This is a genomic window from Tsukamurella sp. 1534, from assembly GCF_000312385.1.
In the GTDB taxonomy this organism is placed as follows: domain Bacteria; phylum Actinomycetota; class Actinomycetes; order Mycobacteriales; family Mycobacteriaceae; genus Tsukamurella.
This window is the reverse complement of record NZ_HE997626.1, coordinates 1-113,953: the sequence shown is the minus strand read 5'-3', so window position 1 is coordinate 113,953 and position 113,953 is coordinate 1. Positions and strand designations below refer to the sequence as shown.

The 113,953-nt window shown below is 70.2% G+C and carries 111 protein-coding genes and 1 tRNA gene (1 of these 112 cut by a window edge); 77 read left to right on the top strand and 35 right to left on the bottom strand.

The window, feature by feature from the left end; genetic code table 11:
* The 5 genes in view from mshB to BN39_RS00525 are tightly spaced (at most 39 nt apart) and all read left to right on the top strand, a layout consistent with a single transcriptional unit that may run on beyond the window.
* Positions 1-516 carry the 3' portion of an N-acetyl-1-D-myo-inositol-2-amino-2-deoxy-alpha-D-glucopyranoside deacetylase gene (gene mshB, locus BN39_RS00545; protein ID WP_040765703.1) on the top strand. The gene continues 399 nt to the left of window position 1, outside the view, so the window shows 516 of its 915 coding nt (coding positions 400-915); its start codon lies beyond the left edge, outside the window; its stop codon occupies positions 514-516.
* Complete coding sequence (locus BN39_RS00540; RefSeq protein WP_019200388.1) at positions 517-867, top strand: hypothetical protein; 351 nt, start codon at positions 517-519, stop codon at positions 865-867. It begins immediately after the preceding gene.
* Between the two features lie 35 nt (positions 868-902).
* Positions 903-3,455 carry a bifunctional FO biosynthesis protein CofGH gene (locus BN39_RS00535; protein WP_237741650.1) on the top strand — a complete coding sequence of 851 codons (2,553 nt, stop codon included), beginning with the start codon at positions 903-905 and terminating at the stop codon, positions 3,453-3,455.
* Positions 3,452-4,222, top strand: a complete 771-nt coding sequence (locus BN39_RS21950) for a hypothetical protein (protein ID WP_019200386.1) — start codon at positions 3,452-3,454, stop codon at positions 4,220-4,222. Before BN39_RS00535 ends, BN39_RS21950 begins: the two co-directional genes overlap by 4 nt.
* Before the next feature lie 39 nt (positions 4,223-4,261).
* Entirely contained in the window at positions 4,262-4,798 is a 537-nt protein-coding gene (locus BN39_RS00525) for a Uma2 family endonuclease (RefSeq protein WP_040765700.1), read from the top strand.
* A gap of 25 nt (positions 4,799-4,823) precedes the next feature.
* Here BN39_RS00525 and BN39_RS00520 read toward each other — a convergent pair whose 3' ends face one another.
* The gene (locus BN39_RS00520; RefSeq protein WP_019200384.1) at positions 4,824-6,041 is read right to left on the bottom strand and encodes a NupC/NupG family nucleoside CNT transporter; all 1,218 of its coding nucleotides are present in this window, start codon (positions 6,039-6,041) and stop codon (positions 4,824-4,826) included.
* 110 nt (positions 6,042-6,151) lie between these two features.
* Between BN39_RS00520 and fdxA the strand changes: the two genes are divergently transcribed.
* The 6 genes from fdxA to BN39_RS00495 all read left to right on the top strand — a co-directional run bounded on the left by fdxA (position 6,152) and on the right by BN39_RS00495 (position 9,760).
* Complete coding sequence (gene fdxA / locus BN39_RS00515) at positions 6,152-6,478, top strand: ferredoxin (protein WP_019200383.1); 327 nt, start codon at positions 6,152-6,154, stop codon at positions 6,476-6,478.
* The gene (gene dapC, locus BN39_RS00510; RefSeq protein ID WP_019200382.1) at positions 6,475-7,590 is read left to right on the top strand and encodes a succinyldiaminopimelate transaminase; all 1,116 of its coding nucleotides are present in this window, start codon (positions 6,475-6,477) and stop codon (positions 7,588-7,590) included. Before fdxA ends, dapC begins: the two co-directional genes overlap by 4 nt.
* Positions 7,590-8,483, top strand: coding sequence for a DUF692 family multinuclear iron-containing protein (locus BN39_RS00505; RefSeq protein WP_019200381.1), 894 nt, complete (start codon positions 7,590-7,592; stop codon positions 8,481-8,483). Before dapC ends, BN39_RS00505 begins: the two co-directional genes overlap by 1 nt.
* A 2-nt stretch (positions 8,484-8,485) precedes the next feature.
* Positions 8,486-8,770 carry a hypothetical protein gene (locus tag BN39_RS22570; protein ID WP_081586019.1) on the top strand — a complete coding sequence of 95 codons (285 nt, stop codon included), beginning with the start codon at positions 8,486-8,488 and terminating at the stop codon, positions 8,768-8,770.
* The gene (locus BN39_RS00500; protein ID WP_019200380.1) at positions 8,740-9,177 is read left to right on the top strand and encodes a hypothetical protein; all 438 of its coding nucleotides are present in this window, start codon (positions 8,740-8,742) and stop codon (positions 9,175-9,177) included. Before BN39_RS22570 ends, BN39_RS00500 begins: the two co-directional genes overlap by 31 nt.
* A 358-nt stretch (positions 9,178-9,535) precedes the next feature.
* On the top strand, positions 9,536-9,760 hold the full coding sequence (locus BN39_RS00495; protein WP_019200379.1) for a hypothetical protein: 225 nt from the start codon (positions 9,536-9,538) through the stop codon (positions 9,758-9,760).
* 10 nt (positions 9,761-9,770) lie between these two features.
* Here the strand turns inward: BN39_RS00495 and dapD are convergent, their stop codons facing one another.
* A complete protein-coding gene (gene dapD, locus BN39_RS00490; RefSeq protein WP_019200378.1) occupies positions 9,771-10,715 on the bottom strand; it encodes a 2,3,4,5-tetrahydropyridine-2,6-dicarboxylate N-succinyltransferase in 945 nt (314 codons plus the stop codon).
* An 86-nt stretch (positions 10,716-10,801) separates the two neighbouring features.
* On the opposite strand from dapD, the gene BN39_RS00485 reads away from it, so the two are divergent.
* The 9 genes from BN39_RS00485 (at position 10,802) to BN39_RS00445 (ending at position 18,358) form a co-directional block, all read left to right on the top strand.
* Positions 10,802-11,374 (top strand): hypothetical protein, encoded by a 573-nt coding sequence (locus BN39_RS00485; protein ID WP_019200377.1) that lies wholly within the window; start codon positions 10,802-10,804, stop codon positions 11,372-11,374.
* A gap of 25 nt (positions 11,375-11,399) precedes the next feature.
* Positions 11,400-12,476, top strand: coding sequence for a succinyl-diaminopimelate desuccinylase (dapE, locus tag BN39_RS00480; RefSeq protein WP_019200376.1), 1,077 nt, complete (start codon positions 11,400-11,402; stop codon positions 12,474-12,476).
* A gap of 10 nt (positions 12,477-12,486) precedes the next feature.
* Positions 12,487-13,275: a TIGR00730 family Rossman fold protein gene (locus BN39_RS00475; protein WP_019200375.1), complete on the top strand. Its 789-nt coding sequence runs from the start codon at positions 12,487-12,489 to the stop codon at positions 13,273-13,275.
* The gene (locus BN39_RS00470) at positions 13,272-13,820 is read left to right on the top strand and encodes a TIGR00730 family Rossman fold protein (RefSeq protein WP_019200374.1); all 549 of its coding nucleotides are present in this window, start codon (positions 13,272-13,274) and stop codon (positions 13,818-13,820) included. The genes BN39_RS00475 and BN39_RS00470 overlap by 4 nt, the downstream gene beginning before the upstream one ends.
* A gap of 9 nt (positions 13,821-13,829) precedes the next feature.
* Positions 13,830-15,689: a long-chain-acyl-CoA synthetase gene (locus BN39_RS00465; RefSeq protein WP_019200373.1), complete on the top strand. Its 1,860-nt coding sequence runs from the start codon at positions 13,830-13,832 to the stop codon at positions 15,687-15,689.
* Position 15,690: 1 nt separating this feature from the next.
* A complete protein-coding gene (gene folP, locus BN39_RS00460; protein ID WP_040766261.1) occupies positions 15,691-16,569 on the top strand; it encodes a dihydropteroate synthase in 879 nt (292 codons plus the stop codon).
* On the top strand, positions 16,566-17,501 hold the full coding sequence (locus tag BN39_RS00455; protein WP_019200371.1) for a glucosyl-3-phosphoglycerate synthase: 936 nt from the start codon (positions 16,566-16,568) through the stop codon (positions 17,499-17,501). The genes folP and BN39_RS00455 overlap by 4 nt, the downstream gene beginning before the upstream one ends.
* Before the next feature lie 66 nt (positions 17,502-17,567).
* Positions 17,568-18,038, top strand: a complete 471-nt coding sequence (locus BN39_RS00450) for a hypothetical protein (RefSeq protein WP_019200370.1) — start codon at positions 17,568-17,570, stop codon at positions 18,036-18,038.
* Complete coding sequence (locus BN39_RS00445) at positions 18,035-18,358, top strand: transcriptional regulator (RefSeq protein ID WP_019200369.1); 324 nt, start codon at positions 18,035-18,037, stop codon at positions 18,356-18,358. Before BN39_RS00450 ends, BN39_RS00445 begins: the two co-directional genes overlap by 4 nt.
* Before the next feature lie 10 nt (positions 18,359-18,368).
* On the opposite strand, the gene BN39_RS00440 is transcribed toward BN39_RS00445, so the two are convergent.
* Positions 18,369-19,076 carry a MerR family transcriptional regulator gene (locus BN39_RS00440; protein WP_019200368.1) on the bottom strand — a complete coding sequence of 236 codons (708 nt, stop codon included), beginning with the start codon at positions 19,074-19,076 and terminating at the stop codon, positions 18,369-18,371.
* Positions 19,077-19,134: 58 nt separating this feature from the next.
* On the opposite strand from BN39_RS00440, the gene BN39_RS00435 reads away from it, so the two are divergent.
* The 4 genes from BN39_RS00435 to BN39_RS00425 all read left to right on the top strand — a co-directional run bounded on the left by BN39_RS00435 (position 19,135) and on the right by BN39_RS00425 (position 21,896).
* Positions 19,135-20,316, top strand: coding sequence for an erythromycin esterase family protein (locus BN39_RS00435; RefSeq protein ID WP_019200367.1), 1,182 nt, complete (start codon positions 19,135-19,137; stop codon positions 20,314-20,316).
* Positions 20,317-20,323: 7 nt separating this feature from the next.
* Positions 20,324-20,644 carry a DivIVA domain-containing protein gene (locus BN39_RS00430; protein ID WP_019200366.1) on the top strand — a complete coding sequence of 107 codons (321 nt, stop codon included), beginning with the start codon at positions 20,324-20,326 and terminating at the stop codon, positions 20,642-20,644.
* A gap of 110 nt (positions 20,645-20,754) precedes the next feature.
* Positions 20,755-20,922: a DUF3117 domain-containing protein gene (locus BN39_RS22565; protein WP_081585864.1), complete on the top strand. Its 168-nt coding sequence runs from the start codon at positions 20,755-20,757 to the stop codon at positions 20,920-20,922.
* 83 nt (positions 20,923-21,005) lie between these two features.
* The gene (locus BN39_RS00425) at positions 21,006-21,896 is read left to right on the top strand and encodes a putative RNA methyltransferase (RefSeq protein WP_019200364.1); all 891 of its coding nucleotides are present in this window, start codon (positions 21,006-21,008) and stop codon (positions 21,894-21,896) included.
* Here the strand turns inward: BN39_RS00425 and glgA are convergent.
* Entirely contained in the window at positions 21,893-23,074 is a 1,182-nt protein-coding gene (gene glgA, locus BN39_RS00420; RefSeq protein WP_019200363.1) for a glycogen synthase, read from the bottom strand. The genes BN39_RS00425 and glgA overlap by 4 nt on opposite strands.
* Positions 23,075-23,252: 178 nt before the next feature.
* Here glgA and glgC point away from each other — a divergent pair, with 178 nt between their 5' ends.
* The gene (gene glgC / locus BN39_RS00415) at positions 23,253-24,470 is read left to right on the top strand and encodes a glucose-1-phosphate adenylyltransferase (protein WP_040765694.1); all 1,218 of its coding nucleotides are present in this window, start codon (positions 23,253-23,255) and stop codon (positions 24,468-24,470) included.
* Positions 24,471-24,595: 125 nt separating this feature from the next.
* Here glgC and BN39_RS00410 read toward each other — a convergent pair whose 3' ends face one another.
* From BN39_RS00410 to cofD, 3 genes are read right to left on the bottom strand one after another with little or no spacing between them, the layout of a single operon-like run.
* Complete coding sequence (locus tag BN39_RS00410) at positions 24,596-25,153, bottom strand: NUDIX hydrolase (protein ID WP_019200361.1); 558 nt, start codon at positions 25,151-25,153, stop codon at positions 24,596-24,598.
* A gap of 9 nt (positions 25,154-25,162) precedes the next feature.
* Positions 25,163-26,515 carry a coenzyme F420-0:L-glutamate ligase gene (locus tag BN39_RS00405; protein WP_019200360.1) on the bottom strand — a complete coding sequence of 451 codons (1,353 nt, stop codon included), beginning with the start codon at positions 26,513-26,515 and terminating at the stop codon, positions 25,163-25,165.
* Entirely contained in the window at positions 26,512-27,543 is a 1,032-nt protein-coding gene (gene cofD, locus BN39_RS00400; RefSeq protein ID WP_019200359.1) for a 2-phospho-L-lactate transferase, read from the bottom strand. The genes BN39_RS00405 and cofD overlap by 4 nt, the downstream gene beginning before the upstream one ends.
* Before the next feature lie 238 nt (positions 27,544-27,781).
* Between cofD and BN39_RS00395 the strand changes: the two genes are divergently transcribed.
* Positions 27,782-28,108 carry a WhiB family transcriptional regulator gene (locus BN39_RS00395; RefSeq protein ID WP_019200358.1) on the top strand — a complete coding sequence of 109 codons (327 nt, stop codon included), beginning with the start codon at positions 27,782-27,784 and terminating at the stop codon, positions 28,106-28,108.
* Positions 28,109-28,120: 12 nt separating this feature from the next.
* On the opposite strand, the gene BN39_RS00390 is transcribed toward BN39_RS00395, so the two are convergent.
* Positions 28,121-28,612 carry a metallopeptidase family protein gene (locus tag BN39_RS00390; protein WP_040765692.1) on the bottom strand — a complete coding sequence of 164 codons (492 nt, stop codon included), beginning with the start codon at positions 28,610-28,612 and terminating at the stop codon, positions 28,121-28,123.
* 101 nt (positions 28,613-28,713) lie between these two features.
* Between BN39_RS00390 and BN39_RS00385 the strand changes: the two genes are divergently transcribed.
* The 4 genes from BN39_RS00385 (at position 28,714) to manA (ending at position 33,052) form a co-directional block, all read left to right on the top strand.
* Positions 28,714-29,193 (top strand): DUF3499 domain-containing protein, encoded by a 480-nt coding sequence (locus BN39_RS00385; RefSeq protein WP_051158783.1) that lies wholly within the window; start codon positions 28,714-28,716, stop codon positions 29,191-29,193.
* 118 nt (positions 29,194-29,311) lie between these two features.
* Positions 29,312-30,682 (top strand): phosphomannomutase/phosphoglucomutase, encoded by a 1,371-nt coding sequence (locus BN39_RS00380; protein ID WP_019200355.1) that lies wholly within the window; start codon positions 29,312-29,314, stop codon positions 30,680-30,682.
* Between the two features lie 34 nt (positions 30,683-30,716).
* The gene (locus BN39_RS00375; RefSeq protein WP_019200354.1) at positions 30,717-31,829 is read left to right on the top strand and encodes a hypothetical protein; all 1,113 of its coding nucleotides are present in this window, start codon (positions 30,717-30,719) and stop codon (positions 31,827-31,829) included.
* Positions 31,829-33,052, top strand: a complete 1,224-nt coding sequence (manA, locus tag BN39_RS00370; protein ID WP_019200353.1) for a mannose-6-phosphate isomerase, class I — start codon at positions 31,829-31,831, stop codon at positions 33,050-33,052. The genes BN39_RS00375 and manA overlap by 1 nt, the downstream gene beginning before the upstream one ends.
* 34 nt (positions 33,053-33,086) lie before the next feature.
* Here manA and BN39_RS00365 read toward each other — a convergent pair whose 3' ends face one another.
* Positions 33,087-33,293: a hypothetical protein gene (locus BN39_RS00365; RefSeq protein WP_019200352.1), complete on the bottom strand. Its 207-nt coding sequence runs from the start codon at positions 33,291-33,293 to the stop codon at positions 33,087-33,089.
* A gap of 216 nt (positions 33,294-33,509) precedes the next feature.
* Between BN39_RS00365 and BN39_RS00360 the strand changes: the two genes are divergently transcribed.
* Complete coding sequence (locus BN39_RS00360) at positions 33,510-35,009, top strand: amino acid permease (RefSeq protein ID WP_019200351.1); 1,500 nt, start codon at positions 33,510-33,512, stop codon at positions 35,007-35,009.
* Between the two features lie 174 nt (positions 35,010-35,183).
* Complete coding sequence (gene ahcY / locus BN39_RS00355; protein WP_019200350.1) at positions 35,184-36,647, top strand: adenosylhomocysteinase; 1,464 nt, start codon at positions 35,184-35,186, stop codon at positions 36,645-36,647.
* An 89-nt stretch (positions 36,648-36,736) separates the two neighbouring features.
* Here the strand turns inward: ahcY and BN39_RS23995 are convergent, their stop codons facing one another.
* The 3 genes from BN39_RS23995 to BN39_RS00340 are packed head-to-tail and all read right to left on the bottom strand — an operon-like array spanning position 36,737 to position 39,352.
* Complete coding sequence (locus BN39_RS23995) at positions 36,737-37,564, bottom strand: hypothetical protein (RefSeq protein ID WP_040765691.1); 828 nt, start codon at positions 37,562-37,564, stop codon at positions 36,737-36,739.
* Complete coding sequence (locus tag BN39_RS00345; protein ID WP_019200349.1) at positions 37,551-38,078, bottom strand: DUF1003 domain-containing protein; 528 nt, start codon at positions 38,076-38,078, stop codon at positions 37,551-37,553. The genes BN39_RS23995 and BN39_RS00345 overlap by 14 nt, the downstream gene beginning before the upstream one ends.
* Positions 38,075-39,352 carry a magnesium transporter MgtE N-terminal domain-containing protein gene (locus tag BN39_RS00340; protein ID WP_019200348.1) on the bottom strand — a complete coding sequence of 426 codons (1,278 nt, stop codon included), beginning with the start codon at positions 39,350-39,352 and terminating at the stop codon, positions 38,075-38,077. The genes BN39_RS00345 and BN39_RS00340 overlap by 4 nt, the downstream gene beginning before the upstream one ends.
* Positions 39,353-39,403: 51 nt before the next feature.
* Here BN39_RS00340 and BN39_RS00335 point away from each other — a divergent pair, with 51 nt between their 5' ends.
* The 10 genes from BN39_RS00335 to BN39_RS00290 all read left to right on the top strand — a co-directional run bounded on the left by BN39_RS00335 (position 39,404) and on the right by BN39_RS00290 (position 48,614).
* Positions 39,404-39,916, top strand: coding sequence for a general stress protein (locus tag BN39_RS00335; RefSeq protein WP_019200347.1), 513 nt, complete (start codon positions 39,404-39,406; stop codon positions 39,914-39,916).
* 186 nt (positions 39,917-40,102) lie between these two features.
* Entirely contained in the window at positions 40,103-41,101 is a 999-nt protein-coding gene (locus BN39_RS00330) for a diiron oxygenase (protein WP_019200346.1), read from the top strand.
* 59 nt (positions 41,102-41,160) lie between these two features.
* A complete protein-coding gene (locus BN39_RS00325; protein WP_019200345.1) occupies positions 41,161-41,904 on the top strand; it encodes a TetR/AcrR family transcriptional regulator in 744 nt (247 codons plus the stop codon).
* Positions 41,905-42,048: 144 nt separating this feature from the next.
* Positions 42,049-43,464: an extracellular solute-binding protein gene (locus tag BN39_RS00320; RefSeq protein ID WP_237741607.1), complete on the top strand. Its 1,416-nt coding sequence runs from the start codon at positions 42,049-42,051 to the stop codon at positions 43,462-43,464.
* The gene (locus BN39_RS00315) at positions 43,461-44,399 is read left to right on the top strand and encodes a carbohydrate ABC transporter permease (RefSeq protein ID WP_019200343.1); all 939 of its coding nucleotides are present in this window, start codon (positions 43,461-43,463) and stop codon (positions 44,397-44,399) included. Before BN39_RS00320 ends, BN39_RS00315 begins: the two co-directional genes overlap by 4 nt.
* A gap of 12 nt (positions 44,400-44,411) precedes the next feature.
* Positions 44,412-45,245 carry a carbohydrate ABC transporter permease gene (locus BN39_RS00310; protein ID WP_019200342.1) on the top strand — a complete coding sequence of 278 codons (834 nt, stop codon included), beginning with the start codon at positions 44,412-44,414 and terminating at the stop codon, positions 45,243-45,245.
* A gap of 26 nt (positions 45,246-45,271) precedes the next feature.
* Positions 45,272-46,456 (top strand): ABC transporter ATP-binding protein, encoded by a 1,185-nt coding sequence (locus BN39_RS00305; RefSeq protein ID WP_019200341.1) that lies wholly within the window; start codon positions 45,272-45,274, stop codon positions 46,454-46,456.
* A gap of 5 nt (positions 46,457-46,461) precedes the next feature.
* On the top strand, positions 46,462-47,136 hold the full coding sequence (locus BN39_RS00300) for a metallophosphoesterase (protein WP_040766255.1): 675 nt from the start codon (positions 46,462-46,464) through the stop codon (positions 47,134-47,136).
* Positions 47,126-47,995 carry a ParB N-terminal domain-containing protein gene (locus BN39_RS00295; protein WP_019200339.1) on the top strand — a complete coding sequence of 290 codons (870 nt, stop codon included), beginning with the start codon at positions 47,126-47,128 and terminating at the stop codon, positions 47,993-47,995. Before BN39_RS00300 ends, BN39_RS00295 begins: the two co-directional genes overlap by 11 nt.
* A 28-nt stretch (positions 47,996-48,023) precedes the next feature.
* Positions 48,024-48,614 carry a suppressor of fused domain protein gene (locus BN39_RS00290; RefSeq protein WP_019200338.1) on the top strand — a complete coding sequence of 197 codons (591 nt, stop codon included), beginning with the start codon at positions 48,024-48,026 and terminating at the stop codon, positions 48,612-48,614.
* 15 nt (positions 48,615-48,629) lie between these two features.
* Here the strand turns inward: BN39_RS00290 and BN39_RS00285 are convergent, their stop codons facing one another.
* The gene (locus tag BN39_RS00285; RefSeq protein WP_019200337.1) at positions 48,630-50,279 is read right to left on the bottom strand and encodes a glycoside hydrolase family 13 protein; all 1,650 of its coding nucleotides are present in this window, start codon (positions 50,277-50,279) and stop codon (positions 48,630-48,632) included.
* Positions 50,280-50,418: 139 nt separating this feature from the next.
* Here BN39_RS00285 and BN39_RS00280 point away from each other — a divergent pair, with 139 nt between their 5' ends.
* Complete coding sequence (locus BN39_RS00280; protein ID WP_040766253.1) at positions 50,419-51,423, top strand: LacI family DNA-binding transcriptional regulator; 1,005 nt, start codon at positions 50,419-50,421, stop codon at positions 51,421-51,423.
* A 24-nt stretch (positions 51,424-51,447) separates the two neighbouring features.
* On the opposite strand, the gene corA is transcribed toward BN39_RS00280, so the two are convergent.
* The gene (gene corA, locus BN39_RS00275) at positions 51,448-52,533 is read right to left on the bottom strand and encodes a magnesium/cobalt transporter CorA (protein ID WP_040765690.1); all 1,086 of its coding nucleotides are present in this window, start codon (positions 52,531-52,533) and stop codon (positions 51,448-51,450) included.
* Between the two features lie 91 nt (positions 52,534-52,624).
* Between corA and BN39_RS00270 the strand changes: the two genes are divergently transcribed.
* Complete coding sequence (locus BN39_RS00270) at positions 52,625-53,524, top strand: glycine betaine ABC transporter substrate-binding protein (protein ID WP_019200334.1); 900 nt, start codon at positions 52,625-52,627, stop codon at positions 53,522-53,524.
* Positions 53,525-53,578: 54 nt separating this feature from the next.
* Here BN39_RS00270 and BN39_RS00265 read toward each other — a convergent pair whose 3' ends face one another.
* Positions 53,579-54,406, bottom strand: coding sequence for an SDR family oxidoreductase (locus BN39_RS00265; RefSeq protein WP_019200333.1), 828 nt, complete (start codon positions 54,404-54,406; stop codon positions 53,579-53,581).
* 122 nt (positions 54,407-54,528) lie between these two features.
* On the opposite strand from BN39_RS00265, the gene BN39_RS00260 reads away from it, so the two are divergent.
* A complete protein-coding gene (locus tag BN39_RS00260; RefSeq protein WP_019200332.1) occupies positions 54,529-55,203 on the top strand; it encodes a TetR/AcrR family transcriptional regulator in 675 nt (224 codons plus the stop codon).
* Positions 55,204-55,287: 84 nt separating this feature from the next.
* Here BN39_RS00260 and BN39_RS00255 read toward each other — a convergent pair whose 3' ends face one another.
* The gene (locus BN39_RS00255; protein ID WP_040765687.1) at positions 55,288-59,043 is read right to left on the bottom strand and encodes a multifunctional oxoglutarate decarboxylase/oxoglutarate dehydrogenase thiamine pyrophosphate-binding subunit/dihydrolipoyllysine-residue succinyltransferase subunit; all 3,756 of its coding nucleotides are present in this window, start codon (positions 59,041-59,043) and stop codon (positions 55,288-55,290) included.
* 113 nt (positions 59,044-59,156) lie between these two features.
* The gene (locus tag BN39_RS00250) at positions 59,157-59,912 is read right to left on the bottom strand and encodes a hypothetical protein (protein ID WP_019200330.1); all 756 of its coding nucleotides are present in this window, start codon (positions 59,910-59,912) and stop codon (positions 59,157-59,159) included.
* A gap of 124 nt (positions 59,913-60,036) precedes the next feature.
* On the opposite strand from BN39_RS00250, the gene BN39_RS00245 reads away from it, so the two are divergent.
* Genes BN39_RS00245 through BN39_RS21945 form a run of 6 tightly spaced genes read left to right on the top strand, consistent with a single transcriptional unit; the run spans position 60,037 to position 68,618 of the window.
* Positions 60,037-60,465, top strand: a complete 429-nt coding sequence (locus tag BN39_RS00245; protein WP_019200329.1) for a thioesterase family protein — start codon at positions 60,037-60,039, stop codon at positions 60,463-60,465.
* A 10-nt stretch (positions 60,466-60,475) separates the two neighbouring features.
* Positions 60,476-61,099 carry a GNAT family N-acetyltransferase gene (locus BN39_RS00240; RefSeq protein WP_019200328.1) on the top strand — a complete coding sequence of 208 codons (624 nt, stop codon included), beginning with the start codon at positions 60,476-60,478 and terminating at the stop codon, positions 61,097-61,099.
* 2 nt (positions 61,100-61,101) lie between these two features.
* On the top strand, positions 61,102-63,975 hold the full coding sequence (locus BN39_RS00235; RefSeq protein WP_019200327.1) for a DEAD/DEAH box helicase: 2,874 nt from the start codon (positions 61,102-61,104) through the stop codon (positions 63,973-63,975).
* Between the two features lie 48 nt (positions 63,976-64,023).
* Positions 64,024-64,794, top strand: coding sequence for a hypothetical protein (locus tag BN39_RS00230; RefSeq protein ID WP_019200326.1), 771 nt, complete (start codon positions 64,024-64,026; stop codon positions 64,792-64,794).
* 57 nt (positions 64,795-64,851) lie between these two features.
* Positions 64,852-65,988: an exonuclease SbcCD subunit D gene (locus BN39_RS00225; RefSeq protein WP_019200325.1), complete on the top strand. Its 1,137-nt coding sequence runs from the start codon at positions 64,852-64,854 to the stop codon at positions 65,986-65,988.
* Entirely contained in the window at positions 65,985-68,618 is a 2,634-nt protein-coding gene (locus tag BN39_RS21945) for an AAA family ATPase (RefSeq protein ID WP_019200324.1), read from the top strand. Before BN39_RS00225 ends, BN39_RS21945 begins: the two co-directional genes overlap by 4 nt.
* On the opposite strand, the gene BN39_RS00215 is transcribed toward BN39_RS21945, so the two are convergent.
* From BN39_RS00215 to BN39_RS00200, 5 genes are all read right to left on the bottom strand, one after another.
* On the bottom strand, positions 68,619-70,142 hold the full coding sequence (locus tag BN39_RS00215; RefSeq protein ID WP_019200323.1) for a long-chain fatty acid--CoA ligase: 1,524 nt from the start codon (positions 70,140-70,142) through the stop codon (positions 68,619-68,621).
* A 170-nt stretch (positions 70,143-70,312) separates the two neighbouring features.
* Positions 70,313-70,870: a DUF3558 domain-containing protein gene (locus BN39_RS22560; RefSeq protein WP_081586017.1), complete on the bottom strand. Its 558-nt coding sequence runs from the start codon at positions 70,868-70,870 to the stop codon at positions 70,313-70,315.
* A 41-nt stretch (positions 70,871-70,911) separates the two neighbouring features.
* Positions 70,912-71,289, bottom strand: coding sequence for a hypothetical protein (locus tag BN39_RS00210; protein WP_019200322.1), 378 nt, complete (start codon positions 71,287-71,289; stop codon positions 70,912-70,914).
* Between the two features lie 52 nt (positions 71,290-71,341).
* Complete coding sequence (locus tag BN39_RS00205) at positions 71,342-71,803, bottom strand: SRPBCC family protein (protein ID WP_019200321.1); 462 nt, start codon at positions 71,801-71,803, stop codon at positions 71,342-71,344.
* A gap of 19 nt (positions 71,804-71,822) precedes the next feature.
* A complete protein-coding gene (locus tag BN39_RS00200; RefSeq protein WP_019200320.1) occupies positions 71,823-72,971 on the bottom strand; it encodes an MFS transporter in 1,149 nt (382 codons plus the stop codon).
* A gap of 79 nt (positions 72,972-73,050) precedes the next feature.
* Here BN39_RS00200 and BN39_RS00195 point away from each other — a divergent pair, with 79 nt between their 5' ends.
* A complete protein-coding gene (locus BN39_RS00195) occupies positions 73,051-75,510 on the top strand; it encodes an HAD-IC family P-type ATPase (protein ID WP_019200319.1) in 2,460 nt (819 codons plus the stop codon).
* Positions 75,511-75,617: 107 nt separating this feature from the next.
* Positions 75,618-76,097 (top strand): hypothetical protein, encoded by a 480-nt coding sequence (locus tag BN39_RS00190; protein ID WP_019200318.1) that lies wholly within the window; start codon positions 75,618-75,620, stop codon positions 76,095-76,097.
* Between the two features lie 23 nt (positions 76,098-76,120).
* Here the strand turns inward: BN39_RS00190 and BN39_RS00185 are convergent, their stop codons facing one another.
* Positions 76,121-77,773 (bottom strand): FUSC family protein, encoded by a 1,653-nt coding sequence (locus tag BN39_RS00185; protein ID WP_019200317.1) that lies wholly within the window; start codon positions 77,771-77,773, stop codon positions 76,121-76,123.
* Positions 77,774-77,819: 46 nt separating this feature from the next.
* Between BN39_RS00185 and BN39_RS00180 the strand changes: the two genes are divergently transcribed.
* Together BN39_RS00180 and BN39_RS00175 are read left to right on the top strand one after the other, a co-directional pair.
* The gene (locus tag BN39_RS00180) at positions 77,820-78,554 is read left to right on the top strand and encodes an ATP-binding cassette domain-containing protein (protein WP_019200316.1); all 735 of its coding nucleotides are present in this window, start codon (positions 77,820-77,822) and stop codon (positions 78,552-78,554) included.
* A 67-nt stretch (positions 78,555-78,621) separates the two neighbouring features.
* Positions 78,622-79,092 carry a hypothetical protein gene (locus BN39_RS00175; RefSeq protein ID WP_148281375.1) on the top strand — a complete coding sequence of 157 codons (471 nt, stop codon included), beginning with the start codon at positions 78,622-78,624 and terminating at the stop codon, positions 79,090-79,092.
* Positions 79,093-79,280: 188 nt separating this feature from the next.
* On the opposite strand, the gene BN39_RS00170 is transcribed toward BN39_RS00175, so the two are convergent.
* Together BN39_RS00170 and BN39_RS00165 are read right to left on the bottom strand one after the other, a co-directional pair.
* Entirely contained in the window at positions 79,281-79,586 is a 306-nt protein-coding gene (locus tag BN39_RS00170) for a hypothetical protein (RefSeq protein ID WP_148281374.1), read from the bottom strand.
* A 749-nt stretch (positions 79,587-80,335) separates the two neighbouring features.
* Positions 80,336-80,408 (bottom strand) — tRNA-Arg (locus BN39_RS00165).
* Between the two features lie 120 nt (positions 80,409-80,528).
* Between BN39_RS00165 and argS the strand changes: the two genes are divergently transcribed.
* The 10 genes from argS (at position 80,529) to BN39_RS00115 (ending at position 92,292) form a co-directional block, all read left to right on the top strand.
* A complete protein-coding gene (gene argS / locus BN39_RS00160) occupies positions 80,529-82,181 on the top strand; it encodes an arginine--tRNA ligase (RefSeq protein ID WP_019200313.1) in 1,653 nt (550 codons plus the stop codon).
* A 7-nt stretch (positions 82,182-82,188) separates the two neighbouring features.
* Positions 82,189-83,577 (top strand): diaminopimelate decarboxylase, encoded by a 1,389-nt coding sequence (gene lysA / locus BN39_RS00155; protein ID WP_019200312.1) that lies wholly within the window; start codon positions 82,189-82,191, stop codon positions 83,575-83,577.
* Positions 83,577-84,893, top strand: coding sequence for a homoserine dehydrogenase (locus tag BN39_RS00150; protein WP_019200311.1), 1,317 nt, complete (start codon positions 83,577-83,579; stop codon positions 84,891-84,893). Before lysA ends, BN39_RS00150 begins: the two co-directional genes overlap by 1 nt.
* Positions 84,886-85,974 (top strand): threonine synthase, encoded by a 1,089-nt coding sequence (gene thrC / locus BN39_RS00145; protein ID WP_019200310.1) that lies wholly within the window; start codon positions 84,886-84,888, stop codon positions 85,972-85,974. The genes BN39_RS00150 and thrC overlap by 8 nt, the downstream gene beginning before the upstream one ends.
* 7 nt (positions 85,975-85,981) lie before the next feature.
* Positions 85,982-86,962, top strand: coding sequence for a homoserine kinase (gene thrB, locus BN39_RS00140; RefSeq protein WP_019200309.1), 981 nt, complete (start codon positions 85,982-85,984; stop codon positions 86,960-86,962).
* Positions 86,963-87,287: 325 nt separating this feature from the next.
* Positions 87,288-89,276: a transcription termination factor Rho gene (gene rho, locus BN39_RS00135; protein ID WP_019200308.1), complete on the top strand. Its 1,989-nt coding sequence runs from the start codon at positions 87,288-87,290 to the stop codon at positions 89,274-89,276.
* Positions 89,277-89,398: 122 nt separating this feature from the next.
* Positions 89,399-89,623: a 50S ribosomal protein L31 gene (gene rpmE / locus BN39_RS00130; RefSeq protein WP_019200307.1), complete on the top strand. Its 225-nt coding sequence runs from the start codon at positions 89,399-89,401 to the stop codon at positions 89,621-89,623.
* Positions 89,624-89,720: 97 nt separating this feature from the next.
* Positions 89,721-90,809, top strand: a complete 1,089-nt coding sequence (prfA, locus tag BN39_RS00125; protein ID WP_019200306.1) for a peptide chain release factor 1 — start codon at positions 89,721-89,723, stop codon at positions 90,807-90,809.
* Entirely contained in the window at positions 90,806-91,645 is an 840-nt protein-coding gene (prmC, locus tag BN39_RS00120; RefSeq protein WP_019200305.1) for a peptide chain release factor N(5)-glutamine methyltransferase, read from the top strand. Before prfA ends, prmC begins: the two co-directional genes overlap by 4 nt.
* Positions 91,642-92,292, top strand: a complete 651-nt coding sequence (locus BN39_RS00115; RefSeq protein ID WP_019200304.1) for an L-threonylcarbamoyladenylate synthase — start codon at positions 91,642-91,644, stop codon at positions 92,290-92,292. The genes prmC and BN39_RS00115 overlap by 4 nt, the downstream gene beginning before the upstream one ends.
* An 84-nt stretch (positions 92,293-92,376) precedes the next feature.
* Here the strand turns inward: BN39_RS00115 and BN39_RS23340 are convergent, their stop codons facing one another.
* From BN39_RS23340 to BN39_RS00070, 9 genes are all read right to left on the bottom strand, one after another.
* Positions 92,377-93,345, bottom strand: coding sequence for a hypothetical protein (locus BN39_RS23340; RefSeq protein ID WP_019200303.1), 969 nt, complete (start codon positions 93,343-93,345; stop codon positions 92,377-92,379).
* Between the two features lie 69 nt (positions 93,346-93,414).
* Positions 93,415-94,377: an MlaD family protein gene (locus tag BN39_RS00105; RefSeq protein WP_019200302.1), complete on the bottom strand. Its 963-nt coding sequence runs from the start codon at positions 94,375-94,377 to the stop codon at positions 93,415-93,417.
* Positions 94,374-95,432 carry an MlaD family protein gene (locus BN39_RS00100; protein WP_019200301.1) on the bottom strand — a complete coding sequence of 353 codons (1,059 nt, stop codon included), beginning with the start codon at positions 95,430-95,432 and terminating at the stop codon, positions 94,374-94,376. Before BN39_RS00100 ends, BN39_RS00105 begins: the two co-directional genes overlap by 4 nt.
* On the bottom strand, positions 95,432-96,535 hold the full coding sequence (locus BN39_RS00095) for an MlaD family protein (protein ID WP_148281373.1): 1,104 nt from the start codon (positions 96,533-96,535) through the stop codon (positions 95,432-95,434). Before BN39_RS00095 ends, BN39_RS00100 begins: the two co-directional genes overlap by 1 nt.
* On the bottom strand, positions 96,535-97,542 hold the full coding sequence (locus BN39_RS00090; protein WP_019200299.1) for an MlaD family protein: 1,008 nt from the start codon (positions 97,540-97,542) through the stop codon (positions 96,535-96,537). The genes BN39_RS00095 and BN39_RS00090 overlap by 1 nt, the downstream gene beginning before the upstream one ends.
* Positions 97,539-98,570 (bottom strand): MCE family protein, encoded by a 1,032-nt coding sequence (locus BN39_RS00085; protein WP_019200298.1) that lies wholly within the window; start codon positions 98,568-98,570, stop codon positions 97,539-97,541. The genes BN39_RS00090 and BN39_RS00085 overlap by 4 nt, the downstream gene beginning before the upstream one ends.
* 6 nt (positions 98,571-98,576) lie before the next feature.
* On the bottom strand, positions 98,577-99,755 hold the full coding sequence (locus BN39_RS00080) for an MlaD family protein (protein ID WP_081585861.1): 1,179 nt from the start codon (positions 99,753-99,755) through the stop codon (positions 98,577-98,579).
* A 3-nt stretch (positions 99,756-99,758) separates the two neighbouring features.
* Complete coding sequence (locus BN39_RS00075; RefSeq protein ID WP_019200296.1) at positions 99,759-100,622, bottom strand: ABC transporter permease; 864 nt, start codon at positions 100,620-100,622, stop codon at positions 99,759-99,761.
* Positions 100,623-100,671: 49 nt separating this feature from the next.
* Positions 100,672-101,529, bottom strand: a complete 858-nt coding sequence (locus tag BN39_RS00070) for an ABC transporter permease (RefSeq protein ID WP_019200295.1) — start codon at positions 101,527-101,529, stop codon at positions 100,672-100,674.
* Positions 101,530-101,855: 326 nt separating this feature from the next.
* Between BN39_RS00070 and BN39_RS00065 the strand changes: the two genes are divergently transcribed.
* From BN39_RS00065 to BN39_RS00015, 11 genes are all read left to right on the top strand, one after another.
* Positions 101,856-103,004 carry an MraY family glycosyltransferase gene (locus BN39_RS00065; RefSeq protein WP_051158893.1) on the top strand — a complete coding sequence of 383 codons (1,149 nt, stop codon included), beginning with the start codon at positions 101,856-101,858 and terminating at the stop codon, positions 103,002-103,004.
* A 222-nt stretch (positions 103,005-103,226) separates the two neighbouring features.
* Positions 103,227-103,640 carry an ATP synthase subunit I gene (locus BN39_RS00060; protein WP_040765683.1) on the top strand — a complete coding sequence of 138 codons (414 nt, stop codon included), beginning with the start codon at positions 103,227-103,229 and terminating at the stop codon, positions 103,638-103,640.
* A complete protein-coding gene (atpB, locus tag BN39_RS00055) occupies positions 103,637-104,392 on the top strand; it encodes a F0F1 ATP synthase subunit A (protein WP_019200292.1) in 756 nt (251 codons plus the stop codon). The genes BN39_RS00060 and atpB overlap by 4 nt, the downstream gene beginning before the upstream one ends.
* Positions 104,393-104,467: 75 nt before the next feature.
* Entirely contained in the window at positions 104,468-104,722 is a 255-nt protein-coding gene (locus tag BN39_RS00050; RefSeq protein ID WP_040765682.1) for a F0F1 ATP synthase subunit C, read from the top strand.
* A gap of 30 nt (positions 104,723-104,752) precedes the next feature.
* Positions 104,753-105,265, top strand: coding sequence for a F0F1 ATP synthase subunit B (locus BN39_RS00045; protein ID WP_019200290.1), 513 nt, complete (start codon positions 104,753-104,755; stop codon positions 105,263-105,265).
* 1 nt (position 105,266) lies between these two features.
* Complete coding sequence (locus BN39_RS00040) at positions 105,267-106,613, top strand: F0F1 ATP synthase subunit B/delta (RefSeq protein ID WP_019200289.1); 1,347 nt, start codon at positions 105,267-105,269, stop codon at positions 106,611-106,613.
* A 44-nt stretch (positions 106,614-106,657) separates the two neighbouring features.
* Positions 106,658-108,292, top strand: coding sequence for a F0F1 ATP synthase subunit alpha (atpA, locus tag BN39_RS00035; RefSeq protein ID WP_019200288.1), 1,635 nt, complete (start codon positions 106,658-106,660; stop codon positions 108,290-108,292).
* Positions 108,285-109,187, top strand: coding sequence for a F0F1 ATP synthase subunit gamma (locus BN39_RS00030; protein ID WP_019200287.1), 903 nt, complete (start codon positions 108,285-108,287; stop codon positions 109,185-109,187). Before atpA ends, BN39_RS00030 begins: the two co-directional genes overlap by 8 nt.
* Positions 109,188-109,198: 11 nt before the next feature.
* Positions 109,199-110,644: a F0F1 ATP synthase subunit beta gene (atpD, locus tag BN39_RS00025; RefSeq protein WP_040765679.1), complete on the top strand. Its 1,446-nt coding sequence runs from the start codon at positions 109,199-109,201 to the stop codon at positions 110,642-110,644.
* Positions 110,645-110,650: 6 nt separating this feature from the next.
* Positions 110,651-111,034 carry a F0F1 ATP synthase subunit epsilon gene (locus BN39_RS00020; protein WP_040765676.1) on the top strand — a complete coding sequence of 128 codons (384 nt, stop codon included), beginning with the start codon at positions 110,651-110,653 and terminating at the stop codon, positions 111,032-111,034.
* A gap of 93 nt (positions 111,035-111,127) precedes the next feature.
* Positions 111,128-111,556 (top strand): DUF2550 domain-containing protein, encoded by a 429-nt coding sequence (locus BN39_RS00015; protein ID WP_019200284.1) that lies wholly within the window; start codon positions 111,128-111,130, stop codon positions 111,554-111,556.
* Positions 111,557-111,559: 3 nt separating this feature from the next.
* On the opposite strand, the gene BN39_RS00010 is transcribed toward BN39_RS00015, so the two are convergent.
* Complete coding sequence (locus BN39_RS00010) at positions 111,560-112,165, bottom strand: cob(I)yrinic acid a,c-diamide adenosyltransferase (RefSeq protein WP_019200283.1); 606 nt, start codon at positions 112,163-112,165, stop codon at positions 111,560-111,562.
* A 60-nt stretch (positions 112,166-112,225) separates the two neighbouring features.
* On the opposite strand from BN39_RS00010, the gene murA reads away from it, so the two are divergent.
* Positions 112,226-113,479 carry a UDP-N-acetylglucosamine 1-carboxyvinyltransferase gene (gene murA / locus BN39_RS00005; RefSeq protein ID WP_019200282.1) on the top strand — a complete coding sequence of 418 codons (1,254 nt, stop codon included), beginning with the start codon at positions 112,226-112,228 and terminating at the stop codon, positions 113,477-113,479.
* Positions 113,480-113,953: the final 474 nt, after the last annotated feature.

Sequence of the window (113,953 nt, the reverse complement as noted above, 5' to 3'; positions counted from 1 at the left end):
GCGCTCGTGGACGTCATCCGGGAGCGGCGGCCGCAGGTCGTCGTCACGTACGACACCATCGGCGGGTACGGGCATCCCGACCACATCGCCGCGCACGTGCTCACCACGGCCGCGGTGGCCGCCGCCGCGGGCGGCGACGTGCCGGGCGACCCGTGGGCCGTCGAGAAGCTGTACTGGACCGTCGCCGGCCGCGGCCAGATCGACGACGCCGTGGTCGAACTAGGCGAGATCGCGCTGCCCGAGGGCTGGCAGGTGCCGCCCGGCCGGGCGCTGCCGACCCACCCCGACGACACGCTCACCGCGCTCATCGACGTCTCCGGCGTCGCGGACCGGAAGGTCGCGGGCCTGCGCGCGCACGCCACCCAGCTCGCGGTGGCCCCTGCGGGCAACACCTTCGCGCTCACCAATCTCATCGCCCAGCCCGTGCTCACGGAGGAGGCCTTCGTCCTCGCCGCCGGCACCGCCGCTCCGGGCCCGGACGGGCTGGAGCGGGACCTGTTCGCGGGAGTGGCGTAGATGGAGCCGGCCGACCGGGTGATCGTCGTGATCACCGCCCTCGGCGGAGCGGTGTGCGCCGTGGGCGCCACCATGTACCTCCACCTGTACCTCGGAGCGATGCCGTTCCCCGCCTCCGCGGTGCTGTTCGGCGGGTTGCTCGCGGCGATCTCCGTGGCGGCGCGGCGGCTCGGCGGGGAGCCCTGGCACGCTGCGCTCCCCGTGATCGCATTCCTGGTCGTGGTGGTGGCGTTCCTGCTCGGCGGGCCCGGTGGCAGCGTGATGTACACCGACTGGCGGCTGCCGCTGCTCGTGGTTTGCGGAATCGGGATGCCGGCCGCCGCGGGATACCTGGCATCATCGAGGGTGTGACGGACGCTTCCAAGCCGATTCCCGCTCCGCTGCCGATGCCCTCGGTGCCGAAGCAGGCGGCGCAGCCGTATCGACCGACCGCCTCCGCGATGCGGCGCGCACTGCGCCGCGCCCGCGACGGCGCGACCCTCAACGTGGACGAGGCGCAGGTCCTCCTCGCCGCCCGCGGTGAGGACCTCGCGGACCTGTGCACCTCCGCCGCGCGGGTGCGCGACGCGGGCCTGCAGGAGGCCGGGCTCCTCGGGGCCGACGGGACGCCGCAGGTGACGTACTCGAAGAAGGTGTTCATCCCGATCACGCGGCTGTGCCGGGACCGGTGCCACTACTGCACCTTCGTGACGGTCCCGGGCAAGCTGGCCGCCGAGGGACACGGCGCCTACCTCGAACCCGACGAGATCCTCGACATCGCCCGCCGCGGCGCCGAACTCGGTTGCCACGAGGCGTTGTTCACCCTCGGCGACCGCCCCGAGGACCGCTGGGAGGCGGCCCGGGTGTGGCTCGACGAGCGCGGCTACGACTCGACGCTCGACTACGTGCGGGCCATGGCGATCCGCGTGCTCGAGGAGACCGGCCTGCTGCCGCACCTCAACCCGGGCGTGATGAGCTGGGAGGAGCTCTCGCGGCTCAAGCCCGTCGCGCCGTCGATGGGCATGATGCTCGAGACCACCTCGGAGCGGCTGTTCACCGAGAAGGGGCAGCCGCACTACGGCTCGCCGGACAAGGATCCCGAGGTGCGGCTGCGCACCCTCACCGACGCGGGCCGGCTGTCCGTGCCGTTCACCACCGGCCTGCTCATCGGCATCGGTGAGGACGAGCGTGAACGCGCCGAGTCGATCATGGCCATCCGTAAGGTGCACAAGGCCTTCGGCCACGTGCAAGAGGTGATCATCCAGAACTTCCGGGCGAAGCCCGATACGGCGATGCGGTCCGTGGCCGACGCCGACCTGGAGGCCTACCGGGCCGCCATCGCCGTGACCCGCCTGGTGCTCGGCCCCGCGATGCGGGTGCAGGCGCCGCCGAACCTGGTGTCCGCCGAGGAGTGCCGGCTGCTCCTCGAGGCCGGCGTCGACGACTGGGGCGGCGTCTCGCCGGTCACCCCGGATCACGTGAATCCCGAGCGGCCCTGGCCCGACCTGGACGCGCTCGCGCGGATCACCGCGGACGCGGGATTCGAGCTGCGCCAGCGGCTCACGGCGCAGCCGAAGTACGTGCGCGCGGGGAATCCGTGGATCGACCCGCGCGTGGCGCCGCACGTCGCAGCCCTGGCGGACGCCGAGACGGGCCTGGCGGATCCGGACGCGATGCCGGCCGGGCTGCCGTGGCAGGAGCCCGACGAGGACTGGGCGTCGTCGGGACGCATCGACCTCAACACCGAGATCGACACCGACGGCCGCAACACCGATACCCGCTCCGACCTCGGATCCGCCTTCGGCGACTGGGAATCCGTGCGCGAGCAGGTGCTGTCCCTGTCCGCTCCCGAGCGGGTGGAGTCCGATGTGCTGTCGGCGTTGCGCGCGGCGGAGAAGAACCCCGGCGGTCTCTCCGACGATCAGTACCGCGCACTGGCCTACGCGGAGGACGGCGGCCTGGAGGCGATGGTCGCGCTCGCGGATCAGCTCCGCAAGGACGCGGTGGGCGAGACGGTCACGTACGTCGTGAACCGGAACATCAACTTCACCAACATCTGTTACACGGGCTGCCGGTTCTGCGCCTTCGCGCAGCGCAAGGGCGACGCCGACGCGTTCACGCTCTCGATGAAGGAGGTCGCCGATCGCGCCGAGGAGGCGTGGCAGGTGGGCGCCACCGAGGTCTGCATGCAGGGCGGCATCGACCCGGACCTGCCGTCCACCGGCTACGCCGACCTGGTCCGCGCGGTCAAGCAGCGCGTCCCCGGTATGCACGTGCACGCGTTCAGCCCGATGGAGATCGTCAACGGCGCGGCCCGCTCCGGTGAATCCGTGCGGGACTGGCTGATCGGGCTCCGCGAGGCGGGCCTCGACACCATCCCCGGCACCGCGGCGGAGATCCTCGACGACGAGGTCCGCTGGGTTCTCACCAAGGGCAAGCTGCCCACGTCGGCGTGGATCGACGTGGTGACCACCGCGCACGAGGTGGGCGTCCGTTCCAGCTCGACGATGATGTACGGCCACGTCGACAACCCGGCGCACTGGGTCACCCACCTCAACGTGCTGCGCGACATCCAGGACCGCACCGGCGGATTCACCGAGTTCGTGCCGCTGCCGTTCGTGCACCAGAGCGCGCCGCTGTACCTCGCGGGCGCCGCGCGGCCCGGCCCGAGCCGCCGCGACAACCGCGCGGTGCACGCGCTGGCGCGGATCATGCTGCACGGCCGTATCGAGCACGTGCAGACGTCCTGGGTGAAACTGGGCACGGCGGGGACGCAGGCGATGCTCCAGGGCGGTGCCAACGACCTCGGCGGAACACTGATGGAGGAGACGATCTCCCGGATGGCGGGATCGTCGCACGGATCGGAGAAGACGGTGGCGGAGCTGCACGCGATCGCGAACGGCATCGGACGGCCGGCGGCCGAACGCACCACGACGCACGCCCAGCGGGGTGCCGCGTGAACGCGCTGGAGCCGCGCGGCGGCGCCGTCACCGGCGAGGTCACGGACCTGGAGCTGGCGCGGACCGTCGGCGTGTTCGTCACCGTCACCCGGCCCGCCGTGGCCGGAGCGAGGATCGTCTCCACCCTCGTGGGCCTCACACCGATCCCGGTGGTGAACGGCTACCTCCGACGGGACGCCGACGGCCGCTCACGGTGGTGGGTGCTGCCCGTGGGCGCCGTGACCACCGTCGCCGTGGCGTGGCCCAGCGCCCTGGGTTTCATCGCGCGGGTGCTGCCGCTGCAGCCGTACCTCGGCTTCGCGAACCAGACCATCGTGGTGGTCGGCGTCGCGGGGGAGCACGGCGTGGACCGACTGCCCGAGCAGATCGACCTGGTGGCGCGCGTGCTGGCACGCCGGCACATCGACGCGCGTCAGCTGCTGGGGGCGAACCCCGGCTTCGAGGACCTGGTGCCGGTGCGCGAGACCGCGAACCGCGTGCGCGGCGGTGTCCGGTCCGCGATCGGCGCGGTGCGGGACACGATCCACACCGTCAAGTCGGCCCGCACGGCGCTGGACGCCCGGCCCCGGCCCGCTGCCGCGTTCGACACCCTGGGCAAGCTGCCCGTGATCGGCGCGATCTCCACCTACCTGGGCGAGCTCGCGACGCTGCCCGTCGTCGACTCCGGGGCGTCCGACGGCGCCAAGATCCTCGGCCTGGAGGCCGTACTGGCCGGCACCGCGTCGTCCGACGGCGCCCGCGAGGTGGACCCGGAATCCGAGGCGTAGCGCCGGATCGGTGTCGGTGGGCGGAGCTAGACTCGGCGCATGACCGCAGCTCGGAGAGTCGGCTTGATGTCGCTGGACGACTGGCGTGCCTTGGGGGAGGACAGCGTCGGGCGGTCGGAGCTTCAAGAGGGGGTCCTGATCGTGTCTCCGAGCCCGCTACCGCGGCATCAGAAGGCCGGGTTCGGTCTCGGAATGCAGGTGTTTCCGCAGTTGCCCGACGAATTCGAGCTCGTGCCCGATGTGGACGTCGTCATCGAGGAGAAGTTCCCGCCCACGGTTCGTCGTCCTGACCTCGTCGTCCGACAGGTGAGCTCGGCATCACGGATCACCGCCGATCAGGTGCTGCTCGTGGTCGAGATCCTCTCGCCCGGGACGCGCCGCCAGGATCTGGTGACCAAGCGCAGCGAGTACGCGGACGCGGGCATCCCGCACTACTGGATCGTCGATCTCGACAGCGGTCCGAGCGTCGAGGCTCTGCGTCTGGAGGACGGCGCCTACGTCGGCGACGTCGTCACGGGCGTCCTGGAGACGACGGTGCCCTTCGACCTCCGCGTGGATATCGACGCACTCGCTTGAGGACCGACGCCCGGGCCCGGAACGATCAGGAGATGAGGCCCACCACGGTCGCCGAGATGAACGAGACCAGCGTGGCGCCGTACAGCAGCTTCAGGCCGAACTTGGCGATCTGATCGCCCTGCTCCGGTGCGAGGGACTTCGCCGCGCCGGCGATGATGCCGATCGAGCTGAAGTTCGCGAAGGACACCAGGAAGGTCTGCACGATCGCGGTCGCGCGCTCGCTCATCACCACGGCACCGCCGGGGTTCTGCGAGGTGAACGACAGCATCGCCACGAACTCGTTGCTCACCAGCTTGGTGGCCATGATCTGGCCCGCCTGCACGCATTCGCTCCACGGGACGCCCGTGAGCCACGCCAGGGGCGCGAAGACGTGCCCCAGGACGTCTTGGAAGGTGGTGCCGCCGAAGATCGCTGCGAAGACGCCGTTGACGAGCGCGAGCAGCGCCACGAAGCCGATCAGCATCGCGGCCACGGTGAGCGCGACCTTCGCGCCGTCCAGGATGTACTCGCCGAGCATCTCGAAGAAGGACTGCTTCTTCTGCTCCGGGGCGGCGAACACGTCGTCCTCCGGCGCCACCTCGTACGGGTTGAGCAGCGAGACCACGATGAACGCGCCGAACAGGTTGAGCACGATGGCGGCCACCACGTAACGGGGCTGGATCATCACCATGTACGAGCCGACGATCGACATGGACACCGTGGACATGGCCGACGCCGACAGCGTGTACAGGCGGTTCGGCGGGAGCGTGGGCAGGATCTTCTTGATGGCGATGAAGTTCTCGGACTGCCCGATGATGGCCGAGCTCACCGCGTTGAAGGACTCCAGCTTCGGCATGCCCGTGACCTTCGACAGCACGAGGCCGAGGTACTTGATGATCTGGGGGAGCAGCCTGATGAACTGCAGGATGCCGATCAGCGAGGAGATCACGATGATGGGCAGCAGGACGTTCATGAAGAACGGGCCCGTGCCGTCCGGGTCCGTCTTGTAGTCGACGAGGCCGCCGAACACGAACGACGAGCCCTCGTGCGCGTACCCCAGCAGGTTCTTGAAGCCGCGGGACAGCCAGTCGATGACGTTCTTGCCGACGGGCGTCTTGAGCATGATCAGGCCCAGGACGAACTGGATCGCGATCATGCCCACGATGTAGGGGGCCTTCTTCTTGAGCATCCCGAAGTCCCTGGTGGGGAGGAACGCGAGCAGGAGGAAGACGACGAGTCCGAACACACCGACGATTACGTGCACGGGTGAATGAAATCATGAACGCGCCAGGTTAGGCGACACTTCTTTGTTAACCGCCCGTCGCGACCGGAATACTGGTGCCGAAGAGCCGTGGACGCCGAAGGAGATGACTGGTGACGTACACCATCGCCGAGCCCTGTGTGGATGTGCTCGACAAGGCCTGTATCGAGGAGTGCCCGGTCGACTGTATCTACGAGGGCAACCGGATGCTGTACATCCAGCCCGATGAGTGCGTCGACTGCGGTGCGTGCGAGCCCGTCTGCCCCGTCGAGGCCATCTTCTACGAGGACGACGTGCCGGACGAGTGGTCGGAGTACGTGAGCGCCAACATCGATTTCTTCGACGAGATCGGTTCCCCGGGCGGTGCGGCGAAGGTCGGCAAGATCGACTACGACCACCCGTTCGTCAAGGCGCTGCCTCCCATGAACACCGAGGAATGACGGACCCGGTGCGTACCCGCACCCCGCTGGCCTCGCGACTGCCGGACTTCCCGTGGGACACCCTGGTCGCGGCGAAGCGGCGGGCCGCTGAGCATCCGGGCGGCATCGTCGACCTCTCGGTCGGCACCCCGGTCGATCCGGTCGCGGAGCCCATCCGCCGGGCCCTGTACGAGGGCTCGGCGTTCCCCGGCTACCCGGCCACGATCGGCACGCTCGCGCTGCGGGAGGCGGCCGCCGCGGCGCTGTCGCGGAGGTACGGCACCGTCGGCCTGCCGGAGAACGCGATCCTGCCCGTGATCGGGACCAAGGAGGCCATCGCGCAGCTCCCGTCGGGCCTGGGCCTCGGCGCGGGCGACACGGTGGTCATCCCCGAGGTCGCGTACCCGACGTACGAGGTGGGCGCGCTGCTCGCCGGTGCCCGGCCGGTGCGCGCCGACGGCACCGCCCAGCTCGGCCCCGAGCGGCCCGCGCTGCTGTTCATCAACTCCCCGTCCAACCCCACGGGCAAGGTGCTCGGTGTGGACCATCTGCGCAAGGTCGTGCAGTGGGCCCGCGAGCGGGGCGTGATCGTGGCCTCGGACGAGTGCTACCTGGGCCTGGCCTGGGACGCCGAGCCGGTGTCGGTGCTGGACCCGCGGGTCTGCGACGGCGACACCACGGGCCTGCTCGCGATCCACTCGCTGTCGAAGACCTCGAACCTGGCGTCGTACCGAGCGGGGTTCTTCGCGGGGGATCCGGCGCTGGTGGCAGACCTCGCCGCCGTGCGCAAGCACGCCGGCGCGATCGTGCCGTTCCCCGTGCAGGCCGCCATGACCTACGCGCTGTCCGTGGACGAGCACGAGGCCGAGCAGCGCGCCCGGTACGGCGCTCGCCGCGAGGTGCTGCGTGCGGCGGTGGAGGGCGCCGGGTTCACCGTCGATCACTCCGAGGCGGGCCTGTACCTGTGGTCCACGCGCGGCGAGGCCTGCCGGGACACCGTCGACTGGTTCGCCGAGCGCGGCGTCCTCGTCGCGCCCGGCGAGTTCTACGGGCCGCAGGGCGCCCGGCACGTCCGGATCGCGCTCACGGCCACCGACGAGCGCATCGCCGCCGCCGCGGAGCGCCTGGCCTGATGCGCGCGGCCGGGGTCTCCGCCGCGTGGCGGCCGGAGCTCGCCGGGATGCTGCTGGAGGAGGCCCGGGAGGGCCGCCTGGCGTTCACCGAGGTGGTCGCCGAGAACGTGGACCCCGACGACGTTCCCGACGGCCTGTGGGCGCTGGCCGAGCTCGGCGTCGCCGTGGTCCCGCACGGCGTGGCGCTGGGGCTCGCGGGCGCCGATCTGCCCGACCCGGACCGCCTGCGCCGCCTGGGAGCCCTCGCAGAGCTGTTCGGCGCGCCCCTGGTGAGCGAGCACATCGCGTTCGTGCGGGCGGGCGCGGTCGGCACGGACGACGGTGACGGACCGCACGCCGACGTCCTCGAGGCCGGGCACCTGATGCCCTCCCCGCGCACGGCCGAGGCCCTCGACGTGCTGGTGGAGAACGTCCGGGCGGCGCAGGCGGCGCTGCCCGTGCCGCTGGCCCTGGAGAACATCGCGGCCCTCTTCGCGTGGCCCGAGGACGATTACGACGAGCCCGCCTACCTGGCGGAGCTCGTCTCCCGGACCGGCGTCCGCCTGGTCCTCGACATCGCGAACGTGTTCGCGTCGTGCACCGCGCAGGGGCTGGACCCGGCCGCCGAGCTGCGTCGGTATCCGCTCGAGGCGGTGGCGTACGTGCACGTCGCGGGCGGCAGGTTCGACGGTGCGCTGTACCTGGACACCCACGCCGACCCGATATGCCCGGAAGTTCTGGATCTCCTGGCGGTCTGGCGGGATTCACAGCGTTCTCTTGGGAGCGTCCGCGCAGGTGGCGGGGCGTTGCCCGGAGTGTTGCTGGAACGAGACGAGTCCGTGATCGAATCCGCCGTCCGGCACGAGATGCTGTGCCTGCGGGAGGTTCTCGCGATCGAGACGAGGAGGTGCTGACGATGGAAGCTCTTGTGATCCTGGTGCCGGCGCTCGTCCTTGGCCTGTTCGTGGTGGTCATGGTGCGTGCCCGGTCGTCGCAGCGATCGCCGCAGGCCCGGCGGCGGGCCGCCCGGCGCGGCGCGGGTACCGGCGGCGGGACCGGGTCGGCCTGGTTCTTCGGCGGCGGGGGAGACAGCGGCGGGGGAGGCGATTCCGGCCACTCCTGTGGCGGCGGCAGCTCCTGCGGGGGCGGCGGCTGCGGCGGCGGTGGTGGTTGCGGAGGTGGCGGCGGGGGCGGATCCTGACCGCCACGGCGCGCGACCGGCTCCGGGACCGCCAGGGCGAGGTCCTCGCGGACCTGCTCGCGGGACGGATCCCGGACGGGTTCGACGCGGATGCGGCGGCACTCACGTCGCGCGTCCTGTTCCTCAAGCGGTCCGGCGCCGCCGCGCGGGCCTTCCCTCCGCTCCGCGGCGTCCCGGAGTGGCCTGCTCCCTTCTTCGGTTACGCCGCGGAGCACGCAAAGGAGGACTGCTCGGCGCGCGACGCCCGGGACTTCCTCGCGTGGCTGCATGCGCACGGCGACGCCGGTCAGCGCGCCTGGGTCCGGCTGGAGGCGGTGCGGTCGGGTGCCCGACGGTGCGCCTGGGTCTCGGGCCGTCCGGTCGTGCGGGTCGCCGGGCGGGTACTGGGGGAGCCCCGGTTCGGCTGAGCCGCTCGAAGGCCGCGCCGACGACCGATTCGACCGGTTGTTCAGATATATTTTTTCCGATGCCGCTCTGTGTGGCGGGCGGCGTGCGGCGCGTGCTCGCAGTGCGCGCGCGTTGATCTGTTGACGTGAATCCGAGATCCGCTGAACGTGCAGCGCACGCAGTGACCGAGTGTCCGTGGGTTGTGTGGGATGTGTCACGGAAGAGAGAGAACGCTCTCTCACATCACCGCAGGTGCCGCGCGTTTCGTGCTCCTCGCTCGGTGTGGTTACCCGTAAGGAAACAACACCGATAGTGCGTTATAGCGATGTACGCTATTGCAAACGTGATGGTACTTCAGTCGGGTAAAGGTGGTGAGCGGTGTACAAGTCCATGAAGCGACCGCTGCTCGTCCTGGCGCTGGTGGCAGCGATCCTGCTCGCCGGCCTGGGGTTGTGGATGATCGAATCGCGGCTCGCCGCGCGGCATGGGGGCTGCCTCGTTCCGTCGCCGCGCCTGCTGGCGTCGGTCCAGGCCGGCGAGGCGACGGAGAACGGAGCCCACGACCCGTTCGACGGCCTCGGCCTCGAGCTCGGGTGCGGTTAGTCGGATCTCGTCAGTTCTTGTGCAGGGCGGCGTTGAGCTCGACGCCCTCGCTCCGCCACGGCACCACCTCGACCGCGCCCGTGACCGAGTTCCGCCGGAACAGCAGATTGCTCTGGCCGGCCAGGTCGCGGGCCTTCACCTGCGTCCCGTCGGGACCGGTCACCTTGGTGCCCGCGGTCAGGTAGAGGCCGGCCTCGAGGACGCAGTCGTCGCCGAGCGGGATGCCGAGGCCCGAGTTCGCGCCCAGCAGGCAGCGCTCGCCCAGGGAGATGATCTCCTTGCCGCCGCCGGACAGCGTGCCCATGGTCGACGCTCCGCCGCCCACGTCCGAGTGGTCGCCGATCACGACGCCCGCGGAGATGCGGCCCTCGACCATCGCGGTGCCCAGCGTGCCGGCGTTGAAGTTCACGAAGCCCTCGTGCATCACCGTGGTGCCCTCGGCGAGGTGGGCGCCGAGGCGCACCCGGTCCGCGTCGCCGATCCGGACGCCGGTGGGCAGCACGTAGTCCACCATCCGCGGGAACTTGTCCAGGGAGTACACGGTCACGTGCCCGCGCCGACGCAGGGCGGCACGCACCAGCTCGAAGCCCTCGGGGGAGCAGGGGCCGAAGTTCGTCCACACGACGTTGGCGAGCAGGCCGAACTGGCCCTCCAGGCTCAGCCCGTGGGGCTGCACGAGGCGGTGGCTCAGCAGGTGCAGCCGCAGGTACACGTCGTGCGCGTCCACAGGCGCGGCGGCGAGGTCGGCGATCGTCGTCTGCACGACGACGACCCGCACCTTCCGGTCGGCGTCGGGACCGGCGGCCGCGGCGAGCTCCGACGGTGCGCCCTCGGGCTCCTGCACGGTGCCGGTGGTGCCGGTGCCGTCGGTCAGCTCCGGCGCGGGGAACCAGGTGTCGAGCACCGTCCCGTCGTCGGTGAGGGTTGCCAGTCCGTACGCCTTCGCTCCAGTCACGTCGCTCAGACTACCGGGCGCGCCACGTCCATCGGCGACGGATGTTCGGTGACACCGTGCGATGTATTCACTAAGGTTCATGAGGTGTGCACGACGACGATGAGTGGTCGGTGACCGGTGCGGGGTGCGCCGAACGGCGGCACCCGGTTCGCGGCCGTGTGGTGATCGTCGCCCTCGTGGCGGGCCTTCTGGTTCTGGGGGGGATGACCGGCGTCGACACCGCGCGCGGGCATCGCGTCGACGATCCGCGCGAGAACAACTGTGCCGAGTGCTCCTTCGTCGGTGGACGTCTGTCGCCGGGCGAGGTCGGGCCACCCCGCCGCGTGCTCGATCTCGGGTCGTCGACGCGATGGCGGATCGACGAGGTGTCGTGGGCGGGCAGCAGTGATTCGGGGCCGCGCGGCGAGAAGGTCCGGGCTGGAACGTGTCCTGTGGCGTCGCTGACGTTCCCCATCCCCGCGGGGGAGATGACCGTCACCGAGATGTGCCCCGCAGCCGACTATGCAGGCGGGGAGACCGCCGTGTTCTGGCGGTGGGGCACGATGCGCTGGCACGGAGTCGTGATGACGCAGAGCCGTCGTGGCGCCGCTGTCATGGAGCAGCCGGTCACCGGCACCTACTACTACCGGATGGGTGTCTACACGGAGTCGGTTCATTAGCGTGCGAGGGCGATAGCCTGTCCGGGTGACTCTGGATCTCGCAGCCGACCCGATCGACCTGACCGCAGCGCTGGTCGACATCCCCAGCGTGAGCCGCGACGAGCAGCGGATCGCCGACGAGGTGGAGGCCGCGCTCCGGGCGCTGGACCGCTTCGAGGTGCTCCGGGTGGGGAACAACGTGCTCGCCCGCACGAACCGCGGCCTGCCGCAGCGCGTGATCCTCGCCGGCCACCTCGACACCGTGCCGATCGCCGACAACGTCCCGAGCCGGCGGGAGGGCGGAATTCTGCACGGCTGCGGCACCGTCGACATGAAGAGCGGTGACGCGGTCTTCCTCCACCTCGCCGCCACGATGGCCGAGCCCGCCTACGACGTGACGCTGATCTTCTACGAATGCGAGGAGATCGCCTCGAAGTTCAACGGGCTCGGGCGCATCGAGCGCGAACTCGAGGACTGGCTCGCGGCGGACGTGGCGATCCTCGGCGAACCGTCCGGTGGGCTCATCGAGGCCGGCTGTCAGGGCACGATCCGGTTGCGCATCAGCGCCTCCGGCACGCGCGCGCACAGCGCCCGGTCCTGGCTGGGGGACAACGCGATCCACAAACTCGGTCCGGTGCTCACCGCGCTCCAGTCCTACCGGGCGCGCACGGTGGACATCGACGGCTGCGAGTACCGCGAGGGCCTGTCTGCGGTGAAGGTCGAGGGCGGGGTCGCCGGGAACGTGGTGCCCGACGAGGCCTTCGTCGACGTCAATTTCCGCTTCGCCCCGGACCGTTCGGTCGACGAGGCCGTGGCCCACGTCCGCGAGGTGCTGGCCGGCCCGATCGCCGACGCGGCACTCGCGGTCGAGATCACCGACGCCGCACCCGGTGCCCTCCCGGGACTGAGCGCGCCCGCTGCCGCGAAGCTCGTCGAGGCGGCGGGCGGGCGGTTCCGCGCGAAGTACGGCTGGACCGATGTGTCGCGGTTCGCCGCCCGCGGCGTTCCCGCCGTGAACTTCGGCCCCGGCGACCCGAACTACGCGCACAAGCGGGACGAGCAGGTGGAGACCGCGCAGATCACCGAGGTGGCCGCCGTCCTGCGCGCCTTCCTCGCTGGGTAGGTTGGGCGGCATGGCAGCGGACTTCAAGCCCGACGACCCGCACTATCTCCGCTATCGCGGCCCCGTCCGCGTGCAGGGCGTCGCGGCGGCGGAATCGTCGACCACGGACCAGCGGCTGCTGGCCAACGCGGACGACGCCGATTGGTTGCACCGCGACCCCTGGCGGGTCATGCGGATCCAGGCCGAGTTCGTGGAGGGGTTCGGCGCTCTCGCCGAGCTGCCCGACGCCGTCACGGTGTTCGGTTCCGCGCGGATCAAGCCCGATTCGGCCGAGTACGCGATCGGGCGCGAGCTCGGTGCGGCCCTCGTCCGCGCCGGGTACGCCGTGATCACCGGCGGCGGCCCGGGGGCCATGGAGGCCGCGAACCGCGGCGCCAAGGACGCCGACGGGCTGTCCGTGGGCCTCGGCATCGAGCTGCCCTTCGAGCAGGGGCTCAACGACTGGGTCGACCTCGGCATCAACTTCCGCTACTTCTTCGTGCGCAAGACGATGTTCGTCAAGTACGCGCAGGCCTTCGTCTGTCTCCCTGGTGGTTTCGGCACGCTGGACGAGCTCTTCGAGGCGCTCACGCTGGTCCAGACCCGCAAGGTGACCCGATTCCCGATCGTGCTGCTGGGCTCGGAGTACTGGGGCGGGCTCGTGGACTGGATCCGCGGCACCCTCACCGAACAGGGCATGGTCTCGCCCGGCGATGCGGACCTGCTCACCGTGACGGACTCCGTCGAGGACGCGATCGACATCATCCTGCGCGCCGATGCGGCCCGCGAGGCCGAAGTGACCCCGGAGGATCCCTCGTGACCGCGATCGCGGTGTTCTGCGCCTCGCGCGCCGTCCCCGACGACTACATCCGCCTCGCCGAGGACGTCGGCGCGGCCATCGCCGCCGGCGGCGACTCGCTGGTGTGGGGCGGCGGCCACGTCTCCATGATGGGCGCGGTGGCACGCGCGGCCCGGGAGGGAGGCGCGCACACCCTGGGCGTCATCCCCACCGCCCTCGTCGACCGCGAGGTCGCCGACCACGGCGCCGACGAACTTCTCGTGGTGGACACGATGCGCGAGCGCAAGCAGCTCATGGACGACAACGCCGAGGCGTTCCTCGTGCTGCCGGGCGGCGTGGGCACCCTCGAGGAGTTCTTCGAGGCGTGGACCGCGGGGTACCTGTCGATGCACGACAAGCCCGTGGTGGTCCTCGACCACGACGGGTTCTACGCGCCGCTGCTGGACTGGATCGACCGCCTGGCCGAGCGGGGTTTCGTCGGCGCGCCCGCCCTGGCCCGACTGCACCGTGCGACGACCGTCACGGACGCCGTCGACGCGTGCCGGGGCGGAACCCCTGCACGGTAGGCTCGCGCTGTGAGTTCCGCGCAGAAGAACAGCACCGTCGGCATCGCCGATCTCGCCAAGGGCGTCGGCAAACTGGTCCCCGATCTCCCGCTTCTCGTCAAGGAGGGACCGTCGATCCTGCTGCGGACGCAGAACAGCAGGGAGACCATCGGCACCGTCTTCCAGAAGCGGGCCGCGAAGAACCCGTCCCGCGACTTCCTGCGCTTCCAGGGCGAGGGCATCAGCTACGGCGAGGCCAACGCCACCGTCAACACCTACGCCCGGGTGCTGCAGCGCCGCGGCGTCAAGGTGGGGGACGTGGTGGGCGTGGTCATGCACAACCACCCCCGGATGGTCCTGGTGATGCTGGCCATCGTGAAGGTCGGCGCCACCGCGGGCCTGGTCAACTACAACCAGCGCGGCGCGGTGCTCGCGCACAGCCTGAAGATCCTCGACACCGGCACGATCGTCACCGACGAGGAGGACCTCGAGGCGTTCGATTCGCTCGACGACGCAGACAAGCCGGCCGACGGGGTGCTGCTCACCGTCGAGGAGCTCGCGCGGCAGGCGCGCGAGGTGCGCGCGCAGGACTCGGCGGCCACCGAGAACCCGCCCGTGACAGCGACCCTGCCGGCGAGCACGCGCGCCTTCTACGTGTTCACCTCGGGCACCACCGGCATGCCGAAGGCGTCGATCATGACGCACTACCGATGGCTCAAGGGCATGTCGGGCTTCGGCGCCACCGCCGTCCGGATGCGGCCCGACGACGTCATGTACTGCCCGCTTCCGCTGTACCACAACAACGCCGCGCTCGTGGCCCTCGGTTCGGTGCTGGTCTCCGGTGCGACGCTGGCCGTCGGCCGCAAGTTCTCCGCGTCGAGGTTCTGGGACGAGGCGAACGAGAACGCGGCCACGATGTTCATCTACATCGGCGAGATCTGCCGCTACCTGCTCAACCAGCCGGCGAAGCCGAGCGACAAGTCCAACACCATCCGCGTGGCCGCGGGCAACGGCATGCGCCCGGAGATCTGGAGCGAGTTCCAGGAGCGCTTCGGCATCGAGCGGATCATGGAGTTCTACGCCGCCAGCGAGACGAACATCGCCTTCGTCAACGTCTTCAACATCAAGGGCACTGTGGGCCTGTGCCCCCTCCCGCACGCCGTGGTGGAGTACGACATCGACACCGCGGGCCCGGTGCGCGACGGCAACGGCAGGCTCACCCGGGTCAAGAAGGGGCACAACGGCCTCCTGCTCACCAAGATCACCAAGTCGGCGCCGTTCGACGGGTACACGGACGGGAAGGCCAACGACGCCAAGCTGATCCGCGACGGCTTCAAGGACGGCGACGTGTGGTTCAACACGGGCGACGTGGTCACCGCCCAGGGCTTCGACCACATCGCGTTCGTGGACCGGCTCGGCGACACCTTCCGCTGGAAGGGCGAGAACGTGGCCACCACCGAGGTGGAGGGCGCGCTCGACGAGGCCGGCCAGGTGGAGGGCGCCATCGTGTACGGCGTCGCGATCCCCGGCGCGGACGGCAAGGCCGGGATGGCGGCCGTCAAGCTGGCCGAGGGCTGGGGGTTCGACGGTGCGGCGCTCGCCACGGAGCTCCGGGATCGCCTGCCCGGCTACGCGATCCCGCTGTACGTTCGGATCGTCCCGAGCCTGGAGGTCACCTCCACCTTCAAGAGCCTCAAGGGCGACCTCCGCAAGCAGGGCTTCGCGGACACGGGCGAGGATCCGCTGTACGTGTTCGTCGGCGGCGCCGATGGTTTCGTCCCGGCCTACGACGGTTTCGCCGACGACGTCGCCGCGGCCAAGGTCCCGGACCTGCGTGGAATTCCCGGCTCGCCGGGGCGTGGAGTTCCCGGCTCGCCGGGACGCGACTGACATGGTGACGCCCGGGGTGCGAGACACGGTGTGCGGCCGCCCGGTCCCCACGGATCGGGCCCTCGTCATGGCCATCATCAACCGCACGCCGGATTCGTTCTACGACCGCGGTAGTTACTTCGCGGTGGACGCGGCGCTCGAGCGCGTGGACGCCGCCGTCGCCGAAGGTGCAGACGTGGTGGACGTGGGCGGCGTCAAGGCCGGCCCCGGCGAGCACGTGGGTGCCACCGAGGAGATCGCCCGCACGGTGCCGTTCATCGCCCAGGTCCGGGACAGGCATCCGGACCTGCTGATCAGCGTCGACACCTGGCGCTCCGCCGTCGCCGAGGCCGCGGTGGACGCGGGGGCGGATCTCATCAACGACACCTGGGCGGGTGCCGATCCGGACCTGCCGCGCGTGGCCGCGGCCACCGGCGCCGGGCTCGTCTGCTCGCACACCGGGGGAGCCGTCCCGCGCTCGCGGCCCTTCCGCGTGCGCTACCCGGACGTGGTGGCCGATGTGCGCGAGACGCTTCTCGCCGCCGCGGAGGCCGCCTACGCCGCGGGGGTGCGGGAGGACGGCATCGTGATCGACCCCACGCACGACTTCGGGAAGAACACCCACCACGGACTCGCGCTGCTGCGGCACCTCGGAACCCTGGTGGACACCGGGTGGCCGGTCCTGATGGCCCTGTCCAACAAGGACTTCATCGGCGAGACCCTCGACGCCGGGCTCGAGGAGCGGGTCGCCGGAACGCTCGCCGCGACGGCGCTCGCCGCCCACGCGGGCGCCCGCATGTTCCGGGTGCACCAGGTGGCCGACACCCGCAGGGTGGTCGAGATGGTGGCCTCCATCGACGGCCACCGCCCGCCCGCCCGCGTGGTGCGAGGGCTGGCGTGAGCGGGGCTTCCGAGCCCGCGCGGACCAGCGAGCGCGTCTTCGCGGAACCGTCGTGGTCCCTGGACGAGCTCGTCGCGGCCAAGCGGGGGCGCACCGTCTCCGTGGTGCTTCCGGCGCTCAACGAGGAGGCGACGGTCGGTGACGTGGTCGCCACGATCGAGCCCCTCGTGGGGACGCTCGTCGACGAGTTGATCGTGCTGGACTCCGGTTCCACGGACGCCACCGCCGAGCGGGCGCGCGCCGCGGGCGCCGCCGTGATCAGCCGCGAGGAGGCGATCCCGGGCGTGCCACCGGCCCCCGGGAAGGGCGAGGCGCTGTGGCGCGGGGTCGCGGCGTCGACGGGGGACCTCATCGCCTTCGTGGACTCCGATCTCATCGAGCCGGACCCGCGGTACGTGCCGCGGCTCCTGGGCCCCATGCTGTTCCACTCCGATGTGCACCTGGTCAAGGCCTACTACCGGCGGCCGCTGCGCGTGTTCAAGGCGGGCGAGGACCCGACGGGGGGAGGCCGCGTCACCGAGCTCGTCGCGCGCCCCCTGCTCGCGGCACTGCGCCCGTCGCTGCGGACGATCGTGCAGCCGCTGGGCGGCGAGTACGCCGGGACCCGGGAGTTCCTCGAGTCCGTGCCGTTCGCACCCGGTTACGGCGTGGAGATCGGCCTACTGCTCGACGCGGAATCGCGGTACGGCCTCGGCGGGATCGCGCAGGTCAACCTCTCGGTGCGCAAGCATCGCAACCGCGACCTCCGGGACCTGGGCGTGATGAGCCGGCAGATCATGGGAACGGCGCTGCGCCGGTGCGGGATCGAGGACTCGGGCGTGGGCATCACCCAGTACCTGGTGGAGCCGGGGCCGGACGACCGGTTCACCGCCGTCTCCACCGACGTGGAACTGGAGGACCGGCCACCGGTCGCCTCGTTCCGCGCGCCCTAACGGCAAGTACTTGACGGAGTGGAAAGTAGTTTCTAAGGTGGTGGGACCCGACCGAGGAGGCCCGCCGTGAACGAGTACGCGCATCCGACGCCCGATGAGGCGCGCAGGACACTCGCGGAGGCCGAGGGCCTCACCGTCGCAACCGTGTCGGACCGCGAGCGTCTCGAGCGCGGCCTGATCGGCATCGCCGTCGCGGTGGGCCTGCTGATCCCCGCGCTCCGGCTGACCGTCGGGAACCCGGAGGCGCCCACCTGGTTCCGTGCCGGCGGGATGGTCGTCGCGATGGCGCTGTACCTGGTGGCCATCATGGTCGCCGTGATCACCATGCGCCGCGCCTCCGCATCGCCGCGCGGCTTCACGCTGCGGTACAACCTGGGGCTCGCGGCGACCATGCTGATCTACGCGGCCTACGTGGCGCTCCAATCCGTGCGCGGCGACGCCGCCATCGGCTGGACGTGGACGATCCTCGCCGCCGTCGCGGCGGTGACGCCCGCCCTGCTGGCGGCGCGGTCGATCTCGAAGCTCGACGCGCGATGACGGGAACGCCCGGGGCGCAGGGCGGAACCCACGCCCGGCACAGGCTCGACGAGGTGATCCACGCCCCCGTCCGGTTCTCCATCGTGGCGGCCCTGGCGAAGGTGGAGAACGCCGAGTTCGCGGCCGTCCGCGACACCGTGGAAGTCTCCGATTCGGTGCTCTCGAAACAGGCGGCGCAGTTGGAGGCCGCGGGTTACGTCAAGGTCAAGAAGGGGTACGTGGGGAAGCGCCCGCGCACCTGGCTCTCGCTCACCGCCCGGGGGCGCAGGGCCTTCGAGGAACACCTCGCGGCCCTGCGCGCGATCGCCGGGGGCGCCTGACCGCGGGAGCTCAGGCGGCGCGTAGGAACGCGTCCAACGCCGCGGCCCCCGCCACCAGCGCCCGGCCGCGCGCGGTGAGGGCACCCTGCCACGCGTCGAGAGTCTCCCGCAGCGGCTCCACGCCGCCCGCCTCCCGCACTCGCCGGGTGAGCGTCGCGATGTGTCCGAGCCCGAATCCGCCGCGCCGCAGCTGCTGCGCCATCCGCGCATCGCGCAGGTCGGACTGCGAGAACACGCGGTACCCCGTCGCGCGGTCGCGCCGCGGCGCCACGATCCCCTCGCGCTCCCACGCCCGCAGCGTCGCGGGCACCACCCCGATCAGCCGGGCGACGTCGCCGACGAAGAGCTCGGGTCCGGCGCCGGCACCGTCGGGCGCCGCGAGCCCGGCGAGCGCCGAACGGACCCGGCGCAGCGTCGCCCGGTCGCCCGCCAGCTCCTCGTGCGCCTCGTCCAGGAGCGCGAACGCCCCGTCGGCGTCGCCGCGGTGCAGGGTGCGGAGGACGGCGCCCGCGCGTGCGTGACCGCACCCGGGCACCAGCGCGAGGAAGGCGGCCAGTGCCCGCGCGTGCTGCGGCCCGTACGCGCGATAGCCCGACGGGGTGCGCGCCGCCGCGGGCAGGATGCCCTGGTCCTCGTAGTTCCGGATCGCCTGCGTCGAGAGGCCGTGCGGCCGCGCCAGGTCGACGGGCCGCAGAACGGTTCGAGGGTTTTCAGCCATGGATCCAGGTGTTTCCGATCAAAGTTTCAACCGATTCTTCAACGATACCGTTGAAGGAATGACGGAGAACGCAATCGACCTGCCCGCCTTCCTCGACGACCTGCCCACCCCGACCCGCCTTCTCGCCCTCGGCGAGCCCATGCACGGCTCGGAGGACGTCCTGCGCGCCCGCAACGCGGTGATCGAGGATCTGGTGCTCCGCGCCGGCTACCGCTCGATCGCCGTCGAGTCGGACTTCCACGCGGCCCCGCTCGTCGACGAGTACATCCGGGGCGGCGACGTGGACCTCGAACGCGCCCTCGCCGAGGGCTTCAGCCACGTGTTCGTGCACACCCGCGAGGCCACGCGGGAGTTGCTCAGGTGGCTGCGGGAGGTGAACCGCACCCTGGAGGTTCCCGTGCGGTTCTACGGGTTCGACGGGCCGATGGAGATGGCCGCGGCGCCCGGCCCGCGGGCGTACCTGCTGCGGCTGCACGCCGCGCTCGCCGGGATCGACGACCGGGTGCCGAGCAGCGCGGAGGAGATCGAGCGGCTGGCCGGCCCGGACGAGCGGTGGACCGAGGAGCGGGCGATGTACGAGGCCGAACGCTCCGTCGGGCGCACCGCCGAGGCGGACCGGCTGCGCCTCATCGCCGACGACCTGTGCGCCGTCCTGGACGCCTCCGCACCGCGCCTGGCACCGTCGCCGGACGCCTGGTTCCACGTCCTGGCGGACGCGCGCACCGCGGTGGGGCTGCTGCGGTACCACGCGATGATGGCGACGGACGGTCCCGAGCGGCTCAGCCGCCTGATCGCGCAGCGGGACGCGATGATGGCGGACAACCTCGTGGCGATCGAGGAGCGCGAGGCGCCGCGCGGCGGCACCGTCGTCCTCGCCCACAACCGGCACCTGCAGCGCGAGTTGAGTGGGATGCGGATGGGCCCGCATCAGCTGTGGTGGTACGGCGGCGGCGCGGTCGCCGAGGCCCTGCTCGGCGGCGGGTACCGGTTCGTCGCCATGGACGTCGGCGCCGCGCCCGCCCACGGACTCGGCGTGCCGGCGCCCGGCACCGTCGAAGGCGAGCTCTACCGGGCGCAGGGGCCGAACGCGTTCCTCCACCGGGGCTCCGACCTGGCGCTCCGCCTGCGCGGGACCGCGACCCGGCCGGACCGGGACGCGCACGGCGCGTACTTCCCGCTCGAGGCCGAGCACCTCGCCGAGGCCGACGGTGTGCTGTTCCTCAAGGAGGTTCGGGCATGATGGCCCCATGGTGATCGTGCTGTACGTCCTGGGACTGCTCGCCGTCGCCGCGGTGCTGTACGGCGTGGCCGCGCTCGTGTTCGGGCGCGGGGACGAGACCCCACCGTTGGAGACGGGGGCCACGCCCACCGTGCTCCCCGCCGAGGACGTGACCGGAGTGGACGTCCGCGCACTGCGATTCCAACAGGTCGTCCGCGGGTACAAGCCCGCCGAGGTGGACTGGGCGCTCGAACGGCTCGCACGCGAGATCGATGCGCTGCGCACGGAACTGGCCGTCGAGCGGGACGCCGCCGCCGCGTCGGCCGATACCGCCGACGGGGACGAATAGAGACCGGTCGACCGCTGCGTGAACGATCCTCGCAGCGCACAGGCTAGAATGTACTGCGGACTCGTCCGGGCCTCGCCCGGTCGGGTGAAGGGATCTGAAGGGAGCAACGGATGGCGGCGATGAAGCCACGTACGGGGGACGGCCCCTTGGAGGCGACCAAGGAGGGACGCGGCATCGTGATGCGCGTTCCACTCGAGGGTGGTGGACGCCTCGTCGTGGAGCTCACCGCCGATGAGGCGGCCGCACTCGGCGAGGAGCTGCGCGGCGTCACCTCCTGAGGTCGGGCCATCCGTCACAGAAGTTCCATCAGCAGATCCCGCGCGGGCTTCCCGCGCGGGATCTGCTCGTCTCGGGAGTCACCATGGTGGACGTACCGCCCGGCCTCGCCGCAGTCCTGCCCGCGCTCGCGTGCCCGCACTGCGGCACCCCGTTCGATCCTGACGGCGGCACCCTGCTGTGCGCACGGGGGCACGTCTTCGACGTGGCGCGCCAGGGCTACGTCACGCTGCTCGCGGGTAACGCGGGCGGCCTGACCGCGGACGACGCGGACATGATCGCCGCACGCGAACGGTTCTTCGCGACCGGCCACTACGAGCGGTTCCACGCCGCGGTCGCCGGCGCCGCCGCGCAGTCGCCCGCCGCGTCCGGGCCCGTCCTGGACTGCGGAGCCGGCGAGGGGGAGTACCTCGCCCGCGCCGTCGCCGCGCGGGGCGGCACCGGCATCGGGCTCGACCTGTCGAAACCCGGCGCGCGGCGCACGGCCCGGAGGGGGCCGTCGATCGGCTCGATCGTGGCGAACGGCTGGGAGCGGCTGCCGGTGGGCGACGGCGCCGTCGGGGCGGTGCTGTCGGTGTTCGCCCCGCGCAACGCCCGTGAGTTCGCCCGGATACTCGCCCCCGGAGGGCTCCTGGTGGTGCTCACCCCCACCGGGCGGCACCTCGAGGAACTCGTGGGGCCGCTCGGGATGATCTCGGTCGAGGACGGCAAGGTGGCCAGGCTCGACGGTGCGCTGCACGACTTCGAGCTGATCGCCCGCGACGGGCACGAATGGATCATGGACCTGACCGCGGAGGCCGCGGCTGACCTCGTCGCGATGGGGCCGAGCGCGCACCACGGCTCGCCCGATTCCCGCGCGGCCGCCCTCGCCGAACTGGCCCGGGACGGGACCGCGGCGGTGACGGCGTCCGGGACCGTCAGCGTGTACCGATTGCGGGCGGGAGCCGGAGCCGGCGTCGGTTCCGGCGTCGGCTAGGCCCGCTCCGCCAGCGTGTGCCGGTACACGTCGAGGGTCTGGCCGGCGATCGTCTCCCAGCTGAACTCGGCGATGGCCCGCTCGCGGCCCGCGGTGCCGAACGTCGCCGCTCGAGCCGGGTCCGCGCACAGGGCGTTGACGCCCTCCGCGAGCGCCGTCTCGAACGCGGCGGTGTCCGCCTCGTCGTAGTGGACCAGGGTTCCGGTGACGCCGTCGTCGACCACCTCGGGGATGCCTCCGACATCCGATGCGACCACCGCGGTTCCGCACGCCATCGCCTCGAGGTTCACGATGCCCAGCGGTTCGTAGACCGACGGGCAGACGAACACCGTTGCAGCCGAGAGGATCTCGCGGATCTTCGGTGTGGGAAGCATGTCCTGGATCCAGTGCACACCGTCGCGGGTCTCCGCCAGCACGGCCACCGCGTCCGCGGTCTCCGCGGCGATCTCCGGCGTGTCCGGGGCGCCCGCGCACAACACCAGCTGCACGTCCGGATCGAACCGGTGCGCCGCGGCCACGAGGTGCTTGACGCCCTTCTGCCGGGTGATCCGGCCGACGAACGCGACGATGGGGCGGTTCGGATCGATGCCGCGCTCGGCCAGCGGGGAATCCTCCCCGAACGGTTCCACCGGATGCCACACCTCGGTGTCGATCCCGTTGCGCACCACGTGCACCCGTGCGGCGTCGAGCCGGGGGTAGGCGTCGAGCACGTCGTCGGCCATGCCCCTGCTGACGGCGATCACCGCGTCGGCGTACTCGACGGCGTTGCGCTCGGCCCAGCTCGAGAGCCGGTAGCCGCCGCCGAGCTGCTCGGCCTTCCAGGGCCGGCGCGGTTCCAGCGAGTGCGCGGTGAGGATGTGCGGGACGCCGTACAGCTGCCCCGCCACGTGCCCGGCCAGCCCGGTGTACCAGGTGTGGCTGTGCACCACGTCGGCCCCGGCGGCGAGGTTCGCCATGCGAAGGTCCGTGGAGAACATCTCGAGCGCGGTGTTCGCGCCCGCGAGCTCGGGATCGGGACCCGAGACGGTGACGTCGTCCATGTCCGGGCGGGGTGCGCCCATGCAGTGGACGTCCACCGTGCACAGGTCGCGGAGGCGACGCACGAGTTCGGTGACGTGGACACCCGCCCCGCCGTACACCTCCGGCGGGTACTCCCTGGTCATCATGGCGACGCGCATGCCGCCAACCGTAGAGCGTGCGCCCGTCGCGCGCACCCGAATCCGGCGACGGAGACGGTGCCCGTTCGCCTGTGGTTCGGTGCACGGTTCCCTGCGATTGGGCGCGCGTTGTTCACACCGGGGATCGAAGGTCGCGGAACCCTGCACGGTGTGCCCGTTTGGGGATAGCGTTGACGCCGTGAGCAGACAGCCGCGTGTATTGGGAATCGTCCTCGCCGGCGGCGAGGGCAAGCGCCTCTATCCGCTGACCGCGGACCGGGCGAAACCCGCCGTCCCGTTCGGCGGCTCGTACCGATTGATCGATTTCGTTCTGTCGAATCTGGTCAACGCCGGGTACCAGCGATTGTGTGTGCTCACCCAGTACAAGTCGCACTCGCTGGACCGGCACATCAGCCAGACCTGGCGGATGTTCGGATTCCGCGGCGAGTACATCACGCCCGTCCCGGCGCAGCAGCGCGTGGGCAAGCGCTGGTACACGGGCAGCGCGGACGCGATCTTCCAGTCCATGAACCTCATCCACGACGACGAGCCCGACTACATCGTGGTGTTCGGCGCTGATCACGTGTACCGGATGGACCCGTCGCAGATGGTGCAGGCGCACATCGAATCCGGCGCGGGAGTCACCGTGGCCGGCATCCGCGTGCCGCGCGCCGAGGCCAAGGCGTTCGGCTGCATCGAGGCAGACGAATCGGGGATGATCACGCAGTTCCTGGAGAAGCCCGCGGACCCGCCGGGTACCCCCGACGATCCGGACGTGACGTTCGCGTCCATGGGTAACTACGTGTTCAGCACGAAGGCGCTCGTCGAGGCGATCGTGGCCGACGCCGAGGACACCGACTCCGATCACGACATGGGCGGCGACATCATTCCCGCGTTCGTGGCGCGGGGCGAGGCCGCCGTGTACGACTTCAGCGACAACCAGGTGCCGGGCGCCACGGAGCGCGACGCCGGCTACTGGCGCGACGTGGGAACGATCGACGCCTTCTACGACGCGCACATGGATCTGGTCTCCGTCTACCCGATCTTCAACCTCTACAACCGGCAGTGGCCGATCCGCTGCGAGAACGACAACCTGCCGCCCGCCAAGTTCGCCCGGGGCGGCCTCGCCCAGGAGTCCATGGTCGGGGCCGGCAGCATCATCTCCGGTGCGACGGTGCGGAACTCGGTGATCGGCGCCAACGTCACCATCGGCGACGGTGCCACCGTCGAGGGGTCCGTCCTCATGCCGGGCGTCCGGGTGGAACCGGGGGCCGTGGTGCGCAAGGCGATCCTGGACAAGAACGTCGTCGTCGGCCGCGGCGAGATCCTGGGCGTCAGTCTGGAGCGGGAGCGCGAGCGGTTCACCGTCTCGTCGGGTGGCGTGGTCACCGTCGGCAAGGGTGTGCGTATCGGCTGACGCCCGGCACGGCCGGGCATGGGGGAGCGCTCGGTCTCATGACGCTGTGGTGGTGCATCACATAGGGTTTCGGCTCGCTGGCCATGCCGTGGCTGCAGCCGCACCCGAGGCTCGCTGACCGGGCGTCAGCCGCGGGCGAGCGCCGCGCGCACCTGATGGGCGACGGTGGTGTGCTCGGCGGACGCGGGGAGCGCGTCCACGGGCCACCACTGCAGTGCGTTGGATTCCTCGCTGATCGCGAGTTCCGGTGTGCCCGAACCTGGGGCGATCGCCCGGAACCGCAGGTCCAGGTGGCGGGTCGGCACGCCCAGTGAGCACGTGATCGGGTGCGTGTGCAGGGTGAGCAGGTCCTGGTCCACGGCGATCTCCGCCAGCCCCGACTCCTCCAGCCCCTCGCGCAGGGCCGCGTCGGCCAGCGTCGCGTCCTCGTCCTCGCAGTGCCCGCCGAGCTGCAGCCACTCGCCGACCCGCGGATGGTGCGTCAGCACCACGTGGGTACGCGCCTCGTTGAGGATCACCACGGAGGCGGTGATGTGTCCCGGTACGTTGGCCCGGGCGCACGCGTCGGGCTGCGCGTCGAGGAACGCCAGAACGGTGTGCCGGAGCGCGTCGTCGGAATCGGTGCGCGCGTCGAACCGGGCCAGGGTGTCGACGGTGGAGCTGTGCAGCGAAGCGAACGACATGGCCTCACACTACCTTTCGATCAGCATCTCTCCGGGCGGTAGGGGCTCGCGCGGGGAGACCGGTTCGGTCGGGTAGCCGACGGCGATCGCGCCGGCCGGCCGGAAGTCGGAGGGCAGGTCGAGCGCCTCGCGCACGGTGTCGGCGGCGAAGATCGTCGAGCCCACCCAGCAGCTGCCGATCCCGCGCACCGCCAGCGCCACCAGCAGCGACTGCACCGCGGCGCCCACCGCCACCGTGAACATCGTCTCCTCGGCGGCGGTGCGCCGCGCGTCGGGGTAGGCGTGGGCACCGTCGGGCACCATGAACGGCAGGATCAATTCCGGCGCGTCGTAGAGCAACTGCCCGCGCCGGACCCGCTTGGCCACCGATTCGGCTGTGCGCCCGTCGCCGGAGAGATCCTCCGCCCATGCCGCCTTCATGGCGTCCAGAAGCCTCGTGCGGCGCTCGCGGTCGCGGACCCACACGAACCTCACGGGATGCGTGTGATGCGGCGCAGGGGCCGTCAGGGCCTCCGCAACGGCCGCCTGAACATCGTCCGCCGGTACCGGCTCGTCGGCGAAGGCGCGCACCGAGCGTCGCAGGAGGAGCGCCTGCCGCCGCGCGGCGTCGACGCCGGTGTGGAACAGATCGTCCTCGCCGGGGCGCACCAGCCCGCGGGCGTTCGCGAGCGGGGAACCCTCGGCGGGCGAGCGGGTCTCGAAGCCGCGCACCACCGCCACCGGCACGCCGCCCAGCTTGCCCTTCACCAGATCCGCCGCGGCCGCCAGTTCGTCGGCGACCGCGATCTCGGTGACCACCAGGTCGTTGCCGTACGCGTCCACGGCGCCCGCGTAGGCGTGCAGCACCTCCATGCCCGCGGCGCCGATCGCGGCGTCGGTCTGTCCCGTGCGCCACGCGCGGCCCATGGTGTCGGTGATCAGCACTGCGACGTCCACGCCCAGAAGGTCTTTCAGGCCCGCGCGGACCGTCGCCGCGGAACCGTCCGGATCCTCGGGCAGCAGGGCGACGGTGTCCGAGGCGACGTTGGACGCGTCCACGCCCGACGCCGCCTGCACGACGCCCAGCCGGTTCTCGGTGATCCACGTGCGGCCCCGGGTGGCCAGCACCCGCACCGACTCCTCGGCGATCAGCCTGCGGCGGAAGGCGTCCCGCTCCTCGGGGTCGGACGGTGCCTCCAGTACGCGTCCCTCGGACTTGGAGAAGATCTTCGACGTGGCCACCACGACGTCGCCGTCCGCGAGCCACGGCGCACCGTCGGCGATCAGCCGCGCGACGTCCGCGCCCGGCTCGACCTCGCCGATGCCCAGGACCGGCAGGATCTCCAGCGAGCCGGCGCCGTGGTCGCGCCCCGGCCGGCTCACAGGCCCACCAGGTCCAGGCCGGCGTCGATCATCGCGGCGGTGGCCCGCGGCGAGCTCATCAGCAGCGGTACCGCCGCGACGGCGACCCCGTCGACCGCGACGCCGGCGTCCTCCTCGGCGACCAGCCACCCGTCGAGCACGCCGTTGCCGCTGCGGGCGCCGTAGTGCTCGCCGACGGCCTGCGCGCTGGTCTCGAGCCCGAGCACCGACAGGCAGCGATCGGCCATGCCGCGCAGCGGGGCGCCGCCGATCACGGGGGAGACCCCCACGACCTTGGCCCGCGTCGTCCGGAGCGCGGCGCGGATTCCGCCGACCGACAGGATCGCCCCCACAGACACCACGGGGTTCGACGGCGCGAGGAACACCACGTCGGCGTCCTCGATCGCCGCGATCGCGGCGGCGCTCGCCTGCGCCTTCCCGCCGGCCGGAGCGCCCTCGCCGCCGCCGACCTGCGCGAACCCGAACGTCTCGACGTCGGCGCGATAGCGCACCCACCACTCCTGGAAGTGGATCGCCTTCTTCGCGCCGTCTCCGGAATCGGGGTCCGCGATCACCACGTGCGTCTCGTGTCGCGCATCGGTGGCGGGCAACAGCCGCACGCCCGGCTGCCAGCGGTTGCACAGCGCCGCCGTCACCTCGGTGAGCGGGTAGCCGGCCGCCAGCATCCGGGTGCGGATCAGGTGCGTCGCGAGGTCTCGGTCGCCGAGGCCGAACCAGTCGGGATCGGCGCCGTACTTCGCGAGCTCCTCCTTGGCGTTCCACGTCTCGTCGCGGTGACCCCAGCCCCGGTCGGTGTCGATGCCGCCGCCGAGCGTGTACATGCACGTGTCCAGGTCCGGGCAGATCCGGACGCCGTGCATCCAGGCGTCGTCCCCGACGTTCACCACCGCCGTCACCGTGTGCTCGGGGGAGTCGTCGCCCGGCGCGGCGTCCGCCCGCGGCGGGAACGTCGTGGTTCCGAACCTCTCGCGCGCCCCTTCCAGGAATCGCGCTCCGCCGACACCGCCCACCAGCACCGTCACCTTCACCGGATCGAGGGTAGTCGCCCGTGAGATATGACGCGGATCACATCTCAACCACGTGTCGAGGTGCCGATTCTGAGGGTAGGGGTGGTATTAGCTAATTTCCCGGTTCAGCTTGACGTGGCGCCGGTTCGCGTGTGTAATCACAACCGTGTCATTCACTGCGTCGTGATCGAACGACGTACGGCACATCACCATCCGAGACACCAACGAACACCACGAAAGCAACGAGGGAGGCGGGCCGATGACGATCGACGCTCATCGTGAACCGTTCGGAAGCTTCTCCGGTGGGTCCGACCGTGGACACCTGAGCCTGGTGCCCACAGGTTTCGAGGAACTCTACGAGGCCATTGAGGACCAGTGGCAGGACCGTGCCCTGTGCGCGCAGACCGATCCCGAGGCGTTCTTCCCCGAGAAGGGCGGCTCCACGCGCGAAGCCAAGCGAATCTGCCTGGGCTGCGAGGTGCGTGACGAGTGCCTCGAGTACGCCCTGTCCAACGACGAGCGCTTCGGCATCTGGGGCGGCCTGTCCGAGCGCGAGCGCCGCAAGCTCAAGCGCGGCATCATCTGACCGACCGTCGCATCACGTCGCGTCCGGGCCGGCCAGGAGGATCTCCTCCGTCACGCCGAGGTAATTGCTGATCTGGTGAATCAGGATCGCGAGGATCTCCTCGAGCAGGTCGGCCTCCGTCTTCGCACGTCGCTGTAGCGGTCGCCGGAACAGGATCAGCCGCGGGCGGGTTCGGTTGCCCCGCCGGTCGATGCCGGCGGGAACGAGCCGCGCCAGCGGGATCGGGCCGTCCGCCTCCACCTCATCGGGCCACGTCACGTCGTCCGGGTCGCGCGGCAGGATCCCGGGCACGTCGTCCACCGCGATGTCCAGGTCCGTCAACCTGTCGTGCCACAGCACGTCGATCTCGGCGTACGCGTCGAGCACCACCTCGTCGAAGTCCTGAGTCCGCGTGCGGTGCGCCGGAAGCTCGCGCGGCACCAGCAGGCCGCGCATCCCGCGCTCCCGTCGATCCCTGGCCACGCGCCGCCGTCGCCGCGCGCGCTCGTCCAAGCGTGCTCTCATCGTTTCCTCAGTCTAGTCGCGAGAGGCGATAAGGCGGCCGTGGAGCGCCCTGCGGTGTGTCGGGGTACCCAACCCTCGACCCAGGGGTTAACCTTCTTGGCGTGAACCCCGTCCGTCAGTGCTGCCGCCCCGGCTGCCGAAACCACGCCGTGGCCACGCTGACGTTCGACTACAGCCAGTCGATCGCCGTGCTGGGGCCCCTCGGAACCACCAGCGAACCGCACTCCTGGGACCTCTGCGACTTCCACGCCGGCCGGATGACCGCGCCCCGCGGCTGGGAGATGCTCCGCAACCTCCCGGCGTACAGCGCCGCGGCCGTCGGCAACACCGCTCTCGAGGACGACCTCACGGCCCTCGCCGACACCGTCCGTGAAGGCGCATCGCGCTCGATGAGCGAGGCGGCGCCGACGGATTCGCCGATCCGCTCCCTCCCGCCGATCGGCGCCATGCGTCCCGTCCACGACGGAGTCACCGGGCCCCGCACGAGCCCGTCGTCGCAGCCGGTCGGCGGCCCGCCCAAGCACGCTGCCCGGCCGGGCCGGCGCGGGCACCTGCGGGTGCTGCCCGATCCCGTCGACTGAGCACCGCGGGGGAACGTCACCGAACGTCGGAGTTCCGAGCTGCAACCGATAGGGTGGGGCGTCCGCGCGAGCCCGTTCCGGGTCCTCGCATGCGTATCAACTAGGAGGTCATGGGGCCGTGGTGCGACCGCTGGAGTCGGTGCAGGCTGTCATCAAGGCGTACGACGTGCGCGGGCTCGTCGGAGAGCAGATCGATGACGACTTCGTCCGCGACGTGGGCGCCGCCTTCGGCGCGCTGGTCCGCGGCGAGGGGGCCGGCGAGGTCGTCGTGGGACACGACATGCGCGATTCGTCGCCCGCCCTGTCCACCGCGTTCGCCGAGGGGGTCACAGCGCAGGGCGTGAACGTCGTCCTCATCGGACTCGCCTCCACCGACGAGCTGTACTTCGCCTCCGGCGTGCTCGACTGCCCGGGCGCGATGTTCACCGCCTCGCACAACCCGGCCGCCTACAACGGGATCAAGCTCTGCCGGTCCGGCGCCAAGCCGGTGGGCCAGGAGTCCGGGCTGGGCGTCATCACCGAGCAGGTCGCCGACGGGGTCCCGTCGTACGACGGTGCCCCCGGCCGGGTGTCCGAGCGCGACGTGCTCGACGAGTACGGCGACTACCTGCGGAAGCTGGTGGACCTCTCCGGTTCCCGGCCGCTGCGGGTGGCCGTGGACGCCGGCAACGGCATGGGTGGCTTCACCGTTCCCTCCGTGTTGGGCCCCGTCGAGGCCCTCGACGTGCGCGCGCTGTTCTTCGAGCTGGACGGCGACTTCCCCAATCACGAGGCCAACCCGCTGGATCCGAAGAACCTCGTCGATCTGCAGCGGTTCGTGGTGGAGCAGGGCGCCGACATCGGCCTCGCCTTCGACGGCGACGCCGACCGCTGCTTCGTGGTGGACGAGAAGGGCGAGCCCGTCTCGCCGTCGGCGGTCACCGCGCTGGTCGCCGAGCGCGAGCTCGCGAAGAGCCCCGGCGCCACCGTCATCCACAACCTGATCACGTCCAAGGCGGTGCCCGAGATCATCGCCGAGAACGGCGGCACCGCTGTGCGCACCCGCGTGGGCCACTCCTTCATCAAGGCACGGATGGCCGAGACCGGTGCCGTGTTCGGCGGAGAGCACTCGGCGCACTACTACTTCCGCGAGTTCTGGGGCGCGGACTCCGGCATGCTCGCGGCGATGCACGTGCTGGCCGCGCTCGGCGAGCAGGACGCGCCGCTCTCGGAGCTCATGGGCGCCTACGACCGGTACGCGGCATCGGGCGAGATCAACTCGACGGTGGCCGACCAGGCCGGGCGCACCCGGGCGGTACTCGATGCTTTCGCAGACGAAATCCAAGGCACCGATGAACTGGACGGCGTGACGGTACAGTTGGTTTCGGGCGCCTGGTTCAACCTCCGAGCGTCGAACACCGAGCCCCTGCTGCGACTGAACGTCGAGGCCGCGAGCCCGGAAGAGGTGGAAGCGCTGACCGAGCGGATCCTGGCGATCGTACGTGCCTGAACGCGCCTCCCGCGCGGGCAGACAGGAGGAGACCGTGACGGACGTGGCCGATCTCGATGATCCGGCCGGGCTGATCGCCGCCGACGTGAACGGACATCTTCGGGCCGCCGCCCTCGCGGGCGCGCAGGTCCGCGCTGTGGCGTCCCTCGTCGACGAGGGCGCCCTCGCCCCGCTCGACGGGTTCGCGCCGCGCGCCGTCGTCGTGGTGTGCGGGGCCGGACCGGCCGCCGCCGCAGCCGGATTCGTCGAAGCGCTCACCGCCGGTCGGCTCGACGTGCCCCTCGTCCGCTCCACCGAACTTCCGCCCTGGGTGGGCGCTCTCGACGTGGTCGTCGTCTGCGGTTTCGACGCGGGCGACCTCGCGCTCGCGCGGGCCGTCTCCGTCGCCACCCGTCGCGGCGCCTCCGTCGTGGTCGCCGTGCCCATGGAGGGCCCCGTGGCCGAGGCCGCGGCCGGCCGGGCCATCGACCTCGGGCCGCGGCTGCACGTCCCCGAGCGGTTCGGTTTCGTCGGCGTCGCAGCGGCCCTGTTCGCGGTTCTCGGCCGCCTCGGCGGCAAGGAGCGCGACGTACCGCCGGGCGAGGGCTACCTGCACGAACTGGCCGAATCGCTCGATGAGGAGGCCGTGCGCGGCGCACCCGACCGCGACGTGGAATCGAACCCGGCCAAGCGGCTCTCCGCCCGCATGGCCGGGCGGCGCGTCGCCCTCACGGCCGACACGGCGGCGGGGCTCGCGGTCGCGGAGCACGCCGCATCGCAGGCGCTCACGCTGGGCGGCCAGGTCGTGGCCGCCGTGGGCCTCGCCGACGTCGAACTGGCGACCCCCGAGCTCTCCTCGGCACCGTCGGGCGGCGCCCTGGGGGCCGGCGACGGCGCCGCCGCGGACCCGCTGTTCCACGACCCGTTCCTGGACGGCCCGGTCGCCCAGGCGCCGCTGCGCGTGCTGGCCATCACGGCCGAGGAGCGCGCGCCCATGGTCGAGGCCCGGCTCCGGGCACTGCCCGACGTCGAGGCCCTGGCGGTCGACGAGGACGGCGACGCCGCGCGGAAGGCCGAGGGGGAGCGCGCGGACGCGACGGACCTGCTGGCGCTGGCGGTACGGTTCGATCTGGCGTCGGTCTACCGGCGCCTGACGGGGGAGGCGTGATGCAGCGGATCGAGGGCGTGATCAGGCCGTACGCGTGGGGTTCGCGCACGGTTCTGGCCACGATGCAGGGGCGGTCCGTGCCGTCGGCGCACCCCGAGGCGGAACTGTGGTTCGGCGCGCATCCCGGTGATCCCGCGCGTTTCGAGGGCGGCCAGGACCTGCTCACCGAGATCGACGCGGATCCCGACGGCGAACTCGGTCCCGCCTGCCGCCAGGAGTTCGGCGACCGGCTGCCGTACCTGGTGAAGGTGCTCGCGGCCGACGAGCCGCTGTCGTTGCAGGCGCACCCGTCGCGGGAGCAGGCCGCCGAGGGCTTCGCGCGGGAGAACGCCGCGGGCATCCCGCTGGACGCCCCCGAACGCAACTACCGCGACGCGTCGCACAAGCCCGAGGTGGTGATCGCGCTCAGCAGGTTCGAGACGCTGGCCGGGTTCCGGGACCCCGTCGCCACGATGGACCTGCTGCGGGCGCTCGCCGTGCCCGAGCTCGACTCGTACCTCGGCCTGCTCTCCGGCCAGCCCGATTCCATGGGGCTGCGCGCCCTGCTGACCACGTGGATCACCCTCCCGCAGCCGGCGCTCGCGGAGCTCGTGCCCGCGGTGCTCGGCGGCTGCGTGCGGTACCTGGAGAGCGGGGAGGAGCGGTTCCGCGGCGAGGCCAAGACCGCGCTCACGCTGGGGGAGCGGTACCCGGACGACGCGGGTGTGCTCGCCGCGCTCCTGCTGAACCGGGTGGTGCTCGAGCCGGGGCAGGCGCTGTACCTGTCGGCGGGCAACCTCCACATGTATCTCAGTGGCGCTGCCGTCGAGGTGATGGCCAACTCGGACAACGTCCTTCGCGGCGGGCTCACGCCGAAGCACGTCGACGTGCCGGAGCTGCTGCGGGTGCTGGACTTCACCCCGCGCTCACCGTCGGAACTGGCGCCCCGCACGTCGACCGTCGGCCCGGAGGTGATCTTCTCGACCCCCGCTCCGGAGTTCCGGGTGTCACGGGTGCGGCTCGACGGGACGGCCCTCAAGCGGGCGGCGTCCGTCGAGCTGGACGCACGAGGCCCGCAACTGCTGGTCGTGACCGACGGTGCGATCACGGTCCGCAGTGCGGGCCGGGCGGTCGACGTCCACGCGGGCAGCGGCCTCTGGATGGGGGCGTCGGATCCTGGGGTGATCGTGACCGCGCACTCACCGGCGGCGGAGTTCTTCCGCAGCCTGGTGGGCGGTCACTGATCCGCGGGGGCTCGGACCCCCGCGCGGCGGGCCGTCAGTAGCCGCCGGGGAGGTTCTCGTAGAACGTCTCCGGGATGTCGAAAGTCTGCATCGTGGAGACCGCCGACGCTGCGGGGAGCGCGGCCGTGAGCACCGCGAGCGGCTTCCCGTCGCGGGTGAGGAGCACGTCGTCGCCACCCTCGACGATCTTGAGCAACTGCGCGACCGTCTGGTCCGTGGTGTGAGCGAATGTCTTGGTCATAGGCCCGACGGTAAGTGTTACTTGCCGGTACGCCAACAACTTTCACGTACCGACAGGTAACACCCGCGGGTAACTTGCGGCGTTCGCGGGCCCGCCCCGGGTGTCCGATATGGGCCGGTCGGGCCGGTGGATCGGTTTCCATCGGTGGCGAAATGCCCCGTCCGGTGGGGCGCGTGGTGTTTGATGAATCGTCATACATCTGTCGAGGGAGCGACCATGGCCAACCCCCTGTTACGCACCAAATCCGTGGAGCAATCCATCGCGGACACCGAAGTGGTCGGAACGCGCCTGAAGAAACAGCTCACCGCGTGGGATCTGACGATCTTCGGCGTCGCCGTCGTCGTCGGTGCCGGCATCTTCACCATCGGCGCGTCGACCGCCGGCGACTTCTCCGGTCCGGCCGTCTCGATCTCGTTCGTCATCGCGGCGGTCGCGTGCGGGCTCGCCGCCCTCTGCTATGCGGAGTTCGCGTCGACGGTGCCCGTGGCGGGCTCGGCCTACACCTTCTCCTATGCGACGTTCGGCGAGTTCGCCGCGTGGATCATCGGCTGGGACCTCGTTCTCGAGTTCTCCATCGCCGCCGCGGCCGTGGCGAGCGGGTGGTCGAGCTACGTGGGCACGGTCTTCCACACGGGGGCGCCGGTGGTGCAGATCGGCGGGGTCAAGGTCGACTGGGGCGCGATGCTCATCGTCGCGGTGCTGACGGGGCTGCTGACCTTCGGTGCCAAGGTGTCCTCGCGCGTCTCCGCCGTCATCACCGCGATCAAGGTGGCCGTGGTGCTACTGGTGATCGTCGTGGGCGCCTTCTACATCAAGGGTTCCAACTACACCCCCTTCGTCCCCGAGTCGGTGCCGGGCGAGTCCACCGGGTTCAGCTGGAGCAACACGCTGTTCCAGGTGCTCAGCGGTGGAAGCGGGTCGACTTACGGCTGGTACGGCGTGCTCGCGGGCGCCTCGATCGTGTTCTTCGCGTTCATCGGGTTCGACATCGTGGCGACCTCGGCCGAGGAGACGAAGAACGCGCAGCGCGACGTGCCGCGCGGCATCCTGGGGTCGCTCGCGATCGTCACGGTGCTCTACATCGCGGTGACCGTGGTGGTCACCGGCATGACGAGCTACAAGGACCTGGCCACCAGCGCCGGGGACGGTTCGGAGAAGAACCTGGCCTACGCGTTCTCGCTCAACGGCGTCGACTGGGCTGCGACGATCATCTCGATCGGCGCGCTCGCCGGCCTCACGACCGTGGTCATGGTCCTCCTGATGGGGCAGAACCGCGTGCTGTTCGCGATGGCCCGCGACGGCCTGCTTCCCCGGCCGCTGGCCAAGACCTCCGACCGCGGCGTGCCCGTGCGGATCTCCGTGGGCGTCGGCGTGGTGGTCGCGATCTTCGCGGGTCTCGTGCCGCTCAAGGAACTGGCTTCGCTGATCAACATCGGCACGCTGTTCGCGTTCGTGCTCGTGTCGGTGGGCGTCGTCTTCCTCCGCAAACAGCGTCCCGATCTGCAGCGCGGCTTCCGGGCTCCGTTGGTGCCGCTGGTGCCGATCCTCTCCGTCGTCGCGTGCGGGTGGCTGATGCTCAACCTGTCCCTCGAGACGTGGCTCCGGTTCCTCATCTGGATGGCGATCGGCGTGGTGGTCTACTTCGTCTACTCGATGAACCACTCCGTCGCGGGCAAGCGCGAGCGCGGCGAGGTCGTGGAGTCACTGGCGGACTGACGTCCGGACGGACTGAGCACGTGACGGACCGCGGCCGGAGGATCTCCGGCCGCGGTTCCGTATGCGAGCGGCGACAACAATCGTCGTGCTGATCTGCCCCGGGAAACATCCGGTTTCACGATGGCATGACGGTCGGCGGCGCTGTCTCGCACCAGGGGCGATAGCCTGGAGCGCGTGACTACAGCGCTGACCGCCGACACGGCGAACGGAATCGATTTCAAGGTCGCGGACCTCTCGCTCGCGGAGTCCGGACGTAAGCAGCTGCGCCTCGCCGAGCACGAGATGCCGGGCCTGATGGCCCTGCGCCGCGAGTACGCCGACGTGCAGCCGCTCAAGGGCGCGCGGATCTCGGGGTCGCTGCACATGACCGTGCAGACCGCGGTGCTGATCGAGACCCTGACCTCGCTGGGCGCCCAGGTGCGCTGGGCGTCGTGCAACATCTTCTCGACGCAGGACGAGGCCGCGGCCGCGGTGGTGGTGGGCCCGAACGGCACTCCGGAGAAGCCCGAGGGCGTGCCGGTGTTCGCGTGGAAGGGCGAGTCGCTCGAGGACTACTGGTGGTGCGCGGAGCAGATGCTCACCTGGCCGGGGGAGCCCGCGAACATGATCCTCGACGACGGCGGCGACGCCACGATGATGGTGCTGCGCGGCGCGCAGTACGAGGCGGCCGGCGTGGTGCCGCCGGCGGAGGACGACGACCCGGCGGAGTGGAAGGTGTTCCTCTCCGTGCTGCGGGAGCGCTTCGCGCAGGATGAGACGAAGTGGACCACGATCGCGCGGTCGGTCAAGGGCGTCACCGAGGAGACCACGACGGGCGTGCTGCGTCTGTACCAGTTCGCGGCCGCCGGCGAGCTGTCCTTCCCGGCGATCAACGTCAACGACTCGGTCACCAAGAGCAAGTTCGACAACAAGTACGGCACCCGGCACAGCCTGATCGACGGCATCAACCGCGGCACCGACGTGCTGATCGGCGGCAAGAAGGTACTGATCTGCGGCTACGGCGATGTGGGCAAGGGCTGCGCGGAGTCGCTCGCCGGCCAGGGCGCGCGCGTGCAGGTCACCGAGGTCGACCCGATCAACGCGCTGCAGGCGCTCATGGACGGCTTCGACGTGGTCACCGTCGAGGGCGCGATCGGCGACGCCGACATCGTGATCACCTCCACGGGCAACAAGGACATCATCCTGCTCGAGCACATGAAGCTCATGAAGGATCAGGCGATCCTGGGCAACATCGGCCACTTCGACAACGAGATCGACATGGCCGGCCTGGAGAAGTCGGGCGCCGTGCGCACGAACATCAAGCCGCAGGTGGACCTGTGGACGTTCGGCGACAGCGGCAAGTCGATCATCGTGCTCTCGGAGGGCCGCCTGCTCAACCTGGGCAACGCGACGGGCCACCCGTCGTTCGTCATGTCCAACAGCTTCGCGAACCAGACCATCGCGCAGATCGAGCTGTGGACCAAGCCCGACGAGTACGACAACGAGGTCTACCGGCTGCCGAAGCACCTCGACGAGAAGGTCGCCCGCGTCCACGTCGAGGCACTGGGCGGCACGCTCACCAAGCTCTCCAAGGAGCAGGCGGAGTACATCGGCGTCGATGTCGAGGGCCCGTACAAGCCCGAGCACTACCGCTACTGATCGCCCCCGGTTCGGTTGCGGCGCAGACGGTGGCGCAACCGAACCGGAGACGGTTGTTCCGGTTCCGTTCGCGGGGAACGGGGTTCGGGTCAGCGCAGCCCGGATGAGCTGACGCACACCTTCCAGGCGCCGGACTCCTTGCGCAGATGCGCGGTGTCCGAGACCGTCTGGGGCAGGGTGACGGTCTGCCCGACGGGTTCGGTGGTCTCCTCCGCGGTGGCGGTGCCGGCGGTCTTGTCGACGGCCACGGACAGGACGGTGACCCGCCACGAACCGCCGGGCCCGATGAGCGTGTCGACTTCGGCGGCGAAGGTCTGCGGAGTGAACCGCAGCTGCAGCTGCTGCACGTCCGCTGCGCACCGGGTCTTGATGAGCGCGTCCATGTCCCGTGCGTTCACGGCCTGCGTCTCGGCCGCGATCACCTCGCGGATCCGGCGCTCGTCGTCGCCCGTCCGCGTGGACACGATGTACCAGGTGGTGGCCACGATGATCGCCACCACGACCGCCGTGGTCGCCACGACGATCCACACCGCGCGGTGCTGAGACCCCTTCGGGCCGTGCGGTTCACCGGGACCGCCGGGCGCGGGATTCCACCCCGGGGCGGAGCCGGGCGGGACGGTGCCCGGCGGGAGGACGGGGCCGCCGTGGCTCGGACCGGGGGGAGGCGGACCGGCGGGAGCGGGTGCGCCCGGTGCGCCGGACGGATCAGCCTGGGGCGGAGCCGGATTCGGTGTGACCGTCGCGGCACGCTGGCCGGACACCGCGTTTCCCGTCAGATACGGCGTGCCCGAAGCCGAGACGGGGCCGCCCGTCCCGTAGCTCTGCTGCTGCTGTCGCGGCATCGGGATCCCCAACTGCCGGTAGGTCTCCGGCGGCAGCACGGGGTACAGGTTCTCGCGCGGGTCAGTCGGTCGCATCGGCCCTCTCCTCGGGGACGTTCCGCTCGTGCTGCATCGCCTGCAGCAGCGCGGTGAGCGCGTCCAGTTTCTCGTGCACCTCGTCGAGCTCGCGGCGCATGTAATCGCGGCTCGCGGCGTCGCCGACGGCGATGCGCACGCCCGCGAGCTCGCGGGCCAGGAATTCGGTGTCCGCCTTGGTCTGCGCGGCGCGGGTGCGGTCCTCGTCGAGCGAGACCCGGTCACGGCTCTCCTGCCTGTTCTGCGCGAGCAGGATCAGCGGCGCCGCGTAGGCGGCCTGGGTGGAGAACGCGAGGTTGAGCAGGATGAACGGGTACGGGTCGAAGTGGTAGGTGAACCACAGCACGTTGAGCGCGATCCACACGATCACGATCACGGTCTGAATCGCGAGATACCGCCCGGTGCCGAGGAATCGGGCCACCCGCTCAGCGCCCTGCCCCACCATGTCGTCGCCGAGGTTGAGGCTGAACGTGCGCTTCAGCCGGGGGGTGTCGAGCCGCGAACGCTCCTTCACCGGGCCACCTCCTCACTGTCCTCGTCGCGCCAGTCCTCCGGCAGCAGGTGGTCGAGGAGGTCGTCCACCGACACCGCGCCCAACATGTGATTCTCGGCGTCGGTCACCGGCCCGCAGACCAGGTTGTACGCCGCGAAGTAGCGGGTGACGGCGCCCAGCGGGTCGTCGGGACCGAGCTGCGGCAGGTCGGTGTCGACGATGCCGCCCACCAGGTCGGCGGGCGGTTCGCGCAGCAGCTTCTGCAGGTGCACCGCGCCGAGGTAGCGGCCCGTCGGGGTGGCCGTCGGTGGGCGCACGACGAAGATCAGGCTGGCCAGTGCGGGCGTGATGTCGGGGTTGCGGGCGCGGGCCAGCGCCTCGGCCACGGTGGTCGACGGGGTCACCACGATCGGCTCCGGCGTCATCATGCCGCCCGCGGTGTAGGGGGAGAAGGTCAGCAGCCGGCGGACCGTGCCCGAATCCTCGGGGTCCATGACGGTCAGCAGCTCCTCACGCTGGCGGACGGGCAGTTCGCCCAGGAGGTCGGCGGCGTCGTCGGGGTCCATCGCCTCGAGGACGGCGGCGGCGCGTGCCTTCGTCAGGTGGGCGATCACCTCGGTCTGGTCGTCGGTGCTCAGCTCCTGGAGCACGTCGGCCAGGCGCTCGTCGTCGAAGGCTCCGGCGATCGCCAGCCGACGGGCCGTGGGCAACTCGCGCAGCGCCTGCGCGACGTCCGCGGCGCGCATGTCCTCGAAGACCGTCAGCGCCTCGGCGATCTCCTGGTCCGTGTTCGTCAGCGCCGTCGAGTTGAAGCCCGTGACGTGCGAGAGGTCCACGATGTGCACACCGCCCCGTCGGCCCAGGCCCCGGCCGCGCACGCGCACGGCGAGCCGGTGCACCACCCAGTCGCGCGTGCGGGTCTGCTCGATCCCGACGTCCACGACGGTGGCGTCGGCACCGTCGTACGACGCCCCCGGTTCGTCGACCCGGACGCGGCTGCCGAGGCTCTGGCCCAGCGCCAGCGCCTCACCGGTGCGCAGGTGCAGGCGGCGCAGGCTGACCGAGCCGGTGTTCAGGGTGACCGCGGCCGCCTCGATGCTCGTGACCCGCAGCATGGGCACGAAGATCCGCCGGCGGTTCGCGAGCTCGACGGCCAGGCCCAGCACCCGCGGCGCCTTCCGGTCCGTCCGCAGACCGATCACGGCGTCCCGTACTCGGCCGATCGACTCGCCGTCCGGACCCACGACGGGGAGGCCGGACAGTCGCGCGACGAATACTCTGGAGACAGCCGACATGGTGTTCAGGGTAGTTTCGATTCCGACATCCCATGCGAAGGAGGGCGCCGAATGTCCAATCCGATGCAGGGCCCGGGCGCGTCGAATCAGCCGGGCGGCCCTGGTGGTCGCGGCCTGCCGACGCCGCCGCGCGGTTGGCCCATCGGCTCGTACAACACCTACGCCGAGGCGCAGCGTGCCGTGGACCACCTGTCCGATCAGGAGTTCCCGGTCGAGAACGTGACCATCGTCGGGGTCGATCTGATGCAGGTCGAACGCGTGACCGGCCGCCTCACCTGGGGGCGCGTGCTCGGAGCCGGTGCCGGATCCGGTGCGTGGCTCGGCGTGTTCTTCGGCCTGCTCGTCGGCCTGGTGACCGGCGACATCGTGCCGACCCTGATCGCCGGCGTGGTCGGCGGCATCGTGTTCGGCCTGATCTCGGCAGCGATCCCGTACGCCGCATCGCGCGGCACCCGCGACTTCTCGTCGACGATGCAGCTGGTCGCCGGCAGGTACGACGTGCTGTGCGACCCGCAGCACGCCGAGCGTGCCCGCGACATGCTCGCCCGCCTGAACATCCAGTAGGCCTCGGCTCAACCGACTCCGCCCGCCCCGTGACGACACGGGGGCGGGCGGAGTCTTCTGTGTCTTCCGTCTCCCTGACCTGCGGAGACGGAAGTGCGTCGCGCGCCGTCGCGCCGAAGGTGTTTACCGGGTCGTGGAGTCCTGCTAAATTGCGATCAAGTGATAGTGATCACAAGGAGGACTCTCATGGCTGACATCCTGGGGCGCACCGGGCAGACCGCGTTCGACCAGCGGTACGTCGACACCCTGGAGGACCTGTCCGACGGATCCGTGCACCGGCGGTTCGACCCGTATCTCGACATCGACTGGGACTCGCCGGAGCTGAAGCTCGACCCGAACGACCCGCGCTGGGTTCTCCCCGCGACCCTCGACTCCCTCGGGGCGACGCAGTGGTACCGGGATCTGCCGGTCGAGAAGCAGATCGAGATCGGCCGGTGGAGGCTGGCGAACACCATCAAGGTGGGCGCAGCGTTCGAGTCGATCCTCATCCGCGGAATGATGCAGTACATCATGAAGCTCCCGAACAAGTCGCCGGAGTTCCGCTACTGCCTCCACGAGATGACTGAGGAGTGCAACCACATCCAGATGTTCCAGGAACTGGTGAACCGCATCGACGTGGACGTCCCCGGCATGCGGAAGCGGTTCCGCCGGGCGTCCCCGATGATCGGCGTGCTCGGCGGCTACGCCCACGTGATCCTGTTCATGGGCATCCTCGGCGGCGAGGAGCCGATCGACCACTACCAGAAGGCCATCATGCGGCACGGCGGCCAGGTGCCGCCGCTGGTGCTGCGCACCATGGAGATCCACGTCGCGGAGGAGGCGCGCCACATCTCGTTCGCGCACGAGTTCCTACACACCCACCTGCAGGGGATGACCAAGCGGCAGAAGCGGATCTGCGCGGTGGCCTTCCCGCTGGCGATGCGCTGGCTGGTGGGCGAGATCTTCACGCCGCCGAAGGAGTTCTTCGAGCGCTTCGAGGTGCCGCGGGAGGTGAAGCGGGAGGCGTTCTGGCGCGGCCCGACGGCCCGCGCGCTGCTCAACGACTACTTCGCCGAGATGCGCGCGCTGGCCGACGACCTGGGCCTGATGACGCCGGCGGGCAGGCTGATGTGGAAGCTGCTGCGGATCGATGGACACCACGCCCGCTACCGCGGCGAGCCGACACGGATGGCACAGGCGGCCTGACGCCGGCCTTGCGCGCGCAACGCGCCGACGTCCGGTGGGGCGCGCGTACCATGCCAGGTATGGCCACCACGACGAACGGGCCGGGATCCGGCTACGAGTTGCGGTGGCGTGCGCACAATTCGGAGCGGCGGGACCGGATCCTGCGCGCCGCCGCCGAACTGGTGGAGGAATCGGCTCCCGGCGCGCCGATCTCGGTGCAGCGCATCGCCGAACGCGCGGGGCTCGTGAAGTCCGTCGTCTACCGCCAGTTCAAGAGCAAGGACGATCTGACGCGCGGGCTGCGGGGCTACGTGGTGGACGAGTTCGCCGGCGAACTGGTCGCGGATCTCGACATCTCCATCGGGTCGCTGCGCGCGATCCTGCGGCGCGCCATCGCCAGCGCGGCGGCGTGGATGCAGGAGAACCCCCGCCTCGTCGACCTGATCCGCTCCGGCCCGACCGACGGCGCCGGCGACTGGCCGGACGCCATGAGCGAGCTCAAGCACCGCGTGGTCTCCCGGGCGAACGAGACGATCGACGGCGTCGCCGCGGCCACCGGACTCTCCGCGGAGGCCTTCGCCCGCGTGCCCTTCGTGGTCTTCACGATGGTCGAGGCGACTCTCACCGGATGGGTGCGCGGCGAGGAGGCGATCCGCGACCAGACCCGCGAGGAGGTCGTCGAATCGCTCACCGACATCACGTGGTTCGTGCTCGACGGTGCCGCCCGCGGCCTGGGCGTGCAGGTGGACCCCGACGCGGAACTGACAGTGGCGCTGAGCGAGCTCGGCACCGTCGGGGCGGACCCCGCGGCCGGCCGGCGCTGACGGTTCCGCGGCCGGTTTCGTGGGCAGGGCTCGAACCTGTCCTCGCATCTGGCACGATTATCCCGAATGTGGTTCATCTCACCGGCGGAGTCGACTAGCTTTTCGAAGCGACGCTTCCGGTCGGTAGCGGGATAGGAGCGACGCGTGGCGGGCGAACAGAGTCGAACACGCCGGAGCCGCGGGGCGCGGCTCGGCGCGATGGGAATGGCCACCGCCGTGGGAGCCACGCTGCTCGCCGGCTGTGGCACCGGTTCCGGCGGGATCGAGATCAGCGTGTACGTGGGCGCGGACAGCGCGCCGACCGTGGCGCGGGCGGCGGAGAAGTGTTCGAACGACGAGTTCAAGGTCGTGGGGTACTCCCTCCCGAAGTCGGCCGACGACGCTCGGCTGCAGCTGGCGCGTCGCGTCACGGGCGGCGACAAGACGCTCGACATCCTGGGACTCGACGTCACCTGGACGGCGGAGTTCGCGCAGGCGGGTTGGGCGGTGAAGGTGCCGGCCGACCTCGCCGAGCGCACGGCGAAGCGCGTTCTTCCCGGTCCGCTCAAGACCGGCATGTACAACGACGAGATGTACGCCGTCCCGGCCTGGACGAACACCCAGCTGCTCTGGTATCGCAAGGACCTCCTGTCGCAGCTCACCGGCAAGCCCGTGACCTCTCCGCCCAGGCTGACCTGGGCGCAACTGCTCGAGCTGACGGCGAAGTCCCGCGCGCAGCGCGGACCCACGCAGATCGGCGTGACCGCCGCGCAGTACGAGGGCCTGACGGTGTGGTTCAACTCGATGCTCGAGAGCGCCGGCGGCAAGGTGGTCGACGAGACCGGCAAGAAGGTGGTGCTCGGCGAGGGGAAGAACCGCGAGGCCGCCGTCAAGGCGCTCACGGCCATGAAATCGGTGGCGACCGCTCCCGGTCACGATCCGAGCTTCTCGCAGACGATGGAGACCGAGATCCGTCTCGGGATGGAGCGCGGCAACGCGCTGTTCGAGCTGAACTGGCCGTTCGTGCTGTCGGCGATGCAGGAGAACTCGGCGGCGGGTTCCGTGCCGTTCCTGCCGGAGATGACGAAGTTCGCGGACGTGGCGAAGGACCCGACGAACGATCAGCTCAAGCAGATGAATCAGGTGATCCAGAAGAAGTTCGACTTCGCGCGGTTCCCTGACCTCGCGCCCGGTGTGCCCGCGCGGCCCACGATCGGTGGCGGCAACTACGCCGTGTCTCCGACCTCCGTCCACCAGGAGCAGGCGTGGAAGGCGATCGAGTGCCTGACCAATGAGGAGTCCGAGAAGGCGTACGGCTTGGACGCCGGCACGCCGCCGGTGCTGCCGTCGCTGTACGACGATCCGGAGTACCTCGCCGTGTACCCGATGGCGAAGCTGATCCGGGATCAGTTGCAGGAGAACACCTCCTCGGTCCGGCCGGTGACCCCGGTGTATCAGGCCATGTCGACGCTGATGCAGGCCAAGTTGAGCCCGGTGGGCTCGTGGGATCCGGAAGCGCTGGTCGACGAATTGGCGACGGCCGCAGAGAAGGCCATCGATCAGAAGGGACTGGTCCCGTGACCGCGGCGACGACGAGCGGGGGCGCCGCCCCCGCACCGGTGAAGAAGGCGGCGCTGTCCCAGGGGCAGCGCGAGGAGCGCAAGCTGGGGTTGTTGCTGATCGCTCCGGCGGCGTTGGTGATGCTGCTGGTGACGGCGTATCCGATCGTGTACGCGTTCTGGTTGAGCTTGCACAAGTCGTCGTTGGCGGCGCCGGGGCAGGACGAGTTCATCGGGTTCGGCAATTACGGCACGGTGCTGCAGGATTCGTATTGGTGGCAGGCGCTGGGCGTGACGGCGTTCATCACGGTGGTGTCGGTGGTGATCGAGTTCGTGTTGGGCTTGGCGATCGCGTTGGTGATGCACCGGACGATCGTGGGCCGGGGGATCGTGCGCACAGTGGTGTTGATCCCGTACGGCATCGTGACGGTGGCGGCGTCGTTCTCCTGGTTCTACGCGTGGACGCCGGACACGGGCTATCTGGCGAACCTGTTGCCGGACGGGAGTGCGCCCCTGACGCAGCAGATCCCGTCGCTGTTCATCATCATCCTGGCGGAGGTGTGGAAGACGACGCCGTTCATGGCGCTGCTGCTGCTGTCCGGTCTGGCGTTGGTTCCGGACGACCTGTTGAAGGCGGCGTCGATGGACGGTGCGGGTGCGTGGACGCGGTTGACGAAGATCATCATCCCGCTGATGAAGCCGGCGATCCTGGTGGCGCTGTTGTTCCGCACGCTCGACGCGTTCCGGATCTTCGACAACATCTACGTGCTGACCAAGGGGGCGAACGGGACGGGCTCGGTGTCGATCTTGGGTTACGACAACCTGTTCAAGGCGTTCAACCTGGGGGTGGGGTCGGCGATCTCGGTGCTGATCTTCCTCTGCGTGGCGATCATCGCGTTCATCTTCGTCAAGGCCTTCGGCACCGCGGTGCCGGGCGCCGACCAGGACCAGAGGTAGGGGGCGCGGGTCATGGCATCGAATACCGTAGGGCGCAAGGTCGCCTGGAGCGCGATCGACATCCTGGTGGTGTGCTACGCGCTGATCCCCGTGCTGTGGATCGTGTCGCTGTCGCTGAAGTCCCCGGCGACGGTGACGGACGGCGAGTTCATCCCGAAGGGCGTCACGTTCGACAACTACACCGCGATCTTCGAGGGCAACGGGTTCGTGCGGCCGTTGATCAACTCGATCGGCGTGGCGTTGATCTCGACGGTGATCGCGGTGATCATCGGCATGTTCGCCGCGTATGCGGTGGCGCGGTTGAACTTCCCGGGTAAGAAGCTGTTCATCGGGGCGGCGTTGATGATCGCGATGTTCCCGCAGATCTCGCTGATCACGCCGCTGTTCAACATCGAGCGGGCGGTGGGGCTGTTCGACACGTGGCCGGGCCTGATCCTGCCGAACGTCACCTTCGCCCTCCCGTTGTGCGTGTACACGCTGTCGGCGTTCTTCCGGGAGATCCCCTGGGAGCTGGAGAAGGCGGCCAAGATGGACGGCGCCACCCCGGCGCAGGCGTTCCGTCAGGTGATCGCGCCGCTGGCGGTGCCGGGCGTGGTCACCGCCGCGATCCTGGTGTTCATCGCGGCGTGGAACGACCTGTTGTTCGGCGTCTCGCTGACCGCGACCGAGGCGTCGATCACGGCGCCGGTGGCGATCGTGAACTTCACGGGCAGTTCGCAGTTCGAGGAGCCGACCGGTTCCATCGCCGCCGCCGCGGTCATCATCACCATTCCCATCATCATCTTCGTCCTGATCTTCCAGCGACGGATCGTGGCCGGCCTGACGTCCGGTGCGGTCAAGGGCTGACGTCGGAAAACACTTGAGGAGACATCATGGCTGACATCGTCCTGGACCATGTGCGCAAGACCTACCCCGACGGCTCGACCGCCGTCAGTGACATCAACATCGAGATCGCCGACGGCGAGTTCGTGATCCTCGTCGGCCCTTCGGGCTGCGGCAAGTCCACCACGCTGAACATGATCGCCGGCCTGGAGGACATCTCCGACGGTGAGCTGCGCATCGCGGGGGAGCGGGTCAACGAGAAGGCGCCCAAGGACCGCGACATCGCGATGGTGTTCCAGTCCTACGCGCTTTACCCGCACATGTCGGTGCGGGAGAACATCGCGTTCCCGCTCAAGCTCGCGAAGCTGAGCAAGGACGAGGTCAACGCGAAGGTGGAGGACGCCGCGCGCACCCTCGACCTGACCCAGCACCTCGACCGCAAGCCCTCGCAGCTCTCCGGCGGCCAGCGCCAGCGCGTGGCCATGGGCCGGGCGATCGTCCGCAGCCCCAAGGCGTTCCTCATGGACGAGCCGTTGTCGAACCTCGACGCCAAGCTGCGCGTGCAGATGCGCACCGAGGTCTCCCGGCTGCAGAAGCGCCTGGGCACCACCATGGTGTACGTGACCCACGACCAGACCGAGGCCATGACCCTCGGCGACCGCGTGGTGGTCCTCAAGAGTGGTGACGTGCAGCAGGTCGGGCCGCCGCAGGAGCTCTACGACCGCCCGTCGAACCTGTTCGTCGCCGGGTTCATCGGCTCGCCCGCGATGAACTTCGTCCCGGGGCGGCTGACGTCGGTGGGCATCGACACCGCGCTCGGCGAGATCCTGCTGCTCGACGCACCGAAACTGGCGCAGAAGGCGCAGGCGGCCGGGAACACCAACGGTGAAGTGATCGTGGGCATCCGCCCCGAGCACTTCGAGGACGCCAGGCTGCTCGATCCGAACCAGCGCGTCGGCGGCCTGACCTTCACGGCCAAGGTCGACGTGCTCGAGTCCATGGGCTCGGACAAGTTCATCCACTTCGGCGTGCAGGACAAGAACGCGGGCCGGGCCGACGTGCTCGCCGACCTCAACGCCGGGGGCGACGTGCCGCCGCCGGCGGGGGTCGACGAGATCGTCGCCCGTCTGTCGGCCGACTCCGGTGCCGCCCGCGGCGCCGAGGTCGATCTGTACTACGACCCGTCCAAGATCGCCGTTTTCGACGCGTCCAGCGGCACCAATCTCGCCTTGTGACTTCGGTGCGCGTTCTCGCTGTCAGTGACGAGGAGGTGCCGGCGCTCGCGTTGGCGTCGTCGACGCTGCAACCCGACCTGATCCTGGGTGCGGGCGACCTGCCGGGGCACTACCTCGAGTCGTTGGTGGACCGGTACGGCGTGCCGTGCGTGTTCGTGCCCGGCAACCACGATCCGGATCACGGCGGCTATCGACGGTCGCGCGCGGGCTACACCCGCGGCGGCCTGCCGTGCGAGCCGCCCGGGCCGCGAGGCGGTATCAACGCCGACGGGAGGGTCGTCACCGTGGCCGGCCTCACCGTGGCCGGGCTCGGAGGATCCATCCGGTACTGCGGTGGCCCGAACCAGTGGACGCAGGGGCAGGCGGCCCGTCGCTCCTGGTGGCTGCGGCTGCGCGCTCGCAAGCGTGCCGTGGACGTGGTTCTCACGCATTCGCCCGCGCAGGGCGTGGGCGACGGCGAAGACCCGCCGCACCGCGGGTTCGCCGCCCTCGGTGGCCTCATCGGCGCGCTGCGGCCGCAGGTGTTCGTCCACGGGCACGTGCACCCGTTCGGCCACCCGGGCGCCGACCGCACGATCGGTGAGGTGCCGGTGCTGAACACGGTGGGGTACAGCTATTTCGAGATCATCCCCGGGCAGCCCGGGGGCTTCGAGATCAGGGAGCGGCGACGTGGCGCGTGACACGGGGTTCCCCGACGCCGACGCCCGGACCGATTTCGAGCGGTCGCGGCGCCGAGCCAGCATCGCGAAGATCGCGGCCTGGGTGCGGCGCCAGCCCGACGACGTCAACGACGTCCTGCCCTACGACGAGGTCGTGGGCGCGGTGGGCGTGGTAACCGAGCGGAGCCTTGGCCTGCAGGTGATCCCGCTGGCGCAGATCGTCGGCAGCGTGGATCGCACCCGCGATTTCGACCGCCGGTTCCGCCCCCGTTCGCCCGCGATGCGCGCTCGCTGGCAGCGCCTGGCGGCCGCCCAACGCCGGGGTGAGGCGATGCCGCCGATCGAGGTGAAGAAGGTCGGCGACATGTACTTCGTGATCGACGGTCATCACCGCGTCTCGATCGCCTTCGCGCGGGGCTTCGACACCATCGACGCGTACGTCACCGAGGTGGTGACGCGAGTCGGCGCGGACGGGATCGCGGTCCGTTCGGACCTGCTGATGAAGGACCACCGTCGCCTGTTCCTGGAGCGGGTCCCGCTGGCCGGGGAGGCGCGCGACCGGATCCGGATGAACAACGCCTGGGCGTACTCCGAGCTCGCGGAATCGGTGGAGGCGTGGGGTTTCCGGCTGATCCAGGAGGCGGGGGAGTACCTCTCGCGGGAGCAGGTGACCCAGCGCTGGTACGACGACGAGTTCTCGCCCGTGGTCGAGATGGCGAGGGACGCCGGGATCATGGAGTCCTCCACCGACGCCGAGGTCTACATGTTCGTCGCCTGCGAACGGTACCGGCTGGTGCGCCGGCACGTGTGGAGCCCGGAGATCATCGACGAGGTGTCCGGGCGCACGCGCAAGCCCTGGCAGCCGGGGCAGTTCTTCTAGCCCGCGGCGTCCCCCTAGACTCCGAGGAATGGCCCTGGTCGACGACGTCCGCACGCACCTGAACGAGCACTACGGTGCCAGGGGGTTCGCCCCGCCCGCCTCCGCGTCGGTCACGTTCCTCGGGCTGGCGCCGATGACGGTGCAGCGCTGGGTCGGCGACGGGGCGGTGGCGTTCGCGAGCCTCGGCTGCTCGCAACACCCGATGACAGACCCGGACGCGCTGGTCACTGCCGAGGACGGCCCGCGCGCCGAGGTCGTCGTCGAGCTGCGGCCCGCGCCGAACGGCCCGGGGGCGGCGCTCGACGGGGTGCACCGCGCGGTCGCGATCCTCGCCGCATCACCCGCCGTCGAGGGGCTCGTCCTCGCGCCCGACGCTCTCGTCGACCTCGGCCAACCGCTCTGGGCGGGAGCGCCTTTCACCGCCGTGCTGCTCGGACCGTCGACGGTCCCGGACCTGCCGACCGGGGGCGAACCGGTGCGGTTCCTCCGGGCCGACCCGATCACCGCGAACGAGGCGGCCTGGGTGCGGCTCAAGGGCGCAGACGGGCTGCGGGAGGCCTGGGCCGAAGCGGGGATCGACCCCGCGGACCCGGGCCGCCCCGCAGCACGTGCGGTCTGAGCGGCGGAGTCCCGGTCAGCGCAACCAGGCGGTGGCGTTCCCGGGCAGGGTCCGCCCCTCGATCTCCGTGGAGGTCAGCAGGATCTCGCCGGCGGGCAACTCCACCGGATCGGTGCCGAAGTTGGTGATCGAACGCCAGCCGTTGGGGCGCTCGAACGCGAGCACCTCCGGCGATTCGTGCTCGAGCCAGGTCAGCGACTCGTCGGTCTCGACGTCGGCGCGCACGCGGAGCGCCGCCCGGTAGAGGTTGAGCGTCGACGTGGGATCGTCGTCCTCCGCGTCGACCGAGTATCCGCCGAACCACGACGGCTGCGGCAGGTGCGCCGAACCCGTGCCGAACCCGAACGACGGCCCGCTCGTGGCCCACGGGATGGGCACGCGGCAACCGTCGCGGCCGATCTCCTTGCCCTCGGTGCGGAAGAACGTGGGGTCCTGACGGTCCGCGGCGGGGATGTCGCCCACCTCGTGCAGGCCCAGCTCCTCGCCCTGGTACAGGTACGTCGAACCGGGGAGTGCGAGCATCAGCAGCGTCGCGGCCCGGGCGCGGAGCTCACCGGACTCGGTGTCCACGTCGTCGTGCGAGCCGCCCGCGAGCGTCCAGGGATCGGCGTGCTCGCCGTAGCCGCGGGGGAGGCCGTACCGGGTCGCGTGCCGCACCACGTCGTGGTTGGACAGCACCCAAGTGCTCGACGATCCCGTCTCGGCCGCCTGCCGCAGGTTGTCGTCGATGATCGCCTTGAACTCCTTGCCGTCGAACTCGGAGACGAGGAGGTCGAAGTTGAAGGCCTGTCCCAGCCCGTCGGGACTGGCGTACGCGGCCAGGCGGGACTTGTGCACCCAGGCCTCGGCGACGGCGGTGCGCGGCGGCTGGTACTCGTTGAACACCTTGCGCCAGGCGCGGTAGATCTCGTGTACGTCGTCGCGGTCCATGTAGGGATGGTTCGGGTACAGCTGCAGCTCCGTCGCGCCGACCTCGGCGTACGGGGCGAACGGCTCGCTGAGGTCCTTGCGGAGGTAGTGCGCCACATCGATGCGGAAGCCGTCGACGCCGCGGTCCGACCAGAAGCGCAGGGTGTGCTCGAAATCGGCGCGCACGTCGTCCCGCTCCCAGTTCAGGTCGGGCTGTTCCTTGGCGAACATGTGCAGGTACCACTGGCCGGGGGTGCCGTCGGGCTCGGTCACCCGGTGCCAGGCCGGGCCGCCGAAGTGCGAGAGCCAGTCGTTCGGCGGCTCCTCACCGTTCTCGCCCTTGCCCTCGAAGAAGTGGTAGCGGTCGCGCTCGTGCGAGCCGCGGCCGGCGGCGACGGCCGCCTGGAACCACTCGTGCTGATCCGAGGTGTGGTTGGGAACGATGTCGACGATCAGCTTGATGCCGGCGTCGTGCAACGCGGCGCTCATGGCGTCGAAGTCCTCGAGAGTGCCGAGGCGGGGGTCCACGTTCCGGTAGTCGGCCACGTCGTACCCGCCGTCCGCGAGCTCGGACGGGTAGAAGGGGCTCAGCCACACGGCGTCGATGCCGAGCTCGCGGAGGTAGGGCACCCGCGAGGTGATACCGGGCAGGTCGCCGATGCCGTCGCCGTTGGAATCGGCGAAGCTGCGCGGATAGATCTGGTACACCACCGCCTGGCGCCACCAGTCGGCCGTTCCGAGGTCCTTGAGAACCACGACTCTCCCTTCGAAGACTTCGTATCACCTGAATTGTCGACGCGCGTCGACAACGTTCCGCCCAGCGTAGCGGAAACGTAGGATCGGCCGCGAGCTTTTCTTTTCGCGCGGCGACCGAGGAGGTGCACGAGTGGCGACCATGGCGGATGTCGCGCGCCTTGCGGGGGTCTCCCGCAGCACCGTCTCGTACGTCCTCAGCGGCACGCGCTCCATCTCCGAGGAGACCCGGCGGCGGGTCCTCGTCGCGATGGAGGCCCTCGACTACGCGCCCAACGCGCTCGCCCAGGCGCTCGCGGGCCGGCGCACGGGACTGCTGGGGTTGCTCCTCACCACCGAATCGCTCGGGCAGGGCGTCGACACGGCGGGGTACCTCACCGCTGCCGCCGACGAGGCCCGCGCCCTCGGCTCGCACATGCTGCTCCTTCCCGGGCCCGCGGACGACGCGGACTCGGTGCGGGAGACCGCGCGCCAGGGCCTCGTGGACGGGTTCCTCGTCATGGAGGTGTACACCGCGGACGCCCGCGTGGACTACCTGCGCGAGGCGGGCGTGCCCTTCGTCCTCATCGGCCGCACGGACGACACGACGGGAACGGCGTTCTGTGACGCGGATTTCGACGCGGCAGCGGAGGAGGCCGTCGCGCACCTGACGGCGCTCGGGCACACCGATGTGGCGGTGCTCGTGCGCTCCGAGGGCGACGACGGAGCGCACCGGCCGGGCGTCGATGTGCGGTCGGCCGCGGCGATCGACGCCGCGGTCACCCGACACGGTGTCCGGGCGCGGGTCCTCCCCACCCCGGCGACCTTCGCCGCGGGATGGGACGCCTACGCGGGCCTCGCCGCCGAGCCGGTCACCGCCGTGGTCATCTGCAACGAGACCGCCGGCCTGGGGTTCGTCTCCGCCGCGACCGCGGCGGGTGTGCGTATCCCGCAGGACCTCTCGGTGCTGTCCCTGTTCGCCGGCACCGAGGCCGGCGACCTCACGCGCCCCCGGCTCACGAGCGTCGGGCCCGACCACTGGGCGATGGCGAGCCGCGCCGTCGGCTATCTCGTGCGCCGCGTGGCCGGGGAGTCCGCCGAGGACCTGCAGGACCTCAGCGAGCCGGTGTTCATCGACCGCGGCAGCACCGGCGCGCCGGCACGCTGACCCGCTGCGCGCCGGCGGGCGGCGCTACAGCCATTTGATCTTCCGGAACACCACGAACAGTGCGATACAGGCCGCAGCCATGATTCCCAGGACGACGAAATAGCCGTAGGTCCAATGCAACTCGGGCATGTTGTCGAAGTTCATCCCGTAGACCCCGGCGATCATCGTCGGCACCGCGACCAGCCCGATGATCGCCGACATCTTGCGCATGTCCTCGTTCTGCTGCATCCCGATCTTCGCGAGTGCCGCGTCGATGAGCGAGCTCAGCACGTCGTTGTACGTCTCCACGTGGTCCGAGACCATCGCCTGATGGTCGAGTACGTCGGAGAAGTAGCGCCGGATCTCACCGGGGATGATGTCGTCGAAATCGCACGTGAGGCGCTTGAGGGCATGGGAGAGCGGGTTGATGCCGCGACGCAGCTCCACCACGTCGCGCTTGAGCTGGTAGATCTCGTCGACCTTGGTACGGGATCCGGCGCGGAAGACCTCCTCCTCGACGTGGTCGATATCGTCCTCGAGCAGGTCGGAGACCGCGACGTAGGAGTCCACGACGTGGTCCGCCACCGCGTGCATCACCGCGGACGGGCCCAGCTTGAGCAGTCCGGGGCTTCCCTCCAGCGTGCGGCGCACCCGGCGCAGGCTGCCGTGCTCCCCGTGCCGCACCGTGATCACGTGGTCGGGCCCGACGAGCACCATCACCTCGCCCGTCTCGACGATGCGCGCCATGGGATCGGTGCGATCGTGGCCCACGTAGTTGACCGTCTTGAGGATGAGGAACAGCGTGTCGTCGAACCGGTCCACCTTGGGGCGGGTGTGCGTGACCAGGGTGTCCTCGACGGTCAGCGGGTGCAGTCCGAATACCCGCGCCACCTCGTCCATCTGATGCTGATCCGGATCCAGCAGGCCCACCCACACGTAACCCTCGCCGCGCCGCCGCACCTCCTCGATGGCCTCGACGTAGCCGAACCGGCCGGGTAGTCGCTCACCGTCGATGTAGACGCCGCAGTCGACCACGGCCCGCGCCACAGGCACGGGGACGCGCGGCACCACCGGCTCGCGGGTGTCTCGGCGGATCGCACCAGGCCGGGGCATGGACGGCATGGACGGCATGCTCGAAATAGTAGCGCCGGGAGGGGGCCCGCCGTGGCGCTGCGGCGGGTGCGTGCCCGGTTCGCCCGGCCCGGCGGGTAGAAAGAGTGGCGTGAGATCTCCCAAGCTCCGTGCGGCCGCGCTGGCGGTCGCCGCGGTCGCCGTCGCGAGTTGCACCGACGGCGGCGACGCCGCCGATCTCGGGCCCCGCGGGACCGAGGGGACGGTCACCGTCGGATCCTCCGACGATGCCGCCTCTCGCATCGAGGCCGTGATCTACGCGAACGCCCTCCGGATGGCCGGTGGACCGGTCGAGACGCGGCTCGGGCTCGGTCCCGGCGACGCCGCCGTCGTCGCCGTCGAGCGGGGTGACATCACGGTGGCGCCGGCCCTGACCGGTGCGTTGTGGGAGCGCTACCGCCCAGGCGTGACGCCACCGTCGTCGACCAAGACCGACGGTGCCGAGGGCAAGGACCAGTGGGACGAGCAGTTCGTGGCTGTCAGTGGCGTCCTGCCCGAGGGGCTCGGCCTCGGCGACCCGACGCTCGCGCTGGACCAGTCGATGCTCTTCGTCGCGAAGGCGGCGCCGCCCGCATCGCTCCAGGGCTGTGAGGGCCTCGCGGGACCCGTGGCGGTCCCGGCGGGATCGCCCACCGACGTCGCCGAACGGTACGGCTGTACGACGGGGCCGGTCACCGTCGTCGTGGACGACGCCTCGGCCGCCCGTGCCGTGTCCGACGGGCGCGCCGCGATCGCGCAGCTGCGCACCCTCTCGCCGGCGGCGCAGGAACTCTCGCAGGTCGCCGACCCCGACGGAGTCGTCCCCTCGCGGGCGGTGGTGCCGCTGATGCGCCGGGACGGCCTCACGGTGGCGCAGAGCAAGCGACTGTCCGCGGTCGCGGGCGCGCTGACCACCGTCGACCTCGCGGCGATGGTGGCGTCGGTGGAGGCGGGGGAGAAGTCGCCCGAGGAGGTCGCCGCCGACTGGTCGGCGGAGAACCCGCTCAACTGATCCGGAAGACGAACGGCCGCGGGCACTGCCCGCGGCCGTTCGTCGTACGGGGATTCAGAGGCGCTTGTTGAGCTGCGTGTCGATCAGCGCGTTGACGCGCTCGTAGGCGGAGCCGCCGAGGCGGACCAGCACGTCGATGACCTTGGCGTCGGCGCCCACCAGCACCCGGCCGCGGTTCTTCTTGACCCCGTTCAGGATCGTGCGGGCCGCGTCGTCGGCCTCGGTGCGGGCGAGGTACTTGTCGAACAGCTCCGCGGTGTGCGCGGCGTCCTTGTCCTCGGCGCCGGTGGCGTTGCGGGCGATGGCCGTCTTGATGCCGCCGGGGTGCACGCAGGTGACGCCCACCTCGGGATGGGTGGAGAGCATCTCGATGCGGAGCGCCTCGGTGAAGCCGCGCACGCCGAACTTCGCGGCGTTGTAGGCGCTCTGGCCGCCCACCGACAGCAGCCCGAACAGCGAGCTGGTGTTGACGATGTGCGCGTCGCCCGACGCGATGAGGTGCGGCAGGAACGCCTTGGTGCCGTTGACGACGCCCCAGAAGTCGATGTCCATGACCCGGTCGTAGTCCTTGAACGACGTGGTCTCGACGGGCTCGTGGTGCGCGATGCCGGCGTTGTTGAACAGCAGGTTGACGGTGCCGTAGTGCTCGACGACCTCGTCGGCGTAGGCCAGCAGCTGCTCGCGCTCGCCGACGTTGACCACCTTGCTGTGCACCTCGGCGCCGCGGGCGCGGGCGAGCTCGGCGGTCTCCTCGAGGCCCGCGGGATCGTAATCGCAGAGGGACAGCTTGGCGCCCTCGTCGGCGAGTTGGAGGGCCAGCTCGCGCCCCATGCCCGACGCCGCACCGGTGATCACGGCGACCTTGCCGCGGAAACTCTTCATAGTGGAAATCCTCACACTGTCCGGGCTTGACCTGCCCGGATGCGCCGACGCTCGGCGTCCTTACTCGACAGTAGGGTCGCGAAGCGGCATATGTCAACGACCTATTGAGTAGGATTCAGTAGGTGACCAGAAAGTCCGTCGTCGCCGCGGTGGGGCGTAAGCGCACCCGACTGAGCCCCGAGGCCCGGCGCCAGCAGTTCATCGAGCTCGGCCTGCAGAGCCTCAAGCACCAGGCCCTCGAACAGGTGTCCATCGAGGAGATCGCCAGCCAGGCCGGCGTCTCCGCCGGCCTCCTGTTCCACTACTTCGACTCGAAGCTCGACTTCCAGGTCGCGCTCGTCGAGGAGCAGGCCAGGATCGTGGGGGAGGTGGCCACCCCCGAACGCGACCCGGAGGACATCACCGAGGTGATGCCGATCCTCAGCGCCACACTCGGCACCTACGTCGATCACATCATGGAGCACCGGCAGTCGCTGCTGCCGATGCTGGCCGGCGTCAGCTGGTCCGAGCCGAGGATCCGCACCGCCGTGAAGACCGTGCGGGAGCAGATCGTGAACCACTTCGTCCAGCAGGCCGAGGCGATCGGTATCGACCGCTCCCCGCGTTTCGTCCTCGCCGTGCACGGCTGGATCGCGGTCGTCGAGGAGACCCTGGTGCAGTGGCTGGATCAGAACGCCGGGTTCTCCGGCATGACGCGCGACGAGGTCGTCGACCACCTCGCCGGGATGTTCATGGGCATGGCGGGGGCCGTCGGGCTGGAGATCCCCGCCGGGGAGGGCGCCGCCGCCGAGGCGTGACGGGAGCGTGACGCGCCCCGTCGCGCGACGGAAAGGGCCGGCCTCCCCGCAGGGGAGACCGGCCCTTCTCGTGGACTCAGCGGATCAGGCGAAGGCCTCGTCGATGATCTGGGCCTGCTCGACCGCGTGCACCTTCGACGAACCCGAGCACGGGGCCGACATGGCGCGGCGCGAGACGCGCTTGATGCCGACCAGGCGGCTGTCCAGCTCCGGCAGGGCCAGGCCGAACGTGGGCCACGCGCCCTGGTTCGCCGGCTCCTCCTGGACCCAGCGGACGTCGGTCGCGTTGGGGTACTTGTCCAGCGTGGCGGGCAGGCGCCGCGAGGGGAGCGGGTACAGCTGCTCCATGCGGACGACCGCCACGTCGGTGCGGTTGTCCTTCTTCCGCCGCGCCTCCAGCTCGTAGTAGAGCTTGCCGGACACCAGCAGCAGCTGGGTGACCGCGTTGCGGTCGCCGCCGTCGACCTCGAACGCCGGATCGTCGATCACCGAACGGAACTTGCCCGTGGTGAAGTCCTCCAGAGGACTGACCGCGACCTTGTTGCGCAGCATCGACTTCGGCGTGAACACCACGAGCGGGCGGGTGATGCTGTCCATCGCGTGGCGGCGCAGCAGGTGGAAGTACGACGCGGGCGTGGACGGCATCGCGACCGTCATCGACCCCTCGGCGCACAGCTGCAGGAAGCGCTCGATGCGGCCCGACGTGTGGTCGGGGCCCTGGCCCTCGTGACCGTGCGGCAGCAGCAGCGTCACATCGGACTTCTGGCCCCACTTGGCCTCGCCCGAGCTGATGAACTCGTCGATGATCGACTGGGCGCCGTTGACGAAGTCGCCGAACTGCGCCTCCCAGCACACCAGCGCGCGCGGATCGCCCACGGAGTAGCCGTACTCGAAGCCCAGCCCCGCGAACTCGGTCAGCGCCGAGTCGTAGACCATGAACCGGCCCTCCGACGGGCCCCCGTCGGGACCCAGGTGGTCGAGCGGGGTGTACTCCGCCCCGGACTGCCGGTCGATGAGCACCGCGTGCCGCTGCGTGAAGGTGCCGCGGCGGCTGTCCTGGCCGGCGAGGCGCACGTTACGGCCGTCCTCGAGCAGGGTGCCGAACGCGAGCAGCTCGGCGAACGACCAGTCGACGCCGCCCTCGCGGGACATCTCGAAGCGGCGCTTGACCACGGGGGCCACGCGCGGGTGCACGGTGAAGCCCTCGGGCACGTTGGCGTACGCGTCGCCGATCCGCTGCAGGCGCTCCACGGGGACCGCGGTGGAGAGCGAGCTCAGCGGCTGGTCCTCGATGATCGACGGGGCGGGCTCGGCCTGGAACTTCTCGAGCTCCTTGACCTCGTTGAAGACCCGCTCCAGCTGGCCCTGGTAATCGCGCAGGGCGTCCTCCGCCTCCTTGGTGGAGATGTCGCCACGACCGATCAGGGCCTCGGTGTAGGACTTGCGGACGCCGCGCTTGGTGTCGATCACGTCGTACATGCTCGGCTGCGTCATCGAGGGGTCGTCGCCCTCGTTGTGGCCGCGGCGGCGGTAGCAGACGAGGTCGATGACGACGTCCTTGCCGAACCGCTCGCGGAAGTCGACGGCCAGCTTGGCCACCCACACGGAGGCCTCGGGGTCGTCGCCGTTGACGTGGAAGATCGGCGCGCCGATCATCTTCGCGACGTCCGTGCAGTACTGCGAGCTGCGCGAGTGCTCGGGCGAGGTGGTGAAGCCCACCTGGTTGTTCACCACGATGTGCACCGTGCCGCCGTTGGAGAAGCCCTTGAGCCCGGCCATGTTCAGCGTCTCCGCGACCACGCCCTGGCCCGCGAAGGCCGCGTCGCCGTGCAGCATGAGCGGCATGACGGGGTGCTTGCCCTCCGGCGGATCCAGCAGGTCCTGCTTGGCGTGGACGATGCCCTCCAGCACCGGATCCACCGCCTCGAGGTGCGACGGGTTCGCGACGAGCGAGACCGTGATCTCGTTCTCGCCGAACATCTGGTAGTACTTGCCCTCCGCGCCGAGGTGGTACTTCACGTCGCCCGAGCCGTGCGCCTGCGCCGGGTTCAGGTTGCCCTCGAACTCGGTGAAGATCTTGCTGTAGGGCTTGCCCACGATGTTGGCGAGCACGTTGAGCCGGCCGCGGTGCGGCATGCCGATGACGACCTCGTCGAGCTGGTGCTCCGCCGCCTGATCGAGAACGGCGTCCATCATCGGGATGACCGACTCCGCGCCCTCCAGCGAGAAGCGCTTCTGGCCCACGTACTTCGTCTGCAGGAAGGTCTCGAACGCCTCGGCGGCGTTGAGCTTGCTCAGGATGTACTTCTGCTCGGCGACGTTGGGCTTGATGTCCTTCGTCTCCACGCGCTCCTGCAGCCACTTCTGCTGCTCGGGCTCGAGGATGTGCGCGTACTCGATGCCCACGTGGCGGCAGTACGCGTCGCGCAGCACGGAGAGCACCTTGCGGAGCTTGAGCCGCTCCGAGCCGTGGAAGCCGCCGACGTTGAACGTGCGGTCGAGGTCCCACAGGGTGAGCTCGTAGGTGAGCACGTTGAGGTCGGGGTGCGACTCGAGCTTGTCGTTGTTGAAGCGCAGCGGGTCCACGTCGGCCATCAGGTGGCCGCGGGCGCGGTAGGCGGCGATGAGCTCGAGGACGCGGGCGTCCTTGTCGATGCCGTGGGCGGGGATGTCCCGGCGCCAGCGGATCGGCTCGTAGGGCACGTGCATCGTGCGGAAGATCTCGTCCCAGAACTCGTCGCTCAGGGTGAGCTCGTGCACGAAGCGCAGGAAGTCGCCGGACTCGGCGCCCTGGATGATGCGGTGATCGTAGGTGGAGGTCAGCGTCGTGAGCTTGCCGACGCCCAGCTCTGCGATCTTCTCCTCGCTGGCGCCCTGGAACTCGGCCGGGTACTCCATCGCGCCGACGCCGATGATGGCGCCCTGGCCCACCATGAGGCGGGGCACGGAGTGGACGGTGCCGATGCCGCCGGGGTTGGTCAGCGAGATGGTGACGCCGGCGAAGTCCTCCGCCGTGAGCTTCCCGGTGCGGGCGCGGCGCACGATGTCCTCGTAGGCGTCGACGAACTGCCCGAAGTCCATGGTCTCGGTGTTCTTGACCGCCGCGACCACGAGGCTGCGGCTGCCGTTCTTGCCGACCAGGTCGATGGCGATGCCGAGGTTGATGTGCGGCGGGGTCACCGCGTTCGGCTTGCCGTCGACCTCGGCGAAGTGCCGGTTCATGTTCGGGAACGCCTTGACGCCCTGCACCAGCGCATACCCGAGGATGTGGGTGAAGCTGATCTTGCCGCCGCGGTTGCGGGCGAGGTGGTTGTTGATGACCACGCGGTTGTCGAACATGACCTTGACCGGCATCGAGCGCACCGACGTCGCGGTCGGCACCTCACGGCTGGCGTTCATGTTCTTGACGACGGCGTTCGCGGCGCCGCGGAGCACGGTGCGCTCCTCCTCGGTGGGGAACTCCGAGGCCTTCGGCGCCTTGGGGGCCGGGGCGGGCTTCGCGGGCGACGACGGTGCCGGCGTGACGGGCGCGGCCGGGGCCGGGGTCAGCGTGGCGTCGGCGGCCTTGGCGGCCGTCTTCGCGGCGGACTTGTCAGCGGGCTTCGACGCGGGAGCGGCGGCAGCGGGCTGCTGCGGTGCCGCGGGGGCGGGCTGCTGCGGTGCCGCCGAGGCGGCCTGCTGCGGCGCGGCGCCGTTGCCGGACGCCTCTCCGGGCGTGTACTTCGAGAGGAATTCGTGCCAGCTCGGGTCGACCGAATTCGGGTCGGCCTTGAACCGCTCGTACATCTCCTCGACCAGCCACTCGTTTTGGCCGAAATCCGATACAGAACTGCTGCTCACGGCAGGTCCTCGCCTCGATTCATCATCGTCGTCTCATGCGTGTACCGCACTGGATCGCAGGCGGCACTGTCTGCGTCGTCCAGGGTAGTCCACCGTGGATTCCGCGCGACGCGTTACTCCGGTAACGCGGTTCCGGTCACATCCGAGGCGGAACCGTCGACCACCCGCAGGTTCGGCGAGGGCCAGGCGGTGGGGATCGGGCCGAACGCTTCGCGCGCGTTCTTGATGACCCCCTTGCCCAGGACGCGGTTGCCGCCGGCGCCGACGAAGGCGCCGATGCCGGCGGGCAGCAGCTTGCCCATCACCAGGGGCGCCTTCTTGAGCAGGAAGCGCTTGGTGAACATGTTCATGAGCTGCTTGTTCAGTTTGCCCAGGCCGGGGATGCCGGTCGGGTTCTTCTTCAGGTTGAGCAGGGTGGCGTTCTTCGCGCCGACGGTGGCGCGGAGCGCGCCCAGGCCGGCATCGCCCAGCACGGCGGTGAGGACGAGTGCCTTGCGCAGCTCCTGTTCGTCGATGGGGATGCCGTAGACCTCGGCGACCGACAGCGCGTACAGCGCCGACGCCTCCATGAAGACGACGGTCTCGGCGCCGACGGCACCGAACGCCGCGATGGTGCCCACGCCGGGGACCGCGGCGGTGGCGCCCGCCGCGGCGCCGGTGCCTGTGACCGCCAGCAGGTACCGCTTCTCCAGCTTCTCGACGATCTGCGCGGGTGTGGCGTCGGGATCGTCCTCGCGCAGCCCGGCGACGTACTTCGCGACGGCGGGCGCCTGCAGGCGCGACGTGCGGTCGATGACGTTGCCCAGAACGCCGCCGCCGTTGTAGCCGGCGGGCAGGTTGGGCTCGATGGGGGCGGGCTGGTTCGCCATGGTGACCTCCAGGGGTGAGCGGGCCCGTGTGGGCTCGTCCTTCTTCCCCTTGTTACCACCAGCGGCCGACATTCATTCCTCATCGGTGGACGCCGCGGCCGAACCGCGGCGTAGGGTCGCTGCCGTGCCGAACATCGACGAGCAGCCGTACACCCTGGTCATCCCGACACGGTGGAAGGACAACGACGTATACGGGCACGTCAACAACGTCGAGTACTACAGCTTCTTCGACACGGTGATCAACACGTACCTGATCCGCGAGGGCGGGCTCGACATCCACCGCGGTGCGACCATCGGCCTGTGTGTGGAATCTCACTGCCGCTACGACGCCCCGCTGGCCTTCCCGGAGTCGGTCACCGCGGGCCTCGCGGTGACCAGGCTGGGAACGTCGAGCGTCCGGTACGAGGTCACGCTGTTCGACGGTGCCGGCTCCCCGGCGGCCGCGGGCTGGTTCGTCCACGTCTTCGTCGACCGGGAGACGCGACGGCCCACCGGCGTCCCCGACGGATTGCGCGAGGCGCTCGGGAAGCTGGTCGTCACCCCTTCCGCGTAGTGTCCGCGCCATGGCCTTCCTGACACCCCTGCGCCCCGTGACCCTCGCGGGGCACCTGGTGACCCTCGAGCCGCTGTCGCACGATCATCACGACGGCCTGCTGGAGGCGCTGAACGACGGACGTCTGTGGGACCGCTGGTACACCTCCGTCCCGGCACCGTCGGGCCTGCGCGGCGAGATCGACCGCCGGCTGGGCCTGCAGGAGAAGGGGGAGATGATCCCGTTCACCGCGATCGACGCGCGGGGCTCGGTGCTGGGGATGACCACCTACTACGACATCGACCCGGCTGTGCCGCGGATGGAGATCGGGTTCACCTGGAACCGCGCCTCCGCGCACGGCACCGGCACCAACGCGGAGTCCAAGCTGCTGCTCCTCGAGCACGCCTTCGACACGCTCGGCTGCGAGTGCATCGGCCTCCGCACGCAGTGGGTGAACACGCAGTCGCGGGACGCGATCGCCCGGCTGGGCGCCAAACAGGACGGGGTGCTGCGCAGCTACCGCCGCTACCGCAACGGCGCGCTGCAGGACGCCGTCCTGTTCTCGATCCTCCGCCACGAGTGGCCGGCGGTGCGCGCGCACCTGCGGCACCGCCTGCGCCACCGGCACGAGGCGTACGCGGTGACCCCGGAGTAGCCGTGCCCCGTCCGCTCGCCGCCGCGCACGGACTCTGGCGCCCCGGACTCGGCCTCACCCTCTGGTTCACCGATGAGGCGGGCGAACCGACGGCCGAGCCCGACCCCGCCGCGCTGCCCGCCCCGATCGCCGAGCTGCTCGGCGATCGTCGCCCCCGGCGGTCCGCGTCGCTGACGGGCCCGTCGGGCCGGATGGTGGTCCCCGCGGTGACGCTGGGGCCCGCGCGGGCCGCCGCGCTCCTCGACGGGCTCGCCCCGGGCGACGGCGCCGGCGATCTCCGGTACCTGCGCTGGGTGGCGAAATCGGTCGAGCGGTTCGTGGCGGCCGGGGCCGTCGCCCCGGCCCTGCGCACCGACGACGGTGACGCCCTCGTGCGGTGGGCGCCCATCGAATCCGTGCAGTGGCGCACGTGGACCCAGTCGGCCGCCGCGGCCATGCCACCGGTGCTGCGCCGGTCCGGCGAGCTCGCGGCGATCCTGGACATGGCCTCCGAGCTCACCGACCGCTACGCGCGGCAGCGGCTCGGCGACGGGCCGTGGGCGTGGGTGGCCGCACCGTCGCTGCGCTCGCTCGTCACGGGGGAACCCCTGTCCGACACGGCGGTCCCCGATGCCGGGGCGCCCGCCGCGTGGACGGAATGGTCCGGCAGCGTGCGGTCGGCGGAGACGCTGCTGGTGCTGCGGCTCATCGAGCCCGACGGTAAGCGGCCGGGCGAGTTCCAGGCCGCCGGCGCACCGTCGGACGCGCCCTGGCGGCTCGAAGTGTGCCGGCGGGTTCCCGGCGGCGCCCCGCAGCGGGCCGAGCCCGCGCGGATGAGCCCGGTGGACCTGGACGACCTGGCGGGCGAGCTGGCCCGGGCGCTCGCGGTGTACCCGCCGCTCAAGCGGGTGCGCCAGGACGAGGCGTCGCTGGACTTCCTGCTCACCACCGCGGAAGCGGAGGCGCTGTTCCTCGAGGGCGCGCCGGGGCTCACCAAGGCCGGATACGAGGTGCTGCTGCCCGCGTCGATCGCCACCGTCCGCCCGGCGCTGCGGCTGACCGGCCGGGAGCAGCCGGGGCGCACGGCGCTCACCGTGCAGGCGGGGCTCGCGGAGATCAAGGACTTCGCGTGGCAACTGGCCGTCGGCGACGCGGTGCTCACGGCGAGCGAGCTGGCGGGGCTGGCGAATTCGGTGTCCGGGCTCGTGGAGATCCGCGGGCGGTGGGTTCGTGCGGACCGCCGCACCCTCGCGCAGGCCGCGCGGTTCGTGGCCGAACAGGGCGCCGAGGGGGAGGAGAAGGACCTCGGGGAGCTGTTGGGGCTCATCGCCGATCCCGCCGCGTTACCGGCGCCGCTGGCGGCGGTCGACGGCCTCGGCTGGCTCGACTCGGTGTACCGCGGCGGCACCATCGCGCCCGCCGAGGTGGATGCGCCGGCGACTCTCAAGGCCGAGTTGCGCCCGTATCAGCTGCGCGGCCTGCAATGGCTGGTCACGTTGTGGCGCAGCGGTATCGGCGCGGTCCTCGCCGACGACATGGGGCTCGGGAAGACGATCCAAGTGCTGGCGCTGCTGTGTCACGAGCGGCAGGAGGCAGGCGGAACCCCCGTCGCCGCGACCCTCCTGGTGTGTCCCATGTCGGTCGTGGGCAACTGGGCGGCGGAGGCGCGGCGCTTCGCCCCGGACCTGCGGATCCTGGTGCACCACGGGGCCGATCGAGCCTCCGGTGTCGCGTTCGCGGAGGAGGCGGCGAAGGCCGATCTCGTGGTCACAACCTTCGCGCTCGCGGCCCGGGACCGGGAGATGCTCGCCGGATTCCGGTGGGGGCGGGTGGTGGTGGACGAGGCGCAACACGTCAAGAACGTCAACACGGCCGCCGCGAAGGCCCTGCGTGCGATCCCCGCGCCGCACCGGGTCGCGCTCACCGGCACGCCCGTGGAGAACCGCCTCGAGGACCTGAGGGCTGCGATCGACCTGGTCAACCCGGGGCTGCTCGGATCCGCGCGCACCTTCCGCAACCGGTTCGCGCTGCCGATCGAGCGGGAGCGGGATCCGGCGGCGGTGCGCCGGCTCAGCACTCTCACTTCCCCGTTCATCCTGAGGCGGGAGAAGACCGACCCGAACGTCGCGCCCGAGCTGCCCGAGAAGTCGGAGTTCATCGTGCGCGCGTCTCTGACGAGCGAGCAGGCGGCGCTCTACCAGGCGGTGCTGAACCGGATGGTCGAGGAGCTCCGCGAGACCCGGGGGATGGGGCGGCGCGGGCTCGTGCTCGCATCGCTCACCCGGCTCAAGCAGGTGTGCAACCATCCCGCGCACTACCTGGGCGACGGTACGCCGCTGCTGCGTCGCGGACAGCACCGGTCGGGCAAGGTGGAACTGCTCGCGGATGTCCTGGAAACCGTTGCCGCGGAAGGGGAGCGAGCACTCGTCTTCACCCAGTACGCGGAGTTCGCGAGGATGCTGCAGCCGTGGCTCTCGGGCCTGCTCGGGGCCGAGGTCCCGGTACTCGACGGGGCGGTCTCCCGCGCAGATCGGGATGCGATGGTCGAGCGCTTCCAATCGGGCGCGGGTGCCCCCGCGCTCGTGGCGACGGTGCAGTCCGGCGGCACCGGGCTCAACCTCACCGCGGCGAATCACGTGGTGCACGTGGACCGCTGGTGGAATCCGGCGGTGGAGAACCAGGCCACCGACCGGGCGTTCCGGATCGGGCAGACCCGGGCGGTGCAGGTGCGCAAGTTCGTGTGCGCGGGCACCCTCGAGGAGCGGATCGACGGGGTGATCGCGGCCAAGCGGGAGCTCTCGGACATGACCGTGAAGGTCGGGGAGTCCTGGCTGACGGAGCTCAACAACGACGAGCTGTACGAGCTGATCGCGCTGCGCGAGGACGCGGTGATGTGATGGGGGCGAGGCGATATGGCGCGTAAGGCGAGGGACACCGCGCGGCCCATGGGTGGAAGTTGGTTCAGCCGGCGCCTCATCCAGCAGCGCGAGGAGGTGACGGAACGGCGCAAGGTGCAGTACGCCCGGCGGCTCTATCAGGAGCACCAGGTGTATTCGCTCGCGGTGGTGCCCGCCTCGGTCACGGCCACCGTGCAGGGCAGCCAGCTGGACCCGTTCGCGGTGTCTCTGTCCTGCGTGCCGGGGGATCCGGCGGCCGTCGTCTCGCTGCTGCTGGCGCAGGGTGCGGCCGCGGAGCTGCTCGCCGTGACCCGCGGCGAGCTGGGGCGCGCGCTGGGTGAGCTGGTGCTGCCCGAGAGCGCCTCGGACGTCGTCGTCGAGTGTGCGTGCCCGGACGATTCCGGGGCGTGCGTGCACGCGCTCGCGGTGACGTACGAGTTCTGCGCCGCCGCGGATACGGACCCGTCGCTGGTCCTGGACTTCGCGGGCGTGGCGCTGGCCGGATTGTTGGCGCGGGTCACCGCCGCCGATCGCGGGGAGGGCGGTGCCGCGCGAACGGCGGGCCCCGGTCGCGGTGCGGTGAATCGGGCGGTGGAGCGCGAGGGCGGGGAGTGGGACGCGGGTCCGGCGGCGTTCTACGGCGACGGCATCGCACTGCCGGCCCTGCCCGAGCCGGAGCCGGTCGATCCGATGACGCTGCTGGACCCGTCGCTGCTGCGGGCGGCGCTCCGCCGGACGGGAACGAAGGCCGCCGATGTGGCCGAGGCCCAGGACGAACTGGCCGAGCTGTACGAACGGCTCCGCGAGCCGCGCCGCTGACGGAACTTGTCGGTCCCGGTCACTACCCTGGGGTGGACCGATCGAGAAGGGGGTGACATGCGTTTCCTGCACACTGCGGACTGGCAGCTGGGTATGACCCGTCATTTCCTGGATGCGGACGCGCAGGCTCGCTTCACCGACGCCCGGCTGGACGCGATCACGCGTCTCGGCGCGGTCGCGCGGGAGCGGGAGGCCGAGTTCGTCGTGGTCTGCGGCGACGTCTTCGAGGACAACCGCCTGGCGCCCGCGGTGATCGCGCGCAGCCTCGATCGCATCGCCGCGATCGGCCGCCCCGTCTATCTGCTGCCCGGCAACCACGACCCCCTGGACGCGTCGTCGATCTACACCTCCGAGGTGTTCGCGCGGCATCGCCCCGAGAACGTCGTCGTGCTCGCCGAGCCGGGCGTGCACGAGGTGCTGCCGGGCGTGGAGATCCTCGCCGCGCCGTGGTTCTCCAAGCATCCGACCGGCGATCCCCTCACGGAGGCCGCGGCGGCCGCGCCGGCGCCCGCGGACGGCGTCGTCCGGATCGCCGTCGGGCACGGCGGCACCCTGCCCGTCGGCGCGCAGGACCAGCGCCTCATCGACGTGACCGCCCTGTCGGACCGGATCGCCGCGGGGTCGCTGCGCTACGTCGCCCTGGGGGACCGGCACTCGGTCACCGAAGTCGCGCCCGGAATCTGGTACTCCGGCGCTCCGGAGGTCACCAACTTCGATCACAAGGAGACGGCGTCCGGGTCCGTCCTCGTCGTCGACGTCGAGGGCGACGGTCCGCCCCGCGTCGAGCCCGTCCGGGTGGGCACGTGGGCGTTCGCCGCGCGCGAGTTCCCCCTCTCGGCGGATCGCGACGTCACGGCCGCGATCGACGCGTTGTCCGCCCTCCCGGACAAGGACCGCACGGTGGTCAAGGTCGGGTTCGCGGGCACCGTCGGGCTGGGCGAGAAGACGCGCCTGGACGCCGAACTGGAGGCGCTCCGAGCGCGATTCGCGTCACTCGAGATCTGGGAGCGGAAAACGGATCTCGCGGTGCTGCCCGGCGAGGCCGAACTGGAGTCGTTGGAGCTCACCGGCCCGGCCTCGGACGCGGCGCAGGAACTCCTGGGTGTGGCCCGGAGCGGCGGGGAGCGCGCCGCGGACGCCTCGGGCGCCCTGGCGCTGCTCTACCGGCTCACCCGCCAGGAGGTGGGCGCATGAGGCTGCACCGGCTGGCGGTCCGCGATTTCCGCGGCGTGGAGTCCCGGGAGATCGCGTTCGCCGACACCGGCGTCACACTGCTGCACGGCCCCAACGAGGCGGGCAAGTCGTCCATGGTCGAGGCCCTGCAGTTGCTGCTCGACGTGAAGGCCACGTCGAAGTCTCAGCGCGTGGAGGCGGTCTGCCCCGCGCACCGCGACGCGGGCCCGTACGTGGAGGCCGAGCTCACCGTGGGGCCGTACCGGTTCGTCTACGGCAAGCAGTACCACCGCCGCCCGGGGACCACGCTCACGGTGCTCGAGCCCGTGCCGCAGCAGCTCACCGGCGGCAGCGCCGAGGCCTGGGTCGCGGAACAGATGGCCACGCACGTGGATGGCGACCTGCTCTCCGCGCTCACCGTGCTGCAGGGGCCCGGGCCGGGCCAGCCGTCGCTCCGGGACAGCGCGGCCTTCGCCAAGGCGCTCGACGCGGCGTCCGGAGGCGCAGGTGAGGACGAGCCGGGAGCGGAGCGCCTGGCAGAGGCCGTCGCCGCCGAGCGGGCCCGCTACTTCACCCCCACCGGCCGCCCCACGGGCGAGCTTTCCGCTGCGCGGGCCCGGGAGGCGCGCGCCCGGGAGGCGCTCGACGCCGCGGCGGCCGCGCTCAGCGAGGTGGACGACGTCGTGGAGCTGCATGCCGCCGCGTCGTCGCGGCTCGGCGGGATCGTGGAAAGCCGGGGCGCGGCCGCCGCGGCCTTCGAGGAGGTGTCTGCGGAGAAGGAGCAGGTCGCTCGCCTGCAGGCGGCCCTCGCCCACGCGCGGTCGGCGCTCGAATCCGCGGAGCTGCGCGAGCGGCATGCGGGCGAGGAGGCGAACCGGCGGCGGCGCCTCGTGGCGCAGCAGGCGCAGTCGGTCGAGCGGGTGCGCGCCGTACGCGCCGCCCGGGACAAGGCGATCGCGGACCGGGAGACCCTCTCCGCGGAGGCCTCGTGGCTGGAGACCACCGCGCTCGAGCTGCAGGCCGTGGCCGCGGACCGGCGGGAGCGCAAGGCGCAGGCCCAGTACGCCGTCGACTACGCCCGCGAGGCGGTCACGTACCAGAAGATCCGTGGCCGGATCGAGCAAGCGGAACTGCTCGCGAAGGACGTGGAGGATGCGCGGAACCGGCTCGCCCGCAATCCGATCGACCGCCGCACGATGCAGACGATCGTCGCGGCGGAACAGCGGATGCAGCGTGCGGAGGCCCGGTTCTCGGCGCTCGCGGCCACCCTGCGACTGGAGCGGCTGGGCTTCTCCGACGTGCTGGTGGACGGCCAGAACATCGGCGAGGAGCCGGTGGACGTGGTGGCCGGGAACGGCATGGTGATCGACGTGCCCGGTGCCGTCCGGATCGAGGTGTTGCAGCGCGGGGAGAGTGCGGACGCGGCCGCCGAGGTGCGGCAGGCCTCCGCCGCGATGGTCGCTGCGTGCCGGGACGCCGGCGCAGCGGATCCCGAGTCGGCCCGTGAGATGCACGAGCAGCGGGAGGCCGCGGAGGTCGAGCTGCAGGAGGCGCGGATCGCGCTGGCGCATGCGCTCGGCGATTCCACGCCGGAACAACTCAAGGTGCTCGCGGAGGAGTCGGCGCAGCGGATCGTCGAGCTGGAGGAGGCCGTCGATCCCGATCTCCTCGCGGCGGACACCGAGGCGGCCAAGCGCAATCTCCTCGACGCCACGCACGCGGAGGTCACCTCGCGCGAAGAGGAGAAGCAGGCCCGGGCGCAGCTCGCCGCGAAGCACCGCGAACTGCAGGCCGTGATGACGGACGCGCAGGTGGCGGCGGATCGACTGCAGCACTTCGACAGCGCGTCGGCGGAGCTGACCGCGGAGCTCGCGGAGGCCCGCGAGCGCGCCGACGACGACGCGCTCGGCTCGGCGGCCGACGCCGCCGTCTCCGACCGCGCGGCGGCGGCCGCGGCGTTGGCGGAGCAGGAGCAGGCGGCGCAGGCGGCCGACGTGGCCGGGTTCGCGGGGCGGTTCTCCGCGGCGCGTGATGCGGCGGAGCGGGCCCGCGCGGCGGAATCGGCTGCACGGGAGGCGCTGGCGCAGTTGGAGGGCAAGCTCGCCCTGTTCCAGGCGGACGGCCGCCGGGACCGGCTCGACGCCGCGGAGAGCGAACACGTGCACGCCGCCCGCTCGCTGGCCTCGGTGGAGGAGCGCGCCAGGGCCGCGTCCCTGCTGCACGACACGCTGACCGCGCACCGGGACGCGCGCCGGGCCAGGGTGCAGGCGCCGTACCAGCGCGCGCTGGAGGAACTGGGGCGCACGGTGTTCGGCGATCCGCTCACCATCACGGTGGGTGACGACCTCACGATCGCGTCGCGCACCGTCGACGGGGTGACCGTGCCGTTCGAGTCGCTCTCCGGCGGCGCGCAGGAGCAGCTGGGGGTGCTCAGCAGGCTGGCGTGCGCGCGGCTGGTGGACGGCGCCGACGGCGCCCCGGTGATCTTCGACGACGCCCTCGGGCACAGCGATCCCACGCGGCTGGGCGCGATGGCCGACGCTCTGGTCGCCGCGGGCGAGTCCGCGCAGGTGATCGTGTTCAGCTGCGTGCCGGGAAGGTTCGACGCGCTCCGAGGCCGGGACGGTGTGTCCGAGGTGTCCCTCGCCTGATCAGACCTGTTCGCGCAGTTGGAACTTGAGCACCTTCCCGGCGGGGTTGCGGGGGAGCGCGTCGACCACGTGCAGGGCGAGGGGCAGCTTGTACGGAGCCAGGGAGTCCCTCGCGAACTCGCGCGCCTCCTCGAGCGTCAGGGAGGCGCCGGGTTTGAGCGCCACGATCGCCGTCACCGCCTCGCCCCACTTCTCGTCCGGCGTGCCGATGATCGCGACCTCGGCGACAGAGGGATGCCGGTAGAGAACGGATTCCACCTCGGCGGGGTACACGTTCTCGCCGCCGGAGATCACCATGTCCTTGACGCGGTCGACAACGGTGACGAATCCGTCGGCGTCCTGTTCGCCCACGTCACCGGTGTGGAACCAGCCGTCGTCGTCGATCGCCGCTGCGGTGGCGGCCTCGTTGCGCCAGTATCCGGGTGTCACCTGCGGGCCGCGCACCGAGACCTCGCCGCGCTCCCCGTCGGGGACGGGCGCACCGTCGGGTCCGAGGAGCGCGACCTCCGAGAGGGGGAGGATGTGGTGGCCGGCGGCGCCGACCTTGCGGGCGGTGTCGTCGACGCCCATGACCAGGGCCAGTGGGGCGGTCTCGGTGAGGCCGTAGCCCTGGCAGAACGGGATGCTCCGGCCGTTGTACAGGGTGATCAGCGATTCGGGGACCGGGGCGCCGCCGCAGGTGAACTGGCGGACCGAGCTGAGGTCCGCGGTCTCGAAAGCGGGTACCTGGCTCATGAAAAGGAACATCGCCGGTACACCGAACATCGTTGTGACGCGGTGCTTCTCGATGAGCTCGAGGGCGGCGGTGGGGTCGAAGGCCGGCAGGATCACCAGCTCGCCGCCCTTCTGCAGAGTGATCAGGGTGGTCACATTGAGGCCGCCGATGTGGAACAGGGGCGCGGCCACGAGGCTGACATCGGTGGACAGGGTGTCGAGGCTGAGGAGGGCGTTCATGTTGTTCCAGAACATGTTTCCGTGCGTGAGCATCGCGCCCTTGGGTCGGCCCGTGGTGCCGGAGGTGTACATGATGAGGGCCAGATCGTCCTCGCCGGGCGCTTGCGGATCGCTGATCGGCTCGGTCGCGCTCAGGGCGTCGTCCAGGCGTTCCCAGCCGTCGACCGGTGTGAGGGCGATCGCGCGGCGCAGGCCCGAGGACTCCCGGACCGGCTCGACGACCGCGGCGCGGTCGGCGTCCGCGACCAGCGTGTGCACGCCGGCGTCGGTGAGGATGTATTCGAGCTCGGCGGAGGTGAGGCGGAAGTTGAGCGGCACGAACACCGCGCCCGCGCGGGAGGCCGCGAACATCGTGGTGAGGAAGTCGGGGTGGTTGAAGCCGACGTATCCCACCCGGTCGCCGGTCTGCACGCCGCCCGCGACCAGCACGGCAGCGAGCCTGTCCACACGATCGGCGAACTCCGCGTAGGTCCAGGTGGAGTCGCCGTAGGTGACGGCGCGACGCTGGGCGCTGATCGCGGCGCGGCGCGCGATCCAGGAGCCGAGGTCGACCGGGGGACGTCCGGGCATGGGTGCCTCCTTGCGGGGTCGGGGCGATGTGGCACCGATCTTGACGTGCGTCGCCTCTGTTTGCGCGGCGATTTGCCAGATTCTCTGCAGTCGTGAAGGCGGCGCGCCCGTTGCGGGGCCGGAGAATGATGTACGGAAATTCGAGCCATGCGCGCGGCGCATCGTTGGGGCTATCGCGGCGCCTTCCGCGTCGCGAGCTCTGTGAACGTCAGCGCCATCTCGCACTCGGTCTGGTAATCCGGCTCGGGATTAGGCTTTCCTGGCGAAAGGACGGTCGTAATGACGATGCCGCGCTGCGATGAGAAGGCTGTGAAACAGCCGTTCGATGGTGGATCGATCGACATGGCGACGGTTCGACCATTCACTGTCCGATCAGTCTGCCAGGGACGGTCAGCGTACTTCTGCTTGTACCTCACGAGTGACTCTGTGTTTCCGACTGTCTGACTGAACATCGCATAACGGCCAGACCCACTGCTCCAATGGCAGCCTCGGTAATTTGGAGAGTCAGAGTATGCCGCATCGCTTGCGGTATTGGGGACGACTCCGATCAGCGACAGTTCTTCGGAAGTGTATGCGGTGCACGGTTCGAACGAAGTTCCATCGTTCCGTTCGTTCGTCCGTCCACTGATTGTGGGTATGAAAGGAAGCGTCGTAGCTACTGCTGCAGCAGCAGGTCCATGGCTAGGCTCTGCTTCGCCCGTGACCGATGTCGCGCACCCCGTAAGCATCGACGCTGCGAGCACCACAGTCGCGACGAGCCCGTTGAACTTCACCGACCGCTCCGCGAGACCTGGTCTTCGTTTGCGCTTTCTGTCGTACGAATCGACTTGTCGTCACCGCGGAGCTGGTCTGCTCGTCTGTACGCGGCTTCGATCTGCCTCTTGAGATTGTTGACGATCGAGTTGGCGTGGGTGTGAACAGCGACCTTAATGTTATGGGTAGCTGCCCGCCCCTCGACGACTTCGCCGAGGTAGTTGTTTGTGCCGACGTCCGTAAGGTCTCTTATGACCAGGCTGAGGCGCTCCGCGTGCCGTTCGTACGCGCGAGCGAGTTCCTCGATGGCGTCGCCGTCCTTGACCATCGAGGGCTTGTCGGCGATGCGTTTGGTGGCTGCGTCGCGGGCTGCGTCGATCGGTGGGGTGCCCATGTGTCCTCCGCTCTTTCCCATTGGACGCACGAGCGAGCCGATCGGTTCCCGATCAGCCGTTCTCCGCGCGCGCCTTGAGGGCCGCAAGCCCCTTCTCGAAGTCCTTGCCCACGAACCGGTCCATCGGGATCACCTTCCCCACCAGCGCGAAGAACCCCGTCGTCTCCCCGGTCATGGTCCACGTGACCAGAACCGACGCGCCCTGAGGCTCGATGTCGAACCGCACGTGATTCGTCGCAGCCATCGGCTTGAGGAACTCGAGGTCGACGTCCACCGACGAATCGGGCGCCGCGGCGGCGATCGTCATCCGGCCGGCCCCGGCCTTGCGGTTGCCGCGCCACCGGTACGTCGCGCCCGGCCCGTCCGACGGTCCGCTGTACTCCCGCTCCAACGCGGGGTCCAAGCCCTCCCACGGAGACCAGTGCCGCCACTCGTGAAAGTTGTTGATCAGGCCGAACACGGTCGCCGCCGGCGCCGTGATGACGGTGGACCGTACGACGGTGAATGCTCCCATGCGCTGAGATTAACCGGATTCAGTGCAACCGCAGCGCGAGCAGCCCGATCACCACCAGAACGACGGCGAGTCCTCCCATGCCCATCGTCAGGCCGGCGGCCGCGGCCACGCCGCCCACCAGCAGCGGGCCGCCCGCGTCGCCCAGTTCGCGTCCCACCTCGGCGGAGCCCATCGTCTGCCCGAGCCGCTCCTTCGGCGAGGTCTGCGCCAGGTGCGCGAACCCGAGGGGCGTCACGAGGCCCACACCGACGCCGATCAGCACGGCCGCGACGACGATCCCCGTCGGACCGGGGACGGCCACCGCCGCGAGGCCGACCGCAGCGACCGTCAGCCCGGCGGCGATCCCGGCACCGTCGGACAACCTGCCCGCGTCCCGGGCCCGCCCGGCCCGGGGCTGGACCATCGCCGCCGTGAGCGCGAGGACGGAGACGACCGCGCCGGTGAACACCGGGCCCATCCCGTGCTCCGCACCGGCGACCGGCAGGAACCCGACACCGACGGCGAGTACGCCCGTGGAGCCGGCGAGCGCGGCCGTGGGGAGGAGGAAGGAGCGGGAGCCGAGGCGGCGGGCCAGGTCGACGACGGTCTGCCGTGTCCGGGGCAGCGGCTCCAGCGCCGGCACGGACACCGCGGCCCAGCCCGCCGTGACGGCTGCGACCGCGGCGAGCGCCGCGAACAACAGGTCGTAACCGCCCACCCAGATCAGGACGCCGCCGATCAGCGGCCCCACCGTGTACCCCAGCCCCTTCCAGGCGCCGTAGCTGCCGAAGGCCCGGCCCTGCCCGGTCTCCGGGGTCAGGCGCGACACCATCGCGCTCGCCGCGGGGGAGAACGCGGCCGCCGCCGCGCCCTGCGCGAACCGCGCCACGCCGATCCACCCGGGTTCGCCGGCGAGGACGAAGGCTGCGGACGCGATCGCGAACCCGATCAGGCCGCCCAGCAACACCTTCCGGGGACCGATGCGGTCCGCGAGGGAACCGAACACGGGCTTGAGGAGGACTTCGGCACCGTCGTACAGGGCGAGCAGCAGGCCGAGCGCCAGCAACTGCGATCCGACGGAGCCCGTGAGCCCGCCCAGACTCGCCGCGATGCTGTGCGCGCCGAACGCGGTGACGAATCCCGCGGCGTAGAGGGGATGCAGGGCGCGTCGGCCCGCGGTCGCGGTCACGGGTCGAAGGTAGCAACCGGCGCGCGATGTGACGGTGCGCTCAGGGCGGTCCGTCTTTCGCGTTACTACACTCGCCTCCATGACTGCCCCCGCCGACACGTCGTCCGAGCTCCCCGCGTCCGGGCTCACCGCGGCCCAGGTCGCCGAGCGCGTGCGCGACGGCAAGGTGAACGCCCTGCCGAACCGCTCGGGGCGCAGCGCGTGGGACATCATCCGGGCCAACGTGTTCACCCGCATCAACGCGATGCTCGGCGTGCTGTTCCTGCTGGTGCTGTTCACCGGGTCGCTCATCAACGGGCTGTTCGGCCTGTTGATCGTGTTCAACTCCGGCATCGGCATCATCCAGGAACTGCGCGCGAAGAAGACGCTGGATTCCCTGGCCATCGTCGGGCAGGCGCGACCCGTCGTGCGGCGCGACGGCGTCGTCACGGAGGTCGGGCAGTCCGACGTGGTGCTCGACGACGTCATCGAGGTGGGGCCGGGGGATCAGATCGTGGTCGACGGCGCTGCCATCGAGTCGGAGGCGCTCGAGATCGACGAGTCCCTGCTCACCGGCGAGGCGGACCCCGTCGACAAGCGGCCGGGCGACGAGATCTTCTCCGGCAGCTTCGTGGTCTCCGGATCCGGCTCGTACCGGGCGACCAAGGTGGGCGCCGATGCGTACGCCGCCCGGCTCGCCGACGAGGCGAGCAAGTTCACCCTCGTCGATTCCGAGCTGCGCTCCGGGATCAACCGCATCCTCCAGGTGATCACGTGGCTGCTGGTTCCGGCGGGCGTGCTCACGGTGTTCAACCAGCTGGTGATCTCCCAGCAGGATCTCGATCAGGCGATCCTGGGAATGGTTGCGGCCCTGGTGCCGATGGTCCCGGAGGGCCTGGTGCTGATGACGTCCATCGCGTTCGCGGTGGGCGTGGTGCGGCTCGGCCAACGCAAGTGCCTGGTGCAGGAGCTCCCGGCCATCGAGGGGCTCGCGCGCGTCAACGTGGTGTGTGCCGACAAGACCGGCACGCTGACCGAGAACGGCATGCGATTGTCGGACGTGGTCGCCCTCGACGGTGATCGAACCGAGATCGAGACCGCCCTCGCCGCGATAGCGGCCCTCGACCCCCGGCCCAACGCCAGCGTGCAGGCGATCGCCGAGGCCTATCCCGACGCCCCCGCCTGGCGGGCGACGTCGATCGCCCCGTTCAGCTCCGCGAAGAAGTGGTCCGGGATCTCGCTCGCAGAAGGGGATTCGCCGCGGGGTGACTGGATCCTCGGGGCTGCGGACGTCCTGCTCGATCCCACCTCCGACGGTGCGCGGCGCGCCACCGAACTCGGGTCGACGGGGCTGCGGGTGCTGCTCGTCGCGACCACCGATCTGCCCGTCGACACCGAGACCGGGGACCTCGCCGCGCCGGGGAACCTGGTGCCCCGCGCCCTCGTCGCGCTGGAGCAGCGGGTGCGCCCCGATGCGCGCGGCACGCTCGACTACTTCGACTCCCAGGGCGTCGCCGTCAAGGTGATCTCCGGCGACAACGCCGTCTCCGTGGGGGCCGTCGCGCACTCCCTGGGCCTGGGCTCGCCCGATTCGTCGGTGGATGCGCGAAAGCTCCCGTCGGACAACGACGACCTCGCCGGCGTGGTCACGGACAACGTCACCTTCGGCCGCGTGCGGCCGGACCAGAAGCGGGCCATGGTGAAAGCGCTGCAGTCGCACGGAGACACCGTCGCCATGACCGGCGACGGCGTCAACGACGTGCTCGCCCTCAAGGATGCGGACATCGGGGTCGCCATGGGGTCCGGCAGTTCGGCGGCGCGATCCGTCGCGCAGATCGTGCTGCTGGACAACAGGTTCGCCACCCTGCCGTACGTCGTGGGCGAGGGGCGCCGCGTGATCGGCAACATCGAGCGGGTCGCCAACCTGTTCCTGACCAAGACCGTCTACGCGGTGTTGCTCGCCTGGTTCGTGGGCCTCGCCGGCATCGGCGCCAAGGTGTTCGGCTTCGCGCCGATCTCGTACCCGTTCCAGCCGATCCACGTGACGATCGCCGCGTGGTTCACCATCGGTATCCCCGCGTTCGTCATGTCCCTCGCGCCGAACAACGAACGCGCCAAGACGGGATTCGTGAGCCGCGTGCTGCGGCTCGCGGCACCGTCGGGCGTGGCAGTCGGCCTCGCGACGTTCCTCTGCTACCTCGTCGTCAACCCGGGCGGACCCGGGGTGTCGCTGGGGGCGAAGGCCACGGCACTGACCGCGGAGCAGATCCAGGCTTCGACCGCCGCGCTGATCACACTGCTCGTCGGGTCCCTGTGGGTGCTCGGGATCGTCGCGCGGCCGTACACCTGGTGGAAGGTCGCGCTGGTCGGGTTCTCGGTGCTGTTCTACGTGGTGTTGTTCTCGATCCCGCTGGCGCAGGAGAAGTTCTTCCTCGATATCAGCGATCCCGAGAAGGTCGGCATCGGCTTCGCATTCGGCGTCGTCGCGATCGTCCTGGCCGAGGTCTTCCGCCGCGTCGCTCCCGCTCTGTTCAACCGCGTCGCCCGCCGAAGGGCCTGACGCCCCGCGGCGGCGGCCTCCTCCGCGTCACGAGTTCACGACCGCACAGTGGCATGGTGGAGGCAGGCCTTCTCCAGGGCTGTTGACGGTGCGGAGAGGAGAGCGACGTGGTCGACGTGCACGAGGTCGAGGTGCGATTGGTGCGGGAGACTCTGGCGTCCCCGTTGGCGATCGCCTTCGCCACCGAGGACGAGGTGGTGTTGGTGACGCCCATCGACGCCGCGGACCTGCACCCGGAGGACGATCGGATCGTGCTCGACGAGCTGACGATCGACGGACCGGTGGAGCAGTTGGAGGGCCTGCTCGCCGAGGCTCGCTGCGCCGCCGGCCGCGAGTACGTGGAGCTGGGTGATCTCGACATCGTGCGCGTGGGTGGCGAAGTGCAGCTGCAGCGCCGACCCGGCGTCGTGCTCACGGGAACCTCGCCGTTGGTGCTGGCGGGGATCGTCGAGCGCGAGCGCGCCGGATGGATCAACCGCGAGGTGGATTACGCCCGCTGGACCTTCCCGTGCGGGGACAACCAGTTCGTCACCAGCCCGCTACGGGCGAAATTCGTGGCGAAGGAGCTCGCCGCGGCTCTGGGCTGACGGCGAAACTCGGAGGCCGGTGCTCAGGGCGACGGGAACCGGGAGCGCCAGGAGCGGGCGTCGGGGAGCGTGTCGCCGCCCGGCGTGCGCCAGTACGCGGCCAACAGGTCGTAACCGGCGTGCACCAGCCCTGCCTGCGCGGGCCAGCGCGCGGTGGTCCACCCCGGCTCGTTGTGCGCCGAGTCGATGCCCGAGCGCGTACACCCCTCGAGCTCGAAGTGCAGGCACCGCGCCGCCTCGCGTGCGGCCGCGGTGTCGGCACTCGACGCCAGGGCCACCAGCTGCGCGCCCACGGTCCGCACCCGGGCCGCCGTCCAGGCGAACGTCCGACGGTGCGCGCGGGGCGCCACGAAGTACATCGCGAGGAACGCGACGATCACGCCGATCACCGTCTCCACCAACCGGTCCCGGATCACGGGCAGCGCATCACCGTCGGTGACGCCGGCACCGCTCGCGAGGAGGGCGACGGGGGTGATGACCACGACGGCGGCCGCGTAGTTGCGCGTCACCAGGATCTCGATGGAGAACTGCAGGACCGCGACGATCGCGATGAGCGCGTACCCGCCGGGCGCCACCGCATAGATCGCGGCGTACAGGACCAGGCCGATCGCGGTCCCGAGGAACCGCTGCAACCCCCGCGCCGTGCCGTGGACCCGGTCGACGCCGGCCTGCAGCACCACGAGGGAGCTGATCGCCGCCCAGTGCGGACGGTCGAGGCCGATGGCCAGGCTGGCGAGTCCGGCGACGAGGCAGGCGACGCCCACGCGCAGCGCGGTGATCGTGGCGTGTGAGGACAGCGTCAGCGACCGGCCGAGCCGGTGGCGGACCGTCGGCTGCATCGACGACGTCGTGACCTCGCGCGTGGGATCGAACTCCGCGGGAGCGGAATCGTCGTCGGCCGCCGTGACGCGGTGGGTCGCTTCACGCAGACGCGCGATCAGCTGCGCGTCGGCCGGCCGCGTACCGGCGCGGGCGTCGTCCATCGCGGTCCACGCGGCGATGAGCGCCGACCCGGCGGCGTTGCGCTGCGCGGCGTTCCGCGGACTCTCGGGCGCCAGATACGCGTCCACGGCGCCCACCGCACGACCGGTGGCGGCGCGCTGCGGGCCCGACGAATCGGTGAGCGCCCCGGCCATCGACACCAGGATCGACGAGAGCACGCCCAACGCCGCAGCCGCGATCATCGAGCGCGGGTCGGCGCCGGATTCCGTGGCGACGAGCGCGCCCGATCCCACGATGGCGAAGAACAGCGCGCCCGGCGGCCCGAGCCGGAGGGCGTCGATGACGTACACGGCGACGACGCCGGGCACCGCCACCATGAGGACCGAGGCGATCCTGATCGGCGTGCTCGCGTGCGGCACCGTCTCACCCAGCGCAGTGCCGATCGCGACGCCGAGAACCAGCGCCACGCCCGCGGTCGCGACCACCTGTGCCCGGACGCGGTACGCGCGGCCCTCACCGTAGAGCACCGCGAACGCCCCGAACGTGGTGAACAGCGCGGCGGCGGCGTGCCCGGCCGCGACCATCGCCGTACCCGGGATCGCGACGGCGGCCGCCGCGCGGAGTCCCGCGCCCCACCGCCACGGGCCCGACATCGGGCGCGCGAAGACGATCGAGCGCATGCGGGCGACCTGGGGAAGCGGATCCGGTTCCGGCGTGCCTGTCACGCGCTCCATTGCATCATTGGACGCGGAACGAAGAATCCGATGGTGTGGGGTGCGCATGGGTGTGGAGATCGAGGGCTTCGCCGTGCACGTGGACACCGGCCGCTGGTCGGACGACGTCCTGCGTGGCGTGGACCTCGCGATCGGAGCCGGTTCGCTCACGGTGCTGATGGGCGGATCCGGGTCCGGCAAATCGATGCTCGCGAGGGCGGTCGCGGGTGCACTGCCCGCGTCGGCGGAGGTCGTGCGAGGCGGCGTCCGGGTCGACGGGGCGCGGGTCCAATCTCCGGGGCGCCCGAATGCAGCGGCCGTCGCGGGGTACGTGCCGCAGGCGGGCGTCGACGCCTTCGACGCGGCGAGCCCGGTCCGGGACGCGTTCCGGCGGTCCGCGGATCGCAGCGGCCTCGTCGTGGAGGACGCCTGCGCGGCCGTGGGGTATCCGGCGCACTGCGCGCCGCAACTACCGGCGCAGCACTCCGGAGGGGAGATCCAGCGGGCGGCGCTCGCGGACGCGATGCTCTCCGGCGCTGCGACGTTGATGGTCGACGAGCCGACCGCGTCGCTCGACGCCTTCCACGCGCAGCGGGTCTGGCACACCCTGCGCGATCAGGCCGACGCGGGTGTCACGGTGATGGTGATCTCCCACGACCTCCCGATCATCGAGCCGCTCGGCGTCGCCGACCGGTACGTGGTGATGGAGGAGGGGCGGGTTCTCGCCGACGGCGCCCCGCACGAGGTGCGGAGGTCGACGGTGCCGTCCGTCGCGGCCATCTTCCGCCCGTTCGGAACCTAGTACCGGTCCGCCACGGCGAATCTGCGGTAACGTCCATTTCGTGATTGCGAAAGCAAGATTGAATGAGGTGACAGCGTGGGGTGCGCCGGTGAGCGTGGCCGCCGCGCTGGTGGCTCCGGCTGCGGCGTTCGTACTGCTCTGGCAGGTCCGGACTCGACTCTCCGATGTTTTCGCGGCGGCGAAGACGACCGCAGTGACGGTGCCGGAGGACCTGAACGGCCAGGCGATCAAGTTCGTCGTGGCCACGGCGGCCGTGCTGGTCGTCGGCCTGCTGGCGATCGGTCGCGCGGAGGCGTTGAGCGCCGCCGCGCGGATCGCTCTCGTCGGGTGCGTCGGTGTGATGTTCCTGCACGCCGCGGTATTCGCACCGGACGTCTGGATCCGCGAGGTCACAGAGCCCTTCGGTTCGTACTACGGCCTGTTCACGATCGTCGAGGTCGTCCTGTTCGCCGCCGCGCTGATCGCGGAGTTGTATCGTGCGATTGCGGACTTCGACTTCGACGCCAGCCCCGACATCGAAGCCCCCGACGACGAGTAGCTCGCAAGCCCATCAACCGCTACGGCCGCGTCGATCTCCTGATAACTGATGCGCTGGGATACTTGGAACTCGGCCGCCCGGCGGTCCAATGCCGAAACCGGCACCCGTTCCTACCGCTCGCCCACACCGAAGCGGCAGCAGTCACCTGACAAGCGGAGGAAGCGGGTGCCGGAACGACGGGAAAGCCCCTACTTGCCGAACGGCTTCGGCGGCGCGCCGAGGATCGACTGGCACTTCTCCGAAACCTTCTGAACGTCCGGTGTGCGGTCATAAGCACCCCAACCGTCGACCTTGTTATAAGTGGGTGTGGTGATCCCATTGTCGTTGAAGCACTTGACCATGCTCTTCGACCACGCGTCGTATTCAGCGCTGAACTCAGGCGCCGGCGCCGGGCTCGGCGCTGCCTGAGCGACTGCGGCCATCGGGGCCAAAATCGCACCAGCGACAGCGAAACCAGCGAACAGCTGACGAGACGACCTAGGGAGCTTCGACATACCAATCTCCTTCATCACAGAATGTTCCGGCAATCCGTTTTGCACCGGTGAAACCGAAACTACGAAGCGCACGTCCCGGCAGCGCAATCGCCACGTCACATCCATGTCGTGAGATCTCAACCGGAGCCGCTGCAAGGCGTCACAGCGGGGGGGCGCTCTCGGTTGACATGGTCACGGGGCGGCGCGGGCGTTCGAGGGCAGGCGGTCAGCAGCCGACGGTGTGTCGCGAAGGCGGCGCGTCGCCGGGCGGTATCAGAGGCGGCGGTGTACTGGTCGGTCGCGTCGATCGATCTGTGCTGCAACAGTTCCTGCACCGATCGCAGCCCGCGCTCCGCGCGGTAGGCGACGGAGGCGAACCGGTGCCGCCGAACGTGGCGAGCTCGATCATCAGGCCCACGCGGTCGTCGGCCGCTGCGAGGGCCGCTGCGAGGTCGTCCTCGGCGCAGGCGCGCAGGACGAGGGGGCGTGGCGCGGCGGGCCTCCGACAGCGCCCATACCCGCGCCGGAGGATCAGCGGCAGGTCGACGGCGGCCGGCGGGGACGCCCCGAGCTGTACGGCGGTGCCGGTCGGGTCGGTCAGCTCGGCGTCGACGAAGCGGCGCGGCAGCGTGCCGTACAACACGCGGATGGGCGTGGCGAGAAGATCTCCTGAACCGGACTGCAGTCGAGTAGGGCACGAATCGGGGCGAGGCACCGTTTCGTGCGACTTGCTGCGGAGGCCATCGGGCGGGAAACCGGCTGACCAGCGGTGCCCCCGGCAGGATTCGAACCTGCGGCCTTCTGCTCCGGAGGCAGACGCTCTATCCCCTGAGCTACGGGGGCGCAGGGCTTAGCCAGGTTAGCGCATCGTCGGGCCGTGCACGAAACCGGCGTCGTCACGCCCGCGGAGCCGGGGCCCGTCCTGCCTGCTGGCGCAGACCGTGCGCACCCTAAGATGGACCGGTGACTCCCGCTGACCTTTCGGAACTGCTGCATGCCACCGCGACGACCGTGCTCACCGAGCGCGGCCTCGACGCCACGGTGCTGCCCGAACGTGTCACCGTCGAGCGTCCCCGCAATCCCGAGCACGGCGATTACGCGACCAACGTCGCGATGCAGGTCGCGAAGAAGGCCGGCGCGAACCCGCGCGACCTCGCCACGTGGCTCGCGGAGGCGCTGTCCGACGCCGACGGCATCGACGAGGCGACCGTGGCCGGCCCGGGCTTCCTCAACATCCGCCTCGCCGCCGATGCACAGAACAAGTTGATCGCGTCGATCCTCGACGCCGGAACCGCGTTCGGCCGGGGCACGAAGCTCGCGGACCAGAACATCAACCTCGAGTTCGTCTCCGCCAACCCCACCGGTCCCGTGCACCTGGGCGGTGCGCGCTGGGCGGCGGTGGGGGACAGCCTCGGCCGCGTCCTGGAGGCCGAGGGGGCGACGGTCACCCGCGAGTACTACTTCAACGATCACGGCGCCCAGATCGACCGGTACGCCCGGTCGCTCGACGCCGCGGCGCGCGATCAGCCGACCCCGGAGGACGGCTACGCCGGCGACTACATCCGCGAGATCGCAGCCACCGTGGTCGAATCCACGCCGGGCGTGCTCGACCAGCCGGACGAACAGCGCATCGAGACCTTCCGCTCCGCGGGCGTGGCCCTCATGTTCGATCACATCAAGCGGACGCTGCACGAGTTCGGCAGCGACTTCGACGTGTACACCCACGAGGACGAGATGTTCACCTCGGGCCTCGTCGAGCGGAGTGTCCAGCAGCTCAAGGACAGCGGCAACCTGTACGAGAAGGACGGCGCCTGGTGGCTCCGCTCCACCGACTACGGCGACGACAAGGACCGCGTCGTCATCAAATCCGACGGGGACGCCGCCTACATCGCCGGCGATATCGCCTACATCAAGCACAAGTTCGATCGCGGCTTCACGCTCGCGATCTACATGCTGGGCGCCGACCACCACGGGTACATCGGGCGCCTGCGCGCCTCCGCCGCCGCGATGGGCTACGACCCGGACCGCATCGAGGTGCTCATCGGCCAGCTCGTGAACCTGGTCAAGGACGGCAAGCCCGTGCGGATGAGCAAGCGCGCCGGCACCGTGATCACCCTCGACGACCTCGTCGAGGCCGTGGGCGTGGACGCCGCGCGCTACTCCCTGGTGCGTAGCTCCGTGGACACCTCGATCGACCTCGACCTGGATCTGCTGGCCCAGGCGAGCAACGAGAACCCCGTGTACTACGTGCAGTACGCGCACGCCCGGCTGTCGGCGATCGCGCGGTCGGCGCAGGAACTCGGCATCGAGCCGTCGACGGAGAACCTCGGCCTCCTCGACCACCCCCGCGAGGGCGATCTGGTGCGTACCCTCGGCGAGTTCCCCGCCGTCGTGGCCGGCGCAGCGAACCTGCGCGAGCCGCACCGCGTGGCGCGCTACCTCGAGGAACTCGCCGGCGCGTACCACCGCTTCTACGGCGAGTGCCGGGTGCTCCCGCTCGGCGACGAACAGCCCACCGACCTGCATCGCGCCCGCGTGGCCCTGTGCGCCGCCGCGCGCCAGGTGATCGCGAACGGATTGACCCTCGTGGGCGTTTCGGCCCCGGACCGGATGTGAGAGACCAGTGACCGAACTCGCACGGGACGTGTGGCCCGCGCACGCACGCCGCGGGAACGACGGTGCCGTCACCATCGCCGGGGTGTCCGCACCCGACCTCGCGCGGGACTTCGGAACCCCGCTCCTCGTGATCGACGAGGACGACTTCCGTGGCCGGTGCCGCCTCATGCGCGAGGCGTTCGGCGACGACGCCGCAGTGCACTACGCGTCGAAGGCGTTCCTCTCCATGGAGATCGCGCGCTGGGTGCGCGACGAGGGGCTGAGCCTCGACGTGTGCAGCGGCGGTGAGCTAGCGGTGGCGCTCAAGGCGGACTTCCCCGCGGACCGGATCGCCTTGCACGGCAACAACAAATCGGTCGCCGAACTGGATCACGCGGTGGAATCGGGCATCGGCCACATCGTGATCGACTCGCTCTCGGAGATCGCGCGCCTCGACGCGGTCGCGGGGGAGCGGGGCGTGGTCCAGGACGTGCTGATCCGCCTCACCCCCGGCGTCGAGGCGCACACCCACGAGTTCATCTCCACCGCCCACGAGGACCAGAAGTTCGGGTTCTCGCTGGCGACCGCGGCGAGCCGCGAATCCCACGCTGGGAACGACGGCGCGTCGCCGGCGATGCAGGCCGTCGACGCGGTGTTCCGCGCCGACCACGTCCGCCTGGTGGGCCTGCACAGCCACATCGGCTCGCAGATCTTCGACGTCGACGGGTTCGAGATCGCCGCCCGCCGCGTGCTGGAACTGCTGCGCGACATCGTGACCCGGTACGGCGCCGAGCGCACTCGCCAGCTCGACACCATCGACCTCGGCGGCGGCCTCGGCATCCACTACACCGAGCACGACGACCCGCCGCCCGTGCGCGATCTCGCGGCGAAGCTGCGCGGCATCGTCGAAACCGAGTCCGCCGCACTGGGATTGCCCACGCCGCGGCTCGCCGTCGAACCCGGGCGCGCAATCGCCGGCCCGCCCGGGATCACCCTCTACGAGGTGGGGACGCTCAAGGACGTCGCGCTCGACCCCGAGGAGGACGGCGACCCCGTCTCCCGCCGGTACGTCAGCGTGGACGGCGGCATGAGCGACAACATCCGCACCGCGCTCTACGGCGCCGAATACACGGCCGCCGTGGCGAACCGGGACCCGCAGGGAACGCCCGTGCTGTCCCGGATCGTCGGCAAGCACTGCGAGACCGGAGACATCGTGGTGCGCGACACCCAGACCCCCGACGACCTGGCGGAGGGCGACCTCATCGCCGTGGCCGCCACCGGGGCCTACTGCTATTCGATGTCCAGCCGCTACAACATGCAGCCGCGCCCCGCGGTGGTGGCGGTCAAGGACGGCACGGCGCGATTGATCCTGCGCCGGGAGACCGTGGACGATCTGGTGAGCCTGGAGGTGCTCTGATGACTGAACCCGTGAAGCGTGAGCTCGGTGTGGCCCTGCTCGGCATGGGCACGGTGGGCACCGAGGTGACGCGCATCCTCATCGACAACGCGGACGACCTGACGGCCCGCGTCGGCGCCCCGCTGGCGATCCGCGGCATCGCCGTGCGCGATCTCGACAAGGACCGCGGGGTGGACCCCGCGCTGCTCACCACGGACGCCGAATCGCTGATCGACCGCGACGACGTGGACATCGTGGTCGAGGTGATGGGCGGCATCGAACCCACCCGCAGCCACATGCTCCGCGCCCTGCAGGCGGGCAAGTCCGTGGTCACCGCCAACAAGGCTCTGCTCGCCGAGTACACGGGCGAGCTCGCCGACGCCGCGAACCGCAACCGCGCCGATCTCTACTTCGAGGCCGCCGTGGCCGGCGCGATCCCCGTGATCCGGCCCCTGCAGCAGAGCCTGGCCGGCGACTCCGTGGAACTCGTGGCGGGAATCGTCAACGGCACCACCAACTACATCCTCTCCAACATGGCCGAGCACGGCCTGGACTACGACACGGTGCTCGCCGAGGCCGGCCGCCTGGGCTACGCCGAGGCCGACCCCACCGCCGACGTGGAGGGCTACGACGCCGCCTCCAAGGCGGCGATCCTCGCGTCGATCGCCTTCCATACCCGGGTCAAGGCCGACGACGTGCACCGCGAGGGCATCACGGGCGTCTCCGCGTCCGACATCGAGGCCGCCAAGGCCTTCGACTGCACCATCAAGCTGCTCGCGATCTGCGAGCGGTTCACCGATTCGGAGGGCGCGCAGCGGGTCTCGGCCCGCGTGTACCCGGCTCTGGTTCCCCTCAAGCATCCGCTGGCGAGCGTCGACGGTGCCTACAACGCCGTCTTCGTGGAGGCCGAGAACGCCGGCCGGCTCATGTTCTACGGCGCCGGAGCGGGTGGCGCGCCCACCGCGTCCGCCGTGATGGGCGACCTGGTCGCGGCCGCGCGCAACAAGGTGCACCGCGGCCGTGGGCCGCTCGACTCGGTGTACGCGAACCTGCCCGTCGCGCCCATCGGCGACGTGCTCACCCGCTACTACGTGGCGATGGAGGTCAGCGACCGCCCCGGCGTGCTCAGCTCCGTGGCCAACGAGTTCTCCGCCCGCAACGTCTCCATCAGCACCGTTCGCCAGCAGGCCGACCTGCCCGGAGCCGGGGCGCGGCTGGTGATCCTGACCCACAAGGCCCCCGACGCGGCGCTCTCCGCCACCGTCGAGGCCCTGAAGAACCTGGACGTGGTGACCGCCGTGTCCTCCGTGCTCCGTCTGGAGGGAACCAATGACTAGCACCGTCCACACCCCCTGGCCCGGGCTGATCGAGGCGTACCGGCACCGTCTGCCCGTCTGCGACACCTGGGAACCGGGCTGGAGCCCCGTCACGCTGCGCGAGGGCGCCACCCCGCTGCTGCCCGCCAAGGGCCTGTCCGAGATCACCGGCTGCGATGTGCACCTCAAGGTGGAGGGCCTCAACCCCACCGGTTCCTTCAAGGACCGCGGTATGACCATGGCCGTCACGGAGGCCAAGGCCACCGGCAAGAAGGGCGTGCTGTGCGCGTCCACCGGCAACACCTCGGCCTCCGCGGCCGCGTACGCCGCCATCGCGGGTATCGAGTGCGCCGTGCTGGTGCCCGCAGGCAAGATCGCCATGGGCAAGCTGGCGCAGGCGGTCATGTACGGCGCCACGATCATCGAGGTCGACGGCAACTTCGACGACTGCCTCGAGCTGGCCCGCAAGACCACCGCGACCTTCGACACCATCTCGCTGGTGAACTCCGTGAACCCGGTGCGCATCGAGGGACAGAAGACGGCCGCGTTCGAGATCGTGGACGCGCTCGGCAAGGCACCCGACGTGCACGCCCTGCCGGTGGGCAACGCCGGCAACATCACCGCGTACTGGAAGGGCTACAGCGAGTACGCCGCCGACGGCATCATCTCCGCCCGCCCGCGCATGCTGGGCGTCCAGGCCGCCGGCGCCGCGCCGCTGGTGAACGGCGCCCCGGTGAAGGACCCCGAGACCATCGCCACCGCGATCCGCATCGGCAGCCCCGCGTCCTGGAACCAGGCCGTGGCCGCCAAGGACGAATCGAACGGCCAGTTCCGCGCCGCCACCGACGAGAAGCTGCTCGAGGCCTACCGCCTCGTCGCGCGGACCGAGGGCGTCTTCGTCGAGCCCGCCTCCGCCGCCTCCGTCGCGGGCCTGCTCGCCGCCACCGAGGACGGCTGGATCGAGAAGGGCTCCACGGTGGTGTGCACCGTGACCGGCAACGGCCTCAAGGACCCCGACACCGCGCTCAAGGGGGTGCCGGAGATCGCCCGCGTCGGTATCGATCCCGTTGCCGTGGCCGCCGCGATGGGACTGACGGAGTAGCCGCGCCGTGACGTTCACCCTGCCCGTGGGGCTCCGCGCGACGGTCACCGTCCCGGCTTCCAGTGCCAACCTCGGCCCCGGCTTCGACACGCTGGGGCTCGCCCTCGGCCTGTACGACGACGTCACCGTCGAGACCACCGACGGTGACCTCGAGATCGTCGTCGAGGGTGAGGGCGAGGGCGTCGTGCCCTCCGACGACCGCCACCTGGTGGTGGTCGCCCTGCGCCGCACGCTGGCGCACCTCGACGTGCGCGCGCCGGGGCTGAAGCTGCACTGCGTGAACAGGATTCCGCATTCGCGCGGCCTCGGGTCGTCCGCCGCGGCGGCGGTCGCCGGGATCGCCGCCGCCGCGGCCCTCGCCGCCGACGCCGACGCGCCCCGCGCGCTCACCGCGGCCGAGATGGTGGAACTGGCCTCCGAATTCGAGGGCCATCCGGACAACGCGTCCGCCAGCGTGCTCGGGGGAGCGGTCGTCGCGTGGACCGTTCCCGCGGTCCCCGTCCCCGACGTGGCCGGCTACCGCGATCACGCCGCCGCGAGCAGCGCACCGTCGGGACCCGTGCACTACGGCGCGCGCCGCGTGGACGTGCACCCCGACATCCGGGCGTACGCCTTCGTGCCCGACGTGGAGTCGTCGACGTCCGTGACCCGCGGAATGCTGCCGCGGCTGGTGCCGCACGCCGACGCGGCGTTCAACGCCTCGCGTGCCGCCCTCATCGTGCTGGCGCTCACCGCGCACCCCGACCTGCTGCTGGAGGCCACCGAGGACCGGCTGCACCAGCGGTACCGCGCCGCGTCGATGCCCGCGTCGTTCGACCTGGTGGGGCGCCTGCGTGCCGCCGGCGTCGCCGCCGCCATCTCCGGTGCGGGCCCGACGGTGCTGGCCCTGACGCCCGAGCCGCTCCCGGCCCGCCTGGCGGAGAGCGCCGGCACGCTGGGGTTCACGGTGCGGGAGCTACCCATCGCGGACGGCGTCTCCCGCGCCTGAGCTGCGGCGACCCGTCGCACTGCGACACGCGAGGGGGGACGTTGCCCGGGGCGGCGGGTGGCGCTACGATGGGCACCGTGTCCGACGGATATGATCGGACGCACTTCGGCACACAGCCACCTCACGCCTGATCCGAATTCCGGACAAGACGTCTGCATCCCCGCCCTCACCGCGGGGTCCGGCAGCCGAAGCGCAGAGAATGCACCTGAGATTCGAGCCTCACCTCGGCGACGTCCCCGCGAAAACATCGCAGGCGTACCCGAATCCCGGCGAGGCCCGGTAGGCCCCATGACCGCACGGCGGCTGGGGAACTGAAAGGAACTCCGTGACTGAAACGGATGTCACCACCAGCCCTGCGGAGACCACCTCCGCCGACGCCAGCACCCGCCGAGCGGACGAGCGGCGCCGGGGCGGCCTCAACGGCATGGTGCTCGCCGAGCTGCGTGGAATCGCGGGCGAGCTGGGGATCAAGGGGACCTCCGGAATGCGCAAGGGCGACCTGATCGCCGCCATCACCGCCCAGCAGGGCGCCGGCGCTCCGGCCGCCAAGGCGACCGCGCCGAAGAGCGCCCCCAAGACCGACGCCCCGAAGGCCGAGGCTCCGAAGGCGGAGGCTCCGAAGGTGGAGGCTCCCAAGGCGGACAAGGCCGACGCTCCCAAGGCTGACGCTCCGAAGGCTGAGGCTCCCAAGGCCGACGCTCCGAAGGCCGACGCTCCCAAGGCCGACGCTCCCAAGGCCGACGCTCCCAAGGCCGAGGCCCCGAAGTCCGACGCCCCCAAGGGGGACGGCGCACCGTCGAACACCCCGAAGGGTGAGGCGAAGGCCGAGACCAAGGGCGACGGCGAGCAGAACCAGCAGCGCGACGGCGGCCAGCGCCGCGAGCGCAACCAGCGCCGCAACCAGAACGACGGCCAGAACAACGACCGCCAGGGCAACGACCGCCAGAACAACGGCGACCGCCAGAAGAACCAGGGCGGCAACCAGCAGGGCGGCCAGAACCAGAACCGCAACGACAACCGCAACGACAGCAACGGGCCCGACGACGAAGAGGGCCGGGGCCGGCGCGGACGCCGCTTCCGCGAGCGCCGCCGCGGCCGCGACCGCAACCAGAACGACGGCGAGCCGCAGGTCAGCGAGGACGACGTGCTGCAGCCCGTCGCCGGCATCCTGGACGTGCTCGACAACTACGCGTTCGTCCGCACCTCCGGCTACACCGCGGGCCCCAACGACGTCTACGTCTCCATGAACATGGTGCGCCGCAACGGCCTGCGCCGCGGAGACGCCATCACCGGTGCCGTGAAGATGCCCCGCGAGGGCGAGGGCAACCAGGGCGGCGGCGGAGGCGGCGGCAACAACAACCGCCAGAAGTTCAACCCGCTCGTGCGCCTGGACTCGGTGAACGGCCAGGACGTCGAATCGGCGAAGAAGCGGCCCGAGTTCAACAAGCTCACGCCGCTGTACCCGAACCAGCGGCTGCGCCTGGAGACGGCGCAGAACATCCTCACCACCCGCGTGATCGACCTGATCATGCCGATCGGCAAGGGGCAGCGCGCGCTGATCTCCGCACCGCCGAAGGCCGGCAAGACCACGATCATGCAGGACATCGCGAACGCGATCGCCACCAACAACCCCGAGTGCTACCTCATGGTCGTCCTGGTGGACGAGCGTCCCGAAGAGGTCACCGACATGCAGCGCAGCACCAAGGGCGAGGTGATCAGCTCCACGTTCGACCGCCCGCCGGGCGATCACACCTCCGTCGCCGAGCTCGCGATCGAGCGGGCCAAGCGGCTCGTCGAGGGCGGCAAGGACGTCGTGGTGCTGCTCGATTCGATCACCCGTCTCGGCCGCGCGTACAACAACTCGAGCCCCGCATCGGGCCGCATCCTCTCGGGCGGTATCGACTCGACTGCCCTGTACCCGCCGAAGCGGTTCCTGGGTGCGGCGCGCAACATCGAGAACGGCGGCTCGCTCACCATCATCGCGACCGCGATGGTGGAGACCGGCTCCACCGGCGACACCGTGATCTTCGAGGAGTTCAAGGGCACCGGTAACGCCGAGCTCAAGCTGGACCGCAAGATCTCCGAGCGCCGTATCTTCCCGGCCGTCGACGTGCACCCGTCGAGCACCCGTAAGGACGAGCTGCTGCTCGCGCCCGACGAGGCCGCCATCGTGCACAAGCTGCGCCGCCTGCTGTCCGGCCTGGACAGCCAGCAGGCCATCGAGCTGCTCATCAGCCAGCTGAAGAAGACGCAGAACAACATCGAGTTCCTGATGATGGTGCAGAAGAACAGCGGCTTCGCGGACGCCGATTAACGGCGGGAATTTCTGCAGACGCGGGACGTTCTGGCATACTGGAACGTCGGTATGGGTTCCGGTTCACGGCTCTGGCGAGGTCAGAGGCGACCCGGCGACCACGAAAGAGAAGGACGGCACTTATGAAGCAGGGGATCCACCCCGATTACGTGGCCACCACCGTTGTCTGCGGTTGCGGTAACACGTTCGAGACCCACAGCACCAAGGCGGACGGACGCATCAACGTCGAGGTCTGCTCGCAGTGCCACCCGTTCTACACGGGTAAGCAGAAGATCCTCGACACCGGTGGCCGCGTCGCCCGGTTCGAGAAGCGCTACGGCAAGCGCAAGGCCGCGGCCGACAAGTAGCTTCTCCCGCGTACGCCCGTCCTGTCGCCTCACGGCGCAGGTCGGGCGTTGCGCGTTTGACGGCCCTGTCACGCTGCTGAAGTAGAGAAGGAATCCCATGAGCGCCGCGTCTCCCTCCGCGATCGACGACATCCTGGCCGAGTACGCCGGTCTCGAGCAGCAGATGTCCGACCCGGCGCTGCACAACGACGCCTCCGCGGCGCGCAAGGTGGGCAAGCGCTTCGCCGAGCTCGCCCCCGTCATGGCGACGCACCGCAAACTGGAGGCCGCGCGCGAGGACCTCGCCGCGGCCCGCGAGCTCGCGGACGACGACTCCTCCTTCGCCGACGAGGTGACTGCGCTGACCGAGCAGGTGGAGACCCTCGAGCAGCAGCTCACCGACCTCCTCGCGCCGCGCGACCCGCACGACTCCGACGACGTGGTGCTCGAGGTGAAGTCCGGTGAGGGCGGCGAGGAGTCCGCGCTGTTCGCCGGCGACCTCGCCCGCATGTATCTGCGCTACGCCGAGCAGCGCGGCTGGAAGGTCGAGACGCTCGGCGCGACCTACTCCGACCTCGGCGGCTTCAAGGACGCGACGTTCGCGATCAAGTCCCGCGGCCCCGGCGCCGACGGCACCATCGACGGGGTGTGGGCCCGGATGAAGTTCGAGGGCGGCGTGCACCGCGTGCAGCGCGTCCCCGCCACCGAGAGCCAGGGCCGCATCCACACCTCCGCCGCCGGCGTGCTCGTCTACCCCGAGCCCGACGAGGTGGAGGAGGTGCAGATCGACGAGTCCGACCTGCGCATCGACGTCTACCGGTCCTCCGGCAAGGGAGGCCAGGGCGTCAACACCACCGACTCCGCGGTGCGCATCACGCACCTGCCCACGAACATCGTCGTGACCTGCCAGAACGAGCGGTCCCAGCTGCAGAACAAGGCGCGCGCCATGCAGGTGCTCGCCGCGCGGCTGCAGGCCCTCGCCGAGGAGGAGGCCGAGGCCGCCGCATCCGACTCCCGGGCAGCGCAGATCCGCACCGTCGACCGGTCCGAGCGGATCCGCACCTACAACTTCCCCGAGAACCGGATCGCCGACCACCGCATCGGCTTCAAGGCGCACAACCTCGACCAGGTGCTCGACGGGGACATGGACGCCGTGCTCGACGCGCTCGCCGCAGCGGACCGTCAGGCCCGGCTCGAGGCCGAGTGAGCCCCAGGCCCACGCGCCTCGTCGCGGTCGCGGCGGCCCGGCTCGCGGAGGCCGGTGTACCGTCGCCCCGCGCGGACGCCGAGCTCCTGCTCGCGCACGTTCTGGACGTCGACCGCGGCAGGCTCGTGCTCGCCGACGACGCCACCGGGGACCAGGAGGCCGCGTACGGCGCCCTCGTCGCCCGCAGGGCCGCCCGGGAGCCCCTGCAGCACATCCTGGGCCACGCGGACTTCGGGACGCTCAGGCTGGCCGTGGGCCCCGGGGTCTTCGTCCCTCGCCCCGAGACCGAGCTCCTCGCCGCCTGGGCCGCATCCGTCGCCCGGCCGGGCGCCCGCATCGTCGACCTGTGCGCCGGCTCCGGCGCGCTCGGCCTGTACCTCGCGGCGACGGTGCCCGGCGCCCGCGTCGCGCTCGTCGAGCGCGACCCCCGCGCGCTGGAGTACCTGCGCCGCAACGCCCCGTCGACGGTGACCGTGCTCGCGGCCGACGTGCGCGACCCGGCTCTGCCCGGCCTCATCGGGGACGAGCTCGGGGGAGCGGACCTGGTGGTCTCGAACCCGCCGTACGTGCCCGACGGTGCGCCCCTCGACGCCGAGGCCGCCGCCGACCCGCACGACGCCCTGTTCTCGGGCCCCGACGGGCTGGACCTCCTGCGCGACCTGGCGCCGCTGGCCGCCCGGCTGCTCGCGTCCGGCGGGCACGTGGGGATGGAACACGACGACGCCAACGGTGCCGGGGCCGCGGAACTGCTGCGCCGCGCCGGATTCGCCGCCGTCACCGAGCACCGCGACCTGGCCGGACGGCCCCGGTACGTCACTGGCAGGATGGACGCGTGAGCATCGCGTACGACTGCACCGACCCCGACTCGCGCGCCGCGGGCATCGCCGCCGCGAAGGCCGCGCTCAAGGGCGGCCACCTCGTGGTGATGCCGACCGACACCCTGTACGGCATCGGCTGCGACGCCTTCGACAACCGCGCCGTCGCCGACCTGCTGGCCGCCAAGAACCGCGGCCCCGACATGCCCGTGGGCGTGCTCGTGGGCTCGTGGAACACCATCGACGGTCTGGTCAGCCGCGTCAGCGACGCGGCCCGCGAGCTGACCCGCGCGTTCTGGCCCGGCGCAGTCTCCCTCGTCGTCGAACAGGCCCCCAGCCTCGCCTGGAACCTCGGGGACACCCGCGGCACCGTCATGCTGCGGATGCCGCTGCACCCCGTCGCGATCGAGCTGCTCCGCGAGGTCGGCCCGATGGCGGTGTCCAGCGCCAACGTCTCGGGCAAGCCGCCCGCGTCCACCATGACCGACGCCCGCGATCAGCTCGGCGACTCCGTGGAGGTCTACCTCGACGGCGGACCGTCGGAGCACGCGCTCGCGTCGACCATCGTCGACCTGTCGGGCCCGCAGCCCCGCGTGCTGCGCGAGGGCGCCGTGAGCGGCGCCCGCATCGCCGAGGTCCTCGGCGTCACCGAGGAGTCCCTGGCCTGATTCGGGCCGAACGTCGCGCTCGCCGGAAACGGAACAGCGCCGAGGTCCTCGGAAGGACCTCGGCGCTGCGTCGACTTCAGGTGATCAGTTGCCGGGCGCGGGGGCCGGAGCCGGCGCGGGGGCCGGTGCCGGTGCCGGAGCGGGGGCGGGCGTCTCGGCGCCCTGCTCCGGGGCGGTCGCGCCGTCGAGCATGGAGGAGGGCTGGCCCGCGCCGCCCACATCGGTGATCTGCCAGTTCGCGTCCTTGTTCAGCGTGACGTTGTACACCGTGACCACGGTGCGGCCCGACGCGGACTGCACGTTGGTGGTGTCCACGCTGACGTACGCGTTCACCTTGTAGATCGGGCCCGACTGCGAGGTGACCACCGAGTCCATGATCTTGCTCTTGGAGACCCACTGCAGCGGCTGCAGCAGCTGGTTCATCGCGCTGGACGTGGCCTCCATCTTGGTCTTCAGCTCCGGGCTGACGCCGTTGACCAGCGCCTTCTGCCACGGGCCCAGGTCCCGGAAGTCGAACGACGACGCGCCGACGGCGTAATCGGCGGCCACCTTCTCGGCGTGCGACCGATCGGCCTCCGCGGCCTTCATGTCGTTGAGGTCGGACCGGCTGCTGTTCCACAGCACGCCGAACGTGATCGCCGCGGCGAGGAGGGCGATCACCGCGACGGTGACGACCACCGTCGTGACGGTCGACGGTGCGCCGCCGGCCTGCGCGGCCTGCGGCCGGGGAGCGGGGCGGGGGCGCTTGCGGATCGGGACGGTCGCCTCGGGCTCGTCCTCGTCGTCCTCGTCGACGACGGGGGCCGGTGCGGCCTTCTTCTTCGCCGCGGTCTTCACCGGGGCGGTCTTCTGCTCCGCGTCCTCGGACTCCGTGTCGTCGGACTCCGTGTCGTCGGCGTCGGCCTTCTCCGTCTTCGCGGTCGCCTTCGCCTCCTCCGCGGCGTCCTCGACGCTCTGCTTCGCGTCCTCGGCGGTCTCGGCGGGCTGCGTGGTCTCCTCGGTCGTCGCGTCCGCGTCAGCGGGTGTCTTGTCGTCCGGGGTGGAATCAGTCACTTGTCGCGTAGCCAATCGTGTCGTGGGTGGGCCGCCGTGGCGACCATTGCCGGGCCGGCCGGCGGTGCGTTACTTCTTCGGAGGGATGACCACCGTGAGGTTCGCGGCACCGTCGGAGCCGACCGTCTTCAACGCCTGCGAGAGTAGCGCGGCCATGTCGATCTGCGGCATGACGTCCGTCAGCGCCTGGACGACCGGAACCAGCGGCTCGTTGATCGGACCCAGGTTGGCCAGCAGTTTGCTGGTGTTCGGGGCGATCTTCATGAGGTTCGGGTTGATCGTCTTGGTCAGCACGTCGGGTGCGCCGGAGCCCTTCATCAGGACGTCCAGAGCCTTGAGCACCTCCACGTCCTTCTTGATGAAGGTCGCGGTGGCCGGGCCGAACTCCTCCAGCGAACCGGGCAGCCAGCTCATGTCCGACTGGTAGTCCTGGGTGTTCTCCAGCATCCGGCGGATGTTGGGCATGCGGGCCGAGATCGTCCGGGCCAGCAGGTCGCCGGCGGTGGAGATGTTCGGCAGGGCGCCCTGCGTGTTGTCGGTCGCCGCGGCCAGGGTCTCGGTGATGCCGCCCAGGTCCGTCGAGTTGATGCTCGACGTGAGGCCCGACACCAGCTTGAAGGTCTCCGGCAGCGACAGCGGCTGCTTGACCTTGGCCGTCTCGATCGACGCGTTCTTGTCCAGGTACGGGCCCTGCAGCGAGTCCGGCAGGAAATCGATGTACGGCTCGCCGACGGCCGAGAGCTGCTCGATCTTGATGCCCGTGCTCTGCGGGATGTCGTACTTCGAGTCGTACCGCAGCTTGACGGCGACCTTGCCGTCCGTGCGATCGATCGTCTGCACGTTGCCCACCTCGACGCCGCGCAGCAGCACCTTGGAATCGGGCAGCAGCTGATGCGCGTTGTCGAGCTTCATCTCGACCGTGTTCCACTTGGCGAACGGCCGGTAGTTCAGCACCGAGAAGGCGATGTAGCCGACGCCCAGCACCATGACCAGCGCGAACGTCAACAGGCTGAAGAAGGTGCTCTTTTTCACGGAACTGCTCCCACCATCCGAAGGTTCTTGACCGCCTGCTGGGCGGCCTCGGCGGAGGGGACGCCGCCGTTGGCGCCCAGCTCCTTGACGTTCACCTTGGCGCCGCTCGCCAGGAACGGGAGGATCTTGTTCTTGAGCAGATCCTCGAGGTTCGCGAGATTCGCCTGGCGGCCGTTCATGTTCGGCCAGCCGGGGAACATGAGCGGCTTGATCACCGTCGCCACCGTCGCCGTCGAGGCGTCCAGCAGGGGCGCGCTGAAGATCAGGGGAGAGAGGGAGTCGGACACCCGGCTGAGGATCTTGATCGCGCCCGTGGTGAGCGACAGCGTGTCGCTGAGCCAGCCGTCCTGCGGCTTGAGCAGGGCCACCAGGAGGTCGTCGTTGGAGTTGACCGTGTTCACCAGGCTGGCGACCGAGTTGATCGACTGCCGCACGTTGTCGTTCTGGTCGCCCAGGTCCACGACGGTCTGCGACACCGTCTTCACCAGGCCCGAGAGCTTCTGCGGATCGTCGGGCAGGTTGTCGTTGATCCGGCTGAACGTGTCCTGCAGCTGCATGAGGCTGCCGCTGCCGAGGAAGTTCGCCAGATCGCGGAGGATGTCCTCGATCTGCGTGGGCGGCTTGGTCTGCGACGTGGGGATGGTGGCCCCCGCCTTGAGTGCCTCGCCCGGCTTGCCCGGCGCCGACTTCAGCGCCACGTAGGTGTCGCCGAGGATCGTGTCCTGCTGCAGGGTCGCGGTGGCCGTGCTCGGCACTTGCACCCCGTCGAGGATCTTGACGTCGACGACGGCCTTGCCCTCCTGCAGCGTGACCTTCTGCAGCCGGCCCGCGTTCACGCCGTCGAACACCACCCGCGCCTTGTCGGGCAGGTTCAGCACGTTCGTGAAGTCGAGGTGCAGCGTGTAGCCGTCGCCGCCGCCGGGCTGGCCCGGGGCGGGGATGGACGACGGGTTGAAGTTGAGCGAGCAGCCCGCCAGGAGGGTCGTCGCGGCCACGGTGGCCACGCCGATCTTCGCGGAGCGCCGCGCGGCCTGGACCTTGATCGGATTTCGCATCAGTACGCCGCTCCCGTCGCGCGCAGGACCGTGGAGATGAGCTCCACGTTGACGTGGCCCGCGTCGGCGACCTTGCACTGGCCCGGCGCGAACCGGTTCAGGTTGTTGCAGGTCTGGGCGGGGTTCTTCGAGGGGACCAGCGCTGACGGCGGCCGGTAGGTGATCTTGGTGGCCATGGTCCGCTTGTCGACGCTCACCTGGAACGCCCGGATCAGCGGCGGCAGGATGTTCAGCAGGTCGCCGAACTGCTTGGACGTGGCGGCCATGACCGTCGTGGCGGGCACGGTGACCTCGAGCAGGGGCGCGATGAACGCGCCGTACTTGTCGAAGATCGAGGCGAGCGTCTTGAGCAGCGGCACCATCTGCGGGAAGGCGCCGATACCGGTGTCCATCAGTGGTTCGCCGATGTTCTTGATCCGCCAGGCGTACTTGGTGAAGAACTCGCGCATCCCGTCCCAGTTCTGCACCAGGCCGTCCGAGGCCGGGGCGAACGCGTCGAGGATCGCGGCCACATCGCCCATACCGGGGCCGGGGTTGCGCATCAGTTCGCCGAGCTTGTTGGTCAGCTGCGAGACCTCGGGGCCGGTGCCGGTGGTCGCCTTGTTCAGCGCGGGGATCGAGGCCATGGCCTCCTTGAACTCCTTGTCGCCGCCGGCGGTGGTGAGGTCGTCGACGACCTTCGACACCGACTGCAGCGAGTCGGTGATGGACAGCGGCGTCTTGGAGTTGGTGATGCAGGTGCCGGGGGACCACGTCGGGCCGCCCTTGTACGGCTCGAGCAGTTCGAGGCGGCGCTGGGCGACGAGGGAGTCGGCGATCGCGACCACGCCCACGTTGGTGGGCAGCTTGCGGTCCGCGAGGATGTCGAAGTCGACGCGGGTGGTCTTGCCGTTGGGCTTGATGTCGGTGATCTCGCCGACCGGGTAGCCGAACTGCGCCACCGTGTTGCCCTTGTACAGGCCGATCGCGTTGTCCAGCTCGGCGCAGTACGACTGCTTCTGGGTGGTGGCGCCCTTGAGGGCGACGCCGCCGAGCACGAGCGCGGTCGCGACGATGACCACGATGGCCGACATCGCTCCGCGCGAGGCGAGGAATTTACGCATCAGCAGGTCACCCCCGGGGACGGAATGCACACGTTGGTGGCGAGGAAGGTCTGTTCGGACTGGTTGAGCTGGACCGTGCCGTCCGGCGCGATCGTCTTCTGCAGGCCCTCGAGCATCTCCTTCGCCTGGGCGATGGTCGGCTCCGCCTGCTTGACGAGGTCCCGGGCCTTCGCGACCAGGGCGTCGAAGCGGGCCGCGAGCGGCTCGACGTTGTTGAGGTACACGTTGAGCAGCGGGGCGAGGCGCTGCACGATCTCGGTGGTGTTGCTGAGGTAGCTCTTGAACCCGGCCAGGTTCACCTCGGCCGCCGCGAAGAACGTGCTCATGTTCCGCATCAGCGACACCAGCAGCTCACCGTTCTGGTTCACCGTTGTCGAGTACTCGGACATCACCTTGACGAAGTCGCCGGCCTGGTCCTGCTGGCGCAGGATGTTGTCGAACATCCGGTTGAACGTGCCCACCGTGTTGCGGATCGATTCCGGCTGGTCCTCGAGGGCCTGGTTGAGCTCGGACATCGACTGCCGCACGGGGGTCGCCTTGATCTGCTGGACCTTCGGGGTCGCCTGCTGGAAGGTCTCGAGCAGGCTGTACGGCATCGACACGCGCTCCGGCGGGATGGCCTTGTCGCCCAGCGAGCTGGTGCCCATCGGGGTCAGCGCCATGTAGTAACCGCCGACCGTGGTGAGCATCTTCATGGTGGCCGTGCTCGCGTCGCCGACGAAGACGTTGCTCTTGACGCGGAACTTCACCCGCACGCGATCGTCGAGGAGCTCGACGCCCGAGACGGAGCCCACGCTGATGCCGGCCACGCGGACGTCCATGCCGCTCTTGACGGCCTGCGCCTCGCGGAGATCGGCGGAGTACTCCTTGGTGCCGGGCTGGAACACGAACAGGTAGCCCGCGATGGCGAGGATGATCGTCGTCACCACCGCTCCCGCGATGCCCCAGTTCAGCTGGCTTCGACGGTCCTGGGCGGCCGTCGGCATGGGTCGGTTGAACAGGTTCATTTTGCGCACACCGTCACCTTCTGTCCGGCCACGAACAGGTTCATCATGCCCGGCAGCTGCGCCGGGCCCTTCGAGCACTGCGTGTTCACGGCCCCGTTGGCCTGCGGCTTCGTGCCCTCGTTGAGGAGCTGCATGATGCCGGGGAGGGTCGCGAGGGCGTTGACCGCCTGCTCGGCGATCGGCATCGCGTTCGCGACGATCGCGTTGAGCGGGGGGTTCTCGTTGGGAGTCAACCCGAGCGCCGCGAGCAGCGCGTTGGTGCGGCTCACCACGCCGGAGGTCTTATCGGACCACTCGCGCATCGAGTCGACGTTGCTCGCCAGGGTCCGGGCGAACAGCTCCAGGTCCGTGATCACCTTGGTGAGGCCGGGGGAGGCCCCGCCGATGGTCTGCGAGATCGAGCCCAGGTTGGTGATCAGCTGGGTCAACACGCGCTGCCGGTCGTTGGTGGTCGCCATCAGCTTGTCCAGCGAGCCCAGCAGCGGGCCGAGCCCGTCGCCGTTGCCCTGGATGACCGCCAGCACCGACTGCGTGAGGTGGTTGATGTCGTCCGCGTTGAGGGTGGACAGCACCGGCTTGAGGCCGACGAACACGGTGGTGATGTCGAACGACGGCTGGGTCTGCTTCTCGGGGTACGTCGAGCCGGCCTTCATCTGCTGGCCGCTGCTCTTCGCGTTGCTCTGCACCTCGAGGAAGCGGGAGCCCGTGAGGTTCTGGTAGCGGATCGCCAGGTTGTCGTCGCTCTTGATCTTGCGGTCGCGCTGTACCGAGAACGTGACCAGCGCGTTCGAGAGCCGGTGGTCCGAGCTCTGCTGGACCTCGACGTCCTTGACCTTGCCCACCTGCACGCCGAGCATGCGGACGTCGTCACCCACCTTGAGGCCGGAGACGTCCTTGAAATCGGCCTTGAACGTGTCGAGGTCGCCCTGCGGCGGCCGGGTGAGAGCCTGCATCGTCAGCACCAGGATCAGGAGCATGACGGCCGCGAAGACCACGATCTTGACGGCGGTCACCTTGATGGACTTCATGGTGGGTCAGCTCCCTGCCTTCGGGGTCGTGGGGGCGCTCGGTCCGGCCGACGGTGACGCGGCGGTCGCGCCCGGCTTCGCCGCCGGGGTGCGCTCGCCGGGCTTGGCCGCGGGCTTGGGATCGCCCGGCTTCGGCGGCACGTACTCGAACTGCGGCACCGGCGGCAGCGCGGCTGCGACGGCCGGGAAGTCCACCGACAGACGGAGATTGAGCACAGGGCCGTTCGGAGTGTTCGGCATGGCCTTGCGCACGTTGTCGAGCAGCTGGCCGATCTGGATGCCGACGCCCGTCGCGCTGCCGTTCGGGAACGCGTTGAGCAGGGGCTGCATGAGGTTCACCAGCATGGGGGTGGCCGTGGACAGCCCGTCGATCGCGGCGGGGGAGAGGATCTTCTGCAGTGCCGCGGTGAGGCTGTCGCGCTCGTTGGTGAGCGCATCGATCGTCGCGGCGCCGCGGTTGACCCAGTTCTTGTCGTGCACGGGGCTGTAGTCGAACAGGGTGCGGGCGGCCGGGAGGATCGCGTTGATCGCCGAATCCGCGCTGCTGATCGCCTGCGTGATCTGCGGGAAGGTCTGCGAGGTGCTCAGGCGCTGGGTGTCCTGGACGGCCTGCGAGACGCTGCCCAGCGCTGTGAACAGCGGCAGCATGGCCTTCGACGAGGCGTCGAAGTTGAGCAGGATCTGGCTCATGTGCGGCCGCAGCGCATCGCTGTTGACGTCGCCGATGGTGGCGATCATGTTCGACACGGTGCTGTCGGTGATCGGCTTCGTCGGGGTGATCTGCGCCGACTCCTTGAGGGAGCCGCCCCCGTCGTGCGGGGTGAGGATGACCTCGGAGACGCCGAACAGGTTGCCCGCGGAGAACGCGGCCTCGACGTTGTTGGTCAGGCTCTTACCGTCGGACTCGGTCATCGTCAGGACGACGCCCTGCTGGCCGTTGGCGATGCGCTTGATACCGGTCACCTTGCCGACCTGCACGCCCTGGATGCGCACGGGCGCACCGTCGACGATGCCGGCGGCGACGGACGGCGTGCGCAGGGTGAACGTGAACTCGTCCTTGGGCCACAGGGCCTGAGCGAGCCAGATGACGAACCCGATGATCAGGATCACGGCGAGCGCGATGATGCCGCGGCGACGGAGGACCGAGCGGTCGATCGACATGCCGGGTACGGAGACGACTCCCATTGTTTACCCCTTGAAGTACACCGGGGAGCTGACGCCCCACAGCACGACGGTCATGACGAGGTCGAGGATGATGATGGTCACGAGGCTGGCGCGGATCGCGCGCCCGGACGCCGTGCCCACGCCCTCGGGGCCGCCGGAGGCGAAGAACCCCTGGTAGCAGTGGATGACGATCACCGCGACGAGGAAGACGGCCACCTTGACCACCGAGAAGATGATGTCGGAGGCGCTCACGAACTGACTGAAGTAGTGCTGGTAGGTGCCCGTCGGCATCGAGTACACCGAGGTCACCAGCCAGGCGCAGGCCGCCCAGGACAGGATCAGGGTGATCAGGTAGACGGGGACGACGGCGATGAGGCCGGCCAGCACGCGGGTGGTGACGACGAAGGACACCGACCGCAGGCCCAGGGACTCGAGGGCGTCGATCTCCTCGTTGATGCGCATGGCGCCGATCTCGGCGGTCATGCGGCAGCCGGCCTGGGCGGCGAAGCCGACGCCCGCCAGGATGGGGGCGAACTCGCGGGTGTTGGCGAACGCCGCCACGACCGCGGTGAGCGGGCCCATGCCGAGCAGGTTGAGGATGGCGAAGCCCTGCACGGCCACGGTGCCGCCGACCGCGATGCCCAGCACCGCGAGCACCGGCGCTGTACCGCCGCCGACGACGAGCGCGCCGCGGCCCCACGTGATGTCCGTGAGGATGTACATGATCTGCGAGCGGTAGTGCTTGATCGCGTGCGGGACGGTCCGGATGACCTCCGCGATGAACGACAGGATGTGGCCGAGGAGATCGAATCCGGTCCAGGCCGAGCCGGAGCCGCCGAACAGCCGGAAGAACCAGCGCGTGCCCCGGGGGCGGTAAACGGTTGCCATGGAGTCAGCCCACCTGGTTGCGGAAGTCGTTGCGGTACAGAGTCATTGGTCAGCCCACCTGCATCGGGAAGAACATCGTGGTGATCTGCGTGATGATCAGGTTGAGGATGAAGATCACCACGAACGAGAGGACCACGGTGGAGTTCACGCCGTCGGCGACGCCGCGGGATCCGCCCTTGGCCTCGAGGCCGCGCTGGCAGCCGATGATCGCGATCACGGTGCCGAAGATGATCGACTTGATGATCGAGATCCACACGTCCACGGGGTGCGCGAACGAACCGAAGGAGAGCCAGTAGGCGCCGGGCGTGACGCCCTGGTTGCCGACCGCGACGAGGTAGCCGGCGAGGGTGCCGACGCCCATGATGAGGATGTTCAGCAGCGGCGAGACGAACCAGGCGGCGAGCAGGCGGGGCACCACGAGGCGGTTGATGGGGTTGATGCCCATCACGCGCATGGCGTCCGTCTCCTCGCGGATGGTGCGGGCGCCGAGGTCGGCGGCGATGGCCGAGGCGCCGGCGCCGGCGAGCAGCAGGCCCGTGGCGATCGGGGCGCCCTGGGTGATCACCGCGAGGCCGCCGACGGCGCCGGACAGCGATTCCGCGCCGAGCTGGGCGATGATGTTGTTCACCTGGATCGAGATGATGATCCCGAAGGGGATCGCGATGAGGATCGCGGGTGCCGAGGTGACGCCGACCATGTACCAGATCTGGTTGAGCGTCTCCTTCCACTGCAGTTGTCCGCGAACGGTGTCCGTCACCATCGACACCAGAGTGTTGATCAGCATCCGGAACGTTCGACCGATGGTGCGGATCGAGTCCACGACGGTGCTGGAGAAGTTCTTGCTCAGGATCGACCAGTAGGACGGCCGTTTCGCCTTGCCCGCGTTGTCCGCAACGGTTGCAGTCACCCTGCACGTCCCCTCTCGACTGTGGCCAGACTGTGACTCGAACGACATGTTCTTTGGTGTATGACCGAGCACACTATAGCGGGTCTCAGGGTCCCTGTACTCCATTGGCCCGCTTCGCCGCCGCTAGGTGAGCGACTCGTCAGTAACTTTTCCGGAGTCCGGCGTCTCGCCCGTATCCGCTCAGGTCAACGGGGTGGCGCCGACCTGAGATCGCAAACGCACGGCCCGGCGGATCTGCGCGCCCGTGCGGTGCGAGTAGATTCGCACGCGTGCACATCGAAGCGTCGGGCGGGGCCGTCATCGGGGCCGGTTCCGCCGGGGTCCCGATGCGAGAACTACTGGTAGTCGGACTGACTGCTGCCGTTGTCACCTTCTTCGTCACATCTGTGGTGCGCGTGCTCGCGACGCGGTTCGGCGCGGTGGCGGTGCCGCGGGCGCGCGACGTGCACGTCGTCCCCACGCCGAGGCTGGGCGGTGTCGGCATCTACATGGGCATGGTCGCGGGCATCTTCCTCGCGGCCCAGTTGCCCGCCCTCACGCGCGGCTTCACCTATTCCAAGGACGCGGTCGCCGTTCTGGTCGCGGGTGGCGTCATCGTGCTCGTGGGGATCATCGACGACCGGTGGGGCGTCGACGCCCTGACCAAGCTCGTCGGCCAGATCTTCGCCGCGGCGCTCCTCGTCGTGATGGGGGTCGCGTGGAACGTGGTCTACGTACCGGGGATCAACACCACCGTCGTGCTCGATCAGCTCCAGGCCGGGCTCCTGACGGTCCTCGTCACCGTCGCCACCGTGAACGCGATGAACTTCATCGACGGCCTCGACGGTCTGCTGGCCGGCGTGGCCGCGCTCGCCGCGCTCGCCATCCTCGTCTTCTCGGTGGGCCTGATGTTCGAGTCCGGGGGAGACGCACCGTCGTATCCGCCGGCCCTGATCGCCGCCGCGTTGTTCGGCGGCTGCGTGGGCTTCCTGCCCCACAACTTCCAGCCGGCCCGGATCTTCATGGGGGACTCGGGCTCGATGCTGCTCGGCCTCACGCTCGCCGCGGCGTCCACCTCCGCCTCGGGCCGGATCTCGCAGAACGCCTACGGGTCGACGGACATCTTCACCCTTCTGCTGCCGCTGCTGCTCGCGGTCGCCGTCATGTTCGTGCCGATGCTCGACCTCCTGCTCGCGGTGGTGCGCCGCACCCGGGCGGGCGTGCACCCCTTCACCGCCGACAAGATGCACCTGCACCACCGACTGCTTCAGATCGGTCACAGCCAGCGCCGCGTGGTGGTGGTCATCTACCTGTGGGTGGGTGTGCTGGGCCTGAGTGCCGCGGCCTCCACGATGCTGCCGCCGACCCTCGTCGCGCCCCTCTTCGGAGCGGGTCTTCTCAGCGCTCTGGTTTTCACCGTGGTGCCGCGGATCGTGCCCCGGCTGCGAGAACGCTACAACGAAAGCCGGAGGTCAGGCGCGCCGTCCAATCGCTGAAACGAGTTATGTAGGACGGGCGTCCTGTAGTACTATCGTGTGTAGTTGATAGGCGGGATTCCAGCGGAACCCCCGTGTGGGGAGTGTCCCTACTTCTTGGTAGAGTCTCAGCCAATCACAAAGAATTCGTGATGTGACCCACGTCGCGGATTCGGCAGACGCCGCCCGGTCGCCGCGACAGACTCACTCGCGGGTGCGACCCCGACCCCGAAGGAGGGGCACATGACGACGCCGGCCCCCTCAGTCGACGGTCAGGCTGTTCGCAGCGTTGTGACCTTCGGTAATCCGTTCGTGATCCTGGCCGGCCTGACGGTCGTCGCCGCCGGTGTCGCCGCCTCGTTCGGTCACGTCTGGTTCGCCGCCTGGTTCTTCCTGGGCGGACTCCTCGCCCTCCTCAACGCGAAGCTCGCGGTCATCAAGGTCTCGATCGCCACCGCGGAGGAGGAGCCCCGCAAAGTTCCCGTCGCCGTCAACTCGATGGTCCGGCTCGGCGTGGTCTCGGCCATCGGCCTGGTGGTCGCCTACTTCCTCCGCCCGGAAGGCCTGGGCGTGATCTTCGGACTCGCGGTCGGTCAGATCGTGCTCGTACTCAACACTGTCATTCCGGTTCTGAAAGGACTCCGCCAGCAGTCATGAACACGAATCTGTACGCCGAGGGCTCGATCAAGGTCGCCCACTACAAGTCGTTCGAATTGTTCGGCATGACCTTTCACTGGGACACCATCCTGGCCACGGCGATCGCCGGGACGATCGTGCTCGCGCTGGCGTTCTTCCTGCGCGCCAAGGTGACCTCCACGGGCGTCCCGAACGGCGTCCAGCTGTTCTGGGAGGCCATCACGATCCAGATGCGCCAGCAGATCGAGTCGGCCATCGGCATGCGGGTCGCGCCGTTCCTGCTGCCCCTCGCCGTGGCGCTGTTCACGCTGATCCTGGCGGCGAACTGGCTGGCGGTCCTGCCGCAGCAGTACACCGACGCGGAGGGCACCCCGACGGAGATCTTCCTGCCGCCCGCCGCCGACGTGAGCTTCGTGTACGCGCTGGTGCTGATCGTCTACCTCGGCTACCACTTCGCGGGCTTCCGGGTTCACGGCCTGTTCGGCTACCCGGCCAAGGTCGTCAAGGGACACGCGATCGGCCTGGCGCCGATCAACGTGATCGAGGAGATGATCTCCAAGCCGCTGTCGCTGGCACTGCGACTCTTCGGCAACGTCTTCGCCGGCACGGTGATGGTCGCGGTGATCGCACTCCTGCCCGCCTACGTGCTGTGGTTCCCGAACTCCCTGTGGAAGTCGTTCGAACTGTTCGTCGGCCTCATCCAGGCGTTCATCTTCTCGCTCCTGACCATCCTGTACTTCTCCACCTCCATGGAGAAGACGGACCACCACTGACCTGCTGCGGCCACTCGGGCCTCAGTGCTGTAGACCCTGGTAGGCCGACTACCAGAAACCGAAAGGGAAACAAAGATGGCAGATGTGACAATCGCTCAGGGCGCGCTCATCGGCGGCGGCCTGATCATGGGTGGCGGCGCCATCGGCGCCGGTATCGGTAACGGTCTCGCCGGTTCCCAGCTCGTCGCCGGCATCGCGCGGCAGCCGGAGGCCCAGGGCCGCCTGATGACCCCGTTCTTCATCACCGTTGGTCTGGTCGAGGCCGCGTACTTCATCAACCTGGCCTTCATGGCCCTGTTCGTGTTCGCGACTCCGATCACAGCTGGCTAATACCACTCGTAGTAGACGGGAACCGACGTCATGCAGCTCGCTGAAGGAAACTTCCTCCTTCCCACCGCAGGGACCTTCTTCTCGTGCCTGATCATCTTCTTGATCGTGCTCGGGGTGATCTGGTTCTTCGTGGTGCCGCCGATCCAGAAGGTGCTGGACGATCGCGACAAGATGATCGCCAAGACCGCCGAGGACCGGCGCGCCGCGGCCAAGGGGTTCGAGGACGCCGAGGCCGAATACGCCGCAGGGATCACCTCCGCGCGCGCGGAGGCAGGCGGCATCCGGGACGAGGCGCGGGCCACGGGCCGCGCCTCGCTGGAGGAGCAGAAGCAGCGGGCTACCGCCGAGGCGGACGCGGTCACGCGCGAGAAGACCGAGCAGTTGCGCGCCGCGGGTGAGACCGCGGCCGCCTCGGCACGCGGTGATCTCGCTCCGCTCTCGGCATCGTTGGCCAGCCGGGTGCTGGGCTTCGACGTGACGCAGGACCCCGCCCTCAAGTCGAAGTTGGACGAACTCGCGAACGAAGCGGTGGTGAAGAACTGAAATGGCAGTCTTTCTCGGTAACCTGATCGCCTTCGCGGTCATCCTGTTCGTCCTGTGGAAGTTCGCGGTTCCGCCGATCCGCAAGCTCATGAAGGATCGCCAGGACTTCGTCCGGTCGCAGCTCGACGAGTCGGCCACGGCCACGTCGAAGCTCACCGAGGCCGGAGCGGCGGGCGAGCGCGCCCGCGATGACGCGGCCCGTGAGGGCAGCCGCATCCGCGAGGAGGCCCGCGGTGACGCGGACGCGATCCGCGAGGACCTCCGGTTGCAGACGGAGCGCGAGGTCGCTCGCGCCGGCGAGCACGGCGAGGGCCAGATCGCGCTCAACCGCGGCAACCTGATCCGGGGCTTCCGCGGCGCGCTCGGCGCCGAGGCCGTACAGGTCGCGTCCGGCCTGGTGCGCTCGCACCTCGAGGACCCGGCGAACCGGTCCGCCTCGGTGGACCGCTCGCTCGCGGAGCTCGAGAAGATGACCGAGGGAGCCGATTCCGCTCGCGTGAGCGAGGCCGACCGCGTCGGCAACCGGTCACTGCGCGCTTCCAGCCGCGAGTCGGTGCGCGCGCTCTCCGCGGGCTTCGACAAGCGCGTCGAGTCGCTCAGCGACGACGAGCTGGCCCGGGTCTCGGAGGATCTCGCGGACGTGGTGCACGTCCTCAACGAGCAGCCGGTGCTCCGTAAGCACCTCTCGGAGTCGTCGGAGTCGGCCGAGGCCAAGCGTCAGCTGGTGTCGAACCTGTTCGGCGGCAAGATCAGCGACGGTGCAGTGGTCTTCGTGCAGGACGCCGCGGCGTCCAAGTGGTCGGAGCCCGTGGACTTCGCGAACGCCGTGGAGCGGCAGGCCCGTGTGGGTGCGCTGCTCGGTGCCGAGCGCGCGGGCCAGCTCGACGCCACGGAGGACGAGCTGTTCCGCGCCGGCCGCATCCTGGAGGCGGAGCCGAAGCTCACCTCGATGCTGTCCGACACCCGGGTGCCGGCGGATTCCCGCATCGCCCTGCTGGACAAGGTCTTCGGTGCGCAGGTGAACAAGTACACCGCGGCGCTGCTGCGCCAGACGGTGCGCCTGCTGCGCGTCGGTCGCGTCGACGCCGGCGTGGCGTCGATCGCGGATCTGGCCGCGGCCCGTCGCGGCGAGTCCGTCGCGGTGGTCGAATCGGCCGTCGCACTGACCGACGCCCAACGGGATCGCGCCGCGGATCTGTTGGCCCGCATCTACCAGCGCAAGATCGCGGTGCAGACCGAGGTCGTGCCCGAACTGCTGGGCGGGCTGCGCATCACGGTGGGCAACGAGGTGATCGAAGGCGATATCGCCTCCCGCCTCGACCAGGCCGCCGAACAGCTGCCCCGATAACCACACACAAACTTCCACCACCACACAGAGGGAAACGAGTACTCATGGCTGAGTTGACGATCTCAACCGACGACGTCAAGGGCGCGATCGAACAGTACGTATCGACGTTCGAGGCCGACGCCTCCCGCGAGGAGATCGGCACGGTCTCCGACACCGCCGACGGCATCGCGCACGTCACGGGCCTGCCCGGCGCGATGGCGAACGAGCTTCTCGAGTTCCCCGGTGGGGTGCTCGGCGTGGCCCTGAACCTCGACGAGGACGAGATCGGCGCCGTCATCCTCGGTAACTACGAGGACATCGAGGAGGGCCAGCAGGTCCGCCGCACCGGCGACGTGCTGTCCGTGCCCGTCGGCGACAAGTTCCTCGGCCGCGTCGTGAACCCGCTCGGCCAGCCGATCGACGGTCTGGGCGACATCGAGGCCGAGGAGCAGCGCGTCCTCGAGCTGCAGGCAGCGTCGGTGCTCGAGCGCCAGCCGGTCGAGGAGTCCCTCGCCACCGGCATCAAGGCCATCGACGCCATGACCGCCATCGGCCGCGGCCAGCGTCAGCTGGTGATCGGCGACCGCAAGACCGGCAAGACCGCGGTCTGCATCGACACGATCCTCAACCAGAAGTCCAACTGGGAGTCCGGCGATCCCACCAAGCAGGTCCGCTGCATCTACGTCGCCATCGGCCAGAAGGGTTCGACGATCGCCGGTGTGAAGTCGGCGCTCGACGAGGCCGGCGCGATGGAGTACACCACCATCGTCGCGGCCCCCGCGTCCGATTCGGCCGGCTTCAAGTGGCTCGCCCCGTACACCGGCTCGGCCATCGGCCAGCACTGGATGTACCAGGGCAAGCACGTCCTCATCGTGTTCGACGACCTGTCTAAGCAGGCCGAGGCCTACCGCGCCATCTCCCTGCTGCTGCGCCGCCCGCCGGGCCGCGAGGCCTACCCGGGCGACGTCTTCTACCTGCACTCCCGCCTGCTGGAGCGCTCGGCGAAGCTGTCCGACGAGCTGGGCGGCGGTTCGATGACCGCGCTGCCGATCATCGAGACCAAGGCCAACGACGTCTCGGCGTTCATCCCGACGAACGTCATCTCCATCACCGACGGCCAGGTCTTCCTGGAGTCGGACCTGTTCAACAAGGGCGTCCGCCCCGCGATCAACGTCGGTACCTCCGTGTCCCGCGTCGGTGGCGCCGCGCAGACCAAGGGCCTCAAGAAGGTCTCGGGTTCGCTGCGTCTGGAGCTGGCGCAGTTCCGCGAGCTGGAGGCCTTCTCGGCCTTCGCCTCGGACCTCGACGAGGCGTCGAAGGCGCAGCTGGCGCGCGGCGCCCGCTGGGTCGAGCTGCTCAAGCAGGACCAGTACAGCCCGTCGTCGGTCGAGGACGAGATCGTCTCGATCTACCTGTGCGGCGAGGGCCACTACGACTCGGTCCCGGTCGAGGACGTGCGCCGGTTCGACGGTGAGCTGCTCAGCCACCTGCATCACGCCGCGGCCGGCGTCTACGAGTCCATCGCGGGCGGCAAGGTGCTCGAGAAGGATCAGGCCGCTGCGCTGGTCGCGGAGACGGAGAAGTTCAAGCAGAGCTTCCTGGCCTCCGACGGCTCCCGCGTCGTGAACGAGGCCGAGGCGGGAACCCTGCCCGCCGAGGACGTGGAGCAGGAGACGATCAAGGTCAAGCGCAATGGCTAATATTCGTGAGCTGCGCTCCCGGATCCGGTCGGTCAACTCGACCAAGAAGATCACGAAGGCGCAGGAACTGATCGCGACCTCGCGGATCACCAAGGCGCAGGCACGCGTGGCGGCCGCCAAGCCGTACTCCGAGGAGATGACCGCGGTGCTGTCGGAGCTGGCGAGCAACTCGGGGTCGCTGGACCACCCGCTGCTCACCGCACGGGAGAACCCGAAGCGCGCCGCGGTGCTCGTGGTGACGTCGGACCGCGGTATGTGCGGCGGCTACAACTCCAACGTGCTGCGCGAGACCCGTGAACTGATCCAGCTGCTGAAGTCGGAGGGCAAGGAGCCCGTCCTGTACGTGCTCGGGCAGAAGGGCGTCGACTACTTCACGTTCCGGGGCCAGCAGGTCGCGGGATCGTGGACCGGGTTCTCGCAGCAGCCCCACCACACGGACGCGGTGGCCGCCACCGAGGTGCTGGTGAAGCTGTTCGAGGCGGGTTCGCAGGAGTACGTCACGATCGACGGGGTCGAGACGCACGGCGTCGACGAGCTGCACCTCGTGTACACGCGCTTCGTCTCGATGCTCTCGCAGAACCCCGAGGTCCGCCGGATGGCGCCGCTCGCGGTCGAGGAGGCCGAGACCGAGCCGCGCAACTTCACCTTCGAACCGGGCGCGGACAGCCTGCTGTCGGCGCTGCTGCCGAAGTACGTCGCGACTCGCGTCTTCGCGGCTCTGCTCGACTCGGCGGCGTCGGAGAGCGCCGCGCGTCGTACGGCCATGAAGGCGGCCACGGACAACGCCGAGGAGCTCGCAGTCTCGCTCTCCCGCGAGGCGAACCAGCTGCGTCAGGCGCAGATCACCCAGGAAATCAGCGAAATCGTCGGTGGCGCCGGCGCCCTCGCGAACTAGGAAGTGGATTCATGACTACAGCAACCCAGCCCGCGTCGGCGGGCACCGCTGCGGCCACCGGTCGCGTGACGCGGGTCATCGGCCCCGTCGTCGACATCGAGTTCCCGCGCGGCGCCGTTCCCGACCTGTTCAACGCCCTGAACGCGGAGGTCACCCTCCCGTCCGTGGCCAAGACGCTGACCCTCGAGGTCGCGCAGCACCTGGGCGACAACCTGGTGCGCGCCATCTCGATGCAGCCCACCGACGGCCTGGTGCGCGGCACCGACGTCACCGACTCCGGCTTCCCGATCCGGGTGCCGGTCGGCGACAAGGTCAAGGGCCACGTGTTCAACGCCCTGGGCGACTGCCTCGACCAGCCGGGCCTCGGCCGCGACGGCGAGCAGTGGGGCATCCACCGCAAGCCCCCGGCCTTCGATCAGCTCGAGGGTAAGACCGAGATCCTGGAGACGGGCATCAAGGTCATCGACCTGCTGACCCCGTACGTCAAGGGCGGCAAGATCGGCCTGTTCGGCGGCGCCGGCGTCGGCAAGACCGTTCTGATCCAGGAGATGATCACCCGTATCGCTCGCGAGTTCTCGGGCACCTCGGTGTTCGCGGGCGTCGGCGAGCGCACCCGTGAGGGCACCGACCTCCACCTCGAGATGGAGGAGATGGGCGTTCTGCAGGACACCGCGCTGGTGTTCGGTCAGATGGACGAGCCGCCCGGCACGCGTATGCGCGTCGCCCTCTCGGCCCTGACCATGGCCGAGTACTTCCGCGATGTCGAGCACCAGGACGTGCTGCTCTTCATCGACAACATCTTCCGCTTCACCCAGGCCGGTTCCGAGGTCTCGACCCTGCTGGGTCGCATGCCCTCGGCCGTGGGTTACCAGCCCACCCTGGCGGACGAGATGGGCGAGCTCCAGGAGCGCATCACCTCGACCAAGGGCCGGTCGATCACCTCGCTGCAGGCCATCTACGTGCCCGCCGACGACTACACCGACCCGGCGCCGGCCACCACCTTCGCGCACCTCGATGCGACCACCGAGCTCTCGCGTCCGATCTCGCAGCTGGGTATCTACCCGGCCGTGGATCCGCTGACGTCGACCTCGCGCATCCTGGAGGCGTCGATCGTGGGCGACAACCACTTCCGCGTCGCCAATGAGGTCAAGCGCATCCTGCAGAAGTACAAGGAGCTGCAGGACATCATCGCCATCCTCGGTATGGACGAGCTCTCCGAGGAGGACAAGGTCACGGTGCAGCGCGCTCGCCGTCTCCAGAAGTTCCTCGGCCAGAACTTCATCGTCGCCGAGAAGTTCACCGGCGAGAAGGGCTCGGTCGTGCCGCTGACGGACACCATCGAGGCGTTCGACCGGGTGTGCAAGGGCGAGTTCGATCACCTGCCCGAGCAGGCGTTCAACAGCTGCGGTGGTCTCGACGACGTCGAGGCGGCCGCGAAGAAGATCGCCGGGAAGTGACCCGAATTGGCTGACACCGCTTTTCAGGTCGAGGTCGTCTCCGTGGAGGAGCGGCTGTGGTCGGGCGAGGCGACGTTCGTGATCGCCCAGACCACGGAGGGTGAGTTGGGTGTTCTCTCTCACCACGAGCCGCTGTTCGGCCAGCTCGTCGTCGGTGGCGCGGTCGCCATCGACACGGTGGACGGCGAGCGGCTCGCCGCAGCCGTCCACGGCGGCTTCCTCTCGGTGACCGGCGAGAAGGTCACGGTGCTCGCGGACGGGGCCCAGTGGGCCACGTCCCTGTCGGAGCCCGATGTGCGTCGCCAGCTGGAAGGCGCCGCGGAGGGATCCGAGGAGGAGGCGACCGCGCAGGGACAACTCCGCGCGCTCGAGTTCCTCGCAGGCAAGTAGAATAGGTTGTGCAGCGTGAAGCCGGTGGCCCGGTGAAAACGGGCCGCCGGCTTCGGGCTTTTCTCTTCAGCTGACGCGTAGAGAGGCGACGGTATGGGCGGAGTGGTATTCGGCGCGGTGGTGGCCGTGCTGGTGCTGCTCGCCGTGGGTGCGATCCTGGTCCTGCGCCTGTACAGCCTCCGCGTCGCGGGAGTCCCGATCATCCTCCGTTACCTGCCGGCCGAGCCGGAGCAGGGGTGGCGGCACGGCACCCTCCGCTACGACGACCACGAGCTGAAGTACTATCGGCTCTCCAGCGTGCGCCTCGGGCCCAGCTGGACCCTGCCGCGATCCGAGACGGAGATCGTGGGCCGCCGCGCGCCGGCCGGTACGGAGCTCGACGTGATCGACCGCGACATGGTGATCGTCGCGGTCTCCACGCCGGCGGGCGAGGCGGAGCTCGCCTTCGCCCGCGACGGCCTCACGGCGTTCCAGTCCTGGCTCGAATCGCGCCCGTCGTCGCGCCGCCAGCGGCTGCAATGACGCCTACTCGGTGCCGGCCGCGCCCTTCGCCCGCGCTCCGTCGCCGCCCCCGGGGCGCCACAGCACGTCCCCGTCGGGATTGGCCACGCGCGACAGGATGAACAACAGGTCCGACAGCCGGTTGAGGTACTTCGCCGGTAGCGCGGACACCGAATCCGCGTACTCCGCCTTGGCATCCCACGCAGCCCGCTCGGCCCGTCGGACGACGGTGCGCGCCACGTGCAGGTATGCGGCGAGGGGCGTTCCGCCGGGGAGGACGAACGAATCGAGCTTCGGCAGGCCGGCGTTGTACTCGTCGCACCACGCCTCGAGGCGGTCGACGTAGTCGGGGGAGATCCGCAGCGGCGGGTACTCCGGGTTCTCGACGACCGGATTGGAAAGGTCCGCGCCGACGTCGAACAGATCGTTCTGGATCCGGAGTAGGACGGCGCGGAGCTCGGGCCCGGGATCCCCGACGGTGACCGCGACCCCGAGCGCGGCGTTCGCCTCATCGCAGTCCGCGTACGCGCGCAGCCGCGGATCGGACTTCGGGACGCGGGAGAAGTCGCCGAGACCGGTGGTCCCGTCGTCTCCGGTGCGCGTGTAGATCTTGGTCAGGTGTACCGCCATGTCCCCAGGCTATCGCCGCCGCGGCACTGCGGCCGCCCGATGTGCCATAGGGTATTGCCCGTGGGTGAGAAGTTTCTGGTGCACGGCGGAGCCCGGTTGACCGGCGAGGTCACGGTGGGCGGCGCGAAGAACAGCGTGCTCAAACTGATGGCTGCGACGTTGCTCGCGGAGGGCACGTCGGTCCTGACCAACTGCCCGGAGATCCTGGACGTACCGCTCATGGCGGACGTACTGCGCGGCCTCGGGGCCGAGGTGGAGCTCGAGGGGGAGACGGCGCGGATCACGACGCCGGCCACCCTGAACCACCGCGCGGACTTCGACGCGGTGAAGCAGTTCCGCGCGTCGGTCTGCGTACTGGGGCCGCTGATGGCCCGGGAGCACCGCGCGGTGGTGGCGCTGCCCGGCGGCGACGCGATCGGATCGCGACCCCTCGACATGCATCAGTCGGGGCTGAGGGCACTGGGTGCCACGAGCTCCATCGAACACGGATGTGTTGTGGCACAGGCGGATTCGTTGGTCGGCGCGGAGATCACGCTGGAGTTCCCCAGTGTGGGGGCCACCGAGAACATCCTGATGGCGGCGGTGCTCGCCGAGGGCGTCACGGTGATCAGCAACGTGGCGCGCGAACCGGAGATCGTGGACCTGTGCGCGATGCTCGTGCAGATGGGCGCCGACATCTCGGGTATCGGGACCGACACCCTGATGGTGCGCGGGGTGGAGAAGCTGCACCCCACGGAGCACCGGGTGATCGGCGACCGGATCGTCGCGGCCACCTGGGGCTTCGCCGCCGTGATGACGCGCGGCGACATCACGGTCAACGGGGTGGAGCCGGAGACCCTCGGCGTGGTGCTGCGCAAGCTGCAGGACGCGGGGGCGACCGTGACCGAACGTGAGGACGGGTTCCGCATCGCCTCGCCGGAACGGCCGCACGCGGTGAACGTCGCGACGCTCCCGTTCCCGGGATTCCCGACGGACCTGCAGCCGATGGCCATCGGCATGGCCTGCGTCGCCGAGGGCACCTCGATGATCACCGAGAACGTCTTCGAGGCGCGGTTCCGGTTCGTCGAGGAGATGGTCCGTCTCGGCGCGGACGCCCGGACCGACGGTCACCATGCCGTGATCAGGGGAGTGGAGCAGCTCTCCAGCGCACCGGTGTGGTCGACGGACATCCGGGCCGGCGTCGGCCTGGTGCTCGCCGGCCTCTGCGCCGATGGAGTCACGGAGGTCCACGACGTGTTCCACATCGACCGCGGGTACCCGAATTTCGTCGGCAACGTGACCGCGCTGGGCGGCACGATCCAGCGCGTGTCCTGACGGGGCCGGAATCCGCACGGATCGACGCGTGGTTTCGCACCCATGACCAGCCGATTTGTGTTGTGCGGCCGAGGTGTGTAACTTATTTCAAGTCAGCGCGCCACGGCGCCGCCCGGACAGCCCACCGAAACCCGGTTCTACCTGGGAATTCGAAGTCGCTGCCGGATGTCGGAAACCGGGACGGTCGGAAACGATCATCGCGCTGGCCGCCACGGAAGAGAATCTCGAGATCTCGGACGCGCTCGTCGCGTTCGTGGGGCTTCTCCATGTGGTGGGCGGACTCAGAACCGGGTCCGGACGCACTCGCGAGAGCGAGTTGCGGACGAGAATCCGGTCTGCTAAGCTAGAACGGTTGCTCCGACCGAGTCACTTTGACAAGCAGAGAGCGACGATGTAACCTGGAACGGTTGCCTGCGAAGGTTTCCAATCCGCCAAAACACGATCAACCCCTTCAGGGGTCTAATCGGGCGGTGC

What these genes read in the sequence shown, in the direction of transcription:
- BN39_RS00075 (WP_019200296.1), bottom strand. Translation starts at nt 100,622, where the DNA reads ATGGCAACCGTTTACCGCCCCCGGGGCACGCGCTGGTTCTTCCGGCTG.
- BN39_RS00210 (WP_019200322.1), bottom strand. Translation starts at nt 71,289, where the DNA reads ATGGGCACCCCACCGATCGACGCAGCCCGCGACGCAGCCACCAAACGC.
- BN39_RS00340 (WP_019200348.1), bottom strand. Translation starts at nt 39,352, where the DNA reads ATGTCGGCTGTCTCCAGAGTATTCGTCGCGCGACTGTCCGGCCTCCCC.
- corA (WP_040765690.1), bottom strand. Translation starts at nt 52,533, where the DNA reads ATGCCGTCCATGCCGTCCATGCCCCGGCCTGGTGCGATCCGCCGAGAC.
- BN39_RS00390 (WP_040765692.1), bottom strand. Translation starts at nt 28,612, where the DNA reads ATGAGAGCACGCTTGGACGAGCGCGCGCGGCGACGGCGGCGCGTGGCC.
- BN39_RS00015 (WP_019200284.1), top strand. Translation starts at nt 111,128, where the DNA reads ATGGGCGGAGTGGTATTCGGCGCGGTGGTGGCCGTGCTGGTGCTGCTC.
- BN39_RS00310 (WP_019200342.1), top strand. Translation starts at nt 44,412, where the DNA reads ATGGCATCGAATACCGTAGGGCGCAAGGTCGCCTGGAGCGCGATCGAC.
- BN39_RS00030 (WP_019200287.1), top strand. Translation starts at nt 108,285, where the DNA reads ATGGCTAATATTCGTGAGCTGCGCTCCCGGATCCGGTCGGTCAACTCG.
- BN39_RS00170 (WP_148281374.1), bottom strand. Translation starts at nt 79,586, where the DNA reads ATGTCGAAGCTCCCTAGGTCGTCTCGTCAGCTGTTCGCTGGTTTCGCT.
- glgA (WP_019200363.1), bottom strand. Translation starts at nt 23,074, where the DNA reads ATGCGCGTCGCCATGATGACCAGGGAGTACCCGCCGGAGGTGTACGGC.
- BN39_RS00305 (WP_019200341.1), top strand. Translation starts at nt 45,272, where the DNA reads ATGGCTGACATCGTCCTGGACCATGTGCGCAAGACCTACCCCGACGGC.
- BN39_RS23995 (WP_040765691.1), bottom strand. Translation starts at nt 37,564, where the DNA reads ATGCGACCGACTGACCCGCGCGAGAACCTGTACCCCGTGCTGCCGCCG.
- rpmE (WP_019200307.1), top strand. Translation starts at nt 89,399, where the DNA reads ATGAAGCAGGGGATCCACCCCGATTACGTGGCCACCACCGTTGTCTGC.
- BN39_RS00290 (WP_019200338.1), top strand. Translation starts at nt 48,024, where the DNA reads ATGGCCCTGGTCGACGACGTCCGCACGCACCTGAACGAGCACTACGGT.
- BN39_RS00250 (WP_019200330.1), bottom strand. Translation starts at nt 59,912, where the DNA reads ATGGCGAACCAGCCCGCCCCCATCGAGCCCAACCTGCCCGCCGGCTAC.
- BN39_RS00395 (WP_019200358.1), top strand. Translation starts at nt 27,782, where the DNA reads ATGACGATCGACGCTCATCGTGAACCGTTCGGAAGCTTCTCCGGTGGG.
- BN39_RS00265 (WP_019200333.1), bottom strand. Translation starts at nt 54,406, where the DNA reads ATGAAGAGTTTCCGCGGCAAGGTCGCCGTGATCACCGGTGCGGCGTCG.
- BN39_RS00435 (WP_019200367.1), top strand. Translation starts at nt 19,135, where the DNA reads ATGACGGAGAACGCAATCGACCTGCCCGCCTTCCTCGACGACCTGCCC.
- dapC (WP_019200382.1), top strand. Translation starts at nt 6,475, where the DNA reads ATGACGGACCCGGTGCGTACCCGCACCCCGCTGGCCTCGCGACTGCCG.
- BN39_RS00225 (WP_019200325.1), top strand. Translation starts at nt 64,852, where the DNA reads ATGCGTTTCCTGCACACTGCGGACTGGCAGCTGGGTATGACCCGTCAT.
- BN39_RS00010 (WP_019200283.1), bottom strand. Translation starts at nt 112,165, where the DNA reads ATGGCGGTACACCTGACCAAGATCTACACGCGCACCGGAGACGACGGG.
- BN39_RS00525 (WP_040765700.1), top strand. Translation starts at nt 4,262, where the DNA reads ATGACCGCAGCTCGGAGAGTCGGCTTGATGTCGCTGGACGACTGGCGT.
- BN39_RS00050 (WP_040765682.1), top strand. Translation starts at nt 104,468, where the DNA reads ATGGCAGATGTGACAATCGCTCAGGGCGCGCTCATCGGCGGCGGCCTG.
- BN39_RS00330 (WP_019200346.1), top strand. Translation starts at nt 40,103, where the DNA reads ATGGCTGACATCCTGGGGCGCACCGGGCAGACCGCGTTCGACCAGCGG.
- BN39_RS00040 (WP_019200289.1), top strand. Translation starts at nt 105,267, where the DNA reads ATGGCAGTCTTTCTCGGTAACCTGATCGCCTTCGCGGTCATCCTGTTC.
- BN39_RS00080 (WP_081585861.1), bottom strand. Translation starts at nt 99,755, where the DNA reads ATGGGAGTCGTCTCCGTACCCGGCATGTCGATCGACCGCTCGGTCCTC.
- BN39_RS00505 (WP_019200381.1), top strand. Translation starts at nt 7,590, where the DNA reads ATGCGCGCGGCCGGGGTCTCCGCCGCGTGGCGGCCGGAGCTCGCCGGG.
- BN39_RS00425 (WP_019200364.1), top strand. Translation starts at nt 21,006, where the DNA reads ATGGTGGACGTACCGCCCGGCCTCGCCGCAGTCCTGCCCGCGCTCGCG.
- BN39_RS00445 (WP_019200369.1), top strand. Translation starts at nt 18,035, where the DNA reads ATGACGGGAACGCCCGGGGCGCAGGGCGGAACCCACGCCCGGCACAGG.
- prfA (WP_019200306.1), top strand. Translation starts at nt 89,721, where the DNA reads ATGAGCGCCGCGTCTCCCTCCGCGATCGACGACATCCTGGCCGAGTAC.
- BN39_RS00060 (WP_040765683.1), top strand. Translation starts at nt 103,227, where the DNA reads ATGACGACGCCGGCCCCCTCAGTCGACGGTCAGGCTGTTCGCAGCGTT.
- thrC (WP_019200310.1), top strand. Translation starts at nt 84,886, where the DNA reads ATGACTAGCACCGTCCACACCCCCTGGCCCGGGCTGATCGAGGCGTAC.
- BN39_RS00230 (WP_019200326.1), top strand. Translation starts at nt 64,024, where the DNA reads ATGGGTGGAAGTTGGTTCAGCCGGCGCCTCATCCAGCAGCGCGAGGAG.
- BN39_RS00180 (WP_019200316.1), top strand. Translation starts at nt 77,820, where the DNA reads ATGGGTGTGGAGATCGAGGGCTTCGCCGTGCACGTGGACACCGGCCGC.
- BN39_RS00240 (WP_019200328.1), top strand. Translation starts at nt 60,476, where the DNA reads ATGGCCTTCCTGACACCCCTGCGCCCCGTGACCCTCGCGGGGCACCTG.
- atpA (WP_019200288.1), top strand. Translation starts at nt 106,658, where the DNA reads ATGGCTGAGTTGACGATCTCAACCGACGACGTCAAGGGCGCGATCGAA.
- BN39_RS22570 (WP_081586019.1), top strand. Translation starts at nt 8,486, where the DNA reads ATGGAAGCTCTTGTGATCCTGGTGCCGGCGCTCGTCCTTGGCCTGTTC.
- manA (WP_019200353.1), top strand. Translation starts at nt 31,829, where the DNA reads ATGCAGCGGATCGAGGGCGTGATCAGGCCGTACGCGTGGGGTTCGCGC.
- BN39_RS00085 (WP_019200298.1), bottom strand. Translation starts at nt 98,570, where the DNA reads ATGAAGTCCATCAAGGTGACCGCCGTCAAGATCGTGGTCTTCGCGGCC.
- BN39_RS00325 (WP_019200345.1), top strand. Translation starts at nt 41,161, where the DNA reads ATGGCCACCACGACGAACGGGCCGGGATCCGGCTACGAGTTGCGGTGG.
- atpD (WP_040765679.1), top strand. Translation starts at nt 109,199, where the DNA reads ATGACTACAGCAACCCAGCCCGCGTCGGCGGGCACCGCTGCGGCCACC.
- BN39_RS00475 (WP_019200375.1), top strand. Translation starts at nt 12,487, where the DNA reads ATGGCAGCGGACTTCAAGCCCGACGACCCGCACTATCTCCGCTATCGC.
- BN39_RS00215 (WP_019200323.1), bottom strand. Translation starts at nt 70,142, where the DNA reads ATGCCCGGACGTCCCCCGGTCGACCTCGGCTCCTGGATCGCGCGCCGC.
- BN39_RS00430 (WP_019200366.1), top strand. Translation starts at nt 20,324, where the DNA reads ATGGTGATCGTGCTGTACGTCCTGGGACTGCTCGCCGTCGCCGCGGTG.
- BN39_RS00185 (WP_019200317.1), bottom strand. Translation starts at nt 77,773, where the DNA reads ATGGAGCGCGTGACAGGCACGCCGGAACCGGATCCGCTTCCCCAGGTC.
- BN39_RS00540 (WP_019200388.1), top strand. Translation starts at nt 517, where the DNA reads ATGGAGCCGGCCGACCGGGTGATCGTCGTGATCACCGCCCTCGGCGGA.
- BN39_RS00410 (WP_019200361.1), bottom strand. Translation starts at nt 25,153, where the DNA reads ATGTCGTTCGCTTCGCTGCACAGCTCCACCGTCGACACCCTGGCCCGG.
- BN39_RS00360 (WP_019200351.1), top strand. Translation starts at nt 33,510, where the DNA reads ATGGCCAACCCCCTGTTACGCACCAAATCCGTGGAGCAATCCATCGCG.
- BN39_RS00365 (WP_019200352.1), bottom strand. Translation starts at nt 33,293, where the DNA reads ATGACCAAGACATTCGCTCACACCACGGACCAGACGGTCGCGCAGTTG.
- BN39_RS00280 (WP_040766253.1), top strand. Translation starts at nt 50,419, where the DNA reads ATGGCGGATGTCGCGCGCCTTGCGGGGGTCTCCCGCAGCACCGTCTCG.
- BN39_RS00440 (WP_019200368.1), bottom strand. Translation starts at nt 19,076, where the DNA reads ATGGCTGAAAACCCTCGAACCGTTCTGCGGCCCGTCGACCTGGCGCGG.
- BN39_RS22565 (WP_081585864.1), top strand. Translation starts at nt 20,755, where the DNA reads ATGGCGGCGATGAAGCCACGTACGGGGGACGGCCCCTTGGAGGCGACC.
- folP (WP_040766261.1), top strand. Translation starts at nt 15,691, where the DNA reads ATGGTGACGCCCGGGGTGCGAGACACGGTGTGCGGCCGCCCGGTCCCC.
- BN39_RS22560 (WP_081586017.1), bottom strand. Translation starts at nt 70,870, where the DNA reads ATGCTTACGGGGTGCGCGACATCGGTCACGGGCGAAGCAGAGCCTAGC.
- BN39_RS00335 (WP_019200347.1), top strand. Translation starts at nt 39,404, where the DNA reads ATGTCCAATCCGATGCAGGGCCCGGGCGCGTCGAATCAGCCGGGCGGC.
- BN39_RS00065 (WP_051158893.1), top strand. Translation starts at nt 101,856, where the DNA reads ATGCGAGAACTACTGGTAGTCGGACTGACTGCTGCCGTTGTCACCTTC.
- atpB (WP_019200292.1), top strand. Translation starts at nt 103,637, where the DNA reads ATGAACACGAATCTGTACGCCGAGGGCTCGATCAAGGTCGCCCACTAC.
- BN39_RS00045 (WP_019200290.1), top strand. Translation starts at nt 104,753, where the DNA reads ATGCAGCTCGCTGAAGGAAACTTCCTCCTTCCCACCGCAGGGACCTTC.
- BN39_RS00205 (WP_019200321.1), bottom strand. Translation starts at nt 71,803, where the DNA reads ATGGGAGCATTCACCGTCGTACGGTCCACCGTCATCACGGCGCCGGCG.
- BN39_RS00150 (WP_019200311.1), top strand. Translation starts at nt 83,577, where the DNA reads ATGACTGAACCCGTGAAGCGTGAGCTCGGTGTGGCCCTGCTCGGCATG.
- BN39_RS00090 (WP_019200299.1), bottom strand. Translation starts at nt 97,542, where the DNA reads ATGAACCTGTTCAACCGACCCATGCCGACGGCCGCCCAGGACCGTCGA.
- BN39_RS00100 (WP_019200301.1), bottom strand. Translation starts at nt 95,432, where the DNA reads ATGCGAAATCCGATCAAGGTCCAGGCCGCGCGGCGCTCCGCGAAGATC.
- BN39_RS00095 (WP_148281373.1), bottom strand. Translation starts at nt 96,535, where the DNA reads ATGCGTAAATTCCTCGCCTCGCGCGGAGCGATGTCGGCCATCGTGGTC.
- BN39_RS00535 (WP_237741650.1), top strand. Translation starts at nt 903, where the DNA reads ATGCCCTCGGTGCCGAAGCAGGCGGCGCAGCCGTATCGACCGACCGCC.
- BN39_RS21945 (WP_019200324.1), top strand. Translation starts at nt 65,985, where the DNA reads ATGAGGCTGCACCGGCTGGCGGTCCGCGATTTCCGCGGCGTGGAGTCC.
- BN39_RS00195 (WP_019200319.1), top strand. Translation starts at nt 73,051, where the DNA reads ATGACTGCCCCCGCCGACACGTCGTCCGAGCTCCCCGCGTCCGGGCTC.